General features: G+C 54.9%; 91 protein-coding genes, 1 tRNA gene, 2 rRNA genes, 1 pseudogene and 1 other annotated feature. Of the genes and pseudogenes, 92 read left to right on the top strand and 3 right to left on the bottom strand.

Annotation, left to right across the window (positions count from 1 at the left end; translation table 11 throughout):
• The first annotated feature begins 2 nt into the window (after positions 1 to 2).
• Both rrf and JJB07_RS22940 read left to right on the top strand, forming a co-directional pair.
• A 5S ribosomal RNA gene (gene rrf / locus JJB07_RS22945) occupies positions 3 to 119 on the top strand.
• 113 nt (positions 120 to 232) lie between these two features.
• Entirely contained in the window at positions 233 to 766 is a 534-nt protein-coding gene (locus JJB07_RS22940) for a hypothetical protein (RefSeq protein WP_201638437.1), read from the top strand.
• Positions 767 to 888: 122 nt separating this feature from the next.
• Here JJB07_RS22940 and JJB07_RS22930 read toward each other — a convergent pair whose 3' ends face one another.
• The gene (locus JJB07_RS22930; RefSeq protein WP_201638436.1) at positions 889 to 1,464 is read right to left on the bottom strand and encodes a TetR/AcrR family transcriptional regulator; all 576 of its coding nucleotides are present in this window, start codon (positions 1,462 to 1,464) and stop codon (positions 889 to 891) included.
• 113 nt (positions 1,465 to 1,577) lie between these two features.
• On the opposite strand from JJB07_RS22930, the gene JJB07_RS22925 reads away from it, so the two are divergent.
• The 77 genes and pseudogenes from JJB07_RS22925 to JJB07_RS22545 all read left to right on the top strand — a co-directional run bounded on the left by JJB07_RS22925 (position 1,578) and on the right by JJB07_RS22545 (position 65,520).
• A complete protein-coding gene (locus JJB07_RS22925) occupies positions 1,578 to 2,234 on the top strand; it encodes an HAD family hydrolase (RefSeq protein ID WP_201638435.1) in 657 nt (218 codons plus the stop codon).
• 166 nt (positions 2,235 to 2,400) lie between these two features.
• Positions 2,401 to 2,865, top strand: a complete 465-nt coding sequence (locus JJB07_RS22920; protein WP_201638434.1) for a CtsR family transcriptional regulator — start codon at positions 2,401 to 2,403, stop codon at positions 2,863 to 2,865.
• A gap of 34 nt (positions 2,866 to 2,899) precedes the next feature.
• Entirely contained in the window at positions 2,900 to 3,487 is a 588-nt protein-coding gene (mcsA, locus tag JJB07_RS22915; RefSeq protein WP_201638433.1) for a protein-arginine kinase activator protein McsA, read from the top strand.
• Positions 3,488 to 3,491: 4 nt separating this feature from the next.
• Positions 3,492 to 4,568, top strand: a complete 1,077-nt coding sequence (gene mcsB, locus JJB07_RS22910) for a protein arginine kinase (protein WP_201638432.1) — start codon at positions 3,492 to 3,494, stop codon at positions 4,566 to 4,568.
• Positions 4,569 to 4,640: 72 nt separating this feature from the next.
• A complete protein-coding gene (locus JJB07_RS22905; protein ID WP_201638431.1) occupies positions 4,641 to 7,085 on the top strand; it encodes an ATP-dependent Clp protease ATP-binding subunit in 2,445 nt (814 codons plus the stop codon).
• A gap of 181 nt (positions 7,086 to 7,266) precedes the next feature.
• Positions 7,267 to 8,646, top strand: coding sequence for a DNA repair protein RadA (gene radA, locus JJB07_RS22900; RefSeq protein ID WP_201638430.1), 1,380 nt, complete (start codon positions 7,267 to 7,269; stop codon positions 8,644 to 8,646).
• 6 nt (positions 8,647 to 8,652) lie between these two features.
• The gene (disA, locus tag JJB07_RS22895; RefSeq protein WP_038092184.1) at positions 8,653 to 9,732 is read left to right on the top strand and encodes a DNA integrity scanning diadenylate cyclase DisA; all 1,080 of its coding nucleotides are present in this window, start codon (positions 8,653 to 8,655) and stop codon (positions 9,730 to 9,732) included.
• A 45-nt stretch (positions 9,733 to 9,777) separates the two neighbouring features.
• The gene (gene pssA, locus JJB07_RS22890; RefSeq protein ID WP_201638429.1) at positions 9,778 to 10,512 is read left to right on the top strand and encodes a CDP-diacylglycerol--serine O-phosphatidyltransferase; all 735 of its coding nucleotides are present in this window, start codon (positions 9,778 to 9,780) and stop codon (positions 10,510 to 10,512) included.
• Positions 10,513 to 10,635: 123 nt separating this feature from the next.
• Positions 10,636 to 11,835 (top strand): stalk domain-containing protein, encoded by a 1,200-nt coding sequence (locus tag JJB07_RS22885; protein WP_201638428.1) that lies wholly within the window; start codon positions 10,636 to 10,638, stop codon positions 11,833 to 11,835.
• Positions 11,836 to 12,168: 333 nt separating this feature from the next.
• Positions 12,169 to 15,468, top strand: coding sequence for a DUF5704 domain-containing protein (locus JJB07_RS22880; protein WP_201638427.1), 3,300 nt, complete (start codon positions 12,169 to 12,171; stop codon positions 15,466 to 15,468).
• A gap of 345 nt (positions 15,469 to 15,813) precedes the next feature.
• Positions 15,814 to 16,800 (top strand): ketoacyl-ACP synthase III, encoded by a 987-nt coding sequence (locus JJB07_RS22875; RefSeq protein WP_201638426.1) that lies wholly within the window; start codon positions 15,814 to 15,816, stop codon positions 16,798 to 16,800.
• 152 nt (positions 16,801 to 16,952) lie between these two features.
• Positions 16,953 to 17,441, top strand: a complete 489-nt coding sequence (locus JJB07_RS22870; protein ID WP_201638425.1) for a CarD family transcriptional regulator — start codon at positions 16,953 to 16,955, stop codon at positions 17,439 to 17,441.
• Positions 17,442 to 17,537: 96 nt separating this feature from the next.
• The gene (locus JJB07_RS22865) at positions 17,538 to 18,632 is read left to right on the top strand and encodes a PIN domain-containing protein (protein WP_201638424.1); all 1,095 of its coding nucleotides are present in this window, start codon (positions 17,538 to 17,540) and stop codon (positions 18,630 to 18,632) included.
• A gap of 103 nt (positions 18,633 to 18,735) precedes the next feature.
• The gene (locus JJB07_RS22860) at positions 18,736 to 20,382 is read left to right on the top strand and encodes a WXG100 family type VII secretion target (RefSeq protein ID WP_201638423.1); all 1,647 of its coding nucleotides are present in this window, start codon (positions 18,736 to 18,738) and stop codon (positions 20,380 to 20,382) included.
• 4 nt (positions 20,383 to 20,386) lie between these two features.
• Positions 20,387 to 20,785 (top strand): hypothetical protein, encoded by a 399-nt coding sequence (locus JJB07_RS22855; protein WP_201638422.1) that lies wholly within the window; start codon positions 20,387 to 20,389, stop codon positions 20,783 to 20,785.
• Between the two features lie 20 nt (positions 20,786 to 20,805).
• Positions 20,806 to 21,171: an SseB family protein gene (locus JJB07_RS22850; RefSeq protein WP_347338391.1), complete on the top strand. Its 366-nt coding sequence runs from the start codon at positions 20,806 to 20,808 to the stop codon at positions 21,169 to 21,171.
• A gap of 90 nt (positions 21,172 to 21,261) precedes the next feature.
• Positions 21,262 to 21,960 carry a 2-C-methyl-D-erythritol 4-phosphate cytidylyltransferase gene (gene ispD, locus JJB07_RS22845; protein ID WP_201638420.1) on the top strand — a complete coding sequence of 233 codons (699 nt, stop codon included), beginning with the start codon at positions 21,262 to 21,264 and terminating at the stop codon, positions 21,958 to 21,960.
• Entirely contained in the window at positions 21,957 to 22,433 is a 477-nt protein-coding gene (gene ispF / locus JJB07_RS22840) for a 2-C-methyl-D-erythritol 2,4-cyclodiphosphate synthase (RefSeq protein WP_201638419.1), read from the top strand. Before ispD ends, ispF begins: the two co-directional genes overlap by 4 nt.
• A 63-nt stretch (positions 22,434 to 22,496) precedes the next feature.
• Positions 22,497 to 23,939 carry a glutamate--tRNA ligase gene (gene gltX / locus JJB07_RS22835; protein WP_201638418.1) on the top strand — a complete coding sequence of 481 codons (1,443 nt, stop codon included), beginning with the start codon at positions 22,497 to 22,499 and terminating at the stop codon, positions 23,937 to 23,939.
• 326 nt (positions 23,940 to 24,265) lie between these two features.
• A complete protein-coding gene (cysE, locus tag JJB07_RS22830) occupies positions 24,266 to 24,940 on the top strand; it encodes a serine O-acetyltransferase (protein WP_201638417.1) in 675 nt (224 codons plus the stop codon).
• Positions 24,921 to 26,309 (top strand): cysteine--tRNA ligase, encoded by a 1,389-nt coding sequence (cysS, locus tag JJB07_RS22825; protein ID WP_201638416.1) that lies wholly within the window; start codon positions 24,921 to 24,923, stop codon positions 26,307 to 26,309. The genes cysE and cysS overlap by 20 nt, the downstream gene beginning before the upstream one ends.
• A 5-nt stretch (positions 26,310 to 26,314) precedes the next feature.
• Positions 26,315 to 26,761, top strand: a complete 447-nt coding sequence (locus JJB07_RS22820) for a Mini-ribonuclease 3 (RefSeq protein ID WP_201638441.1) — start codon at positions 26,315 to 26,317, stop codon at positions 26,759 to 26,761.
• A gap of 271 nt (positions 26,762 to 27,032) precedes the next feature.
• Positions 27,033 to 27,770 (top strand): annotated as a pseudogene (gene rlmB, locus JJB07_RS22815) (23S rRNA (guanosine(2251)-2'-O)-methyltransferase RlmB); the annotation flags it as partial.
• Between the two features lie 19 nt (positions 27,771 to 27,789).
• Positions 27,790 to 28,302, top strand: coding sequence for an NYN domain-containing protein (locus JJB07_RS22810; protein WP_201638414.1), 513 nt, complete (start codon positions 27,790 to 27,792; stop codon positions 28,300 to 28,302).
• An 85-nt stretch (positions 28,303 to 28,387) separates the two neighbouring features.
• On the top strand, positions 28,388 to 29,035 hold the full coding sequence (sigH, locus tag JJB07_RS22805; RefSeq protein WP_283809188.1) for an RNA polymerase sporulation sigma factor SigH: 648 nt from the start codon (positions 28,388 to 28,390) through the stop codon (positions 29,033 to 29,035).
• A gap of 89 nt (positions 29,036 to 29,124) precedes the next feature.
• Positions 29,125 to 29,200, top strand: a tRNA-Met gene (locus tag JJB07_RS22800).
• 199 nt (positions 29,201 to 29,399) lie between these two features.
• The gene (gene rpmG / locus JJB07_RS22795) at positions 29,400 to 29,549 is read left to right on the top strand and encodes a 50S ribosomal protein L33 (RefSeq protein WP_201638413.1); all 150 of its coding nucleotides are present in this window, start codon (positions 29,400 to 29,402) and stop codon (positions 29,547 to 29,549) included.
• A 32-nt stretch (positions 29,550 to 29,581) separates the two neighbouring features.
• Complete coding sequence (gene secE / locus JJB07_RS22790) at positions 29,582 to 29,824, top strand: preprotein translocase subunit SecE (RefSeq protein ID WP_430727245.1); 243 nt, start codon at positions 29,582 to 29,584, stop codon at positions 29,822 to 29,824.
• Positions 29,825 to 29,891: 67 nt separating this feature from the next.
• Complete coding sequence (gene nusG, locus JJB07_RS22785) at positions 29,892 to 30,428, top strand: transcription termination/antitermination protein NusG (RefSeq protein ID WP_201638412.1); 537 nt, start codon at positions 29,892 to 29,894, stop codon at positions 30,426 to 30,428.
• A 116-nt stretch (positions 30,429 to 30,544) separates the two neighbouring features.
• Complete coding sequence (gene rplK, locus JJB07_RS22780; protein ID WP_038092224.1) at positions 30,545 to 30,970, top strand: 50S ribosomal protein L11; 426 nt, start codon at positions 30,545 to 30,547, stop codon at positions 30,968 to 30,970.
• A 105-nt stretch (positions 30,971 to 31,075) separates the two neighbouring features.
• Complete coding sequence (rplA, locus tag JJB07_RS22775) at positions 31,076 to 31,762, top strand: 50S ribosomal protein L1 (RefSeq protein ID WP_201638411.1); 687 nt, start codon at positions 31,076 to 31,078, stop codon at positions 31,760 to 31,762.
• Positions 31,763 to 31,829: 67 nt separating this feature from the next.
• Positions 31,830 to 31,975, top strand: a sequence feature (ribosomal protein L10 leader region).
• Positions 31,976 to 31,997: 22 nt separating this feature from the next.
• Positions 31,998 to 32,486, top strand: coding sequence for a 50S ribosomal protein L10 (gene rplJ, locus JJB07_RS22770; protein WP_201638410.1), 489 nt, complete (start codon positions 31,998 to 32,000; stop codon positions 32,484 to 32,486).
• Between the two features lie 58 nt (positions 32,487 to 32,544).
• Positions 32,545 to 32,910 carry a 50S ribosomal protein L7/L12 gene (gene rplL, locus JJB07_RS22765; RefSeq protein WP_201638409.1) on the top strand — a complete coding sequence of 122 codons (366 nt, stop codon included), beginning with the start codon at positions 32,545 to 32,547 and terminating at the stop codon, positions 32,908 to 32,910.
• Positions 32,911 to 33,037: 127 nt separating this feature from the next.
• Positions 33,038 to 33,649 carry a methyltransferase gene (locus JJB07_RS22760; protein ID WP_201638408.1) on the top strand — a complete coding sequence of 204 codons (612 nt, stop codon included), beginning with the start codon at positions 33,038 to 33,040 and terminating at the stop codon, positions 33,647 to 33,649.
• Positions 33,650 to 33,872: 223 nt separating this feature from the next.
• Positions 33,873 to 37,409 (top strand): DNA-directed RNA polymerase subunit beta, encoded by a 3,537-nt coding sequence (gene rpoB / locus JJB07_RS22755; protein WP_201638407.1) that lies wholly within the window; start codon positions 33,873 to 33,875, stop codon positions 37,407 to 37,409.
• A 23-nt stretch (positions 37,410 to 37,432) separates the two neighbouring features.
• Positions 37,433 to 41,098 carry a DNA-directed RNA polymerase subunit beta' gene (gene rpoC, locus JJB07_RS22750; RefSeq protein WP_201638406.1) on the top strand — a complete coding sequence of 1,222 codons (3,666 nt, stop codon included), beginning with the start codon at positions 37,433 to 37,435 and terminating at the stop codon, positions 41,096 to 41,098.
• 204 nt (positions 41,099 to 41,302) lie between these two features.
• Positions 41,303 to 41,551, top strand: a complete 249-nt coding sequence (locus JJB07_RS22745; RefSeq protein ID WP_201638405.1) for a ribosomal L7Ae/L30e/S12e/Gadd45 family protein — start codon at positions 41,303 to 41,305, stop codon at positions 41,549 to 41,551.
• 109 nt (positions 41,552 to 41,660) lie between these two features.
• A complete protein-coding gene (rpsL, locus tag JJB07_RS22740) occupies positions 41,661 to 42,080 on the top strand; it encodes a 30S ribosomal protein S12 (RefSeq protein ID WP_109691024.1) in 420 nt (139 codons plus the stop codon).
• A gap of 54 nt (positions 42,081 to 42,134) precedes the next feature.
• Positions 42,135 to 42,605, top strand: coding sequence for a 30S ribosomal protein S7 (rpsG, locus tag JJB07_RS22735; protein ID WP_201638404.1), 471 nt, complete (start codon positions 42,135 to 42,137; stop codon positions 42,603 to 42,605).
• A gap of 99 nt (positions 42,606 to 42,704) precedes the next feature.
• Positions 42,705 to 44,780, top strand: a complete 2,076-nt coding sequence (fusA, locus tag JJB07_RS22730; RefSeq protein WP_201638403.1) for an elongation factor G — start codon at positions 42,705 to 42,707, stop codon at positions 44,778 to 44,780.
• 37 nt (positions 44,781 to 44,817) lie between these two features.
• Entirely contained in the window at positions 44,818 to 46,005 is a 1,188-nt protein-coding gene (tuf, locus tag JJB07_RS22725) for an elongation factor Tu (protein ID WP_201638402.1), read from the top strand.
• 386 nt (positions 46,006 to 46,391) lie between these two features.
• Positions 46,392 to 46,700: a 30S ribosomal protein S10 gene (rpsJ, locus tag JJB07_RS22720; protein WP_038092258.1), complete on the top strand. Its 309-nt coding sequence runs from the start codon at positions 46,392 to 46,394 to the stop codon at positions 46,698 to 46,700.
• A 30-nt stretch (positions 46,701 to 46,730) separates the two neighbouring features.
• A complete protein-coding gene (gene rplC / locus JJB07_RS22715) occupies positions 46,731 to 47,354 on the top strand; it encodes a 50S ribosomal protein L3 (RefSeq protein WP_201638401.1) in 624 nt (207 codons plus the stop codon).
• A 31-nt stretch (positions 47,355 to 47,385) separates the two neighbouring features.
• Positions 47,386 to 48,009, top strand: a complete 624-nt coding sequence (gene rplD / locus JJB07_RS22710) for a 50S ribosomal protein L4 (protein WP_201638400.1) — start codon at positions 47,386 to 47,388, stop codon at positions 48,007 to 48,009.
• Positions 48,009 to 48,302, top strand: coding sequence for a 50S ribosomal protein L23 (gene rplW / locus JJB07_RS22705; protein ID WP_201638399.1), 294 nt, complete (start codon positions 48,009 to 48,011; stop codon positions 48,300 to 48,302). Before rplD ends, rplW begins: the two co-directional genes overlap by 1 nt.
• Before the next feature lie 29 nt (positions 48,303 to 48,331).
• Positions 48,332 to 49,162 (top strand): 50S ribosomal protein L2, encoded by an 831-nt coding sequence (gene rplB / locus JJB07_RS22700; protein ID WP_201638398.1) that lies wholly within the window; start codon positions 48,332 to 48,334, stop codon positions 49,160 to 49,162.
• A gap of 33 nt (positions 49,163 to 49,195) precedes the next feature.
• Positions 49,196 to 49,474 carry a 30S ribosomal protein S19 gene (gene rpsS / locus JJB07_RS22695; protein ID WP_201638397.1) on the top strand — a complete coding sequence of 93 codons (279 nt, stop codon included), beginning with the start codon at positions 49,196 to 49,198 and terminating at the stop codon, positions 49,472 to 49,474.
• Positions 49,475 to 49,508: 34 nt separating this feature from the next.
• Positions 49,509 to 49,850 carry a 50S ribosomal protein L22 gene (rplV, locus tag JJB07_RS22690; protein WP_201638396.1) on the top strand — a complete coding sequence of 114 codons (342 nt, stop codon included), beginning with the start codon at positions 49,509 to 49,511 and terminating at the stop codon, positions 49,848 to 49,850.
• Positions 49,851 to 49,871: 21 nt separating this feature from the next.
• Complete coding sequence (gene rpsC / locus JJB07_RS22685) at positions 49,872 to 50,543, top strand: 30S ribosomal protein S3 (protein ID WP_201638395.1); 672 nt, start codon at positions 49,872 to 49,874, stop codon at positions 50,541 to 50,543.
• A 3-nt stretch (positions 50,544 to 50,546) separates the two neighbouring features.
• The gene (gene rplP, locus JJB07_RS22680; protein ID WP_201638394.1) at positions 50,547 to 50,981 is read left to right on the top strand and encodes a 50S ribosomal protein L16; all 435 of its coding nucleotides are present in this window, start codon (positions 50,547 to 50,549) and stop codon (positions 50,979 to 50,981) included.
• A complete protein-coding gene (gene rpmC / locus JJB07_RS22675; protein WP_038092287.1) occupies positions 50,971 to 51,168 on the top strand; it encodes a 50S ribosomal protein L29 in 198 nt (65 codons plus the stop codon). The genes rplP and rpmC overlap by 11 nt, the downstream gene beginning before the upstream one ends.
• Positions 51,169 to 51,204: 36 nt before the next feature.
• The gene (gene rpsQ, locus JJB07_RS22670) at positions 51,205 to 51,468 is read left to right on the top strand and encodes a 30S ribosomal protein S17 (RefSeq protein WP_201638393.1); all 264 of its coding nucleotides are present in this window, start codon (positions 51,205 to 51,207) and stop codon (positions 51,466 to 51,468) included.
• Positions 51,469 to 51,515: 47 nt separating this feature from the next.
• Positions 51,516 to 51,884 carry a 50S ribosomal protein L14 gene (gene rplN / locus JJB07_RS22665; protein WP_038092292.1) on the top strand — a complete coding sequence of 123 codons (369 nt, stop codon included), beginning with the start codon at positions 51,516 to 51,518 and terminating at the stop codon, positions 51,882 to 51,884.
• Between the two features lie 39 nt (positions 51,885 to 51,923).
• The gene (rplX, locus tag JJB07_RS22660) at positions 51,924 to 52,253 is read left to right on the top strand and encodes a 50S ribosomal protein L24 (RefSeq protein ID WP_236588326.1); all 330 of its coding nucleotides are present in this window, start codon (positions 51,924 to 51,926) and stop codon (positions 52,251 to 52,253) included.
• 35 nt (positions 52,254 to 52,288) lie between these two features.
• Positions 52,289 to 52,822 (top strand): 50S ribosomal protein L5, encoded by a 534-nt coding sequence (gene rplE / locus JJB07_RS22655; protein WP_201638438.1) that lies wholly within the window; start codon positions 52,289 to 52,291, stop codon positions 52,820 to 52,822.
• A 32-nt stretch (positions 52,823 to 52,854) separates the two neighbouring features.
• Entirely contained in the window at positions 52,855 to 53,040 is a 186-nt protein-coding gene (locus JJB07_RS22650) for a type Z 30S ribosomal protein S14 (RefSeq protein ID WP_038092297.1), read from the top strand.
• Between the two features lie 34 nt (positions 53,041 to 53,074).
• On the top strand, positions 53,075 to 53,473 hold the full coding sequence (gene rpsH, locus JJB07_RS22645) for a 30S ribosomal protein S8 (RefSeq protein WP_201638392.1): 399 nt from the start codon (positions 53,075 to 53,077) through the stop codon (positions 53,471 to 53,473).
• A gap of 30 nt (positions 53,474 to 53,503) precedes the next feature.
• Positions 53,504 to 54,043 carry a 50S ribosomal protein L6 gene (gene rplF / locus JJB07_RS22640; RefSeq protein WP_201638391.1) on the top strand — a complete coding sequence of 180 codons (540 nt, stop codon included), beginning with the start codon at positions 53,504 to 53,506 and terminating at the stop codon, positions 54,041 to 54,043.
• 41 nt (positions 54,044 to 54,084) lie between these two features.
• A complete protein-coding gene (gene rplR, locus JJB07_RS22635; protein ID WP_201638390.1) occupies positions 54,085 to 54,453 on the top strand; it encodes a 50S ribosomal protein L18 in 369 nt (122 codons plus the stop codon).
• 26 nt (positions 54,454 to 54,479) lie between these two features.
• Positions 54,480 to 54,977: a 30S ribosomal protein S5 gene (gene rpsE, locus JJB07_RS22630; protein ID WP_201638389.1), complete on the top strand. Its 498-nt coding sequence runs from the start codon at positions 54,480 to 54,482 to the stop codon at positions 54,975 to 54,977.
• A 15-nt stretch (positions 54,978 to 54,992) separates the two neighbouring features.
• Positions 54,993 to 55,178, top strand: a complete 186-nt coding sequence (rpmD, locus tag JJB07_RS22625; protein ID WP_201638388.1) for a 50S ribosomal protein L30 — start codon at positions 54,993 to 54,995, stop codon at positions 55,176 to 55,178.
• 34 nt (positions 55,179 to 55,212) lie between these two features.
• Positions 55,213 to 55,656, top strand: coding sequence for a 50S ribosomal protein L15 (rplO, locus tag JJB07_RS22620; RefSeq protein ID WP_201638387.1), 444 nt, complete (start codon positions 55,213 to 55,215; stop codon positions 55,654 to 55,656).
• Positions 55,656 to 56,948, top strand: coding sequence for a preprotein translocase subunit SecY (secY, locus tag JJB07_RS22615; protein ID WP_201638386.1), 1,293 nt, complete (start codon positions 55,656 to 55,658; stop codon positions 56,946 to 56,948). The genes rplO and secY overlap by 1 nt, the downstream gene beginning before the upstream one ends.
• 28 nt (positions 56,949 to 56,976) lie before the next feature.
• On the top strand, positions 56,977 to 57,627 hold the full coding sequence (locus JJB07_RS22610; RefSeq protein WP_201638385.1) for an adenylate kinase: 651 nt from the start codon (positions 56,977 to 56,979) through the stop codon (positions 57,625 to 57,627).
• Positions 57,624 to 58,370 carry a type I methionyl aminopeptidase gene (map, locus tag JJB07_RS22605; RefSeq protein ID WP_201638384.1) on the top strand — a complete coding sequence of 249 codons (747 nt, stop codon included), beginning with the start codon at positions 57,624 to 57,626 and terminating at the stop codon, positions 58,368 to 58,370. Before JJB07_RS22610 ends, map begins: the two co-directional genes overlap by 4 nt.
• Positions 58,371 to 58,416: 46 nt before the next feature.
• On the top strand, positions 58,417 to 58,635 hold the full coding sequence (gene infA, locus JJB07_RS22600) for a translation initiation factor IF-1 (RefSeq protein ID WP_038092324.1): 219 nt from the start codon (positions 58,417 to 58,419) through the stop codon (positions 58,633 to 58,635).
• 26 nt (positions 58,636 to 58,661) lie between these two features.
• On the top strand, positions 58,662 to 58,775 hold the full coding sequence (gene rpmJ, locus JJB07_RS22595) for a 50S ribosomal protein L36 (RefSeq protein WP_018131305.1): 114 nt from the start codon (positions 58,662 to 58,664) through the stop codon (positions 58,773 to 58,775).
• An 82-nt stretch (positions 58,776 to 58,857) separates the two neighbouring features.
• Entirely contained in the window at positions 58,858 to 59,226 is a 369-nt protein-coding gene (gene rpsM, locus JJB07_RS22590) for a 30S ribosomal protein S13 (protein ID WP_201638383.1), read from the top strand.
• A 20-nt stretch (positions 59,227 to 59,246) separates the two neighbouring features.
• A complete protein-coding gene (gene rpsK, locus JJB07_RS22585) occupies positions 59,247 to 59,654 on the top strand; it encodes a 30S ribosomal protein S11 (RefSeq protein ID WP_201638382.1) in 408 nt (135 codons plus the stop codon).
• Between the two features lie 82 nt (positions 59,655 to 59,736).
• Complete coding sequence (gene rpsD, locus JJB07_RS22580) at positions 59,737 to 60,369, top strand: 30S ribosomal protein S4 (protein ID WP_201638381.1); 633 nt, start codon at positions 59,737 to 59,739, stop codon at positions 60,367 to 60,369.
• A gap of 86 nt (positions 60,370 to 60,455) precedes the next feature.
• Positions 60,456 to 61,400 carry a DNA-directed RNA polymerase subunit alpha gene (locus JJB07_RS22575; RefSeq protein ID WP_201638380.1) on the top strand — a complete coding sequence of 315 codons (945 nt, stop codon included), beginning with the start codon at positions 60,456 to 60,458 and terminating at the stop codon, positions 61,398 to 61,400.
• An 18-nt stretch (positions 61,401 to 61,418) separates the two neighbouring features.
• A complete protein-coding gene (rplQ, locus tag JJB07_RS22570; RefSeq protein ID WP_201638379.1) occupies positions 61,419 to 61,784 on the top strand; it encodes a 50S ribosomal protein L17 in 366 nt (121 codons plus the stop codon).
• Between the two features lie 86 nt (positions 61,785 to 61,870).
• Complete coding sequence (truA, locus tag JJB07_RS22565; protein ID WP_201638378.1) at positions 61,871 to 62,620, top strand: tRNA pseudouridine(38-40) synthase TruA; 750 nt, start codon at positions 61,871 to 61,873, stop codon at positions 62,618 to 62,620.
• A gap of 116 nt (positions 62,621 to 62,736) precedes the next feature.
• A complete protein-coding gene (gene rplM, locus JJB07_RS22560) occupies positions 62,737 to 63,171 on the top strand; it encodes a 50S ribosomal protein L13 (RefSeq protein WP_201638377.1) in 435 nt (144 codons plus the stop codon).
• A 17-nt stretch (positions 63,172 to 63,188) separates the two neighbouring features.
• The gene (gene rpsI / locus JJB07_RS22555; RefSeq protein ID WP_201638376.1) at positions 63,189 to 63,581 is read left to right on the top strand and encodes a 30S ribosomal protein S9; all 393 of its coding nucleotides are present in this window, start codon (positions 63,189 to 63,191) and stop codon (positions 63,579 to 63,581) included.
• Between the two features lie 106 nt (positions 63,582 to 63,687).
• Positions 63,688 to 64,398, top strand: a complete 711-nt coding sequence (locus tag JJB07_RS22550) for an N-acetylmuramoyl-L-alanine amidase (RefSeq protein ID WP_201638375.1) — start codon at positions 63,688 to 63,690, stop codon at positions 64,396 to 64,398.
• 45 nt (positions 64,399 to 64,443) lie between these two features.
• Positions 64,444 to 65,520 (top strand): Mrp/NBP35 family ATP-binding protein, encoded by a 1,077-nt coding sequence (locus JJB07_RS22545; RefSeq protein WP_201638374.1) that lies wholly within the window; start codon positions 64,444 to 64,446, stop codon positions 65,518 to 65,520.
• A gap of 302 nt (positions 65,521 to 65,822) precedes the next feature.
• Here JJB07_RS22545 and gerD read toward each other — a convergent pair whose 3' ends face one another.
• Positions 65,823 to 66,656 (bottom strand): spore germination lipoprotein GerD, encoded by an 834-nt coding sequence (gene gerD, locus JJB07_RS22540; RefSeq protein WP_201638373.1) that lies wholly within the window; start codon positions 66,654 to 66,656, stop codon positions 65,823 to 65,825.
• 153 nt (positions 66,657 to 66,809) lie between these two features.
• Here gerD and JJB07_RS22535 point away from each other — a divergent pair, with 153 nt between their 5' ends.
• Positions 66,810 to 67,379 carry a KinB-signaling pathway activation protein gene (locus tag JJB07_RS22535; RefSeq protein ID WP_201638372.1) on the top strand — a complete coding sequence of 190 codons (570 nt, stop codon included), beginning with the start codon at positions 66,810 to 66,812 and terminating at the stop codon, positions 67,377 to 67,379.
• Positions 67,380 to 67,399: 20 nt separating this feature from the next.
• On the opposite strand, the gene pdaB is transcribed toward JJB07_RS22535, so the two are convergent.
• Positions 67,400 to 68,173: a polysaccharide deacetylase family sporulation protein PdaB gene (gene pdaB, locus JJB07_RS22530; protein ID WP_201638371.1), complete on the bottom strand. Its 774-nt coding sequence runs from the start codon at positions 68,171 to 68,173 to the stop codon at positions 67,400 to 67,402.
• Between the two features lie 108 nt (positions 68,174 to 68,281).
• On the opposite strand from pdaB, the gene JJB07_RS22525 reads away from it, so the two are divergent.
• From JJB07_RS22525 to JJB07_RS22470, 12 genes are all read left to right on the top strand, one after another.
• On the top strand, positions 68,282 to 68,869 hold the full coding sequence (locus JJB07_RS22525; protein ID WP_201638370.1) for a stage II sporulation protein M: 588 nt from the start codon (positions 68,282 to 68,284) through the stop codon (positions 68,867 to 68,869).
• A gap of 176 nt (positions 68,870 to 69,045) precedes the next feature.
• A complete protein-coding gene (locus JJB07_RS22520) occupies positions 69,046 to 71,556 on the top strand; it encodes a putative bifunctional diguanylate cyclase/phosphodiesterase (protein ID WP_201638369.1) in 2,511 nt (836 codons plus the stop codon).
• Positions 71,557 to 71,704: 148 nt separating this feature from the next.
• The gene (locus tag JJB07_RS22515; RefSeq protein WP_201638368.1) at positions 71,705 to 72,499 is read left to right on the top strand and encodes a basic amino acid ABC transporter substrate-binding protein; all 795 of its coding nucleotides are present in this window, start codon (positions 71,705 to 71,707) and stop codon (positions 72,497 to 72,499) included.
• 91 nt (positions 72,500 to 72,590) lie between these two features.
• Positions 72,591 to 73,256, top strand: coding sequence for an amino acid ABC transporter permease (locus JJB07_RS22510; RefSeq protein WP_201638367.1), 666 nt, complete (start codon positions 72,591 to 72,593; stop codon positions 73,254 to 73,256).
• Positions 73,253 to 73,975, top strand: coding sequence for an amino acid ABC transporter ATP-binding protein (locus JJB07_RS22505; RefSeq protein WP_201638366.1), 723 nt, complete (start codon positions 73,253 to 73,255; stop codon positions 73,973 to 73,975). Before JJB07_RS22510 ends, JJB07_RS22505 begins: the two co-directional genes overlap by 4 nt.
• Before the next feature lie 133 nt (positions 73,976 to 74,108).
• A complete protein-coding gene (locus JJB07_RS22500; protein WP_201638365.1) occupies positions 74,109 to 74,306 on the top strand; it encodes a cold-shock protein in 198 nt (65 codons plus the stop codon).
• A gap of 142 nt (positions 74,307 to 74,448) precedes the next feature.
• Positions 74,449 to 75,003, top strand: a complete 555-nt coding sequence (gene hpf, locus JJB07_RS22495; RefSeq protein ID WP_201638364.1) for a ribosome hibernation-promoting factor, HPF/YfiA family — start codon at positions 74,449 to 74,451, stop codon at positions 75,001 to 75,003.
• Positions 75,004 to 75,656: 653 nt separating this feature from the next.
• Complete coding sequence (locus JJB07_RS22490; protein ID WP_201638363.1) at positions 75,657 to 76,430, top strand: hypothetical protein; 774 nt, start codon at positions 75,657 to 75,659, stop codon at positions 76,428 to 76,430.
• A gap of 51 nt (positions 76,431 to 76,481) precedes the next feature.
• Positions 76,482 to 76,745, top strand: coding sequence for a hypothetical protein (locus JJB07_RS22485; protein WP_201638362.1), 264 nt, complete (start codon positions 76,482 to 76,484; stop codon positions 76,743 to 76,745).
• A gap of 170 nt (positions 76,746 to 76,915) precedes the next feature.
• Positions 76,916 to 79,354, top strand: coding sequence for a preprotein translocase subunit SecA (gene secA / locus JJB07_RS22480; RefSeq protein ID WP_201638361.1), 2,439 nt, complete (start codon positions 76,916 to 76,918; stop codon positions 79,352 to 79,354).
• A 20-nt stretch (positions 79,355 to 79,374) separates the two neighbouring features.
• Positions 79,375 to 80,500 (top strand): peptide chain release factor 2 gene (gene prfB / locus JJB07_RS22475; protein ID WP_201638360.1). Its coding sequence is split into 2 segments (ribosomal slippage): positions 79,375 to 79,455 and positions 79,457 to 80,500, totalling 1,125 coding nucleotides; the frame shifts between segments, so codons are not numbered across the junction.
• 258 nt (positions 80,501 to 80,758) lie between these two features.
• Positions 80,759 to 80,816 (top strand): 16S ribosomal RNA (locus tag JJB07_RS22470); the annotation flags it as partial.

Below are 80,816 nucleotides of genomic sequence, written 5' to 3'. Positions count from 1 at the left end.
TGTCTCGTGATGATGGCGGAAAGGTCACACCTGTTCCCATCCCGAACACAGAAGTTAAGCTTTCCAGCGCCGATGGTACTTGGACCGCAGGGTCCCGGGAGAGTAGGACGTCGCGAGGCAACAGTCAATTCTAAAAAAAAGACCCAATCCACCAAGGATTGGGTCTTTTTGTGCAGAAGGGCCCTCGGAATCGGTCGAAAAAGTAGGATGGACCATTGGGAGGGAGTAGATCGTGCAAGAGATAAGTGAACGTATCTCCTCAAACCAGCCTGTTACCGTATTCGAATATCTGCAACTCTACAAAAAAATCCGCAAAGACCTGCGAAGACCTGCATGCGCCAAAGCGCATCTGGACGGCAAGCAACAGCATTTCAAACCCAGCCACTCCACGTTCCTGTTCAACTACGACGCGTTCTGCTCCCGAGTTGGGCAAGCAAAACACGTCAACAGCAAGAACAACGAAGAGGACGTCCTGCGCGTCTTCCGCGAGCATCCGCACATGATCTTGCGCGAAGAGCACTTCGCCGCCATTCGCATCAACTGGCAGGACAAGATCTCCAATATGAAAGGCATCGCCGAAGAGATCAACATCGGCCTCGACTCGCTAGTGTTCTTCGATGACGACAACCTCAATGGTCGGACAACGAATTCACCAAACCATGCAAGACTTCTACCCGATCTGCCGCAGCAATCACCGGCAACGGCGTTCGCCAAACCCTGCGTGCGCTGCAGGAGATCAACCAGATGGCGATCTTCTGGGTGCTGAACCTCTCCGACGGAACGTACTCTCTGCTCGACATCGCGATCCGCTCCAAGAACTCGCCTAACCGCAGACCAATAACTGCACAAAAAAAAGACTCAATCCATCACGGATTGGGTCTTTTTTTTCTATCGCTTCTCAATGCCTTCCAAGAACAGATGCGAGTACACGTCGGAAATATCGCTTGCCGTCAATTTGCCGCCCTCATGGTACCAACGGTACACCCAGTTGATCGACCCCAGAATCGACAGCGCCGTCACCCGTGCATTCACCGGACGGAACTCTCCGGCGGCGATGCCCTGCTCGATCACTTGCGTCCAGAAGTTGAGGTACTTGTCCGTCTGGGCTTGAATCACTTGGTGCTGATCTTCCCCCAGCGAGAACGCTTCCCGCAACAAAACGGTGGTGAGCTGGACGTTCTTGGTCACATAGCGCAGATGATGCTCAATGGCGCGCTGCATCCGCTCCCGGTTCGTAAGCGAGGCGTCGTGCAAGATCTCCTCCATCTGCCCGTTGTATTCGCCGATGGAGCGGTGGGCGAGTTGCATCAACAGATCTTCTTTGGAAGAAATGTAGTGGTACAGCGAGCCTTTTTGCAATCCGACTTCGTCGGCGATGTCTTGCACCGATGTCGCATGATATCCTTTGCGTTCAAACAGCATCACCGCTGCTTTGGTAATCTCTTCATATTTATTGGAAGCCATCCCTCGTCATCTCCTTGTCACGTTCCGGACACTCTATAACAAAGAATCATACTTGGTATTCCCTGATTCAGTCAAGCCGTATTCCGCTTGCCACCCAGAAAGGAGACTGAGCGATGGACGCGATGATCTTCGATGTGGACGGGACGTTGTTTCAGACGGAGAAGGTCGCGTTGCCGGCGTTTCGTCAAACGTTTGAAAAACTGCGCCGCCCGGCACCGACCGACGAGCAAATCCTAAACGTATTCGGCATGACAATCCCCGAAGTCTGGGAGACCCTGCTCCCCGACGCCTCGATGGACGAGCGCGACAAAGCAAACGAACTGCTCGCCCAGGCCGAGATGGAACTCATGCAAAAAGGCACCGGCGCCCTCTACCCCGCTGTGAAAAAAACGCTTCACACACTCCGCGAGGCGGGCGTGAAGCTTTTTACCGCGTCGAACGGGGAGATGCGCTATGTCGAGACGGTGATCGAAACGCAAGGCCTCACGCCGCTGTTTGACAAACTCTACTGCGCGGGCGCCTACAAAACGGAGAAAAAAGAAGAACTCGTCGCCCTCCTCCTCGACGAACAACACCTCAACGAAAAAAACACCGTCATGGTCGGCGACCGCAAATCGGACATCACCGCCGGCAAAAAAAACTTCCTGCTCACCGTCGGCTGCGACTTCGGATTCGCCAACGAACACGAACTGGACGACGCCGACGAGATCATCACATCGTTTGACCAACTCTTGACGAAGGTCAACTATAGTCAAATTGCGAGAAAATAAAAGAAACGACCCGACTTCCCCTGTGAAATCGGTTTATCCACCCCAAAACTGGGCAAAGTGAAGAGAGATGACTCTTGGAATTTTGCCCGGCCCTACATATAATGAAGTCATGAAGGTCAAAGTTAGTCAAAGTCAATGATCAGGAGGAGGGAGGTTAGCGGGCACGATGCGCAACATCTCCGACATCATTGAACAACACTTGAAGACCATCCTCACCAACTCACACGAAGGCATCATTGAGATCAAGCGAAGCGAGTTGGCCGACACGTTTCACTGTGTGCCCTCCCAAATCAACTACGTGATTTCCACACGCTTCACCATTGAGAAGGGCTATGTTGTGGAATCGAAGCGCGGCGGCGGCGGGTACATCCGCATCCAACGGGTCGGACTCGACCGGAGGAACAACGCCTTGCACCGCGCGATTCTCGACATCATCGGCAGTTCGTTGTCCGCCCGGGAAGCTGAGGGGTTCCTCGGACGACTTCTGGAGGAGAACGTGCTGACCGAGCGTGAAGTCCTGATGATGCGTGCGGTGATCTGCAGTGACATCCTCGCGCTGTCTCCACAGCTGCGCGACCAAGTGCGGGCGAATCAATTGTCGGCAATGCTCGTCGCCATTCTCAAGGGATGACCGGACCTCAAGCACTTAGGAGGGGAGACGCCAAATGATCTGTCAGGAATGCAACCAACGTGATGCCACCGTGCACTTCACGAAGATCCTCAACAACTCGAAACAGGAAATTCATCTCTGCGAAACCTGCGCTCGTGAAAAAGGCGACGTGATGATGAAGACCTTTGGTGGTCCCGGACTTGGGACAAATCCTTTTGGTGAAACTGCGTTTTCGTTCCAGAATCTGCTCAGCGGATTGCTTGGATTCGAAACACAGGGCCACACTCCGATGAGCAAAGGCATCCAAGCCCAACAGCCGGGGCCGGTCCGATGCGCCACCTGCGGACTTACCTATCCGCAATTCGCGCAGTTGGGACGCTTCGGCTGTGGAGATTGCTATACACATTTTGCCTCGCATCTGGAACCGCTGGTCCGCCGCATTCACGGCGGAGCGACGTCGCACACGGGCAAAGTCCCGCAACGCGCCGGCGGTCGGATCAAAGTCCAGAAACAAATCGAAGGGCTTCGCGTCGAACTTCAACAGAAAATTCAAGCGGAGCAATTCGAGGAAGCAGCCATCCTTCGCGACCGCATTCGCGGGATGGAGCAAGACATGAAGAGCGGACCACAAGGGGAGGTGTAAGTCGATGTCGATCCAAGACTTTGTCGCGGATGCCAGCCGCTGGATGCAAGACGACGGTCCTCACGCCGACATCGTCATCTCCACGCGAATCCGCATGGCACGGAATCTTCGAGAACTCCCGTTCCCGATGCTCGCCAACGACACGCAATCCGAAGAGGTCTTGCAACGCGTCAAGAGCGCCGTCGAGTCGGACGTTTTTGAAAAAAACGGACACGGCCGCTACGAGTTTCTCACTCTGCGCGACGTGTCCGACGTCGACCGCCAAGCATTGGTCGAGAAGTACCTGATCTCGCCCGCACTTGTCGAACACGCTTCTCGAGGCGCTGTCGCTTTGCGCGATGACGAGGAAGTGTCGATCATGGTCAATGAGGAAGACCATCTGCGTTTGCAAGTGCTCTTGCCGGGCTTGCAGCTTCGCGAAGCATGGAGCATCGCAAATGAAACGGACGACCTCTTGGAGAGTCAGCTCAACTACGCGTTCGACGACCGCTATGGATTCCTCACCGCTTGCCCGACCAACGTCGGCACCGGCATCCGGGCGTCCGTCATGCTGCATCTGCCGGCCCTCGTGGTCACCCAGCAGATCAACCGCGTGCTCTCCGCGCTCAACCAAGTCGGTCTCGTCGTGCGCGGCGTCTACGGCGAAGGCACCGAAGCGGTCGGCAACCTGTTCCAACTCTCGAACCAGATTACGCTCGGCCAGTCCGAAGAGGAGATCATCTCCAACCTCGATTCGGTCGCACGCAAAATCATCGAGCACGAACAAGCCGCCCGTCACTTTTTGCTCAACGAAAACCGCGAAGTGATCGAAGACCGCATCGCCCGCTCGTTTGGCATCCTCGCCTATGCGCGCCGTCTCGATTCCAAAGAGACGATGCAACGCCTCTCCGATGTGCGTCTGGGCATCGACCTCGGCGTCATCAAGGGCGTGTCGAAAAACATTCTCAAAGAGTTGATGGTGATGACCCAACCCGGCTTTTTACAAAAATTCCACGGGGCCGAATTGGCGCCGGGGGAGCGGGATTGGCGGCGCGCCACGCTCGTTCGCGAACGCTTGCATATGGACGAAGCCCAGATCTAGAGTCGAACCCTGACACAAGCATATTGGTGCTTTGTCCTCGAATAGATTCAAAGTACTATGGAGGTGGAACCTATGATGTTTGGACGTTTTACGGAACGCGCACAGAAAGTATTGGCATTGGCTCAAGAAGAAGCGAGCCGCCTCGGTCACTCCGGGGTTGGCACTGAGCATATCCTGCTGGGCCTCGTCCGCGAGGGCGAAGGCATTGCAGCAAAATCGCTGGTCTCGCTGGGTCTTTCCAGCGACAAAGTACAAAAAGAAGTGGAGAAGATCATCGGCCGCGGCCCCGGTCAATCCACCGGTATGGCGTACACCCCGCGTGCGAAGAAAGTCATCGAACTCTCGATTGACGAAGCTCGCAAGCTCGGACACAACTATGTCGGCACCGAGCACATCTTGCTCGGTCTGATCCGCGAAGGCGAAGGCGTGGCAGCCCGCGTGCTCGCCAACCTCGGTGTGTCGCTTAACAAAGCCCGCCAACAAGTGCTCCAATTGCTCGGCGGTGACACCCACGAATCGCATCAAGAAAACGCCCAAGCGGCGAACACCCCGACCCTCGATTCTCTGGCGCGCGACCTGACCCAGATGGCACGCGACCAGAAGCTCGACCCGGTCATCGGCCGCGCCAACGAAATCGAGCGCGTCATCCAAGTGCTCTCCCGCCGCACCAAGAACAACCCGGTGCTCATCGGGGAGCCGGGCGTCGGCAAGACCGCCATCGCCGAAGGACTCGCGCAACGCATCGTCGACAACGAAATCCCGGAAACCCTGCGCAACAAGCGCGTCATGGTTCTCGACATGGGCACCGTCGTCGCGGGCACGAAGTACCGCGGGGAATTCGAAGATCGTCTCAAGAAAATCATGGATGAGATCCGCCAAGCGGGCAACATCATCCTGTTCATCGACGAACTGCACACCCTGATCGGTGCCGGCGGTGCCGAAGGGGCGATCGACGCCTCGAACATCCTCAAGCCGTCCCTCGCACGCGGCGAACTGCAATGCATCGGGGCGACCACGCTTGACGAATACCGCAAGCACATCGAAAAAGACGCGGCCCTCGAACGCCGCTTCCAACCGATCACCGTCGACCAGCCGAACAAGGACGAAGCGATCCTCATCCTCCAAGGCCTGCGCGACCGCTACGAAGCGCATCACCGCGTGAAGATTCTCGACGAAGCGATTGAAGCGGCCGTCAAACTGTCGGACCGCTACATCACCGACCGCTTCTTGCCGGACAAAGCGATCGACCTGATCGACGAAGCGGCATCCCGTGTCCGTCTGCGCACCTACACCCAACCGCCGAACCTCAAGGAACTCGAAGAAAAACTCGAAGAGATCCGCTCGGAAAAGGAATCTGCGGTGCAATCCCAAGAGTTTGAAAAAGCGGCCTCCCTGCGCGACAAGGAACAAAAACTGCGCGAAGAACTGGAATCCCGCAAAAACGAATGGCAACAAACCCAAGTCAAAAAAGACTCTGTGGTCAACGCCGAAGACATCGCCGACATCGTCGCTTCTTGGACCGGCATCCCGGTCAAGAAACTGGCGGAGGCCGAGTCGGAACGCCTCTTGAACATGGAAGAAATTCTCCACGACCGCGTCATCGGCCAAGACGAAGCGGTCAAGTCGATCTCCCGCGCGATCCGTCGTGCGCGTGCGGGCCTCAAAGACCCGAAACGCCCGATCGGCTCCTTCATCTTCCTCGGCCCCACCGGGGTTGGGAAAACCGAGCTCGCGAAAGCTCTGGCCGAAGCGATGTTTGGCGACGAGAACGCCATCATCCGCATCGACATGTCGGAGTACGGCGAGCGCCACTCCACCGCCCGTCTCGTCGGGGCGCCTCCGGGCTACGTCGGTTACGAAGAAGGCGGTCAGTTGACGGAGAAAGTCCGTCGCAAGCCGTACTCCGTCGTGCTGTTCGACGAAGTGGAGAAGGCACATCCGGAAGTCTTCAACGTGCTCTTGCAAGTGCTCGACGACGGTCGCCTGACCGATTCCAAGGGCCGCACCGTCGACTTCCGCAACACGGTGATCATCATGACCTCGAACGTCGGGGCGCAAACGATCAAAAAGGGCGGTGCCCTCGGCTTCACCGCGAACAAAGAAGCGGACTACACCAACATGAAGGACCGCGTCATGGAAGAGCTCAAAAAGCAATTCCGTCCGGAGTTCCTGAACCGTCTCGACGACCAGATCGTGTTCCACCCGCTCGCCGAGGAGCACATCCGCGAGATTGTCGATCTGATGTCCGACGACCTCAAGAAACGCCTGCGCGAGAACGACATCCACTTCGTGCTCTCCGACGAAGCGAAGCAGTTCCTCGCCAAGGAAGGCTACGACCCGCAATACGGCGCACGTCCGCTCAAGCGTGCGATCCAGCGCCACATCGAGGACCAGCTTTCCGAAGCCCTGCTCTCGGGCAGCGTCAAAAAAGGCGACCTCGTGCGCATCGACGCCGAAGACGGCAAACTCACCGTCAAAAACGAAGGCGCGCAACAAGAAGAAATCCAACAAGCCTAAGCAAAAAGAGCTCGTGTCCGCGTCGCGGCCACGAGCTTTTTTTCAGAAATTGACTCTCGGGTATGAAACTCTTGGGGGGTCCTTGCGTATGATCTACTTAGGTCCCTTGTTGCGTGCTTGTCTTTCGTATATGATGGAGATTGGAACCTTTTTGTATGACAATGACGAATAGGGGACACGTATGGCAAAGTATAAATCAAAATTTGTGTGCCAAGACTGTGGGTATGAAAGCCCCAAATGGATGGGCAAATGTCCGGGATGCGGCCAATGGAACCGAATGGTCGAAGAGGTCGCTACACCTGCTGCAACCGCCCCGTCTCACGCGGCGCTCCAACACTTGCAATCCGAACCTGCACAAGTCACTCGGATCACCGAGATCGACATCGTGGAGGAAGCGCGTACACACAGCGGATATGGCGAATTTGACAGGGTACTTGGCGGCGGGATCGTCGGCGGATCGTTGGTGCTGGTCGGGGGAGACCCCGGCATCGGCAAATCGACGCTCTTGCTGCAGACGTCCAACGCCATCGCGATGCAAGGTCGTCGCGTGCTCTACGTCTCGGGGGAGGAGTCGGCCAAGCAGATCAAACTGCGTGCCGATCGACTCGGGTCGTTAAGTGAAAACCTGCTCATTCTGCCGGAGACGGACCTTGAACGCGTGGAGTCGCACATCAAGTTGCACACCCCAGACTTTCTCATCATCGACTCGATCCAGACCGTGTACCGTCCGGGCTTGCAATCGGCTCCGGGCAGTGTCGGTCAGGTGCGTGAATGTACCGCCTTTTTGCTGCGCATCGCGAAGACTTTGAACTTGGCGACGTTTATCGTCGGCCATGTGACAAAGGAAGGCGCGATTGCCGGTCCGCGCATGCTGGAACATATGGTCGATGCCGTCCTCTATTTTGAAGGTGAAAGACATCACACGTATCGGATTCTGCGCGGCGTGAAAAACCGCTTCGGCTCCACGAACGAGATCGGCATTTTTGAAATGCGCGAGAAGGGGTTGGAGGAAGTGGTCAATCCGTCGGAGCTGTTCCTCTCAGAACGTCCGCACGGCGTGGCCGGGTCATGTGTCGTGGCTTCGATGGAAGGCACGCGCCCGGTGCTGGTGGAGATTCAAGCGCTGGTCACCCCGTCGTCGTACGGGACGCCGCGCCGGATGGCCACCGGGCTCGATCACAACCGCGTGTCGCTGATCATGGCGGTGCTGGAGAAGCGCATGGGCCTCTACCTGCAATCGCAGGACGCCTATGTCAACGTCGCAGGCGGCGTGCGTCTCGACGAACCGGCCGTTGATCTGGGCATCGCACTCGCGCTCGCGTCGAGCTTCCGCGAGCAGTTGATGCCGCCCGGCGACGTCTACATCGGCGAAGTCGGGTTGACGGGCGAAGTGCGCGGGGTTTCACGAATTGAGCAACGCGTGCGGGAGGCGATGAAGCTTGGGTTTACCCGAGTGATCGTCCCGACGAAAAATCTGCGCGGATGGCAGCCCCCGGCTGGTGTTTCAGTCATCGGAGTTGAAACGGTACAGGAGGCGTTCCAAGTAGCATTAGGGGGATGACGGGTTATGCGTGATGACATGAAAAAAGACACCCTTATCAACAAGATCCTCCGCTTCATCGCACCTGGGACCCAGTTGCGTGAAGGGTTGGAGAATGTCCTGCGGGCGAAGACCGGCGCGTTGATCGTCATCGGCAACTCCCCGCAGGTGATGGAGATCGTGGACGGTGGATTTTCGATCAACTGCGAATTTTCAGCGGCCTCGGTGTACGAATTGGCGAAGATGGACGGAGCGATCATCCTGTCTGAAGACGGCAAGCGCATCCTCTACGCCAACACCCAACTGAATCCCGACCCGTCGATTCCCTCGTTTGAGACCGGTACGCGCCACCGTACAGCGGAGCGCGTCGCCAAGCAGACGGGTCACCTCGTCGTCTGCATCTCGCAGCGCCGCGACGTGATTACGCTCTACCAATCGAATTTCCGCTACACGCTCAAGGACATCGGCGTGATCTTGACCAAAGCCAACCAAGCGATCAACACCTTGGAGAAGTACAAATCGGTTCTCGATCAAGCCTTGACGAATTTGAGTGCGTTGGAGTTTGAAGAGCTGGTCACCTTGCACGAAGTTGCGCTCGTCATGCAACGCATCGAGATGGTTTTGCGTATTAAATCAGAGATTCGCCGTTATATCACGGAACTTGGCACCGAAGGCCGACTGATCTCCATGCAGATGGAGGAGTTGGTGTCCAAAGTGGACGAAGAGGCGTATTTGCTGGTCAAAGACTATTGCAAAGAAACGCTCGACGTCACACCGCACCAGATTTTGTCGGAGCTGCACACGCTGACTTCTGATGAATTACTGGAAAGTCTGCAATTGGTGAGAGTTCTGGGGTACACCGGGAATATTAACATTACCGAAGAACCCGTGTCCTCGCGCGGCTATCGTATTTTGAACAAGATCCCTCGTTTGCCGCAGCCGGTCATTGAGAACTTGGTAGACACGTTTGACGCCTTGCCGCGCATCCTGCATGCGTCCATTGAGGAACTTGACGACGTGGAAGGCATCGGGGAAGTGCGTGCCCGTGCGATCAAAGAAGGGCTCAAACGCATTTCCGAGCAAGTGTTCATCGACCGTCATATCTAACGCAAGCAGTGGGGGTACCAGGGGATAGGGAGGTAGGTAGACACCATGTATGTGCGAAGAGCATTACCGAGCATGTTTACAGTGGGGAACTTATTTTTAGGCATTATTTCTATTATCGTAGCTTTCCAAGGCGACTTTTCGTGGGCTGCGCTGCTTGTCATCATCGGCATGTTGCTCGACGGTCTCGACGGTCGGGTGGCACGTGCGTTGAACGCGCAGAGTGAGTTTGGCAAGGAGCTCGACTCCCTGTCGGACGTCATCTCGTTTGGCGTGGCACCGGCGTTCATCATGTACGGCGTCGTCCTCAACGAAATCGGCTGGATCGGCACTGTGATTACGGCGATCTTCCCGATCTGCGGGGCGTTGCGTCTGGCGCGCTTCAACGTGGCGACCGGCACGTCGCCGAACTACTTCATCGGCTTGCCGATCACGGCGGCGGGCGGGGTTCTCGCGACGCTTGCGTTGTACCACGACACGATTCCGGCGCAGAAGATCTGGATGCCGCTGTTCATGCTGTTCCTCGCGTACCTGATGGTCTCGAACATCAAGTACCCGAACTTCAAAAAAGTCGGCGTTCCGCGCTCTGCGTACTACATCGTCCCGGCGATCATCCTGATCGTGGCGTTCGTGTTCTGGCAATTTCCGGAGCACGCCACGAAACTGGTGTTCCTGCCGCTGGCCGTGTACGCCTTCTACGGCGTCTTAAAAAAAAACGGCAAGCGGAAGGCAAAAAAAGGCGAAGAAACGGCTCTTGAAGAGCTCGAACAAATAGCGAAGTAAAAGGAAAGACCCGCACTCCGGAGGGAGGGCGGGTCTTTTTTTTGTGCTCGGTTTGCTGTTTTCATGTATACTAAAAATTGGTATCTTTTGTTCTGAAAATTAACTCAAGGAGTGTTGAACAGAGTGAAAAAGTGGACCCTCCCCCTTACCGGCCTGACTACCACCGCGTTACTGCTTAGCGGTACCCCTGCGACAACTTCGCTTGCCGACACCGTGCAAGTGCCCGAAATTCGCATGAACAACGCCCCGGTGAACTTCCCGGATGCCAAGCCCTACATTGACGAAAACGACCGCACGATGGTGCCGGTGCGTTTTATCGCCGAAGGGATGGGTGCGAAAGTAGACTGGTTCGAACTGACGCAAACGGTCGTCATCAACATGAACGGCAAAGACATCCGTCTCCACATTGGAGAAGACACCGCCACCGTCAACGGCACCCCCAGCCAACTCGACACCAAAACCGTCAAACGCAACGACCGCACCTACGTCCCGCTCCGCTTCGTCAGCGAAACCCTCGGCGCCAGCGTGTTCTGGTTCGGTGAGCAGAACGTGGTGTCGATTTCGTTTGCAGACAACCAACCCGGCACGAACACGGGCGGTCAAACGGGCGGGAACATCAATGATGTTCCGAAACCTGTTGGTGACATCAATCTGGTAGATGTTAAAGACATCGATCCGTGGGGTCGCAAAGTTCGGACAACAAACCTGCCTAAGAACGCGTCGGATTACCCGTACATCTTAGAGGGTGTTTCAAATGATATGTATGAAATGAAATTTGGAGATGTTTTCGGGAAAGGCACCCCTAAGTCACCGAACACGCTCTATACAACTAGAAAAGACGAATTTACAAAGAAACACATTGATACGTGGTTAGATCGTGTGCGAAAACACTATCAACTGGTGCTAAATGTTGATTATCGCACCCTTACTGATGACTGGGCAAACCAAATTGCTGAAACTACCAGTGCATCCCCTGAAGATGTATGGAAGGGACCTATCACGGACTATATAAAATGGGCTAAAGAGAATGAGATTCAGATTGAAGGGAGCTTAGAACCAGAACCTTCGATGATCTACCATGATGGATTTTCGTCTTACCATGTGCGCTCAAAAATCAAGTACCGTGTCATTCATTACAATGAAAAACAAAAAGTCTTCTATGATTCCTCCTACAACTTACCGCCTTGTGAACTTGGTGTTTGGTATAGCGGGTATGTAGATGTAGCAATTGGCGGTGGAAGCATCAGCGGTTATCTTGGAGATGACGTATTCGTCTCAGGCAATGCGACAATCACTCGCGACTCTTGGATACAAAAACAATAGGTAAGGCAGACGATGAGAGACATAAACCGAACACCTGGAATAAAGATCTACTGTCTCATTTTGGTCCTTCTCTTTTGTAGCATTCTGTTTCCTTCACCTGCATTAGCAGACGTCCAAGCGCTTCCTGACGGCAATGGGAATTGGGCATTTGATATGACCGATCCTGCAGGAGGAGATAACGATACCTATTATTTGACGACAGGATGGGTTATCAATCTCCAAAGCACTTGCAATGGTACCCACAGTTCTTGCAACCCTCGTCAAGGAACGTATGTCGTAATGGAGGAGAACCGAGCGGTACAGATCGATGAACAGTATTCTGGAAATGATGTTATGACATTTTTTTCAGTAAACATCGCGGCAGTGGATCGTGCTTTTCAAAAAATCGGGCATGGTGGAGCTGTGTACAAACAGAAAGTCTACATAAACTCCATCTTTCATATCTACCATCCGAAAACGGGAGTCATCGATCCCACGCCCTACTACACGCCACAGGACATCATGGCAGCGAGAAATTGGTCGGCGATAGGCAGTATGGGACAGTATTATGACATTTTCACCGTCGTCCCTCCACCGCCCGCCTACCCGGTCGAAGCCATCTGCTCGCTTCCCGACGGAACAACCCTTCCGTGCAACACCAAAAGCAAACTCAACGACTCAGGCCTGTACACAAACAATATCGGTGATTTCAAAAAAGGGGACCCCGTCAGTTGGACGTTCCCCTTTGAACTCACTTCAAACGGCACCAACTACCAACTTCAGCAATCCTACATCACACCGCACGACGATCTGCAACAACAAACGATTTCTGTACCCGCCAGTCAGACGATGACTCGAAATATCACCGCCGACGACGGGGGCAACTACATCGTCGGCGTCTACAAACCGAAGTCCTCTGTCACCGTCACCGCGACCATCAACGGCCCGACAGAAGTGGACGATACCGTAACAGACGTCGACGCCACGTTCACGTTCGAAGCGAAGTCCACAAACCTCGACCTCGATCACTACCAAATTACCGACACCCAAAACTGCGACTTCGTCCGCACGACCGACAAAAGCGGCAAACTCACAGGCAAAGACGACGGCAAGGCCGGTCTCCCGATCAAGATCCACATGGGCACCGGCCCCAACATCAAATGCTCCATCACCGTCAAAGCTTTCGACGTCGGTGCAGGCTCTGACCAAACCACCGCCCAACACTCGGTCGTCAAAGCCAGCCAACCCGCCGCTCCGCAGGCTTCCGGCGGCACCGACCTCAACCCGAACTCCTCGGGCAAGATCGGCGCCGACCCGTACCCGTCGGAGAAATTCAACGTCCTCCAAGGCATCCCGACGCACGAGAGCCTCTACACCCAAGCGGGCGGCAAACGATATCTCTACGACTACCACTACCAGCAAAAAACGGGCCAGAAATCCTACCCCGTCACCGTGAAAAAAACATACGTCCTCACCTGGCAAGTCGAAAAGGACACCGGCGAAGTCGACTCCGCCGGCAATCCGGTCACCACTTGGGAAAGCCAAACGGAAACCCAAGTCGTCACCAAACCCTACAACATCAAGCGCAACTACTCCTACTGGCTCCTCGACAAGCTCCAAGTCTTCGCCATCGACCACGCCGGCATGGGCAACTACGCACTTCCAAACGGGCAAGTCAGCATGTACCCTCTGAACTACAACGCCCCGTCCGTCACCGCCCAGCATTCGGACGGCGTGGACAACGTGCATGTATTCGACCCCGACTACCCGAAGGAAATCGACCTCGGCTCCCAATCTCTCACCGGCGGTCAAAATGAAAAACCAACCGTCCCCGTCGAAGATTGGCTCTCCGACGCCGACGCCAAAGTCCCGAAGATTCAGGTCAAAAACGACGCCTTCACCTTCGACGGCAGCACCCTGATGAGCGACGCCAAAACTGAAGAGAACGGCCCGAATCCATCCGGCATCCCCGCTCCCAGACAGTACGACGATGACGACCACATCCTCTATCTCAGCGGACAAGTCATCGCCACGACCAAGCAAAACTACGCCAATGCCCCGAGCAACGGCACGATCTACTATAGACTCACAGGCTCCACCGTCAACAGCACGTCCTCTGCGCAATCGGCCCCGATCTCCGGCATCAACACGGTCACCGTCCATACGCCGACCGTGTGCTATTGCGACGTTGCCGACGACCAAGATCACAACCAGATGACGGTGCCCGACACCACTCGCCGTTCGCTCATCTTGACGCGAACGTTCCAAGTCTCCGTCCCGACGAACGGCCAGCACCAATCCTTCAAAAACTACGGCAACCGCGACTACGCCGAATACATCCAAGCCCGCCAAGTCTGGTTCCCGTTCGACGTCTACATGGACAAGCAATGGAAAAAAGCCGGGCAATGGCTCACCATCCCGGCGGGTGCCAAATCGTACGAGTTCGAACTCCCGGTCTGGGTCAACGAAGGCGACTACGACGTGAAATTCCGAGCCATCGCCGAAAACAGCCCGATCCCGCCCACGAACACCAACCGCGACAACTCGTTCGAAGAAGACCATGCCAACCTGTCCAACCCGAATCACATTGCGACCAAAGTCATCCCCGTGAAAGTCATCGGCCGCCTGTTCGACTTCAAAATCACAGATGTCGCCGACTACAACTGGGAACTCGTCTTCCGCCCGGCCAAGGGAAGCCGAGACATCCTCCCGAACCGCAGCTACTGGATCGGAGACCAAGACTTCAACGGTGACAAGCGCAACCCAACCGTCGCCCCTCCGTTCGAACTCCCGCTCGGGCCGAATTCCTCACCGCTTGCAGGCTACGGGTACAACGCCGTCAAAACCGGCTATCATTTCAAGTTCGACTTGAAAACCGTCGGCAACATGTACGGCCTCACCGATGGCGTCCGCATCACACCGAGCTTTTCGTTCGTAACGAAGGACGGCAAAACCCGCTATGACAATGTCGACCTCTACTACAGCACCAACTCGCACCCCTTTATCAAAATCGGCTCCCCCGAAGACACCCAGCAACGCCAACTCGTCCTGAACACGCCGCTGCGAAATGTCACGAACCAAGAATTCACCGACACCGCGACATTTCTCTACGACCGCGTCTTCAACGACTTGGGCCGCTCGAAAGCGGGGGACCGAACGCTGTACATCTCCAACTACTCGTACAAAGCTGAAAAGCCAACCGCCATCGGCACCGCTTACTCTTGGCAACTACTCGCAAGCGGAGTCCGTACCTTCATCGGCACGCACAACCCCGACGCGGGCGACGCTGCCCTCGCCAATGCCTCCGTCCAAAAATGGTACGGCGAATACAGCCTCCCCGCCGCCGTAAAAGTCGTGAAGGCAGGAACGGACCTCGCGAACCAAAACTCTCTCGACGACCACTCGCCGATCTGGCTGAAAAACGGCTACATCATCGTCAACTTCAACATCGAAACGATCCAAAACGGCAACACGTCAGCTCCGCACCTCCAATACATCCACGGCCCGCTCGACAACCAATGGCACATGGAGGGCATGCGGTCGAGCTTCACCGACGCAGACGACAACACGTTCCAGATCGCAGACGGCGACGTCCTCTACTACCACGCCGACCAGTCCTCCTACGACGACCTCGGCACCTACGTCCCGCACTAAAAGAAAGAGACACCCGCAACGGGATGTCTCTTTTTTTTCGTCCGACGGCTCCCACCTGTGAAGACCGCTCGGTTCACATCCTCTTGGAGCTGTCCCGGAACCGCGACACAGTTCTGTATGAAGTGCAGTTGAAGAATGCCTTGATTGACCGGTTGCCCGATCAGGAGGTTCGGAGGGTGTGTAAAAGGTTGGCGTAGATGGGCATAAATGAATGACTACGGTGGGAGGGCGGGTCTTTTTTTCATACGAAGAGGTGTACTCGCGCAGAATCTGGTATCATACATATAAGTACCTGATACTAACACCAAGCCAAAACGAACGCATACAGAGAAATGAGGGATTCGAATGTCTCAAGAATCACGAGCGGGCATCACGGCTCTCGGTGTCTACACGCCGGAGCGGGTGTTGAGCAATGCAGACCTGGAGCAAATGGTGGAGACATCCGACGAATGGATCGTCCAACGAACCGGCATGCGGGAGCGCCGAATTGCGGCCCCTGATGAATTTACGAGCGACCTCTGTGTGGCAGCCGTCCAACAGATGATCGAAACCTACAACGTATCTGTCGAGGACGTAGACCTCATCCTCGTCTCCACCACAACCCCGGACTATCCGTTCCCGAGCGTCGCGAGCCAAGTCCAAGCCCAATTGCAAATCCCGAATGCCGGAGCCTTGGACATCAGCGCCGCCTGCGCAGGCTTCGTGTACGCGTTGCACATGGCAAACGGGTTGATCACGTCCGGCTTGCACCGCAAAGTGCTGGTCATCGGCGCGGAGACGCTGTCCAAAGTGGTCAACGCCGAAGACCGCACCACGAGCATCCTGTTCGGCGACGGGGCAGGTGTAGCGCTGGTCGAGTGGGAGGAGCACAACCCGAGTTTCCTCTATTCGCATCTGGGTTCTGAAGGAGCCGGCGGGAAAAGCCTCTACCGCACCGGACTGTCCTCCCGCATGGGGGATCTGGAACTCCTCGGGGACGGCAAGATCGTGCAAAACGGCCGCGAAGTGTTCAAGTGGGCGGTGAACACGATCGTCCGCGACGTACCCCTGTTGGTGGAAAAAGCGGGCCTGTCCTTGGACGACATCGATTGGTTCGTCCCGCACAGCGCCAACTTGCGTATCATTGAAGCCAGCGCGGAACGGTTGAAGTTCCCGATGGAAAAAACGCTGCACAGCTTGGAGTATTTCGGGAACACCTCGTCCGCCACGATTCCTCTCGCCCTGCAACTGGGTCTGCAAGAAGGCAAAATTCAAAACGGCGACACCATCCTGCTCTACGGCTTCGGAGGCGGACTCGTCTACGCCGGGATGGTCTTGCGATGGACGATCTGATGACTGTCAGGCAGGGCTCTTTTTCGACATAAACAAACAAGCTGTTGACGAATGCTGTCTGATTGTGGTAGTATAATAATTTTAAAATTTGACGATTTCCCCCTTCTGTGCTATTATGGGTCACAGAATGCCACCAAGATGGGGGTGCCGTAATGTTCAATATCGGAGACCGTGTTGTGTATCCTATGCATGGCGCCGGCATCATCGAAGCGATCGAAGAGAAGGAATTTCTCGGCCAGACCGAGCGGTATTACATTCTCCGCATGCCGTATGGAGAAATGAAAGTGATGATTCCGGTTTCGAAGATCGACAACTTGAACATTCGAGGGACGATTGAGGAGTCCTCGGTGGATCGGGTGCTGGACATCTTGCGCGAGGAGAAGGAGCGGATGAACGACTCCTGGAACAAGCGCTACCGTGAGAATCTCGACAAACTCAAGGGCGGCGACATCTACCAAGTGGCAGATGTGCTCGGCGAGTTGTTGTACTTCGAACGGGAGAAGGGACTGTCCACCGGCGAGCGCAAAATGTACGACACTGCAAAGCACATCTTGGTCAGCGAGTTGTTGTTGGTCGGCCCGGCCGGCGAAGAAGAACTGGAGCATTTGTTGACTACGCTCTCCAAGAAGGCGTCTTCGTGACGTCTTCTTTTGTTAAATCTTCTTGACAAACTCGGGCATTCGCGTTTCTAGGGCCTCATGATTGTCTATAATGCATGTATGAGGAGGTGACATCCTGTGCTGAAGAGAATCGTGCATCTGTTTTTCGCAGTAATCGGGATCGTGCTCGGGTACCAATTTGCGCCCGAGTTGTTTAGTTGGATTCAGCTTGATTCGAACCCGTTCTCGCATCCGATTTTCGGAGCGGTGTTGGGTGGCTCGTTGTTTATCTTGGCGACGAGTTGGGTTGTCGAGTATGTGGTCAGTTTGATCAAGTGGTGCGAAGAGAAGTTGCTGAAAACCCCGTTTTCCGACGTGTTGGCCGGAGCATTTGGTATGGTGGCCGGTCTTATTATCGCCTATCTGATGGCGCCTGCAATAGCACTCATACCCGTCGTCGGCAGCGTGGTCCAGTTCTTCGCAAGCGTGCTCTTGGCGTACATGGGGTATCGCTTCTTCTTCTCGAAGCGCGAGGACTTCATGAACTTTTTTGCCGGACGTTTCGGTCGGGACAAGGAGAAAGACAAAGACAAGGACAAAAAAGGCGAAGAGAAGCTCCGTCCCGGCGACGCGAAACTTCTCGACACCTCGGTGATCATCGACGGTCGAATTGCCGACATCGTCAAAACCGGCTTCCTCGACGGCGTGCTGATTATCCCGTCGTTCGTCCTTGAAGAGTTGCAACACATCGCCGACTCCTCCGACGTGCTCAAGCGCAACCGTGGACGTCGCGGATTGGACATCTTGAACAAGATTCAAAAGGAACTCAAGATCAAAGTCCAAGTCTTGGAGATCGACTTCGACGACATCTCGGAGGTTGACTCGAAGCTGGTTCGTCTGGCGAAGAACATGTCGGGCAAAGTCGTGACCAACGACTTCAACTTGAACAAAGTCTGCGAGTTGCAAGGCGTCGGGGTGTTGAACATCAACGACCTCGCCAACGCCGTCAAGCCGGTGGTTCTGCCGGGCGAAGAGATCCACGTCCAAGTGATCAAGGACGGCAAGGAATACAACCAAGGCGTCGGCTACCTCGACGACGGCACGATGATCGTCGTCGAAGGCGGCCGCGAATTCATCGGCACGAGATTGGAAGTGCTGGTGACCTCGGTCCTGCAAACCAGCGCGGGCCGGATGATTTTTGCCAAACCGAAAGCGCTGGAGAGAGCGCTGTAAGAGAGAGAACGCCCCGACCGCCAGAGTGCGGACGGGGCGTTTTTTTGCTAGAATTAGAAGAAATTGAGAGATAGTCGCAGGGCGAGGATGGAGGTAAGGGTGCGTGATACACGTAAACACCGGGAATTTGCGGTATGGAGCCAGTCGTTTTTCCGGCGGTGCGGTCGATCTGAGGATGAGGGCCGGTCGGTTGAAGAACGCGGCGACACAACTTGGCGGACGCTGGTCGGGTGAGGCGAGCCGGGCGTTTTTTCAAGCGGTGGAAATTGTCCTGCGCGACTTGGACAAAGCGGCGGGGTTTTTGGAGCAAGCGAACACGGCGATGAACCAGTTGGCGTGGACGATGGAGCAGGTAGAGCGGATCCGCCAGCAGATTCAGAACTTGGAATGGGAGTTGAGTTCGCTCAGCGGGGAGGAGCACCAGCACGAGAGGTCGCAAGTGCGGTCACACATCCGCCAGTTGCAACTCCAAGCGGATACCGAATCCAACCAAGCCGACTACACGGCGGCACAGGCGTTTCACCGCATCCTCGGGGATTTGCATTCGTTGCATTTCTACGACCCGGACAAAAGTTGGTGGCAAGAGGCGCTCGACGGGTTGAAGACGGGCTGGAAAGCGGTTAAAGGGTTTGGGGACGGGGTCGAGGAGGCGATTGTAGATACGGTGGTTGGGATTACGGACGCCATCGTGCACTTGGACAAGACAATGGAGGGCATCGGGAACCTTGTCTTGCATCCAATCGATTCCGGCTCAGCGATCTGGCAGCAGGTCACAGACTCGTGGGAACGCGACGTCACGAACGGGGATGCGTACTCCGGAGGCAAGTGGTGGGGCAATGCAGTAGGACAAATCGTACTCTCCCTCGCCGGAACCAAAGGCGCCGACAAAGTCGCCAAAGGCCTGAAAGCAGCTCAAGCCGGAGAAGTCGTGGAAGAGGCGGCTGTTGCTGCAAAAGCGACTGAGGCAGTTGAAGAAACTTCAAATGTCATTCGGATGGTGGGGGACGAGGAGTTCTATTCTTCATCCAACCTCGCAAAACTTGTCGGTGAATCTGCTCACTCTGATTTGGCGGCTGTCTTAAAGCAACACAACATCCACATGACCCCGGAGGAATTCAAAGTGCTTCGAAACAAACAACTCGAACATCCGGGCGAACTGACAGAAGCTGAATGGGCGACGTTAAAAAAGGTGCGGGAGTCCTTTCCGATCGACCAAGAAACGGTCATGCAAAAGGTCATCACACAAGGCGACGTTTTGAACTACGTTGTAACAAAAAAATATAAAGGTGTTCAAGGGTTTGTTGCACGCTATCAAGACGTCAAGGATATCCCCAATGCATCTGCGTATAAGCAGGAACTTCGATTGGATTACAACAACCCCAATAATCCCTTTGGCGAAAAGTACTATAATAAAGATTGGCAAAACCCATACCTGAATGCAGATGGAACCTTCAAAGAAGGTCCTATTTATGCAATTCGATTCAAGGCATCCAGCCCTGACCGTTACCACATTCCATACATTGAAGATGTGACGAGACTGAAAGAAAGTTGGCCTTGCACGGGAGACGGTTTTTTAGGTGGGGATATGACGATCCCAGAACTAAAAATCGACACTTCTCAAATGAGACCTTTGGAAGGCGGAGACTCGATTTACATAATTGGCGAAGATGGCACAGAAGAGTTGGTTGCGTTCGTCAACGAGTTCGACGAGTGGGAAATTAGTAAAGGGGTACCCAAGATAGGAGATTGAGACGATGAAATACGGGAATTACGCTCTTTATCAAGGCCGTGAGTACAAAGCGGCTCGAGATCAGGATACAATCTTACTCTACTCTAAAGATCCTTGTGATCTGCAACATGGATTTTTTGAAAAGCGTCCAGGGGTCTATACCAAATCGCTGTCATTTCAAGAAGTGGAAACCGTTTATGCGATCTCATACCAAGCTGTATATGGAGGACGCACGTTTCCTGCGAACGAAACGGGAATGGGAAGTATTCTTTTGATGCACTCGGGTTTTGAAGGTTTGGAGGAGGCACTTGAAATGGGGTTCAAAATGGTCGAGCCCGGTGTTTGCGAAAAGGAAGTTCAGCCTGATGAAGTTGAACAACTTATCGAAGTGAAGCGACCAATCTGGGGTTTCACAACAGCCTAAGGGGGCCAAATCTTTTGAAAGTGACCGACCTGTTACAACAAGCCAAAAAAGACCCCGCCCTTCGACCGGAGTTCTACAAAACGCTGTGGGAAGCAGAGTTGTTTTTCATAGGCCAGATCGACAAGACGGACGACACCTACCACTTGTCTTTTTACGAGGCAGGAGGAAAAACACTGCTGCCCTGCTACTCTTCGGAAGAGTTGCTCCGCTCCGTTGTTCCTGAACACGAGCCGAAACTGCTCCTCCCCGTCCGCGAAGTCTTTCCCAACATCGGGTCGGAGATCACCGTCGTACTCAACCCGTTCACCGAACCCTCCAAGGAATTCGACTCCCTCGAACGCCGTGCCTTGGCAGACGGGGTTCTCTTCGACCCACCGGAGCCCTAGGCTCCCTTTTTATTTCCCTACCAATAGACAAATACCGAATTTTGCTGTATGAATAAGGCTAGAATGTCTACGTGAAGGGATGAACCCCACATGCAAACGGAAGTGATCGTCGTCGCAGCCGGAAGCGGAACGCGGATGGGCAGTGCGATGAAAAAACAATACCTGCCCCTCGACGGTGCGCCGATTCTCGTGCGTACCTTGCAGACGTTGGCAGCCTGCCCGACGGTCCACCGGATCGTGCTGGTCGTGGCGGCAGAAGATGTCCCGTATATCTCGGAATTGATCGAAGCCTACCACCTCTCCAAAATCGGCGACGTCGTGGCCGGCGGCCGTGAGCGCCAAGATTCTGTGCGCAACGGCATCGGAGCTCTCCTCCACAACACGGAGATCGCCGCCGTCCACGACGCCGCTCGACCCCTCGTCACCCCTGAGGAAGTCGAAGCGGTCCTCACCGCCGCCAAAATGTTTGGCGCGGCCACGCTCGGCGTCCCTGTCAAAGATACGATCAAACGCGTCGACCAAGGACAAGTCCGCGAAACGCTCCAACGCTCCGACCTCTGGGCCGTCCACACGCCCCAAGCCTTCCGCTGCGAATGGCTTGCCGAAGCGCACATGCGCGCGTGGGAGCAGGACTACACGGGCACAGACGACGCTTCGCTCGTCGAATGGGCCGGCTACCCGGTCTCCATGGTCGAAGGCCTCTACTCCAACCTCAAAGTCACCACGCCGGAAGACCTCGTGATCGCCGAAGCGTTGTGGCGAGCTCGAAAGGGGACTGACAATCAATGATGCGAATCGGTATGGGCTACGACGTCCATGAACTTGTAGAAAACCGCCCGCTGATCCTCGGCGGCATCACCATCCCGCACGAAAAAGGTCTGCTCGGACATTCCGACGCAGACGTGCTCCTCCATGCGGTCAAAGACGCGATCCTCGGCGCCCTCGCGCTCGGCGACATCGGCTTGCATTTTCCCGACACCGACGAGCGTTTCAAAGGCGCCGATTCGGTCAAACTGCTCACCCACGTTTGGAGCCTTGCCACCGAACGCGGATACGTTCTGGGCAACCTCGACTGCGTGATCATGGCCCAACGCCCGAAATTGCGTCCGTACATCGACGAGATGCGCGGCGTTTTGGCGCGTGAGTTGGGAGCCGACCTCGACCAAGTCAACGTAAAAGCGACGACCACCGAGAAACTCGGCTTCGTCGGTCGCGAGGAAGGCATCGCGGCACAGGCGGTCGTTCTGCTTTTCAAAAAGTGATATACTTCATATAGGCATACATGAAATACCGGCACCAAATTGAAAAACGTGGAGGCATGCATCGTGACAGTTCGCTTGAGATACGCACCGAGCCCGACCGGGCACTTACATATCGGCGGAGCGCGTACCGCACTTTTTAACTACTTGTACGCGAAAAAGCACGGCGGGACGTACATCCTGCGCATCGAAGACACCGACCAAAACCGCAACAAGGAAAACGCCGAAGTCGGCTTCATGAACGGTTTCGAATGGCTCGGTCTGCTCTGGGACGAAGGCCCGCGCGTCGGCGGCGAATACGGTCCGTACTCCTGCATGGAGCGCCTCGACATCTACCGCGAATACACCGACAAACTCCTCGCAGAAGGCAAAGCGTACCCCTGCTACTGCTCCGAAGAAGAACTGGAAGCGGAACGCGAAGAACTGAGCGCCAAAGGCGAACTGCCGCGCTACCTCGGCAAGTGCCGCCACCTCACGACCGAGCAAAAAGCGGCGCACGAAGCGGCCGGTCACAAATTCACCATCCGATTCCGCGTGCCGGACGACCATGTCCTGAAATTCCACGACATGATCCGCGGCGAGATTGAATTCGAATCGAACGGCATCGGCGATTTCGTCATCGTCAAGTCGGACGGCATCCCGACCTACAACTTCGCCGTCACCATCGACGACGCGCTGATGAAGATCTCGCACGTCGTGCGCGGCGAAGAGCATCTCTCCAACACCCCGCGCCAATTGCTGATCTACGAAGCGTTCGGCTGGACCCTCCCGGAATTCGCCCACTTGCCGCTGATCTTGAACGAAACCGGCAAAAAGCTCTCCAAGCGCGACGAGTCGATCGTCCAGTTCATCGAGCAATACGAGGAAATGGGCTACCTGCCGGAAGCGATCAACAACTTCCTCGCCCTGCTCGGTTGGTCGCCGGGCGGCGAACAGGAGATGTTCACGATGGACGAGCTGATCGAGCAATTCTCGTTCGAGCGCGTGCAGAAGTCCGGGGCGACGTTCGACTCCGGCAAACTTGCGTGGATGAACGGCCAATACATCAAATCGGCAGACCTCGACCGCATCGTCGACCTCGCGATCCCGTTCTTGCAAAAAGCGGGCTTCCTCGCAGACGACTTTGACCGCGCTTGGGTCACGCAACTTGTCGCCCTCTTCAAAGACGGGTTGACGTCCGTTTCGGAAATGGCCGAGCACGCCGCCCTGTTCTTCGAGACGGAAGTTGCATACGATGAAGAAGCAAAGGCCGTGCTCAGCGAAGAGTCCGTACCGACCGTCCTCGCCGCCTTCCGCGACAAAGCGCAAAACGTGGAGACGTTCAACGCCGAATCGATCCAAGCGGCGCTCAAAGAAGTGCAGAAGGAAACGGGCTTCAAAGGCAAGCAACTGTTCATGCCGGTGCGCGTCGCTGCGACGGGTCATGTTCACGGCCGCGACCTCAACATGACGCTCGCGCTTTTGGGCCGTGAAAAAGTTGTCAACCGTCTGACCCAACTGGTACAATAAAACAGATATAGATCAGGAAAGATCAAGAGCAAGGAAAAGTAACAGCGTACGACCTGCCAGAGAGTTCCCACCAAGACGACAACGTCAAGGCTGGAAGTGGGAACGAGGAGACGACTCTGTGAAATGCGCCTTGTTTTTCGCGGGAGGCAATGCCCGACGCCTGACCTCCGTTATCGGGTCTTGAGCGGGTCGACCCCTATCCAATGGGGAGACCAAGCAGAGTGGAACCACGGTGCGAACAGCCCGTCTCTGACCCTTGGGGTAGAGACGGGCTTTTTTTGACGAATTGGCACGTGCAGTTGGGGAGACAGAGGGGGGAACACCATATGTTTGCAAGGATTCGAGAGGATATACAGACCGTTTTGAAGCACGACCCGGCCGCGCGGAGTACCTTTGAAGTGTTTATGACCTATTCGGGGCTCCATGCAATCTGGTTCCACATCTTGTCACACAAGCTGTGGAGCTGGGGCTGGCGGACACCGGCACGCATGGTGTCGCAAATCGGACGTTGGTTCACCGGCATCGAGATTCATCCCGGTGCCCAGATCGGCCGCCGTCTGTTTATCGACCACGGCATGGGCGTCGTCATCGGCGAGACGGCAATCGTCGGCGATGATTGCACGCTCTACCAAGGCGTCACGCTCGGAGGAACAGGCAAGGAAAAAGGCAAGCGTCACCCGACGCTTGGCAACAACGTCATGGTGGCATCCGGCGCCAAAGTGCTCGGTTCCTTCACCATCGGCGACAACTCGAAGATCGGAGCCGGCTCCGTCGTTCTGCGTGAAGTGCCGCCCAACTCCACCGTCGTGGGGATTCCCGGCAAAGTCATCATGCAAGACGGACGCCGCGTCGACCAATTCGACCAATGCAACATGCCCGACCCCGTCATGGAGATCGTCAAACAGATGCAACAACAGATTGATGATTTGAAGGCGGAAGTGGAAAAACTACAACAGCACCAAGTAAGGGGAGAACAGACCGATGTCCATTCAAGTCTATAACACCCTGTCCAGGCAAAAAGAACCTTTTCAACCGCTCGATGCAAATCAAGTCAAGATGTACGTCTGCGGACCGACGGTCTATAACTTTTTCCACATCGGGAACGCTCGCCCGTTTGTGGTGTTCGACCAAGTGCGCCGCTACCTGAAATACCGTGGCTACAACGTCAAGTACGTCATGAACTTCACCGACGTCGATGACAAGATCATCAAGCGCGGTCTGCAAGAAGGCATCTCGCCGCAGGAAGTCGCCGACAAGTACGTGGAGGCGTTTTTCACCGACGTGGAAGCCTTGCACGTCACCCGCGCCGACGTGTACCCGCGCGTCACCGAAGAGATGAACGAGATCATCGCGATGATTCAAGAATTGGTGGAGACGGGCCACGCGTATGAATCCGGCGGGGATGTGTACTTCTCCGAACGTTCGTTCCCCGAGTACGGCAAGCTCTCCAAACAGACGATGGAAAACCTCGTCGCCGGCGCCCGCGTCGATGTGAACGACAAGAAGCAAAACCCCACCGACTTCGCGCTTTGGAAAGCGGCGAAACCCGGCGAAATCGCGTGGTCGTCTCCGTGGGGCGAGGGTCGTCCGGGCTGGCACATCGAATGCTCGGCGATGATCCGCAAGCACCTCGGCGAGCAGATCGACATCCACGGCGGCGGGGTGGACCTGACCTTCCCACACCATGAGAACGAGATCGCCCAGTCGGAGTCCTGCACGCACAAACCGCTCGCAACCTACTGGATGCACAACGAGTTCCTGAACTTGAACAACGAAAAAATGTCGAAGTCCACCGGCAATTTTTTCACAACCCGTGAGTTGTTGGAGAAGTACGAAGGGGCTGTGCTGCGCTTCTTGCTCCTCTCCGCGCACTACCGCAACCCGGTCAACTTCTCGGAAGAACTGGTCGAGAATGCCCAAAACGGCTTGGATCGCATCCGCGCTTCCTACGCCAACCTCAAACATCGTCTAGAGTCGTCCACGGACGGCGATGCTGAGAAAGTGGATTTGGAACATTTCCGCGCCCAATTTGTGGCGGCGATGGACGATGACTTCAACACGGCAGACGGGATCACCGCCATTTTTGAACTTGCGAGCGATGCCAACAAGTACCTCCGCCAAGAGACCGTAGAGCGGCAGACGCTCCAAGCGTACATGGCGCTTTTTGAAGAACTGATGGGCGTACTGGCGGTGCCCCTCGCCGCTGAGAAAGCGAATTTGGACGCCGAGGTCGAGCAGTTGATCGTCGAGCGCACCGAAGCGCGCGCAAGCAAAAACTGGGCACGAGCGGACGAGATTCGCGACAAGCTGACCGAAATGGGCATCGTGCTCGAAGATACACCGCAAGGGATTCGCTGGAGACGGAAGTGATGGAAATGAACACCGAGAGCGAAAACGCCGCCGTCCGGGGCTTGACACCCATCACGCCCCTTGTGAAAAAACCGCAGGAAATGCCCGGACTACCGCTCGCCTACATGGGCGACGCCGTCTGGGAGATGTTCATCCGCCAGCATTTGCTGTGCAAGGGCGAGATGCAACCGAACCGCTTGCACAAGTATGCGACCCGCTATGTCAAAGCGAAGTCGCAGGCGGACGTGTTGCACTTCCTCTCCGACTCCCTGTCCGAGGAAGAGATGAACGTCGTCAAGCGCGGACGCAATGCCAAGTCCGGGTCTACGCCGAAAAACGGCGACCTGATCGACTACCGCTATGCGACGGGCTTTGAGAGTCTGCTGGGCTACTTGTACCTGCAAGCCCGCTATGACCGTTTGCAGGAACTGGCAACCCACGCGATTCAATGGCTGGAATCCCAAGACAACTAAGAACTCTAGAGGAGACGATACTATGAAAAAATACCCTTCCCAAGCAGCACGCGCGAAAAAAGCAGCAGGTGCCGGCCGCGGTCGTTCCAACGACCGTTTTGCAGGCAAAGCGAAATTTGTACGAGACGCAGGCGGTGAAGAGCGCGAAGAACGCGGCACCCGTGGCGGCGGCCGTGCAGGATTCGACCGTTCCGAGCGTTCGGATCGCCCGGACCGTGGCGAGCGTTTTGAGCGTCGCGGCCCGCGTACCGAAGAAGCGGCCGGCAACCCGAACGAGCAAGTCGAAGGCCGTCACCCGGTTCTCGAAGCACTGAAAGCAAACCGCACGATCAACAAAATCCTCATGACCGAAGGCGCAACCGGCTCGTCCGTCATGGAGATCCTCGCCAAAGCTCGCGCAGCTTCGATCGTCGTGCAAACCGTTCCGAAAAACAAACTCGACCAGATCTCCGAAGGCCGCAACCACCAAGGCGTCATCGCGTACATCGCAGCCAAGGATTATGTAGAGCTCGAAGACATCGTGGAAGCGGCGAACAACTCTCCGCGCCCGGGCCTGATCATCGTGCTCGACGAAATCGAAGACCCGCACAACTTGGGCTCGATCTTGCGTTCGGCTGACGGTGTCGGCGCGCATGGGATCGTCATTCCGAAACGCCGTGCCGTGCCGCTGACCGCAACGGTAGCCAAAGCGTCCGCCGGTGCGATTGAACACATCCCGGTCGCCCGCGTCGCCAACATCTCGCAAGCGATTGAATCTCTGAAAAAAATGGGCTACTGGGTCGTCGGCACCGACGTGGACGGCGAAGCGCTCTACCACCAAGTCGACATGACCGTCCCGACCGTCCTCGTCATCGGCAACGAAGGCAAAGGCCTCGGCGAAGTCGTGAAGAAACGTTGCGACCACCTCGTGCGTCTGCCGATGATCGGACAAGTTCAATCGCTCAACGCAGGTGTTGCGACCGGCATCCTGCTCTATGAAGTGCTCCGCCAGCGCGGCGAAAAGCGCTGACGCAGCCTCGTGATTGATCATGCGAGAAGTCCTCATCGTTGACGGGTACAACATCATCGGGGACTGGCCGGTTCTGCGGGGGCTGAAAGCGCAGAGTCTGGAAGCCGCGCGGGATCTGCTCTTAGACGATCTCAAGGAATACAAAGCGATCACCGGGCGCGAGGTGATCGTTGTCTTCGATGCTCATCTGGCGCGCGGCGGGCAGACGGAGGAGACCGTCGGCGGCGTCCGGTTGTTGTACACCAAAGAGCTCGAAACGGCCGATGAGCTGATCGAGCGGCTGGTGTATGAATATGAACGGCAGAAGGTCCGCCGCCACGTCTATGTGGCGACGAGCGATTACGTCGAGCAACAAGTGACGTTTGGCGGCGGGGCCCTCCGCATCTCGGCACGAGAGTTGCGCATCTACATGCGAGACGCCAAAAAGGAAATCGAAGAGCGGATGAAGGGTTTGACTCCCGGGTCGAACCGACTTGGAAACCATCTTTCGCCCGAAGTTCGAGAAATGTTCGAAAAGTGGAGAAGGAAATGACGGAAGTTAGCAATTGACCCTACTAGATTACATAAAGTATAATAATCTCATTCTCGGCGTCACGCCTAGGTCGGAGGGATGAGAGTTGGCTACCGATGTAACGACAGGTCAATCGCTAGACCTCGAGGTCATGTCCGACGAGGACTTAGTCGAACTCGTCCGACAGGGCGACGACGAAGCGCTTGAGCATCTGATTAACAAATACAAGAACTTCGTGCGCGCGAAAGCACGTTCCTACTTCCTCATCGGAGCGGATCGCGAGGACATCGTCCAAGAGGGTATGATCGGCTTGTACAAGTCGATCCGCGACTTCCGCGATGACAAATTGGCCTCGTTTAAGGCATTCGCCGAACTGTGCATCACTCGGCAGATCATCACCGCAATCAAGACCGCTACCAGACAGAAGCATATCCCCTTGAACTCCTACGTTTCCCTGGACAAGCCGATCTACGACGAAGACTCTGACCGCACTCTCCTCGACGTGATCTGCGGCTCCCGTGTCACCGACCCGGAAGAGCTGATCATCAACCAAGAAGAGTTCGATGACATCGAAGTCCGCATGGGCGAGATTCTGAGCGACTTGGAGCGCAAAGTTCTCATGCTCTATCTCGACGGCCGTTCGTACCAAGAGATTGCCGTTGATTTGAAGCGCCATGTCAAGTCGATTGACAACGCCTTGCAGCGCGTCAAGCGCAAGCTGGAGCGATATCTGGAAGTGCGAAACGTCAATTGAATGAACCACTTGCGTTATGTGAACGGATGCTGTATACTAAGTCTTGTCGGCTGAGGGATGCGGTGCAACTCAGACCCAGCCGATCCTATCGCGGGGTGGAGCAGTTGGCAGCTCGTCGGGCTCATAACCCGAAGGTCGCAGGTTCAAGTCCTGTCCCCGCAACCAACCGTTTTTAGAAGAGGAGAGACGCACGCGTGAGCGTGTGGCTCTCTTTTTTTAAATGTATAGGCTGGCAGATTTGTGGATATCATGCATAAGGTGACAGGTTGACACGGCCTTGTTGATATGCTAATTTAGATAGGTATCCATGTCTTAATGGAATAGTATGTGATAAAGAGCATCCAATAGTAGGAGGTGTCCATAGATGCGCGTGAACGTTACTCTTGCTTGCACCGATTGCAAGCAACGCAACTACATCACCAAGAAAAACAAGAAAAACAATCCGGACCGCATCGAGTTGAAGAAGTTTTGCAAGTTCTGCAACTCTCACACTGCGCACCGCGAAACCCGCTAATGGTGTCGCACTCGGACAAGGGGTGAACACGAATGGCAGGATCTTCTACGGTCGCAACTGAAACCAACGAACGCCGCCCAAACATCTTCAAGCGTACCGGTATGTACTTCAAGGACGCTTGGGGCGAGTTGAAGCGTGTTCGCTGGCCGAATCGCAAAGAGCTGTTGAGTTATACGATGGTCGTACTGGGTACGTGCCTGTTTATGATTCTGCTGATCTTCGCATTTGACCTTGGTGTCAGTTATCTGTTGCGCCTCATCGGTCTGGACAAGTAGTCCCCAGACCGCACACTCACCACACTTAGGGGGGAAGGGCATCCTCGCCCTCGCGTACATGGAACAGTTGGAGAAACGCTGGTATGTCGTCCATACCTATTCTGGTTATGAAAACAAGGTGAAAACGAACCTGGAGAAACGTGTCATCTCCATGGAGATGGAAGACAAGATCTTCCGCGTACTCGTCCCGGTGGAAGAGGAAACGGAAGTCAAGAACGGCAAGCAGAAATCCGTCATGCGGAAGGTCTTCCCGGGCTATGTCCTCGTCGAAATGATTATGACCGATGACTCTTGGTACGTTGTGCGTAATACGCCGGGTGTCACAGGCTTTGTGGGTTCTACGGGCGCCGGTTCCAAGCCGACCCCGCTCATGCCGTCTGAAGTCCGCACCATTCTTAAACAGATGGGCGTGGATGCTGCGGCGCGTAAACCTGTAGACTATACGTTGAAGGAAGCGGTGCGCGTCACAGACGGCCCGTTCGCCAACATCGTAGGTTCTATCGAAGAGATCGACGCCGATCGGGCGAAGCTCAAGGTACTGGTCTCGATGTTCGGACGCGAAACCCCGCTCGAACTTGACTTTGATCAGGTTGAGAAGCTATAATCTACTTCGGTTAAAGTTTGGTCTATCGTGGTCCTGCCATCGTAGACCTGTTTTTAATGAGTGGGAGGGGCAGTTCGTCCCGTTATACCACATCTTTCTAGAAGGAGGTGTCTGTTGTGGCTAAAAAGGTTATGAAACTCGTGAAGCTGCAAATTCCGGCAGCGAAGGCCACCCCTGCACCGCCGGTTGGTCCGGCTCTCGGTCAGGCTGGGGTAAACATCATGGGGTTCTGCAAGGAGTTTAACGCTCGTACCGCAGAACAAGCTGGTCTCATCATCCCGGTAGTTATCACCGTTTATGAAGACCGCTCTTTCACTTTCGAAACCAAAACCCCGCCGGCTGCAGTCCTGCTCAAAAAAGCAGCAGGAATCGAGTCGGGTTCCGGTGAACCGAACAAGAAGAAAGTTGCAACCGTTAAGCGTGACAAGGTCCGTGAAATCGCGGAAACCAAAATGCCTGACCTCAACGCAGCGAATGTTGAATCCGCTATGCGTATGGTCGAAGGTACTGCACGCTCCATGGGCATCATCATCGAAGACTAATCCTCTTCGATGTTCTTCGCGGGTTGGCGGGGTCGTGACTCTGCCAACCCTTATTCGTGGGAGGTTTTTTCTACCGCTATAACCACATGAGGGAGGTAACTTTCAATGCCGAAACAAGGTAAGAAATACGCAGAAGCTGCGAAACTCGTGGACAACGCTGTCCAATACGAAGCAGCAGAAGCAATCGAGCTGGTTAAGAAGACCGCTCGTGCTAAGTTTGACGAAACCGTCGAAGTCGCTTTCCGTCTGGGCGTAGACCCGAAGAAAGCTGACCAACAAATCCGTGGTGCAGTTGTGCTGCCGCACGGCACCGGTAAAACCCAACGCGTCCTCGTCTTTGCAAAAGGCGAGAAAGCGAAGGAAGCGGAAGCAGCAGGCGCTGACTACGTGGGCGAAGAAGACATGATCAACAAAATCAACCAAGGTTGGTTCGATTTTGATGCTGTCGTCGCAACCCCGGACATGATGGCATCTGTTGGTAAGCTCGGTCGTGTACTCGGTCCGAAAGGCCTGATGCCGAACCCGAAAACCGGTACCGTTACCTTCGACGTTACCAAAGCTGTTAACGAGATCAAAGCGGGTAAGATCGAATACCGCGTTGACAAGCAAGGCAACATCCACGCTCCGCTTGGCAAGATCTCTTTTGACAACGATAAACTGCTGGAAAACTACACCACCCTCCTCGATACCCTTGTGAAGGCGAAACCGGCTGCTGCAAAAGGTACCTACCTGCGCAACATCACCGTTTCCTCCACCATGGGCCCGGGCGTGAAAGTAAACCCGCAGAAGTAAGGTTCTTACGAACCAGCAATTTCCGTTTTGACTTTCAAAACCAAGCATGATAAGATATGTCCTGTTGCAACTGAATATGCTGCGACCGTAGACAGCGGGTGCTGAAGCTGAATGGCTTCGCTTAATACCCCGCCGAGGACGAACATTCGATTCACCTTGGTTGTGAAACGTATGCCCTCGTAGTCTCGCTACGAGGGCTTTTGTCTGCGATGACAAGATAACAGGAGGTGTAACGATGAGCATCCGTGAAGAAAAAGTAGCGATCGTATCTGAGATTGCAGAAAAACTGCAAAACTCCGCATCCACGATCATTGCTGACTACCGTGGTCTGACCGTGGCAGAAGTCACCGAACTCCGCAAGACTCTCCGTGAGGCTGGCATCGAGTTCAAGGTTCTCAAGAACACCATGACCCGCCGCGCGGCTGACCAAGTCAACCTGAGCGAGATCAACGAATTCCTCGTAGGCCCGAACGCAATCGCGTTCTCCAACGACGACGTTGTCGCTCCGGCGCGTATCCTCAACGACTTTGCGAAAACGCACAAAGCTCTCGAGCTGAAAGCGGGCATCGTTGAAGGTAAGGTTATCGGTACTTCTGAAGTTCAAGCTCTGGCTGAACTCCCGAACAAAGAGGGTCTCCTCTCCATGCTTCTCTCCGTGCTGCAAGCTCCGATGCGCAACTTCGCATACGCAGTTTCGCAAGTGGCAGAAAAGCAAGAAGCTTAATTCTAAGCTTCGAACCGCGTAACAACAACTACTACAACCTATTAGGAGGTTTTTCTCAATGTCCCACACCGCTGATATCCTTGAAAAGATCAAAGGTATGTCCGTTCTCGAACTGAACGAACTCGTTAAAGCAATCGAAGAAGAATTCGGCGTTTCCGCTGCAGCTCCGGTTGCAGTTGCTGGCGGCGCTGCAGTTGCAGCTGTCGAAGAGCAATCCGAATTCGACGTTATCCTCAACTCCGCTGGTGCTTCCAAAATCAACGTTATCAAAGTCGTTCGCGAACTGACCGGCCTGGGCCTCAAAGAAGCGAAAGAAATCGTTGACAACGCTCCGAAAGCACTGAAAGAAAAGATCTCCAAAGAAGATGCAGAAGCTATGAAAGCTAAGCTTGAAGAAGCAGGCGCATCCGTAGAAGTGAAGTAATTTCGCTTCAGCTTTTGAAAAGAGCACCTGGCCGCTTGCGGTCGGGTGCTTTTTTTTACATACGTGGTACCTACTAGAATAACTGGAAAATGGGTAACCTGAATAAGGTGAGGGAGGGTATGCGCCCGTGAGTGATCACTATTATTCGAACAAACCGACGGTGGAGCATGACCTGCGCACAGTCCGCGTGACGTTGCGCGGTGTGGAGTTGGTGTTCTGGACAGACGCCGGGGTGTTCTCGAAGTCGGGTGTTGATTTTGGCAGTGACTTGTTGATCGAGTCGATGGAGATCCCCGAAGATGCCAGCGTGCTGGATGTCGGGTGTGGATACGGACCGATCGGGTTGTCGGCCGCGAAGTTGGCTGTGCAGGGCCGAGTCACGATGGTTGACATCAACGAACGCGCGGTGGAGTTGGCGCGTCGAAATGCAGAGACCAACGGCATCGCCAACGTGGAAGTACTGGTGAGTGACCGGTATGCGGGCGTGCAAGGACGGCGCTTCGATGTGATCTTGACCAACCCGCCGATTCGGGCCGGAAAGCAAGTGGTGCATTCGATCTTCGAGGGTGCCGTGGAACATCTGACCGAGCGCGGTGAGCTGTGGGTGGTGATTCAAAAGAAGCAAGGCGCGCCGTCAGCGAAGAAACGTCTGGAAGAGCTGTTCGAGAGTGTGGAGGATGTGGCGCGGGATGCCGGGTTCCGGATTTTCCGTTGCAGTGGGCCGCAAACCAACCTTTAGAATCTGTGGCAAGAATTTGTTGACACGCCACATCGGCTGTTGTATAGTTATTTAATGCGTAATCCTATACTGCATTCTCTGTCTTTCCATACAGGTATGGTTTGCAGGAAATCTGGTTACGAATGAATATTACGTGGTTTACCAAGAAATGTGTTTACATAGCGTACTCGCATTTTATTTTTTTGGTATCAAATGTCGACCAAAGGTATGAGGGGTGACAGATTTGAAGGGACAACTAGTGCAATACGGCAAACGGCAACGCAGAACCTATGCGCGCCTCGAAGAAGTATTGGAACTGCCGAACCTGATCGAGATCCAGCAAAAGTCCTATCAATGGTTTCTTGACGAAGGTTTGAAGGAGATGTTCCAAGACATCTCACCGATTCAAGACTTTACGGGGAACCTGGTCCTGGAATTCGTGGATTACAGCCTGGGCGATCCGAAATACTCGGTCGATGAGTCGAAGGAGCGCGACGTAACGTACGCTGCGCCTTTGCGTGTGAAGGTCCGCTTGATCAACCGCGAGACCGGTGAAGTGAAAGAGCAGGAAGTCTTCATGGGTGATTTCCCGCTGATGACAGATACCGGTACATTTATTATCAACGGTGCCGAGCGTGTCATCGTTTCCCAGCTGGTTCGTTCCCCAAGCGTCTACTTCAATACCAAGATCGACAAAAACGGGAAGAAGGCGTACACTGCGACCGTCATCCCGAACCGTGGTGCTTGGTTGGAGTTGGAGACCGACGCGAAGGACATTATCTATGTCCGCATCGACCGTACGCGGAAGATCCCCGTGACGGTGCTTTTGCGCGCATTGGGCTTCTCCACTGACGCTGAGATCCTGAACCTGCTTGGTGAAGACGAGTACCTGCGCAACTCGCTGGACAAAGACAACACCGAGACCACCGAGAAAGCGTTGCTCGAAATCTACGAGCGTCTGCGTCCGGGCGAACCGCCGACGCTGGAGAATGCTCGTAACCTGCTGATTTCCCGCTTCTTCGATCCGAAGCGTTACGACCTCGCAAACGTCGGCCGCTACAAGATCAACAAGAAGTTACATATCAAGAACCGTCTGCTCGGCCAACGCCTGGCTGAGACGCTGATCGATCCGTCGACCGGAGAGATCATCGCAGAGGCGGGGGCTGTCCTCGACCGTCGCTTGCTCGACAAGATCTTGCCGGCGCTTGAGAACAACGCTGTGAACTACGTGGATTACAAGTCCACTTCCGGCGTCGTTGAGGAAGAGAACATCCGTTTGCAGGAGATCAAGATCTTCTCGCCGCGTGAAGACGGCAAAGTGATCAAGGTCACCGGCAATGCCAACGTTGACAAAAACGTGAAGCACATCACGCCGTCCGACATCTTGGCGTCGATCTCGTACTTCATGAACTTGTTGCATGGCGTCGGCAACACCGACGACATCGACCATCTCGGGAACCGTCGTCTGCGCTCGGTCGGTGAATTGCTCACCAACCAGTTCCGCATCGGTCTCTCCCGTATGGAGCGTGTTGTTCGTGAGCGTATGTCCATCCAAGACGCGAACGCGATCACGCCGCAAGCGCTGATCAACATCCGTCCGGTCATCGCTGCGATCAAGGAATTCTTCGGTTCCTCGCAGCTCTCGCAGTTCATGGACCAAACCAACCCGCTGGCGGAACTGACGCACAAACGTCGTCTCTCCGCACTCGGCCCGGGCGGTCTGACCCGTGAGCGCGCAGGCTTTGAAGTTCGTGACGTCCACCACTCTCACTACGGCCGTATGTGCCCGATCGAGACCCCGGAGGGCCCGAACATCGGTCTGATCAACTACCTTTCCACCTATGCGCGGATCAACGAGTACGGCTTCATCGAAACTCCGTACCGCAAAGTAGACCCGGAGAACCAACGCCTCACTGAAGTCGTCCACTACATGACGGCTGACGAAGAGGACAACTACGTAATCGCACAGGCGAATGCAACGACCGATGAACTCCTCACCTTGATCGACCCGCAAGTTGTCGTTCGCTACAAGGAAGAGACCCTGCTGCTCGCGCCGGAGCGCGTCGACTACATCGACGTCTCGCCGCGTCAGGTCGTCTCCGTTGCAACGGCTTGCATCCCGTTCCTTGAGAATGACGATGCCAACCGTGCGCTGATGGGTTCCAACATGCAACGCCAAGCCGTTCCGCTCCTGAAGCCGGCCGCTCCGTTTGTCGGCACCGGGATGGAACACAAAGCAGCCAAGGACTCCGGTTCCACCGTGGTCTCGCGTCACAACGGTCTCGTTGAGCGCGTGGGTGCAAACGAAGTTTGGGTGCGTGAACAGAAAGTGGTCGATGGCCGCCTGATCAACGGCGACCTGCACAAATACAAGCTCCTCAAGTTCACCCGTTCCAACCAAGGGACCTGTATCAACCAGCGTCCGATCGTTCAACAAGGTGAAACCATCACCAAGGGCACGATCATCGCGGACGGTCCGGCGACCGACAACGGGGAACTCGCACTGGGCAAGAACGTCATCGTTGCGTTCATGACCTGGGAAGGTTACAACTACGAGGATGCGATCTTGCTCTCCGAAAAACTGGTGAAGGAAGACGTGTACACGTCCCTCCACATTGAGGAATACGAAGCAGAAGCTCGCGACACCAAGCTCGGACCGGAAGAAATCACCCGCGACATCCCGAACGTTGGCGACGATGCGCTGAAGAACCTCGACGAGCGCGGTATCATCCGCGTGGGTGCCGAGATCGACGCTGGCGACATCCTCGTCGGGAAAGTAACGCCGAAGGGTGTTACCGAACTGACGGCGGAGGAACGCCTCCTGCACGCGATCTTCGGCGAGAAAGCTCGCGAAGTCCGCGACACCTCGTTGCGCGTCCCGCACGGTGGCGCCGGCATCATCGTCGACGTCAAAGTGTTTACCCGCGACAACGGCGACGAATTGCCGCCGGGCGTCAACCAACTTGTGCGCGTCTACATCGCGCAGAAGCGCAAAATCTCCGAAGGTGACAAGATGGCAGGTCGCCATGGTAACAAGGGTGTCGTTGCCCGCATCATGGCTGAAGAAGACATGCCGTTCCTCTCCGACGGCACCCCGGTACAGGTCGTACTGAACCCGCTGGGCGTTCCGTCGCGGATGAACATCGGTCAGGTACTTGAAACCCACTTGGGGATGGCTGCTCGATTCCTCGGCATCCACGTGGCGACGCCGGTCTTCGACGGCGCGCGTGAGTCCGATGTGTTCGACACCTTGGAAGAAGCCGGCCTGCCGCGTGACGGCAAGCAAGTCCTGTACGACGGGCGCACCGGCGATCCGTTTGAAAACCGCGTCACCGTTGGTTGCGTGTACATGTTGAAACTGCACCATCTGGTCGACGATAAAATCCACGCACGCTCCACTGGTCCGTACTCCCTCGTCACCCAGCAGCCGCTCGGTGGTAAGGCACAGTTCGGTGGTCAGCGCTTCGGGGAGATGGAGGTCTGGGCGCTTGAGGCATACGGTGCCGCGTACACCCTCCAAGAGATCCTCACTGTCAAGTCGGACGACGTGGTCGGCCGCGTGAAGACCTACGAAGCGATCGTAAAGGGCGAGAATGTCCCGGAACCTGGTGTTCCGGAATCGTTCAAAGTCTTGATCAAAGAACTGCAATCGCTTGGCATGGACGTCAAGATCCTCTCCGAAGACGAGCAAGAAATCGTCATGCGTGAGAGCGACGAAGAAGACGATTCGGGTGAGAAGCTCAACCTGAATCTGAGCGCGCGTGAAGTCGGCGAAGAGTAAGTACGAAAAGGGAGGTAGGCCCCTTGTTGGACGTCAACAACTTTGAGTACATGAAGATCGGTCTGGCATCCCCGGAGAAGATCCGTTCGTGGTCTCACGGGGAAGTCAAGAAGCCGGAGACGATCAACTACCGGACCCTGAAACCGGAAAAAGAAGGTCTGTTCTGCGAAAAAATCTTCGGACCGACCCGCGACTGGGAATGCCATTGCGGCAAATACAAGCGCGTACGTTACAAGGGTGTAGTTTGCGATCGCTGCGGCGTCGAAGTCACCCGTGCAAAAGTCCGTCGGGAACGGATGGGCCACATTGAACTGGCGGCCCCCGTCTCTCACATCTGGTACTTCAAGGGCATTCCGAGCCGTATGGGCCTCGTGCTCGACATGAGCCCGCGCTCGCTCGAAGAAGTCATCTACTTTGCTTCCTACGTGGTCACCTCTCCGGGTGAAACCCCGCTGGAATACAAGCAACTTCTCTCCGAGAAGGAGTTCCGCTCCTACCGTGAGAAGTACGGCTATGCATTCGAAGCCGGCATGGGTGCAGAAGCGATCAAAAAGCTTCTGCTCCAAGTCGAAGTCGAGAAAGAAGTTGTGCAACTGAAAGAAGAGCTCAAGACCGCACAAGGCCAACGCCGCAACCGTGCGATCAAGCGTCTGGAAGTTATGGAAGCGTTCCGCGCTTCTTCCAACGATCCGTCTTGGATGATCCTCGACGTGCTCCCGGTCATTCCGCCGGAACTGCGTCCGATGGTTCAACTGGACGGGGGTCGTTTCGCAACCTCCGACTTGAACGACCTGTACCGCCGCGTCATCAACCGGAACAACCGTCTGAAGCGCCTGCTCGACCTGGGCGCTCCGGACATCATCGTGCAAAACGAGAAGCGCATGCTGCAAGAAGCGGTCGATGCGCTGATCGACAACGGTCGTCGCGGTCGTCCGGTCACAGGACCGGGGAACCGTCCGCTCAAATCCCTTTCGCACATGCTCAAGGGTAAGCAAGGCCGTTTCCGTCAGAACTTGCTCGGGAAGCGCGTTGACTATTCCGGTCGTTCCGTTATCGTCGTCGGTCCGCACCTGCGTATGTACCAGTGCGGTCTGCCGAAAGAGATGGCGCTTGAACTGTTCAAACCGTTCGTCATGAAGGAGCTCGTCGCCAAAGGTCTCGCACACAACATCAAGTCTGCGAAACGCAAAGTAGAGCGCGTCTCTGCTGAAGTTTGGGACGTTCTCGAAGACGTTATCAAGGAACACCCGGTTCTCTTGAACCGTGCACCAACCCTTCACCGTCTGGGGATTCAAGCGTTCGAGCCGACCCTCGTCGAAGGTCGTGCGATCAAACTGCATCCGCTCGTTTGTACCGCATACAACGCGGACTTTGACGGTGACCAAATGGCCGTCCACGTACCGTTGTCTGCAGAAGCACAAGCGGAAGCACGCCTGCTGATGCTGGCGGCACACAACATCCTCAACCCGAAGGACGGCAAACCGGTCGTTACCCCGACGCAGGACATGGTCCTCGGCTCGTACTACCTGACCATGGACCGTCCGGGTCTCAAGGGCGAAGGTCGCGTCTTCCGTTCCGCGAACGAAGCGATGTTGGCATACGACGAGCGTCAGATTTCTCTGCACACTCGTATCCTCATCCAAGCGAAGGAAGTCAACAAAACGTCCCTCACCGAGAAGCAACAGGGCGCGTACCTGATCACGACCGTTGGTAAGATCGTCTTCAACGAGATCTTCCCGACCGACTTCCCGTTCATCAACCACTCGAAGAACGACAACCTTCTCAAAGGGATGTCCGATGAGTTCTTCGTGTTTGAAAAAGGGCAGGACTTGAAAGCGATCATCGCTGACATCCCGCCGCAAGAAGCGGTCACCAAGAAATTCCTCGGTTCGATCATCGGCGAGTGCTTCCGTATCTACGGCACCACCATGACCTCCGAGATCCTCGACAGAATCAAGCAGCTCGCGTTCAAATACTCGACGCGTGCCGGCATCACGATCTCCGTCGCGGACATCATCGTTCCGGAAGACAAGTACAGAATCCTCGGCGAAGCCGAAGACAAAGTCGAAACCGTTACTCGCCAGTTCCGCCGTGGTCTGATCACCGACGACGAGCGTTACGACCGTGTCATCTCGATCTGGTCGAAAGCCAAGGATGAAATCACCAAAGTGTTGATGGCTTCCTTGGACCGTTACAACCCGATCTACATGATGGCGCACTCCGGGGCGCGCGGTAACGTATCGCAGATCACCCAGCTGGCCGGTATGCGCGGTCTGATGGCGAATCCGTCCGGTCGTATCATCGAGCTCCCGATCAAATCGAACTTCCGCGAAGGCCTCACCGTCCTCGAGTACTTCATCTCGACTCACGGTGCTCGTAAAGGTCTGGCCGATACCGCGCTTCGTACCGCGGACTCCGGTTACTTGACCCGTCGTCTCGTTGACGTTGCGCAAGACGTAATCGTCCGCCAAGACGACTGCGGCACCGACAAAGGTCTGTACGCAGAGGAAATTCGTGACGGCAAGGAAGTTATCGAGGAACTGTTCGACCGCATCGTAGGTCGTGTCGCGTTCCAAAATATCGTCCACCCGCAAACCGGCGAAACGATCGTTCCGCTCAACGAACTGATCGACGAGCAAGCGGGCCGTGACATCATCGAAGCAGGCATCGAGCGCGTTCACATCCGCTCCGTCACGACCTGCCGTACCCAGCACGGCGTTTGCATCAAGTGCTACGGCCGCAACCTGGCAACCGGCAACATGGTCGAGATCGGCGAAGCGGTCGGGATCATCGCGGCACAGTCCATCGGGGAACCGGGAACTCAGCTCACCATGCGTACCTTCCATACCGGGGGCGTTGCCGGCGACGACATCACCCAAGGTTTGCCGCGTATCCAAGAGTTGTTCGAGGCGCGCAACCCGAAAGGCCAAGCGATCATCACCGAAATCGACGGTCGTGTTTCCGAAATCCGCGAAGTCAAAGACAAGCGCGAAATCGAAGTCAGCGGCGAAGCGGAAGTTAAAGTCTATCCGGTACCGTATGGCTCTCGTATCCGCGTTCAAGTCGGCAAAGTGGTCGAAGCGGGCGACGAGTTGACCGAGGGTTCCATCGACCCGAAAGACATGCTGAAAGTCAAAGGCATCCACGGCGTGCAGATGTACCTGCTGCGTGAAGTACAGCGCGTATACCGTCTGCAAGGCGTTGAGATCAATGACAAGCACGTTGAGGTTATGGTTCGTCAGATGCTTCGCAAAGTCCGTATTGCAGACGCAGGGGACACCACGCTTCTGCCGGGCACCTATGTCGATACCTTTGAATTCGAAACGGCGAACCTGCCTGTTCTGTTGAACGGCGGCGAACCGGCTGTTGCCCGTCCGGCACTGCTCGGGATCACCAAGGCGTCCCTGGAGACCGATTCCTTCCTGTCTGCTGCATCCTTCCAAGAGACCACCCGTGTCCTCACCGAAGCTGCAATCAAAGGCAAGGTCGACCGTCTCCTCGGCCTCAAAGAGAACGTCATCATCGGGAAACTGGTACCGGCAGGTACAGGTATGGCCCGTTACCGCAACATCAAGGTCGAAGACGGCACCGAACAGGAGGAGACCGTTGCAGAAGCTGCTTCTGCAGCCGGTTCCTCCGGCGACTTGGATAAAGTCGACCTCGAAACCGTCGAGACGATGGCCGACTAATTCGGTTTTTGTCACAGAATCGTCGTAGTTTGTGGCGCTCTGCACGTGCAGAGCGCCTCTTCTACGGTTACAATTCTACTGAGTGCACGAATTTTTTCAGAAGCACCGTCATATAGTGTTGACTTATCCTAGTTGAGGTGCTACAATCTCGTAGTGTGCCTAACAGTAACAGAAGGTGTTCAAATTAGGGAGGATGGTACCGGAGTGCTAACCCGCATCCGAGAGGCCAACCACGTTGCAGTGGGTCTCAACCAAACAACCAAAGCTATCGAGCAATCGACTGCGGTCGAACTGTTCGTTGCCCATGACGCCGACACGCGAATGACTTCGCGCATCGCCCTGCTTGCTGAAAAGCATCACGTTCCCATCACATGGGTTGAGACGATGAGAGAGCTGGGGATTGCATGCGGTATAGAAGTTGGCGCCGCCACCGCAGCCATCGTCGTACGATAGGTACTGAGAGCTGGGAACCATCTCAGTCGCTCATTTACCTTTTTCATTTGCCGTCTAATGAGCCGCCGGGCTCTGTGGACTTGAAACTTTGAGAAGGAGGTGCAGTTTCATGCCGACAATTAACCAGTTGGTTCGCAAAGGCCGTAAGAGCATCGAAAAGAAATCGACCGCTCCGGCTCTGCAAAAAGGTTACAACAGCTTCGTGAAGGAGCAAACCGATCTGCCGTCCCCGCAAAAACGTGGGGTCTGCACCCGTGTAGGTACCATGACGCCGAAGAAGCCGAACTCCGCGCTGCGTAAGTATGCACGTGTTCGTCTGACCAACGGCATCGAGGTTACCGCGTACATCCCGGGTATCGGGCACAACCTGCAAGAGCACAGCGTCGTTCTCGTTCGCGGCGGTCGTGTAAAAGACCTTCCGGGGGTGCGCTACCACATCGTTCGTGGCGCCCTCGACACCGCAGGCGTTAAAGACCGTAAGCAAGCTCGTTCCAAGTACGGCGCTAAGCGCCCGAAAGTGAAGAAGTAATTCTCTCGGCCTGGCCGAAACAACTTATAGCACTCTTGAAAGGAGGCGAATTGCATGTCGCGTAAAGGTCCTGCTCCGCGCCGTGACGTTCTGCCGGATCCGATTTACGGATCCAAGCTTGTCACCCGCCTGACCAATAAGCTCATGTACGATGGTAAGAAAGGCACCGCTCAAAACGCAGTTTATGGTGCATTTGATCGCATCCGTGAAAAAACCGGTAACGATCCGCTCGAAGTCTTCGAAACCGCTATGAAAAACATCATGCCGGTCCTCGAAGTTAAAGCTCGCCGCGTAGGGGGCGCGAACTACCAAGTTCCGATCGAAGTTCGTCCGGAACGCCGCACCACCCTCGGCATTCGCTGGCTCGTTGACTACTCCCGTAAGCGCAACGAGAAAACCATCGAAGAAAAGCTCGCGAACGAAATCATGGACGCAGCGAACTCCACTGGCGGTTCCGTGAAACGTCGTGAAGATATGCACAAAATGGCGGAAGCGAACAAAGCGTTTGCTCACTACCGCTGGTAGGTTTGGTACGTTGAAGCGCGTTCTCGGATGGATCGTTTCGGTCTGTCCGAACGCCTTTCCTATACCTAATCATTCATCGTAAGAGAGGAGGATGTTATCATGGCACGTCAGTTTCCGTTAGATAAAACGAGAAACATTGGGATCATGGCGCACATCGACGCGGGTAAAACCACGACGACCGAGCGCGTTCTGTTCTACACCGGCCGCGTTCACAAGATCGGTGAAGTTCATGAAGGTGCAGCGACCATGGACTGGATGGTTCAGGAGCAAGAGCGTGGTATCACCATCACCTCTGCTGCTACCACCGCTGAGTGGAAAGGTCATCGAATCAACATCATCGACACGCCGGGTCACGTGGACTTCACCGTAGAGGTTGAACGTTCCCTGCGCGTCCTTGACGGTTCCGTTGGCGTTTTCTGTGCAAAGGGTGGCGTTGAGCCGCAATCCGAGACCGTATGGCGCCAAGCGGACAAGTACAACGTTCCGCGTATCGCTTACGTCAACAAAATGGACATCATCGGCGCTGACTTCGAGCGTTGCGTATCTATGATGCGTGATCGCCTGAAGGCAAACGCTGTTCCGATCCAACTCCCGATCGGCGCAGAAGATCACTTCCTTGGTATGATCGACTTGGTCACCATGGAAGCAATCATCTACACCGACGACCTCGGCAAAACCTCGGAAAAGTCGGAAATTCCGGCTGAATACAAGGAAAAAGCTGACCAATGGCGTACTACGCTCGTTGAGGCTGTTGCAGAACTCGACGAAGAGCTGATGATGAAATACCTCGAAGGTGAAGAATTCACCACCGAGGAAATCAAAAACGCTCTGCGCAAAGGCGTTGTAAACGTACAGATCATCCCGGTTCTTTGCGGTTCTTCCTACAAGAACAAAGGCGTGCAGCCGATGTTGGATGCTGTCGTTGACTATATGCCTGCACCGATCGACGTCCCGGCAATCAAGGGCGTTACCGATGAAGGCCAAGAAACTGAACGTCCGTCTTCTGACTCGGAGCCGTTCGCAGCTCTGGCGTTCAAGATCATGACCGACCCGTACGTCGGCAAACTGTCCTTCTTCCGCGTATACTCCGGCACCATCAACGCAGGTTCTTACGTCCTCAACTCGACCAAGAACAAGCGTGAGCGTATCGGCCGTATCGTTCAGATGCACGCAAACCACCGCGAAGAGATCCAAACCGTCTACTCCGGTGACATTGCAGCAGCTGTAGGTCTGAAGGACACCACCACCGGCGACACTCTGTGCGACGAGAAGAACGTTGTTATCCTCGAGTCCATGGAATTCCCGGAACCGGTTATCTCCCTCTCCCTCGAGCCGAAGACCAAAGCGGACCAGGACAAGCTGGGTATCGCACTGTCCAAGCTCGCAGAGGAAGACCCGACCTTCCGCACCTTTACCGACCAAGAGACTGGCCAAACCATCATCTCCGGTATGGGTGAGCTTCACCTCGAAATCATCGTTGACCGTCTCCAACGCGAGTTCAAAGTTGAAACCAACGTTGGTAAGCCGCAAGTTGCTTACAAAGAGACGATCAAAAAGCACACCAAAATCGAAGGTAAATTCGTACGTCAGTCCGGTGGTAAAGGTCAGTTCGGTCACGTTTGGCTCGAACTCACTCCGCTTGAGCGTGGCGCGGGTTACGTCTTCGAGAACAAGGTTGTTGGTGGTGTAGTTCCGCGCGAATACATCCCGGCAGTCGACAATGGTGTTCAAGAAGCGATGCAAAACGGTATCCTCGCAGGCTTCCCGTTGATCGACATGAAAGTTACCATCATCGATGGTTCCTACCATGACGTCGACTCCTCCGAGATGGCGTTTAAAATCGCTGGTTCCATGGCCCTCAAAGCTGGTGCTCAAAAGGCTGACCCGGTCATCCTTGAGCCGATCATGAAGGTCGAAGTTACCGTTCCGGAAGAGTACATGGGCGACATCATGGGTGACATTAACTCCCGTCGTGGTCGCATCGAAGGTATGGAAGCACGCTCTGGCGCTCAAGTCGTTCGTGGTTTCGTAGCTCTTTCCGAAATGTTCGGTTACGCAACTTCCCTGCGTTCCCGTACCCAAGGCCGCGGCGTTTACTCGATGGAGTTCCATGCATTCGAAGAAGCACCGAAGTCTATTTCGCAAGAAATTATCGCCAAATCCAAAGGCGAATAATTTATAACCTATCTGATATTAGAGGAGTTGACCTACAGTGGCAAAAGCTAAGTTCGAACGCAACAAGCCGCACGTTAACATTGGTACCATCGGTCACGTCGACCATGGTAAAACCACTCTTACCGCAGCAATCACCACCGTTCTGGCAAAAACCGGCGGTGCTCAAGCTATGGACTACGGTTCCATCGACAAAGCTCCGGAAGAGCGCGAACGCGGTATCACCATCAACACCGCTCACGTTGAATACGAAACCGGCGCTCGTCACTACGCTCACGTAGACTGCCCGGGACATGCCGACTATGTTAAAAACATGATCACCGGTGCTGCTCAAATGGACGGCGCAATCCTCGTCGTTTCCGCAGCTGACGGCCCGATGCCGCAAACCCGCGAGCACATCCTGCTCTCTTCCCAAGTAGGCGTTCGTTACATCGTTGTCTTCATGAACAAATGCGACATGGTAGACGATGAAGAACTCCTCGAGCTGGTTGAAATGGAAATCCGTGACCTGCTCACCGAATACGACTTCCCGGGCGATGACATTCCGGTTGTCAAAGGTTCCGCACTGAAAGCTCTCGAAGGCGACGCTGCATGGGAAGGCAAAATCCATGAACTCATGGACGCTGTTGACTCCTACATCCCGCAACCGGAGCGCGAAACCGACAAGCCGTTCCTGATGCCGGTCGAGGACGTATTCACCATCACCGGTCGTGGTACCGTTGCTACCGGTCGTGTTGAGCGTGGCGTTCTGAAAGTCGGCGACGAAGTTGAAATCGTCGGTATCGCAGAAGAAACCAAGAAAACCATCGCTACCGGTATCGAGATGTTCCGCAAACTTCTCGACTCCGCTCAAGCAGGTGACAACATCGGCGCACTGCTGCGCGGTGTTGACCGCTCCAACATCGAGCGCGGTCAAGTTCTCTGCAAGCCGGCTTCCATCAAGCCGCACACCAAGTTCAAGGCAGAAGTTTACGTTCTGACCAAAGACGAAGGTGGCCGTCACACCCCGTTCTTCACCAACTACCGCCCGCAGTTCTACGTTCGTACCACTGACGTAACTGGCGTCGTTTCCCTGCCGGAAGGCACCGAAATGGTAATGCCGGGCGACAACGTTACCGTTGAAGTCGAGCTGATCAACCCGATCGCGCTCGAAGAAGGTACCCGCTTCGCAATCCGCGAAGGCGGCCGCACCGTTGGTGCAGGCGTTGTTGCTTCCATCCTGGCGTAACAACCAGCCTTCAAAAACGAAGGGCGAACTCCTCGGAGTTCGCTCTTTTTTTATATGGAGACTTTTTTATGCGAAGACGTTGACTTTTAGGCTTATGTCCTGTAGAATCATTGGAGTGTCCTACTGATGCCATGACAACGCGCTCGTGTGTTTCATCTTTATAGATTGCTTCTTCCAAGAAGTTCTATGCATAAAAGTGCGAAACACCCGGCTCTGGTGCTTGTGTTTTAGGCTTTCAGGTAGTATACTTTCATATTGTGTGCTGGTGTTTTGACTGCGATGATGCAAGAGGTTGCTGAAGTGCCGGATTCGCCATATGCGGCACCGATCAGGTTAAATTCTTGCGGAGTATGTCCAAGTAAATGGGCGAAAAGGAGGGAATTCATATGGCAAAACAGAAAATCCGCATCCGTTTGAAAGCTTACGATCACAAAATCCTCGACACTTCTGCTGAGAAGATCGTAGATACCGCGAAGCGCTCTGGCGCATCCGTATCGGGTCCGATCCCGCTTCCGACTGAGAAGCAGATCATCACGATCCTGCGTGCTCCGCATAAGTACAAGGACTCTCGTGAGCAATTCGAGATGCGTACGCACAAGCGACTGATTGACATCGTCAATCCGACCCCGCAAACTGTTGACGCACTTATGCGTCTGGACCTGCCGTCCGGCGTTGATATTGAAATCAAGCTGTAATAAATTTTTGACCTCAGGGAGGTGTCACACATGAAAGGTATCTTGGGACGCAAACTCGGCATGACCCAAGTGTTTACCGAAGACGGCAACGTCGTTCCGGTAACGGTCATCGAAGCTGGCCCGAACGTTGTTCTTCAGAAGAAAGACCTGGCGAACGACGGCTACGAAGCAGTCCAGCTCGGTTTTGCAGATAAGAAAAACGTGACCAAGCCGGCATCCGGTCACGCTGCGAAAGCAAACACCACGCCCAAGCGCTACGTTCGCGAACTGCGCGGTGTTGATCTCTCCGCTTACGAAGTCGGTCAAGTTCTCGGCGCAGACGTCTTTGCTGCTGGTGACGAAATCGACGTAACCGGTATTTCCAAGGGTAAGGGCTTTGCTGGTGCGATTAAGCGCCACAACCAATCCCGCGGTCCGATGGCTCACGGTTCCCGTTACCATCGTCGTCCGGGTTCGCTCGGTTCCATCAACCCGGGCCGTGTATTCAAGGGTCAAACCTTGCCGGGCCAAATGGGTGGCGGACGCATCACCGTTCAGAACCTCGAAGTTGTCAAGGTTGATACCGAACGCAACCTGCTTCTTGTAAAAGGCTCTGTACCGGGTCCGAAGAACGCATTCGTAACCGTTAAGACCGCTATCAAGAGCGGCAAATAAATACATTCCTTGAGGAAAGGAGGAGACCCTCATGCCGAAAGTGGCTGTATACAACATCACCGGCGCTCAAGTTGGTGAACTCGAACTGAACGAAACCATCTTTGGTATCACCCCGAACGAACACGTCCTGCATGAAGCAATCGTCATGCAACAAGCGTCCCTGCGTCGTGGTACTCACGATACCAAAGGCCGTTCCGAAGTACGCGGCGGCGGTCGCAAGCCGTGGCGTCAAAAGGGTACTGGTCGCGCTCGTCAAGGCTCGATCCGTGCACCGCAATGGGTAGGTGGCGGTACCGTATTTGGTCCGACCCCGCGCTCCTATGCTTACAAGCTTCCGAAGAAAGTCCGCCGTCTGGCTCTCAAATCTGCGCTCTCTTCCAAAGTGAACGCTAATGAGATCATCGTTCTGGACGCTCTGAGCATTGATGCTCCGAAAACGAAAGAAATGGTGAAGATCCTCTCCAACCTGAAAGTTGAGAAGAAAGCACTGATCGTCTCCCTGGATGCTGATCAGAACCTCGCACTCTCCGCTCGCAACATTCCGGGCGTGAAAGTAGTCGATGCTACCGGTATCAACGTTCTGGATCTGATCCATCACGACGCGCTCGTCATCACCAAAGACGCAGTGGCAAAAGTCGAGGAGGTGTTCGCATAATGACTAAGAACCCGCGCGACATCATCAAGCGCCCGGTCATCACCGAGCGCACCACCGACCTGATGGAAGAAAACAAGTTCGCATTCGAGGTTGACCTCCGCGCGAACAAGACCGAAATCAAGAAAGCGATCGAAGATATCTTCGGCGTAACCGTGGATAAAGTTAACACCCTCCGCGTTCCGTCCAAGAAAAAGCGTGTCGGCCGCCACGTTGGCCGTACTTCCGAGTGGAAAAAGGCAATTGTTACCCTTACCTCGGATTCCAAACCGCTGAACTTCTTCGAAGGCGCTTAATCTAAGACCTTTTAGAAGGAGGGAAACCCATGGGTATCAAGAAGTATAAACCGACTTCGCCGGGTCGCCGCTTCATGTCGGTCCTGACCTACGAAGAACTTACCACCGATAAGCCGGAAAAATCCCTTCTCGAGCCGCTCCATTCCAAGGGTGGCCGAAACAACCAAGGGAGAACCACCGTTCGTCATCAAGGTGGCGGCCACAAGCGCAAGTACCGCATCATTGACTTCAAGCGCACCAAGGACGGCGTTCCGGGTAAAGTCGCTACCATCGAGTACGATCCGAACCGCACCTCGTTCATCGCGCTGATCAACTACGCGGACGGCGAAAAGCGTTACATCCTCGCTCCGGTAGGCCTGAAAGTTGGCGATACCATCCAGTCCGGCACCGACGTTGACATCAAAGTCGGCAACGCACTGCCGCTCGCTAACATTCCGGTTGGTACCATGATCCACAACATCGAACTCAAAGCTGGCAAGGGCGGCCAAATCGCTCGCGCTGCTGGTGCAGAAGCTCAGCTCCTCGCAAAAGAGGGCGAGTACTGCCACGTTCGTCTCGCTTCCGGCGAAGTTCGCCTCATCCGTTCCGAGTGCCGCGCGACCATCGGTCAAGTAGGTAACCTGGACCACGAACTCGTCAACCTTGGTAAAGCTGGTCGTAGCCGTCATCGCGGCGTGCGCCCGACTGTCCGCGGTGTTGTAATGAACCCGAACGATCACCCGCATGGTGGTGGTGAAGGCCGCGCTCCGATCGGTCGTAAGTCTCCGATGTCTCCGTGGGGTAAACCGACTCTCGGTAAGAAAACCCGCAAGAAGAAGAAGGCTTCTGACAAGTTCATCGTTCGTCGTCGTAAGAAGTAATCTCTCCATTGCATAAGGAAGGGAGGTTCCCGCATGTCTCGTTCGCTTAAGAAAGGCCCGTTCGTGGATGATCACCTCATGAAGAAAGTTGAGGATCAAAACGCTGCTGGTGACAAGAAGGTCATCAAGACCTGGTCCCGCCGTTCCACGATCTTCCCGCAATTCATCGGCCACACCTTTGCAGTGTACGATGGTCGTAAGCACGTTCCGGTGTACGTCACCGAGGACATGGTAGGCCACAAGCTGGGTGAATTCGCTCCGACTCGTACCTACAAAGGTCACGGAGCTGACGAAAAAACGTCTCGCCGTTAGTTTTTTATATGATCGGTAGAGAGGAGGTTATTACATGCAAGCGAAAGCAGTCGCTCGTTACGTGCGTATCGCACCGCGTAAAGTTCGCCTGGTCGTGGATCTGATTCGCGGCAAGAAAGCTTCGGAAGCTCTGTCTATCCTGAAGTTCACCCCGAAAGCTGCATCCCCGGTTGTTGAAAAGGTTCTGAACTCCGCTCTTGCGAACGCAGACCACAACTTCAACCTGGACCTCGAGAACCTGTACGTCACCGAAGTATTCGTTGACCAAGGTCCGACCCTGAAGCGTTTCCGCCCGCGTGCTCAAGGCCGTGCGTTCCGTATTCACAAGCGTACCAGCCACATCACCGTGGTACTCGGCGAAAAAACCACCAAGTAATCAAGAAGGAGGGATAAAAGGATGGGACAAAAGGTTAATCCCGTAGGCCTTCGCGTTGGTATTATCCGCGATTGGGAATCCAAGTGGTTCGCTAACAAGAAGGAATACACCGAACTTTTGCATGAAGACATCAAAGTTCGCGAATACGTTCTGAACCGTCTGAAGGACGCTTCTGTTTCCACCGTGGAAATCGAACGCGCAGCGAACCGCATCAACGTGAACATCCACACTGCGAAACCGGGCATGGTTATCGGTAAGGGCGGCGCTGAGGTTGATAACCTCCGCAACACGCTTTCTCAAATGACCGGCAAGCGCGTTCACCTGAACATCTCTGAGATCAAGACTCCGGATCTCAACGCAGCACTGGTAGCGGTCAACATCGCTCAGCAACTTGAGCGCCGTATCGCGTTCCGTCGTGCAATGAAACAATCGATCCAACGCACCATGCGTGTAGGTGCAAAAGGGATCAAAGTTCAAGTCTCCGGCCGTGTTGGTGGCGCTGAGATCGCTCGTACCGAAGGTTACTCCGAAGGTACCGTTCCGCTCCACACCCTCCGTGCAGACATTGACTACGCTACCGCAGAGGCACACACCACCTATGGCCGTATCGGCGTAAAGGTATGGATCTACCGTGGTGAAGTCCTGCCGACTCGCAGCGCTAAGAAAGAAGCTGCTGAAGAAGGAGGTAAGTAATCCATGTTGCTCCCGAAGCGCGTAAAACATCGTAAAGAACACCGTGGTACTATGGCTGGTCGCACCAAAGGCGGCGAGTCTGTAGCATTCGGCGAATACGGTCTGCAAGCACTCGAACCGGCTTGGGTTACCAACCGCCAGATCGAAGCAGCTCGTATCGCGATGACCCGTTACATCAAACGTGGCGGTAAAGTATGGATCAAGATCTTCCCGTCCAAACCGGTAACTGCTAAACCGGCTGAAACCCGTATGGGTGCTGGTAAAGGTTCCCCGGAGAAATGGGTAGCTGTTGTTAAGCCGGGCCGTGTTATGTTCGAACTGGCTGGCGTCTCTGAAGAAATTGCTCGTGAGGCAATGCGCCTTGCAATGCACAAACTGCCGATCAAGTGCAAGTTTGTAAAACGTGAAGAAGTGGGTGGTGAGGCAGATGAAAGCTAATGACATCCGTAACTTGTCCACCGTCGAGATCGAAACGCAAGTGAACGAACTCAAGGATGAGCTTTTCAACCTGCGCTTCCAGCTGGCAACGGGTCAACTCGACAATCCGATGCGCATTCGTGAAGTGCGCAAAGATATCGCTCGTGCGAAGACGATCCTCCGCGAGCGTGAACTGGGCATCGGCTAAATCTCTGACTCTCAGTGGAAGGAAGGAGGAACACAGATGAGCGATCGTAACTACCGTAAAGTTCGTACCGGTAAAGTCGTTTCGGACAAGATGGACAAAACAATCGTTGTAGCTATCGAAGAGCAAAAGAAACACCCGCTCTACGGGAAGCTCGTCATCGTAACCAAGAAATTCAAGGCTCACGATGAGAACAACACCGCAAAAATCGGTGATGTTGTTAAGATCATGGAAACCCGCCCGCTGTCCAAAGACAAGCGCTGGCGCCTGGTTGAAGTCGTAGAGGAAGCAATCATCCTCTAATCGTATAGATCGGTTCCCCAAGCTCAATCTGAAGGGAGGTACCAAACGTGATTCAACCGCAATCTCGTCTGGTCGTAGCAGACAACTCTGGCGCGAAGGAAATCATGTGCTTCCGCGTGCTCGGTGGTTCTAACCGCAAGAGCGCGAACATCGGCGACATCATCATCGCTTCGGTGAAAAGCGCAACGCCCGGAGGCGTTGTCAAGAAGGGTGACGTCGTAAAGGCTGTCATCGTTCGTTCCAAGTCTGGCGCTCGTCGCAAAGATGGCACGTACATCCGTTTCGACGAAAACGCAGCTGTCATCATCAAAGAAGACAAGTCCCCGCGCGGTACCCGTATCTTCGGTCCGGTTGCTCGTGAACTGCGCGACAAGGACTTCATGAAGATCCTTTCTCTCGCACCGGAAGTTCTCTAAAGTCGGTAACGAAAACACCTGAGGAGGTGTAGCAGCTCCATGGCAAAAGCAAAATTGCACGTGAAAAAAGGTGACAACGTCATCGTCATTACGGGCAAGGACAAAGGCAAGAAGGGCACGATCCTCGAAGCCTACCCGTCTGAAGGCCGAGTTCTGGTCGAAGGTGTGAACATTGTGAAGCGTCACACCAAGCCGAACCAGGTCAACCCGCAAGGCGGCATCGTTGAGAAGGAAGCACCGATCCAAGCTTCCAACGTCATGATCGTCGATCCGAAGACCGGTACCGCAACTCGCGTCGGTAAAAAGATCCTCGCTGACGGCTCCAAAGTCCGTTATGCGAAAAAGTCCGGCGAATCCCTCGATAAGTAATCTCGCAAGAAAGGAGGAAAATCCTCGTGGCTCGTATGCAAGAGTTTTACAAAGGTGAAGTTGTTCCGGCTCTCATGAACAAGTTCGAATACAAGTCCGTGATGCAAGTTCCGAAGCTTGATAAGATCGTTATCAACATGGGTCTTGGTGAAGCTGTCGCAAACGCGAAAGTCCTCGACTCCGCTGTTGAAGACCTTCAGCTGATCTCCGGTCAAAAGCCGGTTGTCACCAAGGCAAAGAAATCGATCGCAGGCTTCAAAATCCGTGAAGGCATGCCGATCGGTGCAAAAGTTACCCTCCGTGGTGACCGTATGTACCACTTCCTCGACAAGCTCTTCAACGTCGCACTCCCGCGCGTTCGTGACTTCCGCGGTATCTCTCCGAAAGCGTTCGACGGCCGTGGCAACTACACCCTCGGTCTGAAAGAACAGCTGATCTTCCCGGAAGTGGAGTACGATAAAATTGATAAAGTTCGCGGTATGGACATCATCTTCGTTACCACCGCGAAAACCGACGAAGAAGCTCGTGAGTTCCTGCGACTGATGGGCGCTCCGTTCCGTCAAGCCTAATTTCCGCAAACAAAGAACAGGAGGTATGGACATTGGCACGTAAAGCAATGGTTGTCAAGCAACAACGTACGCCCAAGTTCAGCACCCGTGCATATACTCGTTGCCGTGTGTGCGGTCGTCCGCACTCGGTTTTGCGGAAGTTCGGCATCTGCCGGATCTGCTTCCGCGAACTCGCTTACAAAGGCCAGCTGCCGGGCGTTAAGAAGGCAAGCTGGTAATCGATAGAACGTTAGGGAAGGAGGTACTTTCACAATGGTTATGACTGACCCGATCGCTGATATGCTGACCCGTATCCGGAACGCGAACACCGTGGGCCACGAAAAAGTTGAGATCCCGGGTTCCAACCTGAAGAAAGCAGTCGCTGAGATCCTCAAAGCTGAGGGTTTCATCCGTGACGCTGAATTCATTCCGGACAACAAGCAAGGCGTTATCCGCGTATTCCTCAAGTACGGTGCGAACCAAGAGCGTGTCATCACCGGCCTGAAGCGCATCTCGAAGCCGGGCCTGCGCGTTTACGCTAAATCGACCGAACTCCCGCGCGTACTGGGCGGCCTGGGGATCGCGATCCTCTCCACCTCGCAAGGGATCCTCACCGACAAAGAAGCTCGCAAAGCTCAAGTCGGTGGCGAAGTTCTCGCATACGTTTGGTAATAAACTGTCTCAAAGAATGGAGGTGTAACTGTGTCTCGTATCGGTAAGAAAGTAATCGCACTCCCGGAAGGCGTTGAGTACAACAACAACGCTAACGTGATCACCGTCAAAGGTCCGAAAGGCACCTTGACCCGCGAATTCCATAAAGACATGATCATCAAGCAGGAAGAGGGCAGCCTCGTCGTTGAACGTCCGTCCGACAACAAACTGCACCGTTCCCTGCACGGCACCACCCGTACCGTTCTCAGCAACATGGTCGAAGGCGTAACCAAGGGCTTCGAGAAAAACCTCGAACTCGTGGGCGTCGGTTACCGTGCAGCGAAGTCCGGCACCAAGCTGACCCTGTCCCTCGGTTTCTCTCACCCGGTTGAGATCGAGCCGGAAGCAGGCATCGAATTCGATGTCCCGGCTGTGACCAAGATCGTGATCAAAGGGATCAACAAGGAACAAGTTGGTCAAGTAGCAGCGAAGATCCGCTCCCTGCGCGAACCGGAGCCGTACAAAGGCAAAGGTGTTAAGTACGAGGGCGAAGTTATTCGTCGCAAAGTCGGTAAAACCGGTAAGAAGTAATAAACACCATGCATCGGTAGCATGAAGGGAGTGAAAACTCGATGATCACCAAAGGTGACAAGAATAAAGCTCGTAAACGTCGTCACGTCCGTGTACGCCGTAAAGTTGAGGGTACTGCAGCTCGCCCGCGTCTGAACGTATTCCGTTCGACCAAGCACATCTACGCTCAACTGATCGACGATGCAACGGGTGCTACCTTGGCTTCTGCTTCCACCGTTGATCCGGAACTCAAAGGTTCCGTTGAACACGGCGGCAACATCGACGCTGCTCAAAAGGTCGGCGCTCTGGTTGCAAAACGCGCGATTGAAAAAGGCGTTAAAGAAGTAGTATTCGACCGCGGAGGTTACCTCTACCACGGCCGTATCCAAGCACTCGCTGACGCAGCTCGTGAAGCTGGTCTTGAATTCTAATTTTCGCAAGAAGGAGGGAAAACTCAGTGCGTATCGATCCGAACTCTCTCGAACTGTCTGAAAAAGTCGTTGCGATTAACCGCGTAGCGAAAGTCGTTAAAGGCGGTCGTCGCTTCAGCTTCTCCGCACTTGTCATCGTTGGCGATGGCAATGGCTACGTAGGCGCTGGTCTCGGCAAAGCTGCTGAGGTGCCGGATGCAATCCGCAAAGGCATCGACGATGCTAAGAAAAACCTTGTGTACGTACCGCTCGTTGGTACGACCGTACCGCACCAAATCCTTGGCAAGTTCGGCGCAGGCGAAGTCCTGATCAAGCCGGCTAAAGAAGGTACTGGTGTTATCGCAGGCGGCCCGGCTCGTGCAGTCCTCGAGCTCGCAGGCGTCAAGGATATCGTTACCAAATCTCTCGGTTCTTCCAACTCCATGAACATGGTTCACGCAACCATCGACGGTCTGAAGCGCCTGAAGCGCCCGGAAGACGTTGCTAAGCTGCGTGGTAAGACGCTGGAAGAAATCCTGGGTTAAGGAGGGGAAATTACAATGGCGAAATTGGAAATCACCCTCAAGAAGTCCCCGATCGGCCGTCCGGAAGATCAAAAGGTTACCGTTACGACCCTGGGTCTGCGCAAGCTGAACCAAACCGTGGTCCACAACGATACCCCGCAGATCCGCGGCATGATCAAGAAAGTCTCTCACCTCGTAGAGACCAAAGAACTCGAAGCATAAGAACGTACTATATAATAGAGGAGGTGCTATCTCCATGAAACTGCATGAACTCAAGCCTGCAGCTGGTTCCAAGCACACCCGCAAGCGCCTGGGTCGCGGTATCGGTTCCGGTACCGGCAAGACCTCCGGTAAAGGTCACAAAGGTCAAAACGCTCGCTCCGGCGGTGGCGTCCGACTCGGTTTCGAGGGCGGTCAAACTCCGTTGTTCCGTCGTCTTCCGAAGCGCGGCTTTAACAACTCCGTGTTCGCTACCGAACTCGTAGAAGTGAACGTCTCCAAACTGAACAAGTTTGAAGCGGGCACCGTTGTTACCCCGGAACTGCTCAAAGAAGCTAAGGTCATCAAGTCGCTCAAAGACGGCGTGAAGATCCTGGGCAACGGCGACATCACCGTAGCTCTTACCGTTCAAGCAAGTGGCTTCTCCAAGTCTGCTATCGAGAAGATCGAAGCAGCTGGCGGTAAGGCTGAGGTGATCTAATGTTCGCGGCGATCTCGAACATCTGGAAAGTCTCCGATCTTCGTAACCGGATTCTCTTCACTCTGCTGATGATCTTGGTCTTCAGGATCGGGAGCTATATCCCGGTCCCGAACGTCAACGCGAAGGTACTGGCGGACGCGGCAACAGCCAGCAATCCATTGTTTGGGATGTTGAACACGTTCTCCGGGGGTGCCCTTCAGAACTACTCCATCTTCGCGATGAGTATCACCCCCTACATCACGGCATCGATCATCGTGCAACTTCTCGCAATGGGAGTTATCCCAAAGTTTGAGGAGTGGCAAAAAGAGGGGGAGGCTGGCCGTAAGAGATTGGCGCAAATCACTCGATACGGGACGATCGTGCTCGGGTTGATCCAAGCTTTCGGTCTCACGGTAACGTTCAGCCGGACAGTCGCCGGACTTCTGGTCGACACCAGCTGGACTTCGTACGCGCTGATCACGATCACGCTGACGGCGGGTACGGCTTTCTTGATGTGGCTCGGTGAGCAAATCACCGACAAAGGGATCGGCAACGGGATTTCGATCATTATCTTCGCCGGCATCATCGCAGGTGTAGAGCGCGGGGCGCGCCAAATCTATGCAGGCTGGTTCACAGCTGATGCACCGATTGGGATGGCTCTCGTGAAACTCGCCTTGCTGATCGTCGGCGTCGTGCTGATCATTGCAGCGATTGTGTTCATCTACCAAGGTGTACGCCGAGTTCCGGTTCAGTACGCCAAGCGCGTAGTCGGCCGGAAGCAATACGGTGGTCAATCGACGCACATCCCGCTTAAAGTAAATGCTTCTGGGGTTATCCCGGTCATCTTCGCTTCTTCGCTCCTGACGTTCCCGATGACGATCGCGCAGTTTCTGCCGAAAAGCGGGGCAACCGACTGGATCAAAGCGAACTTGGCTGCTGGTCATCCCCTGTACGTCTCTCTCGAAGTGTTGCTGATCGTCTTCTTCACGTACTTCTATACGTTTGTACAGATTAATCCGTCTCAAATGGCAGATGGCATGAAGAAAAACGGCGGCTTCATTCCGGGGATCCGTCCTGGGAAACCGACGGAGATGTTTATCACTCGGGTCATGAACCGCATCACCCTCGCAGGGGCAGTATTCCTCGCTGCGATTGCGGCGTTGCCGGTCATTTTCATGAATGTATCCGGATTGAATATGTATTTCGGAGGCACTGGTCTTCTGATTGTAGTCGGGGTTGCACTGGAAACGATGAAACAAGTCGAAAGCCAGCTCTTGCAGCGCCACTACAAAGGTTTTATCCGGAGCCGATAATGGATAGAATCCATGGAGGGATGAAGGAATGCAAGTCATCTTTATGGGTCTTCCCGGTGCAGGTAAAGGGACTCAAGCAGAGCGCATTGTAGCCGAGTTTGAGATCCCGCACATCTCCACTGGAGACATGTTCCGGGCGGCTATTGCAGAATCTACTCCTCTTGGGCTTAAAGCTAAATCTTTCATTGATCAGGGGCTGCTGGTTCCTGATGAAGTGACCATCGGGATCGTGCGTGACCGTGTTCAAAAGCCGGACGCTGTAAAAGGTTTCCTGCTTGACGGATTCCCGCGCACCCTGGCACAAGCGGAAGCATTGGATGCACTGCTGAGCGACCTCGGTCGCAAGATCGACGTCGTCATCAACATGCACGTGAAGCGTGAAAACTTGCTGGCGAGATTGACAGGTCGTCGGATCTGCAAGTCCTGTGGAGCTACGTATCATGTCGTGTTCAACCCTCCGGCAACGGAAGGTCAATGCGACAAATGTGGCGGTGAACTGTTCCAACGTTCGGACGATACCGAAGATGTGGTAGCGACGCGATTGGATGTGAACATCAAGCAGTCGGAACCGATCCTGGCTCACTACGACGGGAAGGAACTGCTGCGTACGATTGATGGTGAACAGTCCATCGATGAGGTCTACAGCCAAATCTCTTCCATTCTACGAGGTGTAGAATGATCGTCAGTAAGTCCAAGGTAGAGTTGGATCTGATGCGCGATGCCGGAAGGATCGTGGCGTTGACTCACAAGGAGTTGCAACAGGCACTTCGACCGGGGATTACCACGAAGGAGCTTGACCAGATTGCAGATGACTTCATTCGCAAACAAGGTGCGCTTCCTTCCTTCAAGGGATACCATGGGTATCCGGCTTCCATCTGTGCTTCTGTGAATGATGAGTTGGTACACGGCATTCCGGGGGATCGCGTGCTCGACGAGGGAGACATCATCTCCATCGACATCGGGGCGCATATCCACGGATTCCATGGTGACTCAGCTTGGACCTGGGGCGTCGGCGAAATCAGCGAGACCGCTCGGAAGTTGCTCGACGTGACGGAACAGTCTCTTGCACAAGGGATTGATCAAGCACGCGACGGCAACCGGCTCTCCGATATCGGCCACGCCGTCCAGACCTATGTAGAAGCGAACGGCTTTTCGGTCGTCCGTGAATACGTAGGCCATGGCATCGGGCAAAAGATGCACGAAGACCCGTCTATCCCCAACTATGGCCCTTCTGGGCGCGGGCCTCGGCTTGCGACGGGTATGACGCTGGCGATTGAACCGATGGTGAACGTCGGCAGCAGCAAGACCCGCACCCTCCAAGACAACTGGACAGTTGTTACAGCGGACGGCTCCCTCGCAGCCCACTTTGAACACACGGTGGCTGTGACGGAAGACGGCCCGGAGATACTCACCAAGGCATAATTGGGTGACGAGACTAACAGATGAAGTCCGAAAGGGAGTGAACCAGGTGGCGAAAGACGATGTCATCGAAGTGGAAGGGAAAGTAATTGAACCCCTCCCGAACGCAATGTTCCGTGTGGAGCTGGAGAACGGTCATAAAGTGCTCGCACACGTATCTGGCAAGATCCGGATGCACTACATCCGAATTCTACCGGGGGACCGTGTGACCGTTGAGTTGTCTCCGTACGACCTGACGCGCGGACGGATCACCTACCGCTACAAATAAGGACTTACGGATAGGAGGAAATCGCGATGAAAGTACGGCCGTCTGTAAAACCGATTTGCGAAAAATGCAAGATCATTCGTCGCAAAGGTGCCGTTATGGTTATCTGCGAAAACCCGAAACACAAGCAAAAACAAGGTTAATCCGCAACTTGCGCTGCGGCTGCCGCTCGTTGTTTTTCATAAATCATACTGATTCAAACACTCGGGAGGTGTAATCAAGAACATGGCACGTATTGCTGGTATCGACATTCCGCGCGACAAGCGCGTCGAGATCTCTCTGACTTACATCTTCGGCATTGGCCGTAAGACCGCCAACCAAATCCTCGAAGCAACCGGCGTCAACAAAGACGCTCGCGTCAAGGATCTGTCCGAAGAAGAAGTAAACAAACTGCGTGAGTACATCGACAAAACCGTTAAGGTTGAAGGTGACCTCCGCCGTGAAATCGCCCTGAACATCAAGCGCCTCATCGAGATCGGTTCCTACCGTGGGATCCGTCATCGCCGTGGTCTTCCGGTTCGTGGCCAACGCACCAAGACCAACGCTCGTACTCGTAAGGGTCCGCGCCGCACTGTAGCAGGTAAGAAGAAATAATAAGGGGGGAAATTTAGCAAATGGCAAAAGTCAAAGCACGTGGTAAAGTCGCTACCCGTACGAAACGCCGCGACCGTAAAAACGTCGAAGTTGGCGTTGCGCACATCAAGTCGACTTTCAACAACACCATCGTCACCATCACTGACTTGCAAGGCAACGCGATTTCCTGGGCAACCGCCGGCGGTTCCGGTTTCAAAGGTTCCCGTAAATCGACTCCGTTCGCTGCGCAACTCGCTGCTGAAACCGCTGCGAAAGCTGCGATGGAACACGGCATGAAGTCCTGCGAAGTCTTTGTAAAAGGTCCGGGCGCAGGTCGTGAAGCTGCGATTCGTTCCCTGCAAGCAGCAGGTCTCGAAGTTTCCATGATCAAGGACGTAACCCCGATCCCGCACAACGGTTGCCGTCCGCCGAAGCGCCGCCGCGTGTAATTGCGCGGGCGCTTCGCCCATCTTTTCGACCGGAAACTTTAGGTACGAGAGTATAATCCTAACAGGAGGTGTCAAAACTAGAATGGCAAGATACACCGGTTCTGTATGCCGTCTCTGCCGCCGTGAAGGTGTGAAACTCTACCTGAAAGGCGAGCGCTGCTACACCGAAAAATGTGCCATCGACCGTCGTGCGTATGCACCGGGTCAACATGGCGCTGCTTCGGCTCGCAAGAAAGTTTCCGAATACGGCACCCAGTTGCGCGAGAAGCAAAAAGCTCGCCGCGTCTATGGCGTTTTGGAAAAACAATTCCGTGGTTACTACGAAGAAGCTTCCCGCCGCAAAGGGATTACGGGTGAAACGCTGCTTCAGATCCTCGAAAGCCGTCTGGACAACGTTGTGTACCGTCTGGGCTTCGCTGCTTCCCGTCCGGAAGCTCGTCAGCTCGTGAAGCACGGTCACTTCCTCGTGAACGGCAAACGCGTAGACATTCCGTCCTTCTTGACCAATGTCGGCGACGTTATCTCGTTCGCTGAGAAGTCCCTCGAGTCCCCGCGCGTGAAGGAACTCGTTGAAGCTGCTGAATCCAAAGCAGTTGTGACCTGGTTCGAGAGAGACCTGAACACCAAGTCTGCGCGTATCGTTCGCGTACCGGCACGTGACGAGATCGACGTTCCTGTTGCAGAACAAATGATCGTCGAACTTTACTCCCGCTAAGATTTGAGTGACTCGGCAGATCTTCACCCTCAAAGCCTTGGTCTCACACCAGATTGTTCGAGTTGTCGTGAAGGAGGGTTACGTGCATGATTGAAATTGAAAAGCCGAGAATTGAGACTGTCGAAATCAACGAAAACGGTTCGTACGGAAAATTCGTGGTGGAACCGCTGGAGCGAGGTTACGGGACCACCCTCGGGAACTCGCTGCGGCGTATTCTGCTGTCGTCCCTGCCGGGCGCAGCAGCTACTACCGTGAAGATCGAAGGCGTTCTTCATGAATTCTCCACCGTTCCGGGCGTTGTCGAAGACACCACTGAGATCATCCTCAATCTCAAACGGCTTTCGCTGAAGATCCATTCCGACGAGGAAAAAACGCTGACGATCGACGCTGAAGGTCCGGGCGTCGTAACGGCTGCCGACATCCGTGTGGATTCCGATGTTGACGTGCTCAACCCGGATCTCCACATCGCGACTCTGGCCGATGGCGCTCGCCTCTTCATGGAGATTACGGCGAACGGTGGACGTGGTTATGTCCCGGCTGACCGTAATAAGAGAGAAGACATGGAGATCGGCGTCATTCCGATTGACTCCATCTACACGCCGATCGAACGCGTGAACTACACCGTAGAGAATACCCGCGTCGGACAGGTAACCAACTATGACAAGCTAACTCTCGAAGTCTGGACCGATGGGAGCATTCGTCCTGATGAAGCAGTCAGCCTGGGTGCAAAAATCCTGACGGAACACCTGATGTTGTTTGTTGGCCTGACCGATAAAGTTCGCGATACGGAAATCATGATCGAGAAGGAAGACGACAAGAAAGAAAAAGTCCTCGAGATGACCATCGAGGAGCTGGAACTTTCCGTCCGATCCTACAACTGCTTGAAGCGCGCCGGTATCAACACGGTACAAGAGCTGTGCTCCAAGACGGAAGAAGAGATGATGAAAGTCCGTAACCTCGGACGTAAATCTCTCGAGGAAGTGCAAGAAAAACTGCAGGACCTCGGTCTCTCACTCCGACAAGAAGACTAAAGAAGGAGGGAAACAAGCGTGGCATACAGAAAGCTGAACCGCACGTCCGGTAACCGTAAGGCGCTGTTCCGCAGCATGGTAACCGACCTGTTCATCTACGAGCGTATCCAAACCACCGAAGCAAAGGCAAAAGAACTGCGCGGTGTTGCTGAGAAGCTCATCACCCTCGCGAAGCGTGGCGACCTGCACGCTCGCCGTCAAGTTGCGTCCTTCGTTATGCCGGAACTGGCTAACGCAGAAACCAACCAAGACGTCGTTCAAAAATTGTTCTCCGAGATCGCTCCGCGTTTTGCTGAGCGTCAAGGTGGCTACACTCGCATTCTGAAAGTCGGCCCGCGCCGTGGTGACGGTGCTCCGATGGTGTTCCTCGAACTCGTTGAATAATCTTCAATGTGAGACGATGCGAGACGCGCACGAGGTTTGCTGGCACCAGCAAGCCTCGTTTTGTGTATCCAAAGGGGACAGAAACGATGCGAAACATCAAGTTGATCCTCGCGTATGACGGCACGGAGTTCCACGGCTTTCAGACTCAACCGAATCTGCGCACGGTGCAAGGCCTGTTGCAGAAAACGATTGAGGACGTCGTGGGACATTCCGTTTCCATCATCGGTTCAGGGCGCACCGACGCCGGTGTGCACGCCCGAGGTCAGGTGGTGAACTTTGCGACTTCGTCGCGTATTCCTATCGAGAAGTGGCCGATCGTGCTGAACACGAAGCTCCCGGATGACTTGGTCATTCAGGACGCAGAGGTGGTTCCGGACGACTGGCACGCGCGTTTCTGCGCCATCGGCAAGGAATACCGCTACCGAATCGACCGAAGCCCTTATACCGATGTGTTTTGGCGCAAGTACAGCCATCATGTCCCGTATCCGTTGCGCCTCGAACCGATGAGGGAAGCGGCAGGGCACCTCGTGGGTCGTCACGACTTCACGAGTTTTTGTGCGGCGAATACGCCGGTGGTAGACAAGGTCCGTCATCTGCACAACGTTGAAGTGATCGAGGAGGGCTCGCTGCTCACCGTCGTCTGTCGAGGAGAAGGCTTCCTCTACAACATGGTGCGCATCATCGCGGGCACCCTGCTCGACGTCGGCCGCGGCAAACTGTCTCCTGACCAGATTCCGGGCATTCTCGCTGCGTGCGACCGCACGCAAGCGGGAGTGACCGCACCGGCAAAAGGGCTCACGATGTGGAAAGTATTTTATGCGCAAAATGGTGAGTAGATACCTTGACTTCTAGCCTTTTCTCAGGTAGAATTATGAATGGTATTTTACAGCCCTTGCTACTCCCACTAGCCCCGGCTATTAAATACAAAGCAATTTAGGAGGGAAAATTCCCAATGCGTACCACCTTTATGGCGAAACCGAACGCTGTAGAACGCAACTGGTATATCATCGACGCAGCAGGCAAGACCGTTGGCCGTTTGGCATCTGAAGTAGCTCACATCCTGCGCGGTAAGCATAAACCGGAGTTCACCCCGGGCGTTGACATGGGCGACTTCGTAATCCTCATCAACGCAGAGAAAGTCGTCTTCACCGGTAAGAAACTTACCGACAAGCTCTACCGTACCCACTCCCTGTACCCGGGTGGTCTGAAAGAAACCACCGCTGGTACCATGCTCGCTACCAAACCGGAACGTGTTCTCTACAACGCGATCAAGGGTATGCTCCCGCACAACTCGCTGGGTCGCACGCAACTGACCCACCTGCGTGTATACGCTGGTACTGAGCATCCGCATGCAGCACAAAACCCGATCGCTTGGGAAACGAAGTAAGAGGAGGTTAGACTTCAATGGCACAAGTTCAATACTGGGGCACCGGCCGTCGTAAGCACTCCGTATCCCGCGTACGTTTGGTACCGGGCGATGGCAATGTCGTTATCAACAACCGCACCATGGACAACTTCTTCGGTCTCGAGACCCTGAAGCTGATCGTGAAGCAACCGCTCGTTCTCACCGAAACCTTCGGTAAGTACGACGTTCTCTGCAACGTAAAAGGCGGCGGGATGTCTGGCCAAGCAGGCGCGATCCGTCATGGTATCGCTCGTGCGCTTCTCAAAGCAGACCCGGAACTCCGTGGCGCTCTGAAAAAAGCTGGCTTCCTGACCCGTGACCCGCGCATGAAAGAACGTAAAAAATACGGTCTTAAAGCTGCTCGTCGCGCTCCGCAGTTCTCCAAGCGTTAATCTTGGCTTTTCTGCTGGACACGAGAAGGACAACCACTCTGTGGTTGTCCTTCTTTTTTTGTGCTTGTCTGCATAGGTTGTAAATGTTGGAGGTGGTCAAACATCCATGCGGACTGCACGGTTTGGAATGACGGTGGTGTTTTTTCTGATCGGGGCGATCGGGTTGTATATGGGGCTCGGGCAGTATCTGACGCAGCCGATCCTTTCTTGGACGTTGCCGCTCAAAGGCGAAGTGATCGCCATCGATGCGGGACACGGGGGCGTAGACCCCGGAGCGGTGGCCGCCGACGGCTCGGTGGAGAAGGACGTGACGCTGAAAGTGGCGTGGAAGTTGCGCGACATGTTGACCCAAGCGGGGGCGCATGTGGTGATGATCCGCGATGACGACCGAGATCTGGCACCTGAGGGAATGAAGGGTTACAGCCGCCGGAAAAGTCAAGACTTAAAGGAGAGAGCTACCATCGTGCGCGAAGGCGACGCGGGGCTGTTGATCTCGTTGCATTGCAACGCCGTAACGGACGATACGGCGACAGGGGCGATGACGCTGTATAATGGAGAGCATGAGGAGAGCAAAGTGCTCGCCACGGAGGTCCAAGAGGCGTTTCGTGAGACGCTCGGCGTCTACCGCAAAGTAATTCGCCGTGACGACATCTTCGTGCTGAAACGGGCTGACAAGCCCGGAGCGCTCGTGGAGCTCGGGTTCATGTCCAATCCGGGGGAAGCGGCGCAATTGCGCGAGGACTCCCATCAGGAGTTGTTGGCGCTCAGCGTCTACAAAGGGATCGTCAGCTACTACGCTCATGTCAAGCAGCGGTAACAATGGTATACTAGGGATGTTTTATTTAACTGGAGGTGTTCTCACATGGTAACGAGAGAAGCGATCTTGGACGCCCTGCGTCCGGTGCAAGATCCTGAAGTACATAAAAGCATCGTGGAATTGGGCATGGTGCGTGAAGTGGAGATCAACGGAGACCATGCCAACGTCGAAGTCGTGTTGACGATCAGCGGTTGCCCGCTGCGCAACAAGATCGACTCCGATGTGCGCGAAGCACTCGGCACCGTCGCCGGTTTGAAAACCTTCGATCTCAAACTCGGCACGATGACCGACGAAGAGCGTGCGAAGTTCCGTTCGGTGCTTCGCGGCGGTCAATCGGAGGAGGAAGCGATCACTCCGGCTCTGCTGGCTCCGGACACCAAGACGCAATTTGTCGCGGTTGCATCCGGCAAAGGCGGCGTCGGCAAGTCCACGGTGACGGCGAACCTCGCTGTAGCGATGGCGCGCCAAGGCTTCCGCGTGGGCATCATCGACGCGGACATCTATGGCTTCTCGATTCCGGGCATCTTCGGGATCGGTGATAAAAAGCCGACGGTGATCGACAACCTGCTGCTTCCGGTCATCGCGCACGACGTGAAGATTATCTCGATGCATTTCTTCGTGCCGGACAACCGCCCGGTCATCTGGCGCGGTCCGATGCTTGGCAAGATGTTGCGTAACTTCTTTGCCGAAGTGCATTGGGGCGACATCGACGTGCTCTTGCTGGACATGCCGCCGGGTACGGGGGACATGGCGCTGGACATCCACCAGCTCTTGCCGAAGTCCAAGGAGATCATCGTGACCACGCCGCAGCAGAACGCGACCGAAGTCGCAGCTCGTGTTGGGACGATGGCGATTCAGACGCAGCATGACATCCTCGGTGTGGTGGAGAATATGTCCTTCTTCGAACACAAAGGGGAGAAGCACTACATCTTTGGCAAGGGGGGCGGAGAGCGTCTGGCGCTGGAACTCAAGACCGACCTCCTCTCGCAGATCCCGTTGGGCGTCGCGAACGAGACCGGCGACGGCATCTACGATGCAGATTCGGCACAAGGCCTCGCGTACGCACACCTCGCGAAGACCATCGGCCGCAAACTGGAACAGGGCGTCACCACCGGCAAGTAACCGCGAAACCAGTACCCCAAAACCAGCACGCAAAAAAAGGAGCGATGCCCTCAGGCACTCGCTCCTTTTTCCATACGGCACGTTGTTCAAGTAGCTAGGCTCCAGTGCTCCAGGTAGCTGTGCTCCTTGTGACCATGCAACATGTGACTATGCAACATGTGACTATGCAACATGTGACTATGCAACATGTGACTATGCAACATGTGACCATGCAACATGTGACCATGCAACATGTGACCATGCAACATGTGACTATACTCCATGTAGTTCAACCCCTGAGGCTTTCTTCATATGGCTCGGGATTACTTCTTCCCGCCTTCGCCACCGCCGCCGGAGTCTTCTCCGCCGCTTTCGCCTTCTTTCTTCTCGCTGCCGCTGCTTTCGCCTTCCTTTTTCTCGCTTTCACCTTGTTTTTTCTCTTTCTCTTTATCTTGGTCGCCGCCGCTTTCTTTCTTCTTGTCTCCTTCGCCTCCGCCGCTTGAGGAGAGCGAAGTGGGTTCTTGACCGGATGCTTTTTTCTGATTCGGGGTCATCTCTTCGACGCCTTGCTGGATGGTTTGTTTCATCAGCTCCATGTAGATCAGTCGGAACTGCGGGTTCTGCAAGGACTGGGTCATGATGTCCATCGTCTGCTTACGGTACTCCGGCGTTTTCATGAGGTCGTAGAGCGTGCGCGAGTACTCGGGTGACTTGAGCAACGTAAGCATCATCTCTTGATACTCCGGGTCTTTCATCAGCTCTTTCAAGATCTTCTCGTTGTCCTTCTTGAACGTAGACGCCATCGCCGTGGCGAACTTCGGGTTTTTCATCTGTTCCATGAGGGTATAATGGCTACTTGAATCTGTCAGCGCTTTTTGCATGGCCACGGAGACGTCAGCTTCGTTGATGGCCAAGCTATGTTTGAATTGCGGGTCTCGCACGATGTCTTTCAGCGTATCGAGCCCTTCCTTGGTATGCAATATGTCCAAGACCATCTGCTTGGTCTCGTTGTATTGGGCGCGCGCTTCCGTCGGCTGAGCGTTAGCACTGTCGGAGCTGCCACTGCTACTGGAACTTCCACCTTTGGAGCCACAACCACTGACGGCGATTGCCATCGCCACGGCGGCCAGCGTTCCGATCTTCCAAGGGCGTTTCATTGGACGTCACCCCCTGTTGCTAGGATTGGTATGACTGTAGTGTGTGTCAGTTGTGGGAACGTATACTCTGGAACATATCGTCAATTGGGTGTTTGTGATATGATAAGGGAGGTTTTTCAACATCATAGTTTCGCATGTAGCAGGAGGCAGTCTATGAACCTTCGCAAGTTTTTCACTCTGTTTTTCTCCACGGCGCTGGTGGGGTTGATCCTCGGTGGGATCACGACCGCGACCGGGTTGTTCCATGTGAGTCCGGTGTTCGGCACCTTGCTCGGCGGGTTCCTGTCGGCGACCACGTTGATGGGCTTTTGGGCGTATCTCACGCTGAACTTCACCATGCGCAGCTTCGTTTCGTTTCGCATCTGGGTGTCGATTCAGGTGTTCTTGATCGGTCTGGTGATCTACGACATGGTGTACTTCCGCTGGCTGACGATGGCCGGTGGAGAGGGCTCGCTGTTGCCGTACATCGGATATGCGATGTGGCCGTTGGCCATCGCCTTGATCGGTTCTTACTTCAAGGGCCGTCTCTCCGGGATGCGTTCGTTCATTCCGTCGGTGTTTTTCCTGTATGTGTTCACATCCCTGGAGTGGTTTGTCGCGTTGAAGTCCAGCGCTCTCGTGCAGATGACCCAAGTCGGGATTATCTTGCTGGCGTGCAACTTGTACATTCTCTTCATGTACACGCGATTGCTTACGAAACAACAACCCTCACCGGCTCGGTGAGGGTTTTGTTTTTTCAAGAGCTATTCGGCTTTGGACGTGACGTTGGCGTTGGAGAGCAGTTCGCTGACCGTCAGGAACTCGTAGCCTTTCGCCCGCAAGCCGTCGATGATGCGCGGCAGAGCGTCGATGGTTTGGAGCGCGGAGTCGGACGCGTGCATGAGAATGATGTCGCCGGGGATTGCTTTGGAGACCACGCGGTCGACGATTTTATCCGGGCCCGGTCGCATCCAGTCACGCGAATCGGTGTTCCACTGGATGACGGTGTAGCCCATCGTGTTCAGCTTTTGAATGACCCGCTTGTCGAACGCGCCGTTGGGCGTGCGGATCAGGGTCGTTTTGACACCGGTGGTGTCGAAGATCGATTGTTCCGACTTGCCGACTTGCTCTTGAATCCACTCGTTGGGATGCTTCGGGAAATCGTCGTGCTTGTTGCCGTGGTTGCCGATCTCGTATCCCATCGTCTTGATGCGTTTGGCGATCTCCGGGTGGGTGGTGGTCCAAGGTCCGGAGAGGAAGAAGGTCGCTTTTTTCACGCCCTTTTGTTCCAAGATGTCGAGGATCGGGCCGGGAGCTTTCTCACCCCAAGAGATATCGAAGGTGAGCGCGACGATTTTTTTCTCGGTGTTCACTTTGTAGATGGCCCCTTGAGGGACCGGTTTTTTCCCCGTGGCGGGTTCTGCCATGGCGGGGAGGGACGTACCTTGATGTACAGACGGGCTGACCAGGAGTCCGGCGAACAGGGCGGCCGTCATCATCCACACGCCGGCCTTTTTCAATCTGTGCTTGTCACGCATGCGTGGAACACCTCCTGTATGTAGCATCTCGCGTACTTACTCTGTGGCAAAGCTCGTCTCTTTATGCGAAAGTAGAAGGATGGATAAAAAAGGGGGGCTGTGCGCCGCATGCAGTGTTTTCGCGTGTTACGTCAAAATAAAAACTACCTCTGGCTCGCATTCGGCATCTTCGTGCTGGGCTGGGTGATCGGCGAATTGTTCACGAATCAGATCTTGCACGTCATCCAACCGTCGCTTGACCAACTCAAACTTCTCGCCGAAAAAGCCAAAGCCAAGGACTCTGTCACCTACACATCAGGTCTGATCCTCGGCAACAACATCCGCGCCTGTGTGACGATGATCTTGGTCGGCATCCTCGCTTGCGCACCGACGATTCTCTCCTTGCTGTTCAATGGGATGATGATCGGCGTCATGCTTGGCAACGCGCAGGAGTCTGTGTTCGGCTTGGTGGCGTTCGGCATCCTCCCGCACGGGATCTTCGAAATGCCGGCGATCTTCATCGCGTCCGCTTTCGGGATCAAACTCGGGCGCGTGCTACTCGTCCCGCTTCGGGAAAAAACACGCTGGCAAAGCTTCAAATTCGTCTGGCGGGAAGTGTGGAGCGTGTCGTGGTTCGTCCTCGTCCTGCTCGTCGTCGCCGCTTCCGTCGAGGGCATGGTGACCCCGGTGCTTCTGCATACGTTCGTCGTGCAATAAAAAAAGGGACTCGTCCACAGGGGCGATGTCCCTTTTTTCTGTCACTTTTGCTATCTATAAGGGCTCACTTCTGATAAAATATAAACTATACAGTACAAAATGGGGCTTACATTTACTGCGACCTGCCTAACACTTGCACACAGAGAGTAAATTCTGGGGTTCCGTTGGAGGCGCTGATGGAAACTTTCTTTCATGACGTGATCATGTCGAATCTGGATTATATACTGTTTGTCGTCATTGTCGGGGCCTTTTTTCTGTCGGTGGAGTGGATCATGTACCGCTATATGCGGTCGGTCGGCTTGACCACGAAAGTCTACGGAGAGAAATTCTCGATGGGACGGGCGCCGCTGATTGCGATGGTCGTGGTGTTTTCGATCTTGATCGTCGGGTGGTTTGTCGTCGAGGACGCCGGCGAAGAGCAGGCGGCGACGAACCAGCGACTCGTCGAGGGCATCGCGCCGACGTTCGCGTTCGAATTGCAGAAGATGGGCCATTCCCAGATTCGCATCGCCACGCCGGAACTGGACCCGATGTACAAAGGCATCCTCACGACCGTCTCCAAATGGCTGACGATCAACCCGGAGATTGAACGAATCTACACGCTGCGCAAATTGCCGTATGGAGACAATTATTTCGTAATCGCGCCGGAGATCGACGGGGGAGACGGCCAGCACCGCCGCATCCCCAAGGCGCGCACTCCGATCGGACAGCTCTACCCGCAGCAGAGCGACGAACTGGAATCGGCGTTCAAAGGGCAGAAGACCTTCCTCGATACGATGACCGACCGAGGCGAGATGATCTCCGCGTATGTGCCGATCTATGACAATTTCGGCGAGGTTGAAGCGGTGCTCGGCATCGATTACGACGCCCTGACTTGGAACAAAAAAATCTCCTCCGCACGCCGGGGCGTTCTGCTGTTTCTGATCATCCTCTTGATTCCGGTGCATACGACCTACTGGGTGGTGTTCACGACGCGGGTGGAGCGTTTCCGGATGCGCAATCATTCGCGGGAGTTGGCGGAGAGCGAAGACCGCTTCCGTAAACTTTCCAACGCGACGTTTGAGGGCATCGTGATCGCCGACAACGGGCGCATCCTCGAAGTGAACCAGACGTTTGCGTCGATGTTCGGCTACAAGTCGTCCGAGATGCTCGGGATGCCGCTGGTCGGGCTCTTGCATCCCAATTCGCGCGAAGAGCTGCGGGTGAACATCCTCTCTGAGGACGACGTGTCCCACGAAGCGTTCGGGCTGCGTGCGGACGGCACTCCGATTGCCATCGAATTGGTCGGCACGACCTGTCTCTACCAAGGTGGCGTCGCCCGCGTACTTGCGGTGCGCGACATCACGGAACGCAGGCAGTCGCAGGAGATCATCAACCACATGGCGTACCACGACACGCTGACCAACTTGCCGAACCGCGTATTGTTCAATGACAGACTCTCAGAGGCGCTTTTGACGGCGGAGGAGCACGAGGAGCGATTGGCCGTGTTGTTCCTCGACCTCGACCGCTTCAAGAACGTCAACGACACGCTCGGTCACAGCATGGGCGACAAATTGCTCAAGGGCGTCGCGGCCAGGGTGGCCAACTGCGTCGGGCAAGACTCCATCGTGGCGCGGATGGGCGGCGACGAGTTCACGATCTTGCTGCCGAAGATCGAGAGCGAACTTGAAGCGATTGCGCTGGCGGAACATGTGATCCAGACGCTCGCGCAGCCGTTTGTGATCGACGACTATGAATTGCACACGACGACTTCAATCGGGATCGCGCTGTTCCCCGAAGACGGTCGCGACGCTTCGGTGCTGATGAAAAACGCGGACACCGCCATGTACCGCGCCAAAGACCAAGGCCGCAACAACTACCGCTTCTACGCCCCGACGATGAACGTGAGCGGGATGGAGCGGTTGGAGTTGGAGAACGGACTGCGTTATGCGTTGGAGCGCAACGAAATGGTCGTGTACTACCAACCGCGGGTCAACATCGGCACAGGGCAGATCATGGGGATGGAAGCTCTGGTGCGCTGGCAGCATCCGGAGCTCGGACTCGTCTCGCCGGGTCAGTTCATCCCGCTCGCCGAAGAAACGGGCTTGATCGTCCCAATCGGCGATTGGGTCTTGGAAACGGCGTGCCGGCAGAACAAAGCGTGGCAAGACGCCGGATACCCGCCGATGCACGTCGCCGTCAACCTCTCCGCCCGCCAGTTCCAAAGCCCGGGGCTGACGGAGCGTGTGCGGGAAGTCTTGGAGGAGACGGGGTTGGAGTCGCAGTATCTGGAACTGGAGATCACGGAGAGCATCACCATGCACGACATCGACTTCACGATCTCCGTGTTGCGCGAACTCTCGGCGATGGGGACGTTGATCTCGATTGACGACTTCGGCACGGGCTACTCCTCGCTGAACTACTTGAAGCACTTCCCGATCAACACGCTCAAAATCGACCAGTCCTTCGTCCGTGAGATCGCCATCGACCCGTACAACGCCGCCATCGTCACGACGGTGATCTACCTCGCGCAGAACTTGAAACTCAAAGTCATCGCCGAGGGCGTCGAGACGGAGGAGCAGCTTTCCTACCTGCGGGAACACCAGTGCGACGAGATGCAAGGCTATCTGTTCTCACGCCCCGTTCCGGCAGAGGAATTTGAAAAACTTCTCAAAGCACGACAACTGCAAATCGAAAAGACATCCTAAGAAATGGATGTCTTTTTTTATTGCATAATCATTCCGAACCATGTATTATTATTTCCTGTATACGAGAGCTGTTAGAATCATATAAAATAAAGTAGAATTGTCTGAAAAAGAGATAGAGCAAGAGACTCGAAACAGGGGGAGCAAATCGATGAAGAAAAACTGGAAAACACTGATGCTGATGGGAACGATGGTACTGGGCATGGGCCTGTTCACGGCAGGTTGCGGCTCGACTTCCACCAGCTCCGACGCGGGCAAGACCGGCGCCGACAAAGTCTATGTAGTGGGCACCGACGCTTCCTACGCACCGTTTGAGTCGATGAACGGCGAGAAAATTGAAGGCTTCGACATGGACGTTCTGTCTGCGGCAGCAGATGCGGGCGGCTTCAAAGTCCAATTCCAAAACACGCCGTGGGACGGGATCTTCCTGACCCTGAAGAACAACGACCGCGACATCGTCGCATCGGCCGTTACGATCACCGACGACCGCAAAAAAGAACTCGACTTCTCCGACCCGTACTTCGAAGCGACCCAAATGATCGTTTCCAAAAAAGGCGCGGAGCTCAAAACCCTCGCAGAACTCAAAGACAAGAAAATCGCCGTCCAAAACGGCACCACCGGCGACGATGTCGTCACCAAGATGCTCGGCAAAGACTCTCCGAACATCAAGCGCTTCGAAAACATGCCGCTCGCTCTGCTTGAGCTGAAAAACGGCGGTGTCGACGCAGCGGTGGGTGACAACGGCGTTGTCCTCGAATACACGAAAAACAACGGCGCAGGCGACTTCGTCACCGCGGTCGATTCCTCCTTCGAGAAGGAATACTACGGCTTCGCAGTCAAAAAAGGCAACACCGACCTGCAAACCAAGATCAACGACGGCCTGAAAAAAATCAAAGCGAACGGCAAGCTCGACGAAATCAACGCCAAATACGGTTTCAAAAAATAAGTCTCGGCTCCGAAGTGAAAGTTGCGTAGACCCATTGGGGCCTGCGCTTTTTCACCTTTTTGAACACAACACTCTCTAGAGGAGCGATATTATGTTCTCAAGCATTCGTTGGGATGCACTCAATGAGTACTTCCCGTTGTTCCTGAAGGGCATCGTGATGACCGTCGAGATCACGGTGATCTCGGTCGCCATCGGCGTCATTTTGGGCTTGTTCGCGGGGATGGGGCGCATCGCGTCTACGTGGATCGTGCGTTTGGTCCCGAACATTTATGTCGGTTTTTTCCGCGGCACTCCGTTGTTTGTCCAGATCTTGTTGATTCACTTCGCCGTACTGCCGGCGATCTTCGGCAAAAGTCCGCCGGCGATGGTGTCGGGGATCGTCGCTCTGTCGCTCAATGCCGGTGCGTACATCGCCGAGATCTTCCGTGCGGGGATTCAGTCGATTGACAAAGGGCAGATGGAAGCGGCGCGTTCGCTTGGCATGTCCCACTCGCAAGCGATGTTCAACATCATCCTCCCGCAAGCCGTTCGCCGCATGTTGCCGCCGCTTGGCAACGAAGCGATCATGCTGCTGAAGGACTCCTCGTTGCTGGCGGCGATTTCGCTGCCGGAAGTGACGTACTACGCGAAGTTGATGGCGGGCAAGACGTACCTCGCGTGGGAGCCGTACTTGACGATCGCCTTGATGTACCTCGTCTTGACGCTGGTCTTGGCGCGTCTCGTGAAATTCTTGGAAAGGAAGTATGGGACCGTATGATCACCGTTCGCAACCTGCACAAGTCGTTTGGTTCACTGGAAGTTCTCAAAGGCGTGGATTGCGAGATTCGCGAAGGCGAAGTGGTCTGCGTCATCGGCCCGTCCGGTTCCGGGAAGTCGACATTTCTGCGTTGTCTGAACCGATTGGAAGAGATCACCTCGGGCGAAGTCACCGTGTTTGACACGAACATCGCCGACCCGCGCGTGAACATGAACCACATTCGCACCGAAGTCGGGATGGTGTTCCAGCGCTTCAACCTGTTCCCGCACAAATCAGTCCTGCAAAACATCACCCTCGCTCCGCAGAAAGTCCGCCGCGCGGACAAGGCAGAAGCGGAGAAAAACGCACGAGAACTGCTGAGAAAAGTCGGCCTGTCCGAAAAAGCCGACGCCTACCCGAACCAGCTCTCCGGCGGTCAGCAACAGCGCGTGGCGATTGCCAGAGCGCTTGCGATGAACCCGAAAGTTCTGCTGTTCGACGAGCCGACGTCTGCACTCGACCCGGAGATGGTCGGCGAAGTTCTCGACGTGATGAAGCAACTGGCGAAGGAAGGGATGACGATGATCGTCGTCACGCACGAGATGGGCTTTGCGCGTGAAGTGGGCGACCGCGTGTTCTTCATGGACCAGGGCTACATCATGGAAGAGGGCAAGCCGGAGCAGATCTTCACGAACCCGCAAAATGAGCGGACTCAGAACTTTTTATCGAAAGTCCTCTAGTGATTGCATAAAGAGATGTTTTGTGGCGTAGGCTAGATAGCAACCTCTCTAGTCGCTGCAAAACATCTTTTTTGATCTCGCCCGGTGCAGTTGTGAGAGGGACCGGGGACAAGCTTAGGAGGAATGGAATCACATGCAAGGTACTGTAAAATGGTTCAACAACGAAAAAGGGTATGGCTTCATCGAACGTCCGGACGGGGATGACGTTTTCGTCCATTATTCCGCGATTCAAACCGAAGGCTTCAAAAGCTTGAACGAAGGCGACATCGTCGAGTTCGATATCACGACCGGTAGCCGCGGTCCGCAAGCGGAAAACGTCCACAAAAAATAATCCGGTAGTGTCCAAAAAAACCTCAGCCCCATTTGGGACTGAGGTTTTTTATGGTTTTGTTGCCATCATTTTGTCGTTCTGTGAAGGAGTATGGAGAGCGAGTCTGGAATACTATAAGTACGAAGAGAAGGGAGGGTACTTCATGAAGATTCAAGTACGCGGTAACCGACTCGAAGTAACAGAGGCCCTGCAGGATTATGTGGAGAAGAAGATTGGACGTCTGGAGAAGTTCTTCCATGATGCGTCCGGTCATGCGGTGCATGTCACCCTGTCCGTGGTGAAAAGCAAAGACCTTCACGTGGTGGAAGTCACCTTGCCTTTCAACGGCCTCGTCATCCGCGCCGAAGAGCGCTCCCCTGATATGTATGCTTCCATCGACGCTGTCTCGGATAAGTTGGAGACCCAGATCAAGAAGCACAAGGACAAGATCAACCAACGCATGCAACAGGAAGGCATTCATACTCTCTTCAAGGAAATGGAAGCCGTTCCGACGCCGGCTGTTGCCGACGACGAAGACGAGATCGTGCGCGTGAAACGCTTTGCGATCAAGCCGATGCCGTTGGATGAAGCGGTATTGCAGTTGGACTTGTTGGGGCATGATTTCTTTGTTTTCAGCAACGCGGAGACTCAGGAAGTCAACGTAGTGTACAAACGCAAGGACGGGCAGCTCGGGTTGATCGAGCCGACGTTCGCGTAAATCATTGATTGAAAAAGGTCAGCCTCCGTCTGCGGAGGCTGGCCTTTTGTGTCGAATCATTTCTCGGGAAATAGCGCGTGAGAGGCGGGACAAGCATGTTGGCGGTCGTGATGAGCGGAGGATACGGATACACAAAGTCCCCGGCGGGGATTCTAGAAGCGATGAGTTCCGTGCGACGAGGGATGACGCTGGATTTGGTCGAGAGGTTTCTAGCAGACCCCCGCGTGCTGTGCGTGGTTTGCACCGATGACAGGGAACTGGCGCAACAAGTCTGCGCGATGGGTGGAACAGTGACTTGGACGGGCAGGCCTTCTGAGGAGGCAAGGGCTTCTGAGGAGGCAAGGACTTCTGAGGAGGCAAGGACTTCTGAGGAGGCAAGGACTTCTGAGGAGGCAAGGACTTCTGAGGAGGCAAGGACTTCTGAGGAGGTAAGGGCTTTTGAGGAGGTAAGGGCTTTTGAGGAGGTAAGGGCTTTTGAGGAGGTAAGGGCTTTTGAGGAGGTAAGGGCTTTTGAGGAGGCTGGGGTTGCGAGTGAGAGTGGGTTTGATTGGTTGGGGACTTTGAAGGCGGTGGTGGGGGAGTTTTCTCGCGGGGGGGAGGAGCCAATTGTTGTGGTTGGTGGGTGTGGGGCTCCTTTTTTGACGGGGAATGGGGTGCGTAAGTTGGTTGAGTTGGAGGGTGTCGGGGTCTGGCAGAACAATCGTATGTCGCCCGACATCGTGTGGGTGAAACCGGCTTCTGCGGTGTTCCAAGTCCACGATTGCTCCACCGACAACGAATTCGGGTTCGCCCTCGAATCTCAAGCGGGGCTCCCCGTTCACTACTTCCCCTCGGAGATGGGGCTTTTTTTCGACGTCGATACTCCGCTGGACGCCCTGCTCGCGGCGAAGCATCCATCGGCGGGGGAGCGCCTGCGCGTGACCTCGACGTTTTTACCGTATCAAGGGGACTTGGAGGACCTGCTGACGGTGCTTCAACGCCCTGACTATCCGGACGTCGCCCTCCTTGGACGTGTCCATCCTGTGGAGGCAGAGCAGTTCGGGCAAACGCTCGGGCTGCGCATCCGGGTCTTTTCCGAAGAGCGCGGCATGAAAGCTCTCGGCCGCGTGGACAAAGGCCTCGTGCGCAGCCTGATCGCGACGCTGATGGACGCCAAAGGCGTTGAAGCGTTTTTTGCCGAATTGAACGGCATGGCGTCCGCCGTTCTCTGGGACACCCGCGTGCTGTTCGCTCATTTCAATCTGCAACTCTCCGACCACGACCGCTTCGCCGCCGACCTCGGACTTCTCGAACACATCCACGACCCGTTCTTACGACGCTTCACCCAAGCTGCTATGGACGCAAAAATCCCCGTGCTCACCGGCGGCCAAGGACTCGTCTCCGGGGCATTGCGACTGTTGCGCGAGGCTTGCCCCCGCGAAAACTAGGCACCTGCCCAAGCACCTCCGCATATCGTGAAAGTACGGAGGTGACCGATGATGACCGTTTGGTTGTGGATTTTGAAGTTTTTCGTGTTCCTCGTCGTGTTTCGCGTCGTCCAGATTGCCGTATGGAACTTCCGCAAGGCGTTCTACGTCCACCCGCTGATCATCGACTTGCTCGTGACCATTCTCGCTCTCGTTGCACTGGGGACGCTGGCGGCGGGCGGTTGGTATGCGTTGATCGCGTTCGCAGCGCTGTTTGGCCTGATCCGTGGCGATCAAGAGCATGGAGATGCCGCAGCGAAACGGCAACTGATGTGAGTTTGAACACGGACGCGGGTGACCGAACGAGGGTCACCCTGCTCTATTTTTTTACATAGGATTTAAGTCTGGACATTTGCAGTTGTACGTCTGTAGGAAACAATGATACAATTTTATACTAAGACGAACTGTATCTACATGTCGTCGCAAGCTGAGAGGAGTGAAACCTCATGTTGGGCCTCCTGAAAAAGATTGTTGGAGACAGCAACGAACGAGAAATCAAGCGGTTGCTCAAAACCGTTGAGAAGATTAATGGCCTGGAAACGAGTGTTTCGGCTATGTCAGACGACCAACTTCGCGGCAAGACGCTCGAATTCAAGGAGCGTTTTGCGAAGGGCGAGTCGCTCGACGCCATTTTGCCGGAAGCATTTGCAGTCGTCCGTGAAGCGGGCAAGCGCGTGCTGGGCAAGCGTCATTTTGACGTGCAGCTCATGGGCGGTATGGCCCTGCATTCGGGCCGAATTGCGGAGATGCGCACCGGGGAAGGGAAAACCTTGGTTGCAACTCTGCCGTCGTACCTGAACGCGATTTCGGGCAACGGCGTACACGTCATCACCGTCAACGACTACTTGGCGCGCGTCGGTTTTGAGGAGATGGGTCAGATTCACCGCTTCCTCGGCCTGACCGTCGGCTTGAACGTCAGTGGCATGGACCACGGTTCGAAGCAAGCTGCGTATGCGGCAGACGTAACCTACGGGACGAACAACGAGTTCGGCTTCGACTTCCTGCGTGACAACATGGCGTTGTCGATCGGGGAAATGGTGCAGCGCCCGCTGAACTTCTGCATCATCGACGAAGTGGACTCCATCCTCATCGACGAAGCTCGTACCCCGCTGATCATCTCGGGACAAGCAGAGAAGTCCACCGAACTGTACTTCCGCGCGAACATTTTCGTCGCCGGTCTGCGCAACGAAGTGGATTACACCCACGATGAGAAAGCCAAGTCGGTTATCTTGACCGACCAAGGCACGAAAAAAGCGGAGCGCTACTTCGGCATCGGCAACCTCTTCGACCAAGAGAACATGCTGGTCAACCACCACATCAACCAAGCGATGAAAGCTCATGTCACCATGCACCGTGACAAGGACTATGTCGTTCAGGACGACCAGATCATCATCGTCGACGAGTTCACCGGCCGCCTGATGCAAGGTCGCCGTTTCTCGGACGGTCTGCACCAAGCGCTCGAAGCCAAGGAAGGCGTGCGCGTTCAGAACGAGTCGAAAACCCTCGCGACGATCACGCTGCAGAACTACTTCCGCGGATACAAAAAGCTCTCCGGCATGACCGGTACGGCGAAAACCGAGGAAGAGGAATTCCGTTCGATCTACGGCATGGACGTTCTCACCATCCCGACGAACCGCCCGAACGCACGTTTGGACATGCCGGATGTGATCTACAAAAACATTCGCGGCAAGTTCAACGCCGTCGTTCGCGAGATCAACGAACGCCACAAAAACGGCCAGCCGGTGCTCGTCGGTACGACGTCCATCGAGCAGTCGGAGTACCTGTCTTCGCTGTTGAAGCAAGCGAAAGTTCAACACCAAGTGCTCAACGCGAAACACCATGAGAAGGAAGCGGCGATCATCGCACTCGCAGGTCAACGCGGAGCAGTCACCATCGCAACCAACATGGCGGGACGCGGTACCGACATTTTGCTGGGCGAAGGTGTGGAAGAGATCGGCGGTCTGCACGTCATCGGGACCGAGCGTCATGAGTCCCGCCGAATCGACAACCAGTTGCGCGGTCGTGCCGGTCGTCAAGGGGACAAAGGTTCTTCGCAGTTCTTCTTGTCTCTGGAGGACGATCTCATGCGTCTGTTTGGCGCGGAGAACATTATGAACGTCATGAACCGACTCGGTTTGGAAGAAGACCAGCCGATCCAAGCGGGCATCGTCTCCAAAGCGATCGAGAGCGCGCAGAAGAAAGTCGAGGGCAACAACTTCGACATTCGGAAGCACGTCCTCAAGTACGACGATGTCATGAACCAACAGCGGATCGTCATGTACAAGCAACGCCGCGAGATCCTCGAAGTGAACGACTGCCAGCACGTGGTGTTGGACATGGTCCACGAACTCGTCGAGACGGCCGTCGAGCAATTCTGCCCGAAGGAAGTCGTCCCGGAGGATTGGGACATCCCGGCGCTGATCGAGTATGCCGAAGCTCGTTTCATGCGAGAAGGCAAACTGGACGAGGCCGAACTGCGCCAGTACGCAACTCAGGAAGAAATGATCGAACTCTTCCTCGAACTTGTCGACAGGGAGTACGAAGCGCTCGAACAACATCTCGGTGGCGGAATGCGCGAATTTGAAAAAGTCATCCTGCTTCGCGCGGTCGACTCCAAATGGATCGATCATATCGACGCGATGGACCAATTGCGCCAAGGGATTCACCTGCGTGCATACGGTCAGCGCGACCCGCTGATGGATTACAAGTTCGAAGGCTACGAGATGTTTGAAGAGATGATTCACAACATCCGCGAAGAAGTGACGACCTATGTCTTCAAATCCTACGTCGGCGTCGGCATGCAAGCACCGGAAAGCCCGACGATGGGTCTGCAGACGGTCACGATCGGTCCGGGCGAAACCGGCAAACCGGAGCGAAGCGAATAATTCGGGAGTGGTGAGCAGACATGGCAGCCCAAACTTTTGGTGAACTGCGTACAGAGCTTCAGAATACAGCCAGACGCTTGGCGGACATCGGGAGGTCTCTTTGACCTCCCTGGCAAAAAAGCTCGCATAGCCGAGTTGGAAGAGCAAATGTCCACGCCGTCTTTTTGGGACGATCAAGAGTCGGCGCAGAAGGTCATCAACGAAAACAACGCGCTCAAGGGCAATGTGGACCGCATGGAGAAGTTCCAAGCGGAGTTTGACGACCTTGAAGCGATGCTCGAACTCGCTTATGAGGAGAAAGACGAAGACTTGTTCCTCGAGTGCGACAAAGGGACGGAAGCGATCAAGTCCAGCTTGGAGAAATTCGAGCTGGAACTGTTGCTGAGCGACCCGTATGACAAAAGCAATGCGATTCTTGAACTGCATCCGGGTGCGGGCGGCACGGAGTCCCAAGACTGGGCTTCGATGCTGTATCGCATGTATACCCGTTGGGCGGAACAGCGCGGCTACAAAGTCGAAGTGCTGGACTACCTGCCGGGCGAGGAAGCGGGGATCAAGAGTGTTACGATTTTGGTCAAGGGTTATAACGCATACGGCTACCTCAAGGCAGAGCGCGGTGTGCATCGTTTGGTGCGCATGTCGCCGTTTGACGCATCGGGCCGACGTCACACGTCGTTTTCTTCGGTGGATGTAATCCCGGAGATCGACGACAGCGTGAGCATCGAGATTCGGGAAGTGGACCTCAAGATCGACACATACCGTGCGACGGGGGCCGGTGGTCAGCATATCAACACGACCGACTCGGCGGTGCGGATTACGCATTTGCCGTCGGGCGTGGTGGTGACGTCGCAGGCGGAGCGTTCGCAGATCAAGAACCGTGCAGCAGCGATGAAAGTCTTGCAGGCGAAGCTTTATGAGTTGGAGCGCAAGAAGCAGGAGGAAGAGCTGGCCGCGCTTCGCGGCGAGCAGAAGGACATCGGATGGGGCAGCCAGATCCGTTCGTACGTCTTCCACCCGTATTCGCTGGTCAAAGACCATCGCACCAATACGGAGATCGGCAACGTGCATGCGGTGATGGATGGCGAACTCGACCCGTTCATCGACGCATTCCTGCGCAAACAGATCGAGACCAAGATCGAGGAATGACGAAAGAAAGAGGCATTCGCACAAGTGCGGTGCCTCTTTTGCTTTGTTTTGTTCGGGAATGTGCGTTGAGTTCGGGGTGTGGGACATGCTAAGATAGCTCTTGTCGCCGCGAGAGACGCGGTGGTGAAAGTAAAAGATGGTTGTTGACAGATGGACATGCCTGTGGTAGTCTAATAAACGTCGCCTCTGAGCGACACGATTGATCCTTGAAAACTAAACGAGTGATAGATGAAGATCGATTCGAGTCAGAACCAAACTTTTATTGAGAGTTTGATCCTGGCTCAGGACGAACGCTGGCGGCGTGCCTAATACATGC

It is taken from the genome of Tumebacillus amylolyticus, from assembly GCF_016722965.1.
Classification (GTDB): domain Bacteria; phylum Bacillota; class Bacilli; order Tumebacillales; family Tumebacillaceae; genus Tumebacillus; species Tumebacillus amylolyticus.
Note: the sequence above shows the minus strand (reverse complement) of the source record. Positions and strands in the feature narration are given on the sequence as shown.

Bases quoted from the DNA above. Each gene is read 5' to 3' on its own strand.
- JJB07_RS22930 (WP_201638436.1), bottom strand. From the start codon at position 1,464: ATGGCTTCCAATAAATATGAAGAGATTACCAAAGCAGCGGTGATGCTG.
- JJB07_RS22925 (WP_201638435.1), top strand. From the start codon at position 1,578: ATGGACGCGATGATCTTCGATGTGGACGGGACGTTGTTTCAGACGGAG.
- JJB07_RS22920 (WP_201638434.1), top strand. From the start codon at position 2,401: ATGCGCAACATCTCCGACATCATTGAACAACACTTGAAGACCATCCTC.
- mcsA (WP_201638433.1), top strand. From the start codon at position 2,900: ATGATCTGTCAGGAATGCAACCAACGTGATGCCACCGTGCACTTCACG.
- mcsB (WP_201638432.1), top strand. From the start codon at position 3,492: ATGTCGATCCAAGACTTTGTCGCGGATGCCAGCCGCTGGATGCAAGAC.
- JJB07_RS22905 (WP_201638431.1), top strand. From the start codon at position 4,641: ATGATGTTTGGACGTTTTACGGAACGCGCACAGAAAGTATTGGCATTG.
- radA (WP_201638430.1), top strand. From the start codon at position 7,267: ATGGCAAAGTATAAATCAAAATTTGTGTGCCAAGACTGTGGGTATGAA.
- disA (WP_038092184.1), top strand. From the start codon at position 8,653: ATGCGTGATGACATGAAAAAAGACACCCTTATCAACAAGATCCTCCGC.
- pssA (WP_201638429.1), top strand. From the start codon at position 9,778: ATGTATGTGCGAAGAGCATTACCGAGCATGTTTACAGTGGGGAACTTA.
- JJB07_RS22880 (WP_201638427.1), top strand. From the start codon at position 12,169: ATGACATTTTTTTCAGTAAACATCGCGGCAGTGGATCGTGCTTTTCAA.
- JJB07_RS22875 (WP_201638426.1), top strand. From the start codon at position 15,814: ATGTCTCAAGAATCACGAGCGGGCATCACGGCTCTCGGTGTCTACACG.
- JJB07_RS22870 (WP_201638425.1), top strand. From the start codon at position 16,953: ATGTTCAATATCGGAGACCGTGTTGTGTATCCTATGCATGGCGCCGGC.
- JJB07_RS22855 (WP_201638422.1), top strand. From the start codon at position 20,387: ATGAAATACGGGAATTACGCTCTTTATCAAGGCCGTGAGTACAAAGCG.
- ispD (WP_201638420.1), top strand. From the start codon at position 21,262: ATGCAAACGGAAGTGATCGTCGTCGCAGCCGGAAGCGGAACGCGGATG.
- ispF (WP_201638419.1), top strand. From the start codon at position 21,957: ATGATGCGAATCGGTATGGGCTACGACGTCCATGAACTTGTAGAAAAC.
- cysE (WP_201638417.1), top strand. From the start codon at position 24,266: ATGTTTGCAAGGATTCGAGAGGATATACAGACCGTTTTGAAGCACGAC.
- cysS (WP_201638416.1), top strand. From the start codon at position 24,921: ATGTCCATTCAAGTCTATAACACCCTGTCCAGGCAAAAAGAACCTTTT.
- JJB07_RS22820 (WP_201638441.1), top strand. From the start codon at position 26,315: ATGAACACCGAGAGCGAAAACGCCGCCGTCCGGGGCTTGACACCCATC.
- JJB07_RS22810 (WP_201638414.1), top strand. From the start codon at position 27,790: ATGCGAGAAGTCCTCATCGTTGACGGGTACAACATCATCGGGGACTGG.
- rpmG (WP_201638413.1), top strand. From the start codon at position 29,400: ATGCGCGTGAACGTTACTCTTGCTTGCACCGATTGCAAGCAACGCAAC.
- secE (WP_430727245.1), top strand. From the start codon at position 29,582: ATGGCAGGATCTTCTACGGTCGCAACTGAAACCAACGAACGCCGCCCA.
- rplA (WP_201638411.1), top strand. From the start codon at position 31,076: ATGCCGAAACAAGGTAAGAAATACGCAGAAGCTGCGAAACTCGTGGAC.
- rplJ (WP_201638410.1), top strand. From the start codon at position 31,998: ATGAGCATCCGTGAAGAAAAAGTAGCGATCGTATCTGAGATTGCAGAA.
- rplL (WP_201638409.1), top strand. From the start codon at position 32,545: ATGTCCCACACCGCTGATATCCTTGAAAAGATCAAAGGTATGTCCGTT.
- rpsL (WP_109691024.1), top strand. From the start codon at position 41,661: ATGCCGACAATTAACCAGTTGGTTCGCAAAGGCCGTAAGAGCATCGAA.
- rpsG (WP_201638404.1), top strand. From the start codon at position 42,135: ATGTCGCGTAAAGGTCCTGCTCCGCGCCGTGACGTTCTGCCGGATCCG.
- fusA (WP_201638403.1), top strand. From the start codon at position 42,705: ATGGCACGTCAGTTTCCGTTAGATAAAACGAGAAACATTGGGATCATG.
- rpsJ (WP_038092258.1), top strand. From the start codon at position 46,392: ATGGCAAAACAGAAAATCCGCATCCGTTTGAAAGCTTACGATCACAAA.
- rplC (WP_201638401.1), top strand. From the start codon at position 46,731: ATGAAAGGTATCTTGGGACGCAAACTCGGCATGACCCAAGTGTTTACC.
- rplD (WP_201638400.1), top strand. From the start codon at position 47,386: ATGCCGAAAGTGGCTGTATACAACATCACCGGCGCTCAAGTTGGTGAA.
- rplW (WP_201638399.1), top strand. From the start codon at position 48,009: ATGACTAAGAACCCGCGCGACATCATCAAGCGCCCGGTCATCACCGAG.
- rplB (WP_201638398.1), top strand. From the start codon at position 48,332: ATGGGTATCAAGAAGTATAAACCGACTTCGCCGGGTCGCCGCTTCATG.
- rpsS (WP_201638397.1), top strand. From the start codon at position 49,196: ATGTCTCGTTCGCTTAAGAAAGGCCCGTTCGTGGATGATCACCTCATG.
- rplV (WP_201638396.1), top strand. From the start codon at position 49,509: ATGCAAGCGAAAGCAGTCGCTCGTTACGTGCGTATCGCACCGCGTAAA.
- rpsC (WP_201638395.1), top strand. From the start codon at position 49,872: ATGGGACAAAAGGTTAATCCCGTAGGCCTTCGCGTTGGTATTATCCGC.
- rplP (WP_201638394.1), top strand. From the start codon at position 50,547: ATGTTGCTCCCGAAGCGCGTAAAACATCGTAAAGAACACCGTGGTACT.
- rpmC (WP_038092287.1), top strand. From the start codon at position 50,971: ATGAAAGCTAATGACATCCGTAACTTGTCCACCGTCGAGATCGAAACG.
- rpsQ (WP_201638393.1), top strand. From the start codon at position 51,205: ATGAGCGATCGTAACTACCGTAAAGTTCGTACCGGTAAAGTCGTTTCG.
- rplX (WP_236588326.1), top strand. From the start codon at position 51,924: ATGGCAAAAGCAAAATTGCACGTGAAAAAAGGTGACAACGTCATCGTC.
- rplE (WP_201638438.1), top strand. From the start codon at position 52,289: ATGCAAGAGTTTTACAAAGGTGAAGTTGTTCCGGCTCTCATGAACAAG.
- rpsH (WP_201638392.1), top strand. From the start codon at position 53,075: ATGGTTATGACTGACCCGATCGCTGATATGCTGACCCGTATCCGGAAC.
- rplR (WP_201638390.1), top strand. From the start codon at position 54,085: ATGATCACCAAAGGTGACAAGAATAAAGCTCGTAAACGTCGTCACGTC.
- rpmD (WP_201638388.1), top strand. From the start codon at position 54,993: ATGGCGAAATTGGAAATCACCCTCAAGAAGTCCCCGATCGGCCGTCCG.
- rplO (WP_201638387.1), top strand. From the start codon at position 55,213: ATGAAACTGCATGAACTCAAGCCTGCAGCTGGTTCCAAGCACACCCGC.
- secY (WP_201638386.1), top strand. From the start codon at position 55,656: ATGTTCGCGGCGATCTCGAACATCTGGAAAGTCTCCGATCTTCGTAAC.
- JJB07_RS22610 (WP_201638385.1), top strand. From the start codon at position 56,977: ATGCAAGTCATCTTTATGGGTCTTCCCGGTGCAGGTAAAGGGACTCAA.
- map (WP_201638384.1), top strand. From the start codon at position 57,624: ATGATCGTCAGTAAGTCCAAGGTAGAGTTGGATCTGATGCGCGATGCC.
- rpmJ (WP_018131305.1), top strand. From the start codon at position 58,662: ATGAAAGTACGGCCGTCTGTAAAACCGATTTGCGAAAAATGCAAGATC.
- rpsM (WP_201638383.1), top strand. From the start codon at position 58,858: ATGGCACGTATTGCTGGTATCGACATTCCGCGCGACAAGCGCGTCGAG.
- rpsK (WP_201638382.1), top strand. From the start codon at position 59,247: ATGGCAAAAGTCAAAGCACGTGGTAAAGTCGCTACCCGTACGAAACGC.
- rpsD (WP_201638381.1), top strand. From the start codon at position 59,737: ATGGCAAGATACACCGGTTCTGTATGCCGTCTCTGCCGCCGTGAAGGT.
- JJB07_RS22575 (WP_201638380.1), top strand. From the start codon at position 60,456: ATGATTGAAATTGAAAAGCCGAGAATTGAGACTGTCGAAATCAACGAA.
- truA (WP_201638378.1), top strand. From the start codon at position 61,871: ATGCGAAACATCAAGTTGATCCTCGCGTATGACGGCACGGAGTTCCAC.
- rplM (WP_201638377.1), top strand. From the start codon at position 62,737: ATGCGTACCACCTTTATGGCGAAACCGAACGCTGTAGAACGCAACTGG.
- rpsI (WP_201638376.1), top strand. From the start codon at position 63,189: ATGGCACAAGTTCAATACTGGGGCACCGGCCGTCGTAAGCACTCCGTA.
- JJB07_RS22550 (WP_201638375.1), top strand. From the start codon at position 63,688: ATGCGGACTGCACGGTTTGGAATGACGGTGGTGTTTTTTCTGATCGGG.
- JJB07_RS22545 (WP_201638374.1), top strand. From the start codon at position 64,444: ATGGTAACGAGAGAAGCGATCTTGGACGCCCTGCGTCCGGTGCAAGAT.
- gerD (WP_201638373.1), bottom strand. From the start codon at position 66,656: ATGAAACGCCCTTGGAAGATCGGAACGCTGGCCGCCGTGGCGATGGCA.
- JJB07_RS22535 (WP_201638372.1), top strand. From the start codon at position 66,810: ATGAACCTTCGCAAGTTTTTCACTCTGTTTTTCTCCACGGCGCTGGTG.
- pdaB (WP_201638371.1), bottom strand. From the start codon at position 68,173: ATGCGTGACAAGCACAGATTGAAAAAGGCCGGCGTGTGGATGATGACG.
- JJB07_RS22525 (WP_201638370.1), top strand. From the start codon at position 68,282: ATGCAGTGTTTTCGCGTGTTACGTCAAAATAAAAACTACCTCTGGCTC.
- JJB07_RS22520 (WP_201638369.1), top strand. From the start codon at position 69,046: ATGGAAACTTTCTTTCATGACGTGATCATGTCGAATCTGGATTATATA.
- JJB07_RS22515 (WP_201638368.1), top strand. From the start codon at position 71,705: ATGAAGAAAAACTGGAAAACACTGATGCTGATGGGAACGATGGTACTG.
- JJB07_RS22510 (WP_201638367.1), top strand. From the start codon at position 72,591: ATGTTCTCAAGCATTCGTTGGGATGCACTCAATGAGTACTTCCCGTTG.
- JJB07_RS22505 (WP_201638366.1), top strand. From the start codon at position 73,253: ATGATCACCGTTCGCAACCTGCACAAGTCGTTTGGTTCACTGGAAGTT.
- JJB07_RS22500 (WP_201638365.1), top strand. From the start codon at position 74,109: ATGCAAGGTACTGTAAAATGGTTCAACAACGAAAAAGGGTATGGCTTC.
- hpf (WP_201638364.1), top strand. From the start codon at position 74,449: ATGAAGATTCAAGTACGCGGTAACCGACTCGAAGTAACAGAGGCCCTG.
- JJB07_RS22485 (WP_201638362.1), top strand. From the start codon at position 76,482: ATGACCGTTTGGTTGTGGATTTTGAAGTTTTTCGTGTTCCTCGTCGTG.
- secA (WP_201638361.1), top strand. From the start codon at position 76,916: ATGTTGGGCCTCCTGAAAAAGATTGTTGGAGACAGCAACGAACGAGAA.